We start from the raw sequence: 115,343 nt of genomic DNA, 5'->3' as shown, positions 1-115,343 counted from the left end.
TTGCCAGGGACGGTCTCCCCGGCTGTGTGGCCGGTGAGGAAGAGGAAGACGTCGTCGAGGGTGGGCCTGCGCAGGCCGATGTCGTCGATGAGGATGCCCCGCCCGTCCAGCTCGCGGATGACGTCGGCGAGTACCCGGGCACCCCCGTCCACCGGCACGGCGATCCGCCGGGTGTGCTGCTCCACACTGGGCCGGCCCTTGCCGTACGGGGTGAGCGCCGCGACGGCCGCACCGATCAGCTCGCGCTGGTGGACCACCACTTCCACCCGTTCGCCGCCGATCCTGGCCTTGAGGTCGTCGGCGGAGCCGCGTGCGATCACCCGGCCGCGGTCGACCACGGCGATGTCGTGAGCGAGTCGGTCGGCCTCCTCCAGGTGCTGGGTGGTGAGCAGCAGGGTGGTGCCCTCCGCCACCAGCATCTCGATGACCTCCCACAGCGCCAGCCGGTTGCGCGGGTCCAGACCGGTGGTGGGTTCGTCGAGGAACATCACCGGGGGTCGCACCACCAGCGCCGCCGCCAGGTCGAGCCGGCGGCGCATGCCGCCGGAGTAGGTCCTGGCCAGCCGGTCGGCCGCCTCGGCGAGGTTGAACCACTCCAGCAGCTCCCGGGCGCGCGCCTTGGCGGCCCTGGTCCGCATCTGGTAGAGCCGGCCGACCATCTGGAGGTTCTCCCGGCCGGTGAGGTACTCGTCGACCGCCGCGTACTGGCCGCACAGACCCATCAGACTGCGAACCCGGGCCGGGTGCCTGAGCACGTCCACGCCCGCCACGTAAGCGCTGCCGGCGTCGGGCCGCAGCAAAGTGGTGAGCACCCGTACCGTGGTGCTCTTGCCCGAGCCGTTGGGGCCGAGCAGGCCCAGTACCGTCCCCTCCGGCACGTCCAGATCGACCCCGTCCAGGGCCCGTACGTCGCCGAAGGTCTTCACCAGGCCCTCGGCTCGGATGGCCGCCCTCATTCGCCTCCTCCTTCTCCCGGTGAACCACCTGACGGCCGGCGCTGACAGGACCTCTCATTCTGCTTTCCGGCGGGGAGCGCCCCGGTAGCCCACGCGCTGGCGGGCCCCGTGTTCGCAGTGGCCCGTCCGGCAGCCCGCCCGGATGCGAGCCACCCGGGTGTGGTGGAAGTCTGGGAGAGGGGCCGGGGCGGCCGAGCCGCCGGGTTCCCGAAGGCCGCGTGCACCGGCCGAGGGCGGCTGCGGTGCCGCACGGACCTGCGGCGGTCGCGCGCCGGCCGGTCGGAGGTGACTCCGTCGGCTCGTCCTCCGCACCACGATCAACACCGTCGACACCGGACGCGTTTTCTGTCGGCCCCTGCCGAATCGAGGCGGTACCAGTGGATCTCAGGATGTCGGTCGAAGACCGGGAGGAATTCCTCGCCGGAGTGCACGTGGGGATCCTGGGGGTGGACGATCCACGCGACGGCGGTGGGCCGTTACTGCTCCCGGTCTGGTACTCCTACCGGCCCGGCGGGCTGGTGACGGTCCAGACCGGGCGGGAAACGCTGAAGGCCCGGCTCATCCGCGGGGCGGGCCGGTTCAGCCTGTGCACGCAGAACGAGACGCCACCGTACCGGTACGTCAGCGTGGAGGGGCCCGTGGTGGCCGTCGAGGACCCGGTCCCGCCGGCCGAACACGAGGAACTGGCCCACCGGTACCTGGACCCGGACACGGCGACGGCGTACCTGGCGGCCAACCGCCGGCAACTGGCCGACAACCTCCTCATCCGCATGAGGCCCGAAAGATGGCGGACCGCCGACTTCGCGGCCTTCGCCGAGGAGTTCGAGCATTAGCTGCTCGTGCCACCCGGACATGCAGCAGAGAGCGGGACATTCCGATGAACACCCGCGCGACAGCGCACCAGGCGGTGGACCAGGACGCCGGGAAGGCGGGCTATCCGCGCGACCGCTGTCTCCACGAGCTGTTCGACGCCCGGGCGGCACACGGCCCGCAGGCCACCGCCTGCACACAGCACGGCCGCGACATCAGCTACGGCGAGCTGAGGATCCGATCCGACGCGCTGGCCACCCGGCTGCACGACTCCGGTGTGCGGCACGGCGACATGGTCGGAGTGTGCGGGGTACGGTGCCCGGAAGCGCTGGTCGCCTTCCTGGGAATCCTCAAGACCGGCGCGGCGTACGTCCCGCTCGACGACGCCTTACCGCCGGCACGGCTGCAGGCGATGGCTGAGGACGCGGGGGTGCACACCGTCGTCATGCTGCCCGGCAGCGCCCGCCGCATCCGGCGCGTGCGCACCCGTGTCGAACTGGGCGGCCCGGCACCGGCCGTACCCGGGGCCGCCGTACCGCGGCCCCGGGTACGGCCCACCGACTGCGCCTATGTGATGTTCACCTCCGGCTCGACCGGCCGCCCCAAACCGGTGGCGATCCCGCACCGCGGAGTCGTGCGGCTGGCGGTCTCCGACCTGGTCGGCCAGCGACCTCGGCCCGGTGAGCGGGTGCTGCACGCCTACGGCCTCTCCTCGGACGCCTCCACGATCGAGATCTGGCCCGCGCTGCTCGCCGGCGCCTGCATCGTGATCGCCTCCCAGGAGGAACTGCTGTCACCGGCCGCCCTGGAGTCACTGCTGCGCTCGGAACACGTCGCCGTCGCCTATCTGACCACCGGGGTGTTCCACCTCGTCGCCCGCACCATGCCGTCGGCACTGCGGTCCCTGCGGTTCGCCTCGGCCGGCGGTGAGGCGATGGACCCGGAGCTGGCCCGCGCGGTACTGGCGGCCTGCCCGGGCACCGCCGTGGTCAACTTCTACGGCCCGACCGAGAACACCGTCGTCTCCACCGCACACCTGGTACACGACCTGCCGCCCGAGGTGACGGCCGTGCCGATCGGCCGCCCGCTGGAGAACTCCACCTGCCAGGTACTGCGTGCGGACGGCACCCCCGCCGGCACCGGCGAGGAAGGCGAACTCCTCGTCGGCGGAGACGGGCTCGCACTGGGATACCTCGGCGACCCCGAGCTGACCGCGGAGCGCTTCGTCGACAACCCCGTCGAGCCCGGTACACGCCTCTACCGCACGGGCGACCGGGTACTCCGGCGCGCGGACGGCGCACTGGAGTACCGGGCCCGGATCGACAGGCAGATCAAACTGCGCGGGCACCGCATCGAACCGGAGGAGATAGAGACCCGGCTGCGGGCGGACGACGCGGTGGGCGAGGCCGTCGTCGAACGGGACGGCGACGCACTGATCGGGTACGTGACACCGGCTCGCCCCGGCCAGGCGCTGCCCCTGGACCGCATCCACAACTCCCTCGCCACCTGGCTGCCCGCCGCCGCGGTACCCGCGCGGCTGGTCGAACTCGCACAGTTCCCGGTCACCGCCGGAGGCAAGGTCGACCGTCACCGGCTGCGCAGGCCGGCGGCGACCGAAACCGCCGCCACCCCGGCAGCGGCGGACGGCCCCGGGCCCGGTGGTCCGCAGGACACAGTGGCGCAGGTGTGGCAGGTGGTACTGGGCGTGCACCCGGCACCGGGCGACAGCTTCTTCGCCATCGGCGGCGACTCCCTGCTCGCAGCCGAGGCCGTCACCCGTACGCTGACCGCCTTCGACCTCGACGCCCGGCACGGCCGCACCCTGGTCCACAGCCTGCTGCGATCCCCCGCGCTGGAGGACTTCACCGCCGCCGTCGTTGCCATCAGGGACCGGCCCGGCAAGGCGAGCGCCGACACGGGACCGGTGGACTTCCGCGCCGAAGCACAACTGGGCTTCACCCTGCCGGCGCAACGCGGATCGGCCCCCGACTGGCGGCACCCCGGGGAGGTGCTGCTCACCGGCGCCTCCGGCTTCGTCGGCGCGTTCCTGCTGGCCGCGCTGCTGCGCCGCACCGATGCCCGGGTGCACTGTCCGGTTCGAAGCCGGGACGGTGCCCACGCCCGGCAGAAGGTGGCGCTGACCTCGGCCCGCTTCGACCTCGCCACCGTCGAAGCCGCCGACCGCGTCGTGTGCTTCCCCGCCGACCTCGCCGAGCCCGGCCTCGGTCTGGAACCAGGCCGCGCCGACGAGCTCGCCGACACCCTCGACCTGGTGATCCACGCGGCCGCGCAGGTCAACTTCCTCTACCCGTACGAGGCGCTGCGCCGCACCAACGTGGAAGGCACCAGGGAGATCGTCCGGCTGGCGGCCGGGCGCGGTGTACCGCTGCACTTCCTCTCCACCATCGCGGTGCTGGCCGGCTTCGGAACCGCCGGTGTACGGCACGTCGACGAGGACCTGCCGCTCGACCACGCCGACCGGCTCACCATGGGCTACGCCGAGAGCAAGTGGGTCGCCGAAGAGGTGCTGCGCAACGCCGCGGACCAAGGCCTGCCGGTGGCGGTCTACCGGCCGTACGAGATCACCGGCGACCGGCACACCGGCGCCTGCAACACCGACACCGCGATCTGCTCGCTGTTCAAGACGATCAGCGAGACCGGGCTGGCCCCCGACATCCCGCTGCCGCTGGACTTCGTTCCGGTGGACTACCTCGCCGACGCGGTGGTGCACATCGCCACGGGGCACCGCACCACCCGCCGGACCTACCACCTGACCAATCCCCGCGCGGCGAGCCTGCACGACATGCTCGACCGGATGGACGCGGGTGGTCACCGGATCAGCCGGCTCCCCTACGAGGAGTGGGTGGGCGAACTCGTCCGCCATGTCGCGCAGCACCCCACGAGCCCCACGGCCCCGTTCGTCTCCCTGTGTGTGGACCGCTGCAAGCAGGCGGACATGTCCGTCAAGGAGATGTACTTCGAGGGCACCTTCCCGACCGTCGGACGGGCCAACGTCGAGCGCGACCTGGCCGCCGCGGGCCTGCACTGCCCTCCGGTCGACGCGGAGCTGCTGGACCGCTACCTGGAGTACTTCTACGCCACCGGCTACATCGAGCGCCCGTGACCGCAGCACCCTCGCGAGCCGCACCCTCGGAAGAGGAGCGAGCATGACCTCACAGCCGACCAGTGCGCCGGTACCCGGCCCCGAGCCGGACGTACTGGAGTTCCCGCTCCCGCCGCCGGGCACCATGGGGCCGCCCGAGGAGTGCGCACGGCTACGCGAAAGCCGCCGCATGGCCAGGGTCGGGCTACCGATGGACGCCACCGCCTGGTACGCCACCCGGTACGAGGACGTCCGGGAGCTGCTCGCGGACCCCCGGCTGATCCGGCCGAGCATCAACGACTGGCCGCCCCGCCCCGGGCAGGCCGCGGACGGCGGGCCGCGCCTGATCACCATGGCGGAACTGGACGGCCCCCGGCACGTGGCGCTGCGCAGGGCCATGGCTTCGGCGTTCAGCTTCCGAGCCGTCCGGGACCGGCTGGCGCGCATCCGTGAACTCGCCGAGCACCTGCTGGAGGAGGTCGAGGCGGACGGTCACCCCGGCGACCTGGTCGCCGGATTCACCGAACCGTTCCCGCTGCTCGTGCTGTGCGACCTGGTGGGCATCCCCTACCAGGACCGGGACTGGTTCCTTCCGGTGCTGGACGCGGCCCTCGACGGCATGGTGACCTCCGAGGAGGCGAACAGGGTCACCGGCCTGCTGCGCGAGTACACGGCCGAGCTGATCGCACGGAAGCGGAGCCGACCCGGTGACGACGTCCTGACCCGGTTGGTCGGCCAGTGCGACGGCGGAGCGCTGACCCATGACGAGGTGACGGCCTTCGGGCTGTCCATGCTCACCGTCGGGTTCGGCATCAGCGGCTTCTTCCTGGCCGACTCGGTGCACACCCTGTTGGAGAGGCCAGAGCTGTGGGCCCGCCTGCGCGACCACCGCGACCTCATACCCGTGGCGGTGGAGGAGATGCTGCGTTACATGCCGGTGATGAACGGCACCGTGTTGCTGCTGGCCACCGAGGACATCGAGGCAGGCGGGCAGAGCATCCGCGAGGGCGACGCCGTCATCCCCGTACTGGCCTCCGCCAACCGTGACGGGAGTGTGTTCGCCGACGCCGCCCGGTTCGACCCGTGCCGCGCGGACAACCCGCACCTCACCTTCGGCCGGGGAGCCCACAACTGCGTCGGCGCCCACCTGGCACGCGCCGAACTGACCGTCGGACTGGAGGCGTTGTTCGACCGCTTCCCCCGGCTGCGCCCGGCCGACGGGCGCGAACCCCTCTGGGACGACCAGTCCGTCACCAAGTCACCACTGACGCTCCCGGTCAGCTGGTGAACCGGCCCGCAGGCCCCTCGCACCCGGTCGGGCCCAGTCGACCGGGCGCCCGCGCCCGGTCGCACACGAGAAGGGGAGGTCCAGCCGTGAACACCACGCCGGAACCTGTCGTCGACGTGCCCGTCATCGACCTGCCCCTCCCGCCGCCGGGCACGATGGGGCCACCCGAGGAGTACGGCCGGCTGCGCCAGGAGTGCCCGCTGGCGAAGGTCCGGCTGCCGATCGGTGCCACCGCCTGGTACGCCACCCGGTACGACGACGTCAAGGAACTGATCGCCGACTCCCGGCTGATCCGGCCGACCATCAACGACTGGCCGCCCCGCCCCGGTCGGGCCCCCGGTGACGAGCCGGGCCTGATCACGATGATGGAACTGGAAGGCCCCCGGCACGCCGCCCTGCGCAGGGCGTTGAGCGAGCCGTTCAGCGTCCGGTCCATCCGGAGCAGGCTGCCGAACCTCCGGCAGTCGGCCGACCGGTTGCTCGATGCGTTCGTCGGCGGCGACCAGCCCGGCGACCTGGTCGTCCGGTTCCTGGAGCCCTTTCCCGTCATGGTGATGTGCGACCTGGTGGGCATCCCCTACGACGACAGCCGGTACTTCCTGCCCAAGGCGGACGCCGCGCTCGGGGCCCTGCTCACCCTGGAGGAGGGCCGCGAGGCCACCTCCCGATTGCGCGCGTACATCACCTCGCTGCTCGACGGGAAGCGGCGTGAGCCCGATGACGACGTGCTCACCGAACTGGTCCGCGAGTGCGAGCACGGCACGCTGGACCATGAGAGCGCGGTGAGCTTCGGGCTCTCCATGCTGGTCGCCGGATACCGCACGAGCACCATGTTCCTGGCCGACGCCGTGCTGACCCTGCTGACCGTGCCCGGCGAGTACGCACGTCTGCGCGACAACCGCGACCTCATGCCCGGTGCGGTGGAGGAACTGCTGCGCTATGTACCGGTGATGAACGGCGTCGTCGTCCTCCAGGCCGTCGAGGACATCGAGCTGCACGGCCGGACGATCCGCGCCGGCGACGCCGTGCTGCCCGTACTCGCCTCCGCCAACCGCGACGGAAGTGTGTTCGCCGACGGCGACCGGCTCGACCTGTGCCGCGCGGACAACCCGCACCTCACCTTCGGCCGCGGAGCGCACAACTGCATCGGCTCCCACCTGGCACGGGCCCAGATGACCGTGTGCCTGGAGGCGCTGTTCGACCGGCTCCCCGACCTGCGCCTGGCCGAAGGCTGCCAGCCCATCTGGGAGGACGGGTCACCGAGCAAGTCACCCATCACTCTGCCCGTCAGCTGGAGCGCCCCGAGTCCGCCGCGTAGGCGGCAGCCCTGGTGATGTCCCGTCGCTTCGGCAATGCCGGCGGGGAGACCGCGTCAGTTGTTCACGTCGAACACAGCGGTGACGGGCGCGGCCCCACCGAAGCTCCGCCGCCGGCAATGGTGCAGGGCCACATTTCGCCCATCACTCACCCATCACGTCAGCCTGGTCCGCCCCCGAGGAGGTGCGTGCCGTCAGGCTCGCGGGGCGGGCGTCGGCGCCGGACCGGGCTTCGGGGCCGGGCCGGGAACGAACAGCACCGCGAGCAGGGCCGCCACCGCCAACAGCCCGGCCGTGACGACGAACGCACGGTCGTAGCCGGCCGCGAGCGCCTCCAGCGGCTCGTGTCCCTCACGTGCCACGCTGCGGGTCGCGGCCACCGCGAGCGAGGAGAGCACGGCCAGGCCGATGCTGCCGCCGCACTGGCGCCCGGCGTTGAGCAGCCCGCTGACCAGTCCGGCCTCGTGCGGGGCCACGCCCGAGGTGCCCATCGCCGTGTTGGCGACCATGCAGATCCCGACGCCGGTGCTGGTGACCACGCACGGGCCCACGAACGCGCTCAGGTAGCCGGAGTCGACGCCGAGTCCGCTGAACCAGAGCATTCCGAGGCCCGCCAGCAGCAGTCCGGCGGTGAGCGTGGCCCGCGCCCCGAAGCGGGCACCAATGCGGCCGGCCGCCATGCTGCCGGCCATCACGCCCGCGCAGAACGGCAGGAAGGCCGCACCGGCCGCGAGCGGGCCGTAGTGCAGGACATTCTGGAGGTGCAGCGAGCAGAAGTAGAAGCCCACCAGCATCGCCGCCCCGAGCAGGGTGACGATCACGCTCGCGGTCCATGCCGTCCGGGCCCTCAGCACACCGAGCCGGACGATCGGCGCGGAGGCGAAGCGGGCCTCCCAGCAGAGGAACGCGATGCCGACGAGCGCGGCGGCCCCGAGGGTGGCCAGGGTCCGTGCCGAGGTCCACGGGTGCCGGTCGGTCTCCATCAGCCCGTAGACCAGTGCGCACATCGCCCCGGTCCCGAGCACCGCACCGACCAGGTCGAGCCTGCCCGTGCGCGCCGGCCGGACGGTGGCGACCGAACGGACGGCCAGGACGCCGGCCACCAGCACCAGCGGGACGTTGACGAAGAACACCCACCGCCAGTCGAGCAGGTCCGTGAGCACGCCGCCGAGCAGGACGCCCAGCGCGCTGCCCGCCGCCGTCACCATCGACCAGACGCCCAGGGCCCTGGCCCTGGCCGTCCCCTCGGCGAAGGTGACCATGATGAGGGTGAGGCTGATGGGCGCGAGGAGCGCGGCGGCCACGCCCTGCCCGGCCCTGGCGGCGATCAGCTGCGCGGGGGTCTGCGCGAATCCGCCGAGCACGGAGGCGAGCCCGAACAGTGCCAGACCGGCCAGCAGCGCGCGGCGGTGTCCCACCAGGTCGGCCACCCGGCCGCCCAGGAGCAGCAGTCCGCCGAAGGCGAGCGCGTAGGCGTTGACGACCCAGGGCAGGGCGCTGTCGGCGAATCCCAGGGCGCGGCCCATCGCGGGCAGGGCGATGTTCACGATGCTCGCGTCGAGCGTCACGACCAGTTGGCACAGGCTCGCCGTGGCGAGCACCAGGCCGGCGCGGGGATCGGAGCGGCCGGCGCGGGGACCGGAGCGGCCGGGGCGCGGACCGGGACGGCCGGGGCCGTCCGGGGCGGCTCCGGAGCGCCTCCCGGCCCCGGAGCACCTCCCGGGCGCGGTCGTCGACGATGCGGGAACGGTTGATCCGGGCACGGCCACCTCCAGATGCGAACAGTGTTCGCGTAAGGTAAGCCTTACTTTATTGGTCTCGCAAGCCCCGCAGGTGAAGGCCGGTCCGGCGGCGTGGCAGGATGACGAGATGGCAGAACGAGGAACGACGATCGACCGCGGCCGCTACGGCCCCCGGCGCCCGCGTCCGGGACTGACCACGGACGCCGTCGTCGCCGCCGCGCGCCGACTCATCGAGCGGGACGGCATCGACGCGCTCACCATGCGGGCCGTGGCCACCGAACTCGACACCGCCGCCGCCTCGCTGTACCGGCACGTCGCCGACCGCGACAGCCTTCTGCTCGCCGTCCTCGACGAGATCGCCGACGGGATGCCCGTGGACGTCCCGGGTGACTCCCCCACCGCCAGGCTTCTCCACCGGCTCCTCGACGCCCACGACTTCCTCGCCGGGCACGTCTGGGTCCTGCACGTCCTCATCCGCGGTGAACTCGCTTCCGAGCGGGCCCTGCCCTTCACCGACGCCTGCCTGGCCGACCTGATGGCCGCCGGGCTCCGGCCCCCGCAGGCGGCAGCCGCCCACCGCTCCTGCTGGCAGCTCCTGGTCGGGGAACTCCTCTCCGAACACCCCGTCAGCCGCCCGCGCGAGCCCAGTCAGCGGACCGCCGCGCTCGCCGCCGCCGACTCGCGGACCCTCCCCGCCCTGGTGCTCTCCCGCACCGCAGCCCCCTACCTGGGCCCGGGCGCCCACTGCGCCGAACTGCGCCCGGCCCTGGCAGCGCTGATCGACGGCCTGGTGTCCCGGGCCGACTCCGCGCGGTAGCCGCACCCGAGCAGTAGCCGAGCGGGCAGGCCCCCGGACGGGGACCGGCCAGGAGAGTTCGCCGAGCGGGTTCATCTCCTGTACGTCGACCAGCCGGTGGCGAACCGGTCCATGAGGGGCATCGTCTTCGGAGGTTCCGGCGACGACGGTGCCCTCGTCCACGAAGGCGTCGGCGCCGTCAGGCGCGCCGCCGCGCGTACCGAGGCCGCCGTCTGCGGGGCCCGCGGAGACCGGACGGCGATCCGGGCGAACGGCGAGGGCCGGCGCAGGTCGACCTGGACGACGCCGCCGGCACGCGTGCGCAGCGCGAGGAAGTCCCGCCCGCCGGGATGCCGCCAGACTCCCAGGCACAGCGTGTCGGGAATCAGCAGTCCCCGCTCCCTGAAGCCGCGGAACACCCGCCACGGGTCCCGGAGGACCGCCACGTCCTCGACCGCCGTCAGCGGCACCCGGACCGGCGCGGTCCCGGTCACCAGCCGCTCCCACCAGGAGAGCCGGAGCACCAGGTCACCGCCCTCGACGGTCAGCTCAGCCATCGCCTCGCGCCCCTCCCGTCGGACGGCTCCCCGCTCGGGCGACCGCGGGTGGGCGTCCGCGCTCCGGGCGGGGCGGCGCGCCCTCGGGGGTGTACGGCGGGTCCGCCGGCGTGCCGTCCCGGGAGGAGTACTCCCACTCCCGCCCGTCGTCGTGGTGGTAGTGCCGGATGTCGTAGCCGGTGCTCCACTGGCGCCGGCGGTGGCCGCAAGTGAACTCCGTGCGTTCCAGGGCGAGTTCGGTGATCAAGGCCGAGGCCTCCTTCCTCGGTGGCCGGGCCCGGCCTTCCTCGGTGGCCGGTCCCGGCGGCGGGCGCAATCCGGGCCGACCGGGACAGTGCACGTGGCCGCGTGGACGCCGGCGGGCCCGCGCCGGTGGTCAGGGTTCGCGGGCGTGGCAGGACTCGGTGTCCGTGGCGGTCAGTGTCTCCGCCGGGCCAGCCATTCGGCGAGCACGGCGGCCTGGCTGTGGTCCGCGTCCTTGGTGGCGGTCAGCAGCGTGAGCTTGTCGTGGGCGGCGAGGTCGCGCAGGTGCCCGGCCGCTTCGTGGTGTCGCGCATCCCGCAGTTCGGCCAGGTAGCGGCGGCGGAACTCGGGGAACCGGCTCGGCTCGTGGCCGTACCAGCGGCGCAGCTCGGTCGACGGGGCGACGTCGCGCAGCCACTCGTCCAGGTCGGCGTCCTCCTTCTTCATCCCGCGCGGCCAGACCCGGTCGACGAGCACGCGCTGCCCGTCCTGGGGCGAGGCTTCCTCGTAGATCCGCCGGTAGGCGATCCGTGTGGCCATGGGCGGCTTCCTTCCAGGTCGATCGGCTGCTTCGAGCGCTTTCGACCCTGGCGGTGTGGGTCGGGGCAGCGCTCGGGCCGCCGGACGCCGGTCCGGTGACCGGCTGGGACGGCCCGCGACACCGCGGGCGTCCCACGAGGGCGTCTGCCCGGATCAGGAGGATCCTCACCTGGCCCGTGGCTCCGCCGTACATCCGATCCATGACCAGCCGATTCACGACCAGCCAAGCCATGACCAGCCGATTCACGACGCGATGCGCAGCCGGCGTCCACCGGAGGCCTTCTCGACCACCTTCTGGAGTTCGTCGCGGTTCATCGTCGAACGGTGCGGGATGTCCAACCGCGTGGCCCTCTCGTAGAGCTCGGCCTTGGTGAGCTGCTTCAGGTCCTCGTCGCCGGCGGAGACCCGCTTCTTCGCGGCCGGCTTCCCGCCCCCGCTGCGGGAGCGCGAGGTGCTCTTCTTCCCGCCGGTGGCCCTCGCGGTGCCCTCGGCCTTCGGGGTGCTCTCCGCCCTCGCGGTGCTCTCGGCCTTCGGGGTGCCTCGGCCTTCGGGGCCGATCCGCCCGTACGCGAGGCCCCCGCCCGGGGGCGCTCACCGCCGCGGGCGGTGTCCAGTCTCCTCGGCGCCGACCAGGGCGACGGGGCCGCCGCCCTTCCGGCGAGCCGGTCATCGGCTCGACCGGCCCTGACTCGGCACGCCGGCCGTGGCCGCGGTGGGGTTGGTCTCGGGCGGGCGTCGGCGGGCGAGAGCGGTGGCGGTCAGGGCGGTGACCGCCATCGCGGCGATGCCGACCAGCGCTGCGGTGGTGTAGGCGTGGTCGTTCGGGAAGAGATGACCGGTGTCGGTGCCGGTGGCCAGGACCAGGCCGCCCATCGCGCTGCCCAGGGAGTACCCGACGCTGCGGACGACGTAGTTGAAGCTCATCGCGCTCGACGTCTCGCTCTTGGGCGTGACGGCCAGGATGACGCCGGGCATGGCGGCCGAGAAGCTGCCGACGCCGAAGCCCAGCACGCCCATCGCGACGAGCAGTTCGGCCAGGTTCGACCGGGCCGTGGCGAAGAGGACGAACCCGCCGCCGACGATGACGGCGCTGCCGGCCAGGAGCAGGGGTGCGTCGATCAGCGTCCGAACCCGGGGCGTGAGTTTGCCGGCGACGAACCCCAGCACCGAGAACGGGACGAGGACCAGCCCGGCGACGAAGGTGGTCAGCCCGAAGCCGTAGCCGGCGCTGTGCGGCGTCTGCGCGTACCGCGTGATGAGCGTCAGCAGGAGGTACATGCCGCTACCGCCGACGAACATGGCGATGTTCGCTCCGGCGACCGCCGGGTGCCGTACCGCCCGGATATCGACCAGGGGCGTCTTGCCGCGCAGCTCGGAGGCTGTCCAGACGCACAGCAGGAGCACCGCGACGACGGCGAGGATCACCGCCACGGCGAGGTGACGGCTCCACAGGCTCCGCTGGCCGGCCAGGAACAGGACGAGGAACAGTCCACCCGCGAGGACGAGCGCGCCCGTCACGGTCACGTGAGCGGAGCGGCCTTCGGGAGCCGCGGGTATGGAGCGCCACGCGGTCAGGAAGGCGACGGCGGTGACGAACAGACCGAAGCCGTAGGCGGCCCGTACGCCGCCGATCTCGGCGAGCAGTGCGGTGAGCGGGTAGCCGACGCCGGCGCCGATGATCGAGACCACCGAGATCAGGGCGATCGTCGCCGTGCTGCGCTCCTCGGGAAGGTGGTCCCGGGCCACGCCCATCATCAGCGCCGTCAGACCGAGCCCGACGCCTTGGGCCGCCCTGCCGATGAGCAGCCCCGCGAACGGCAGTGGCAGCACGGTCAGCGCACTGCCGACGACGACGATCGCCAGCGTGGCGAGGATCGTGGCCCGTCGGTGCGGGCCGGCTCCGAGTCGGCCGAGGACGGGCGTGGCGACGGCTCCGCTCAGCAGTGCGACGGTCAGCGTCCACTGCGCGCTGTCGAGCGAGACGTGGAACGTGGTCGCCACGCTGGTGATCAGCGGTGCCCCGAGGCTGGCGACCGCCGCCACGACCAGGGCGATGAACATCAGGGCGGGGACCAGCAGCCGCACCTCGGAGCGCTCCGGGGTGCGCCCCGTCACCGCTTCGGCCCTTCGCGGTCCCGGCTTTCGATTTCTGCCAGGTGTGCCAGCGCCGGAAGCGCCGCCACCAGGGCCTCGACCTCGTCGTCGGCGAGTTCGTCGATCAGCCGCGCGAACGCGTCGGCGCCCGCCTGGCGCCGCGCCTGGACGTACGACGCGCCGGCCTCGGTCAGACACACCAGCGTGACCCGCTTGTCGGACGCGTCGCCCCTCCGCTCGACCAGTCCGGACTCCTCCATCACCCGGACCAGCACGGTCATCGCGGGCTGGGTGACACCCTCGCTCTCGGCCAGATCCGTGATGCGTCGCGGGCCGGTCCTGTGCAGGGTGGCCAGGGTGGCGGCGGACGTGATGCTCATGTCGCGCGGAAGGCGTCTCACAGCCCTGGTGGCCAGCCCGTAGAGGGCCGACCCGATCGCAGTGGAAGCGCCACGAGTGGCGTCTTGACGGCTCATGCGCGAAGCATACGATATTTATATGAATGCTTTATGTATCTCTCCGCGCCGAGGACGACATCACCACCCGCAGGGCGGTGCCGGACGGCTCCGCCGCCGGGATCGAGCGATCCGAGCGTCGATTCGAAGTCGGACATGTCCGGCCGAACACAGGAGGTTTCCATGGCCAAGGGCTACTGGGTCAGTGTCTACCGCACCATTTCCGACCCCGAGAGGCTGACTGCCTACGACAAGCTGGCCCGTCCGGCCGTCCGAGCCGGGGGCGGGCGGGTCCTGTCCCGTGGTGGTCGACTCGTCGCCCACGAAGCCGGAAACACGCAACGCGTCGTTCTGATCGAGTTCGACAGCTTCGAACAGGCCGTCGCGGCATACGAGAGCGAGGCTTACCAGAAGGCGCTGGTGGTCCTCTCCGACGGTGTCGAGCGCGACTTCCGCATCGTCGAGGGCATCGACTGACCGACGGGCACGGCACTCCGGTGATCCGAAACGCTGGAGTGGAGCGCTTCCGCCGGGCGTAGGCGCTGCTCCGGTGGATCCCTCCGCCGCGCGCGGCGGCCCGGTCGCCGCGGCGAAGGGTCACCCCGCCTGGACGCGGCGGCCGGTGACGCCCGCCGGGCGGACGCGCACCCACAGCGGGCGGGGGCCGCCGGCCCAGGGGGTGGCGCCCGGGAGGGCGGAGAGGTGCTGCTCCTCCTCCGGGGTGTCGACGTGGTGGGCCTCGCCGAGGACGAGGACGCTCCAGCCCTGGCGGCGGTGTTCGTCGATGTGGTCGACCTCGAAGGAGACGGGCGCCCCCTCGTCGGGAGCGGCCGCCCCCCGGGGAGCGGTGCGGTAGGCGATCGTCCGGGCGTCCACCACGTAGTTGACCGGGAGCACGACGGGCGCCGACGAGCCGGGCAGGCCGATCCGGCCGATGCCCCGGGCGCCGAGCAGTTCCCAGCACTGCGGCTCGGTGAGGCGGCGGAGCCCGGCGCGCGGGGCGGCGTCGGCCTGGCCCGGCGGGGCGTCCGGACGCCGACCGGACAGCAGCTCGGGCCAGGTCATGCCGAGCACGGCGGTGATCCGGACGAACCCGGGCGGGTCGAACTCGGGCCCCGAGCAGAGCAGTTGTCTCAGATAGGCGGGCGACATCGCGGCCCGGTGGGCCAGCATTCCCTCGCTCAGGCCGAGTTGCTCACGCCGCCGGTCGATCCGGGTGGCGATGTCGGCCGGGTCGGGACGGTCGGTGGTGCCGGCGACTCCTGCGTACATGGCGATCACGTCCGGAACAGCGCGACCTTGAGGGCGCCGGTGTCGGCCGCGTCGGCGAAGACGTCGTACGCCTCCTGCATCTCGTCGAGGCCGAAGCGGTGGGTGACCAGCCCGCCGGTGTCGAGCCGGCCGACGGCCAGCATGTCGAGCAGCATCGGGGTGCTGCTGGTGTCGACCAGGCCGGTGGTGATGGTGACGTCGCGGATCCAGAGCTCCTCCAGGTGCAGCACCGCCGGCTGCCCGTGCACGCCGACGTTGGCGACCCGGCCGCCGGGGCGCACCAGGTGGGTGCACAGTTCGAAGGTCTCGGGCATGCCGACCGCCTCGATGGCGACGTCCACGCCGAGCCCGTCGCGGCTGAGCTTGCGGACGGCGTCGGGGGTGGCCTCGGCGGAGGTGAGGACGGTGTCGGCGCCGAAGCGCTCGGCGGCGGCGAGGCGGCTTCGGGTGAGGTCGACGGCGATGACGCGGGCGGGGCTGTAGAGCCGCGCGGTCAGGACGGCGGCGAGGCCGACCGGTCCGGCGCCGACGATCGCGACGGTGTCGCCGGGGCCGACGCGGCCGTTGCGGACGCCGACCTCGTAGGAGGTGGGCAGGATGTCGGCGAGCAGCAGGGCGTCCTCGTCTCGGACGCCTTCGGGAAGCCTGTGCAGGGAGGTGTCCGCGAAGGGGGTGCGGACGTACTCGGCCTGGCAGCCGTCGACGAGGTGGCCGAGGATCCAGCCGCCACCGCCGGTGCACTGCCCGTAGCTCGCGGCCCGGCAGTAGGCGCACCGGCCGCAGGCGGAGACGCAGGAGATCAGCACGCGGTCGCCGGCCGCGACGGTGCGCACGCCGGGGCCGGTCTCGGTGACGGTGCCGAGGGCCTCGTGGCCGAGGACGCGGCCAGGCCCGACCTCGGGGACGTCGCCCTTGAGGATGTGCAGGTCGGTGCCGCAGATGGTCACCGCGTCCACCCGGACGACGGCGTCCTCCGGGTCGCGGACGGTCGGGTCGGGGACGTCGCCCCAGGTACGGCGGCCTGGTCCGTGGTAGGTGAGCGCTTTCATGGCGGCGGTCGCTCCTCTCGGAGGGCTTGGCCGGGGCGGAGCCGGACCGGTTCCGCTCGTACTTCCAGCGTTCTCCGCGGCCGGGCTCGTCGCCAGGGACCGATGGCCCCCGTTGCACCCTGCCCTTCGGCGGGCACGCCCACGCCGGCCGGTGGGCATCACCCCGCCCGGCACCCCGGGCATCGGGGCGGGCCACCGAGGTCCTCCGGAACGAGAAGATCCGCCGATGGCGTACGACGCAGGTGGCGTCCTGCGCGGCCGTGCCGGCGCTGACCGCGGCCACCGTGATGGTGGGGGCACCCCCGCCTCCGCGACAACCGGGGATCAGCTGACCGTGGTGAGGGGCAGTGCCGGCCCCGTCAACCTGGCATATTCCGTCCTCCGGAGCGGACTTGAAAGCACCCCCGCGGATCGGCAAAGTGATGGGCCAGTGAACCGGCACCATCGATACGAGGAGGATGCATGACGCAGACGCCCGTACCGTGGGGCATCGGCAGGATGAGGCCGTACGCGGCCACCACTGCCACGCTCCCGGCGCTCACGCCCGTGATCGACCCCGAGACGCAGATCGCGGTCGTCGTGGACGAGAACGGCCGAACGGTGGAACTGGGTTCCCACGGCACCAGCACCAGCGGGCTCACTCCGACCACCACCCGCCCCGGCGACGGGGCCGGGCCGGGCGGTTCGACCGACGCCGACAGCACCGAGTCCTACGACCAGGACCAGAGCGGCAGTTGACACATCGCCGCCGCCGGCCGGTGCTGGTGCTGACCAACCCGTGTGACGTCACCGCGGACGTGGTCCTGCGCATCCTCGCGCACCGCCGCGCCACCGTGGTCCGTCTCGACCCCGGCACCGACCTGCACACGGGCGCCTCGCTGACCGCCTCGTTCCGTACGGGCGACCAGCGGGGCACCCTGCGCACCCGGAGCCGCACGCTCGACCTCACCGAGGTGGGGGCCGTGTGGGTGCGCAGGGCCTCCCCGTACGAGGGGCCGGTCGACCTCGACGGCCAGGAACGCCGCTTCGCGGCCTCGCAGACCGTGTGGGGCGCGGGCGGCATCCTCGCCTCCCTTCCCGGAGCGCACTACGTCAACCACCCGTGGGCCAACCGCGCCGCGGAGCACAAGCCCGCGCAGCTCTCCGCCGCGCAGCGCTTCGGATTCGCCGTCCCGGACACCCTGATCACGAACGACCCGCAGGAAGCACGGGACTTCGTGGCGCGCCGGCCGACCGGGGCGGTCTACAAGCCCGTGTGGAACACCCCGTACTCCGTCGACGGTGAGCCGCGGGCCGTGTGGGTGCGGGAGGTCGGGTCGCAGGAGATCACGGACGCGGTCCGGGCCTGCCCGCACATGTTCCAGGCCCGGGTTCCCAAGGCGTTCGACGTCCGGGTGACCGCCGTCGGCGACCGGCTGTTCGGCGTGCGGATCGACAGCCCGGACCTCGACTGGCGCCGCCGGCAGGACCTGATGACCTGCACACCGATCGCCGTACCCGAGCCGGTCGCGAGGTCCGTGGTCCGCTACCTCGGCCACTTCCGACTGGTGTTCGGGGCGTTCGACTTCGCCGTGACGAGTGACGGCGGCTGGTCCTTCCTCGAATGCAACCCCAACGGCCAGTGGGCATGGCAACCGCCCGGGACCACCGACGGCATCGCCCACGCCCTCGCCGACGAGCTACTGAGAGGCCCTGACGCATGAGCACGTCCGAAGAGCTGCGCGCCGCCCTGGCGGCCGGCCTCGCCGAGAACGGCGCGCTGTCCGACCCGGCATGGATCAAGGCGGCCGAAGCGGTTCCCCGCGAGGTCTTCGCCGGGGCGTACTTCCTCCCGGTCGAAGGCAGCAACCCGACCGGCTACCGGGTGGTGCGGCGGGGAGACCCCGGCTGGCTGGAGGGGATCTACACCGACCAGACGCTCGTCACCCAACTCGACGGTCGCACCGGAGCGGACGACGCGGGCGGGCAACCGGTGGTCGGCGCCCCGTCGTCCTCCTCCACCCTGCCCTCCCTCGTCCTCGGAATGTGGCAGCGGCTCGGAACGGACACCGGACACCGCGTCCTCGAGATCGGCACCGGGACCGGCTACTCGACCGCCCTCGGCGCACACCGGCTCGGGGACGCCAACCTCACCAGCATCGAGTACGACCCCGAGGTCGCCGAACGCGCCGCCGCCGCCCTGCGGACGGCCGGCCACGCGCCCCGCCTCCTCGTCGGCGACGGGCTGCGCGGCGACCCGGACGGCGGCGCCTACGACCGACTGATCGCCACCTGCTCGGTCCGCTACCTGCCGATGCCCTGGCTCCACCAGGTGAAGCCGGGCGGGCGCATCCTGGTCACCCTGTCCGGCTGGAGCTACGCCTCGGGCCTGGCGGAGCTCACCGTGACCGGCCCGGGCGAAGCCGCCGGCCGGTTCCTGCCCGGCTACACCAGCTTCATGATCGCCCGCCCGCACGACCGCCCGCCCCGCTCGTCCGTCGCCATGCTGCCCGGCGACGAACGGCCGAGCCTGATCGACCCGGCCGTCATCGACACCTGGACCGGCAGCTGGGTCGCCCAGCTCGCCGCGCCCTCCGCCGAACGCATGGGCAGCGGCGCGACCCAGATCCTCTCCGACGTCGCCACCGGTTCCCAGGCCCGCACCACACCCCGTCCCGGCGGGGGCTGGACCGTCACCCAGCGGGGCCCACTGCGGCTGTGGGACCGCGTCGAGGAGGCCGTACACCTCTGGCAGCAGGCCGGCGAGCCGCACCAGCGGGGCTTCGGGATCACGGTCTCACCTGCCGGGCAACGGGTGTGGATCGGTACGGAGGACGGCCCGGGCTGGGACCTGCCGATCTGAGCCGGGGCCGGGCTTCCAGGGCGTGTCTGACAATTCGCGCCAGGCGTGCGACGGGAATTGTCAGACACGCCCTAGGAGTTCCGGCCCCGTGCGGCGACGCGCCAGCGGCCCACGACCTCGCCGCCGCTGACGACCGCGACGTCGTCGACGAGGTTGACCGCCACGCAGACGTGGTTGGGGATCACCCGCAGCCGCTCGCCGAGGGCGGGCAGGTCGCCGCCGTCGGGCCAGACCACGGTGGCGTGGTGCTCGGACAGGGCCGTGATGCGGGCGTCGGGCTCGTCCATGAGCCGGCCGAAGCCCGTGGCCCACGCGGGCCGGTCGCCGCCGAGGACCTTGCTGCCCGCGTCCAGGACGATCCGCCGGGGTGCGGTGCCGTCTCCTTCGTGACGGCTGACGACGGTCGCCGCGACCGTCAGCGCGATGTCCTCGATCGCGCACCGTCCGAGTTCGAGCTGCTGGGCGTCACCGAACACGTAGACGCCCGGCCGTACTTCGGTGATCGCCGAGGTTCCCGCCAGCTCCGCGGTGGGGGTGGATCCGCCGCTCACCCGGGTGACGTCGAATCCCGCGGCGGTGAGCAGTTCGGCGGCCCGCCCGAGGGCCTGCTCCTCCTCCCGCGCCGCCTGCTCGGGCATGTCCGGCGCGTAGCCGTGGCCCGGGAACGTGAACACTCCCCCGACCCGGAACCCGGCGGCGGCGGCCGCGCGGGCCACCGCCACGGCCGCGGCCGGGAGGACACCGCTGCGGTGGTGGCCGCTGTCGATCTCCACCAGGACCTCGATGTCACCGGCCGCGTCGCCCAGCTGCCGACCGGCTGCCCCGACGGCTTCCGCGGAGTCCGCTCCGATCGCGATCCTGGCCCCGGCGGCGAGCCGCCGCAGCCGTTCCGCCTGACGGGGGCCGATCCAGAGCGGATAGGCGATGAAGAGGTCGGTGGCGCCGTGCTCGGCGAAGACCTCGGCTTCCCCGATGGTCGCCACCGTCAGCCCGACGGCCCCCGCGGCGAGCTGCAACTCGGCGATCTCCGGCATCTTGTGGGTCTTGGCGTGCGGGCGCAGCCGCAGGCCCTTGGCCCGCAGCCCGGCCGCCATGCGGTCGACGTTGCGCCGGAGCACGTCCAGCTCGACCACGATGTCCGGGGTGTCGACGTCCTCGGGGACTCTGGTCATCGGCTTCCTCGTCGTCTCGGACCACGCCCGTGCGGGCGCGCGGGCACGGGCAAATCTGCCACATGCCCGCGCGCCGGCTCGGCTCGGGGCCGGGACCGGTCAGTCGGCGGGCTGCAGGGCCGGGGGCTGCCAGGTCCCGTCGACGGCCGAGGAGTCGGGGGCGTACAGCCGCATGGTGAGGGAGAAGGCGCCGTCGGCGGGGATGGGCAACCAGTTGGTCCGGTTGAGGGGGGGATTGTCGATGAGGTAGCTGTCGGCGTCGTAGGCGGTCAGCGACCAGAAGGCGCCGACGGGCGGGAACTGGCCGCCACCGACCCCGGGCGCCGACCGCTACCGCCGACCGACAACGCGACGGTCAGCGCGGTCTCCGGCCCGATGAGCGGCTGTCGGCGAAGTACCGGAGGAACAGCGCCTCGACGTGGGCCATCCGCCGGATCTCCTCCGGATCGACGCTCTCGTTCGGCGCGTGGATCAGGCAGCGCGGCTCCTCAACGCCCATCAGCACGATCTCCGACTCCGGGAAGGTGGTGGCGAGGACGTTGCACAGCGGGATCGAACCGCCCTGGCCGAGGAAGGACATCGGCTTGCCGTAGACCTCCCGCATGGCCTGGTCGAGCGCGGCGTACGCGGGCCCGCCAGTGTCGGCCCGGAACGGTGCGCCGGCGCTCTCCCGCTCCACCGACACCCGGACGCCCCAGGGCGCGGCCGCCTCCAGGTGCGCGACCAGGGCCTCCTGGGCGGTGCGGGCGTCGGTGCCGGGCGGCACCCGCAAGCTCACCCGGGCCCGGGCGGCGGCCGGGACGGCGGCGACGGAGCCGACCACCGGAGGGCAGTCGATACCGAGGACGGTGACGGCGGGACGGGACCAGAGCCGGTCGGCGACGGTGCCGGAACCGGTGAGCCGGACATCGTCCAGCACCCCGGCGTCGGTCCGGAAGGTGCCCTCGTCGTAGCCGGCGCCGCTCCAGGTGCCGGTGCAGTCCAGGCCGTCGATCCGGGTGCCGCCGTCGGCGTCGCGCAGCGAGTCCAGCATCCGGATCAGCGCGGCCAGAGCGTCCGGGGCGGGGCCGCCGAACATGCCGGAGTGCACGTCGCCCCGGAGCGCCTCGACGCCGACCACGACGTTGACGACCCCGCGCAGCGAGGTGGTGACGGTGGGAACGCCGACGGCGGCGTTGCCGGTGTCGCAGATCAGCAGGGCGTCCGCGTGCAACTCGTCGGCGTGCGGGGGCACGTACTGTTCCAGGCCGCCGGTGCCCTGCTCCTCGGAGCCCTCGACCGCCAGCTTGAGTCCGACCGGGACGTCGTCGCCGAGCGCCCGCAGCGCGGTGAGGTGCATGACGATGTTGCCCTTGCAGTCGGCGGTGCCGCGCCCGTACCAGCGGCCGTCGCGCTCGGTGAGCCGAAACGGCTCGGAGGCCCAGGCGGCTGCGTCGAGCGGGGGCTGGACGTCGTAGTGGCTGTAGAGCAGGACGGTCGGGGCGCCGGGCGGGGGCGGGCGGTGGCCGAGCACGGCGTGGCTGCCGTCCGGGGTCTCCGCCAGGTGGACGTCGCGCAGGCCGACCCCGGCGAAGGCGGCGGCGACCCACTCGGCGGCCTCCCGGCACTTCTCCGGCGGGTACTGCCGGGGGTCGGCGACGGACGGGATGGCCACCAGCTCGGCCAGGTCGGCCTGCGCCCTGGGCATCAACTCGTCGATCCGGCGGGCGAGTTCGCCGGTCGCCTGAGACATCTGGAACGTCTGAGGCGCCTGGGGTGTCCGGGGTGTCTGGGGTGTCTGGGGCATCCGGGGCTCCTACTCGCGGACGGTGTCGCGCAGGTCGAGGTCGTCGATCCGGTCCTGGACGGCGGCGAGGCGGTCCGGGCAGTACACCGACAGCACGATCGCCTCGGCCCGCACCACCTCGCGGTCGGACAGCACCGGGCGCTGGCCGGGCCCGTCGGCGCCGTTGGACATCCCGTACGTCCACTGCGCCTGGTTGAGCGCGCCCGCCGGGTCGGCGCAGACCGCGCCGCCGTCCTCGCCCAGGGTGTGGACGATCTGGTCCCGGGTGGGCACCGGGTAGCCGGCCGCACTCAACTTGGCCGAGAGCTGCTTCGCCTTCTCGGCGGCCCGGTCGGTGCCGTGCAGCTGGGCGAACGACAGCAGGCCGGTGATCAGCATCGCGACCAGCAGGGCGACCGAACCGAGGTAGATCCAGCGGTGCCGGGAGGCCATCGGACTCCTGGCCATCACGCGTCCCCTTCCGTTCCGCGCCGTTCGTGCGCCTCCTGGGCGGCCAGCTCGGCCTCGGCCTCGGGCGAGCGCCAGCTCGGCTTGCGCAGCCGCAGGAAGAGGGCGGGGGTGACCAGGCCGAGCAGCAGGCCGCCGCCGACGATCTCGACGTACGTCCAGACGCTGCCGCTGCCGAACTGCGAGGACGGCACGAAGCCGATCGCCATCGCGGCGGCCGAGGAGAGCAGGCCGATCACGCAGATCGGCACCAGAGCCGGGGCCCGATAGCCGCGCGGGTGGTCCGGCTGGGTGCGGCGCAGCCGGATCGCCGCGGTGAACATCAGCAGGTAGACGATCAGGTACACCTGGGTGGTGATCACCGAGAAGATCCAGTAGGCGCTGGAGACGTTGGGGATCAGCGCATACAGCAGGGCGATGACGGTGGTGACCACGCCCTGGGCGACCAGCAGGTTCTGCTGGACGCCCTCCCGGTTGAGCCGCTGCAGGAACGGCGGCAGGTAACCCTCCTGGCGGGAGATCATCAGCAGGCCCTTGGAGGGCCCGGCCAGCCAGGTCAGCATGCCGCCGAGCGAGGCGGTGATCAGCGCCACCGCGATGACCGGGGTGAGCCAGCCGATGCCGAAGTACTGGAAGAAGGCGTCGAAGGCCTGCATCACCCCTGCGGTGAGGCTCAGTTCGCTGGACGGCACCACCCAGCTGATCGCCAGCGCCGGCAGGATGAAGATCGCCAGCACCATCGCGGAGGCGGTGAACATCGACCGCGGGAACTCCCGGGCCGGGTTGCGCAGCGAGGAGACGTGCACCGCGTTCATCTCCATGCCGGAGTAGCTGAGGAAGTTGTTGACGATCAGCACCAGGCTGGCCAGCCCGGTCCACTCCGGGAACAGGTGCGCGGCGTCCATCGGGGCGGCGGAGGAGTTGCCCTGCCCGAGGAAGACGAGGCCGAGCACGACCAGCAGGGTGCCGGGAATCAGGGTGCCGATCACCAGGCCCGTCGAGGAGAGCCCGGCCACCGCCTTCGTCCCGCGCGAGGAGACCCAGACGCCGGTCCAGTACAGCACCATGATCACGACCGCGGTGTACGGGCCGTTGCCGGCCAGCCGCGGGTTCACCACGTACGCGATGGTGGAGGCCACGTACGCCAGCAGCGACGGGTAGTAGAAGATCGTCATCGCGAACTGGCACCAGACGGCCAGGAAGCCCAGCGGCTTCGACAGCCCCTCCGAGACCCAGCGGTAGACGCCGCCCTCCCAGCCGGAGGCCAGCTCGGCGGAGACCAGCGCGGTCGGCAGCAGGAACACCAGCGCCGGGACGAGGTAGAGGAAGACGCAGGCCAGCCCGTACACCGCCATGGTCGGGGCGGAACGCAGGCTGGCCACCGAGCTGGTGGTCATCAGGGCGAGCGTGATCCAGGACATCAGCGGGGCGGTGGCCAGCCGGCCGGCCACCGCCCCGCCGCGCTCCCGGGTGGCGGGGCCGGCGTCGTCTCCGGGACCAGGTGGGGGCGCGTCCGTGGAACTCATCGGTCCTCCTCCGGTACGGCCTGGTCGGCCGTGCGGGGGCGCATCGTTCGGAAGGCGTCCCGGGGCGGGCCGTACCCGGCCAGTTCACTCGGGCGCCGACACCGCCGCATGCGGCGTGCGGCCGTGTGGGTGACCGGCGCTCAGCCCGGGCGGATCACCGGAAGGGGCGGGCGGGGCAGGGACGGGAGCGTCCGGCCCCGGACGCCGCCGCGCCACCCGGCCGTACATCTCCTACTGCGAGGGGGACCCGACCCCCTCCGGAGGCGGTGATCCCCGTGCGCCGAGGCCAGGCCCACCCCGCTGCCGCCGACGCGCGTCCGGCGCGTCCGGCGGGTGCGGCACTACGGGCTGACCGGCGACGGGGCGGGCGCGGCCCAGACCCTGTTCTGCTTCGAGAACGGCGCGGCAGCGGGTCTGAACCTGTACGTGCAGTACTTCCGGAACCTCCAGGCGCTGCCCGCCACCGACCTCGCCTGAGCCGGGGGGCGTCGCCGGGGTGTGACCGCGGTCTCAGTGATGGCCGGTCGGCGGTGACTCAGCGCGACGGGGGCGGGTCGGGTGGTGATGCCGTCGGGGTTCAAACGGTGAGTGCGCTCACATGCGGTTGCGGGGCACGACGACGGCTAGGAATGTCCGTTTTGCCCGCTTTTCGCTGGGGGGTGGGTAGTGTCTGCGCAGGTCGGAAGGGGGTGGCGCGCCCGGCGTGGCCCCTCCTTCGAATCGGAGCCGCCCTCCTCGCTACGACGGCGGGTCGTAGCGAGGGGGTCTTGGCGGGGCCCGTTGCGGTCTGGCAACTTGGCATTCGTCGCCAGCCACACCGGCTCCTGTCCCGCCGGATGCGGCTAACCGCCGAGTCACACCCCGCGACCGTTCGGCCCCTGTCCGGCCACGGTCGGGGCGGGGCGTGACACCGGCCCAACCCGATTGAGGTCCTGCTCTACATGCCCGCTTTCAAGCTCCGTATGCGCACCTCTGCCGCGATCCTCGCCGGCGCCGCCGGCCTGACCGCCCTGGGTGCCGCCGTGGTCCCCACGGTCGCCTCGGCCGCCGACGCCTCCCCGCAGGCCCTCGCCGCCCAGATCGTGCCGGCGGACCAGCTGGCCTCGTTCAGCCAGATCATCTCCCACGAGTCGGGCTGGAACGTGACCGCGACCAACCCGAGCTCGGGCTCCTACGGACTGGGCCAGGCCCTGCCGGCCTCCAAGATGGCCTCCGCGGGTGCGGACTGGAAGACCAACCCCACCACCCAGATCAAGTGGGCACTGGACTACATGAACACCCGCTACGGCAGCCCCAACGCCGCCTGGAACTTCTGGCAGTCCCACCACTGGTACTAAGCCGACCCATCGGCTTCCCCCACACCCCGGGAGCCGGACAGGGACCACCGGAGTGACCCACGAGGGCCCGGCCGCGCAACCGCGCGACACGGGCCCTCACCCCGTTCCCGGGGCGGTGTTCCACACGCCGCTGTCGAGGGCGGGCTCCACTGGGCGGTGGTGGAGGTGCAGGCCCAGACGGCGAGGTCCTCGTTGTTGTTGACGGCGGCGGCGGCGGCTGATCGTCCGCGATCGATCAACAAGAAGTCAATGGCGCTCGCCGGAAGCCAGGACCCGTGAAGCAGGAGCGAATTACGGCCGACTGGATCGCTGGGATATTCCGGCTGTCCGTCGTGATGGCGGCATATCGTGTGAATGATGCTTTTCCAGCCAAGCAGCAGAAAAAGGACAGATCAGGCCGGTATTCGACGTCGACATGGAGAACTGACCCGCCGCCGGGCTCACTCCGCTTCGGCGGCCGCCGGGCGGCGCAGCCTGCGCAGGTAGGGGTCGAAGGACGGACGGCGTTCCAGGCGCACCCGGGCGTCCACGCAGACGGCGCCGTCGGGGCGCAGGATCACGGGGTTGACGTCGGCCTCGACGAGTTCCGGGAAGTCGTCGGCGAGGCGGGAGAGCCGGGCCAGGACGGAGCGGACCGCCGTGAGGTCGACGGCGGGCGCCCCGGCGTGGCCCGACAGCAGGGGCGCGCTGCGCAGCTCGTCGACCATGGTGGTCAGGTCGCGTTCGCTCAGCGGGGCGAGTCGGGCGGACCGGTCGGCCAGGACGTCCGCGGCGGTGCCGCCCGCCCCGAGCACCACCAGCGGCCCGAAGACCCGGTCCTGGACGATGCCCGCGAGCAGCTCGACACCGGGCGCGGCCATCGGCTGGACCACCGCTCCGGCCAGTTGCGGACCGAACCGCTCGGCGAACTCGCGGTAGGCGTCGCGTACTTCGCCGTCGGTGCCGAGCCCGGTGCGGACGGCGCCGAGCGCGCTCTTGTGCAGCTGCCCGGGCCAGTAGGCCTTCAGGGCCACCTCGTGCTCGTGCCCGAACCGGCGCAGCCCGCGCGCGGCGGTGACCGCCGTGTGCTCGTCGCGGGCCCACACCGTGGTGGTCAGCGGCAGTCCGTACGCCGCCAGCAGGTCGGCGGTGGACAGCGGGTCGAGCCAGCCGCCGTCGGGGTGGGCGGTGAGGTGGCCGTCGATCAGGCTGCGGGCGGCACGGCGGTCGCAGTCCGGGGCGTCGGCGGGCGGGGACGGGGCTTCGGCGAGCCGGCGGGCGCGGTCCCGGGCGTGGCCGAGGGCCCGGGCGGCGGCGACGGAGTCCGAGTACGCGGGCAGCATGCCGCCGTCGGCGCAGGTGCGGTAGCGCACGGGCACCTGCTGGTCGAGGAGCACGGCGGCGATCGGGACGCGGCGCCGGGCCGGGCCCTCCAGCAGGGCGCGCACCGGGTCCTGGGCGGGGGTGCTGCCCAGCGCCGTCGGCACCAGGCACACCAGGATCGCGTCGACGGCCTCCTCGCGTTCCAACGCCCGCAGGAAGAAGGTGAGTTCGTTCGGCCCGATGGCAGCCGTGGTGTCCACCGGGTTGCGGACGGAGGCGCCGGGAGGCAGCAGCTCGCCCAGTTCCGGCGGGAGTTCCGGCAGTTCCAGGCCGGCCTCGGCGCAGGCGTCCGCGGCGAGGATGCCGATGCCGCCGGCGTTCGAGACCACGGCGACCGCGCCGCGCGGGGCCGGCAGCGGCTGGGAGCGCAGCAGCGCGGCCGCCTCGACGAGTTCGTCGATGCTGCGGGTGGCCGTGATGCCCGCCTGCCGGAACAGCGCCTCCCGGGTAACGGTCGGGGTGGCGGCGGCCGCGGTGTGCGAGGCGGCGCCCCGGCGGCCGGCGGTGGAGCGTCCGGCGTCGACGGTCAGGACCGGGACGCTCCTGGTCACCCGGCGGGCGGTGCGGGCGAAGGCCCGCGGGTTGCCGAAGGACTCCAGGTGGAGCAGCGCGAGGTCGGTGCGGCCGTCGGCCTCCCACCACCGGAGCAGGTCGTTGCCGCTGACGTCGTACTTGTCGCCGAGCGACACGAAGCTCGACACACCGATGCCCAGCCAGGCCAGCCGCGACAGCAGGGCGATCCCCACGCCGCCGCTCTGCACGGCGACCCCGGCGCTGCCGGGCCGCGGGAAGGCGCCGCCGAACTCGGCGTTCAGCCGGACGGCGGGGTCGGTCTGCGCCATGCCGAGGCTGTTCGGTCCGACCAGCCGCATGCTGTGCCGGCGGCAGGCCCGCATCAGCCCGCGGGCCTCCTCGGCGCCCAGCCCGGAGGTGAGCACCACCAGGGCCCTCACCCCGGCGGCGCCGCACTCCTCGGCCGCCCCGGGGACGGCGCCGGCGGGCACGGCCAGCACGGCGAGGTCCGGCACGGCGGGCAGCGCGCGGACGGACGGGTACGAGGTCTCGCCGTCGATCTCGCCGGCGTGCGGGTTGACCGCCCACACCGCACCGGCGAAGCCGCCCCGCCGGATCTTCCCGAAGACGGTCCGGCCGACCGAGCCCTCCCGGCGGGACACCCCGACCACCGCGACCGAGGCCGGGCGCAGCAGCGCGGCGAGGCTGGCCAGGTCGGCGGTGCGCCCGCGTTCGTCCACTGCCGAGCGGTAGCGCTCGTCGCCCTCGTCCAGCGGCACCCGGACCCTGACCTCGCCCTGCGCGTACCGGCGCTCGACGGGCAGGCCGAGGTCCGCGAAGACCTGGTGGACGGCGTGGTTGCCGCCCAGGGTGTCGGCCTCGAAGAAGCGGACGCCGGCGGCCCGGGCGGCGTGCACCAGGTGCTCCAGCAGGAGGGTGGCGACGCCCCGGTGGTGCCAGCGGTCGGCCACCGCGAGGGCCAGTTCGGCCGTCTCGGGCGGGTCGTCGAGCAGCTCGCAGTCCGCTTCTCCGAGCAGTTCCTCCCCCACCCAGGCGCCGAGCGCCAGCAGGTCGGTGCGCGGCGGCCCGCACAGCCGGTCGGCGGCCTGCCGCGGCGCGTTGCGGCTGACGCCGAAGAACCGCAGCCGGCGGCTCTCCTCGGACATCCCGGCGGTGTGCAGGTCGAGCACCGCCGGGTGGTCGTCCGGCCGCAGCGGCCGGAGTTCGACGGTCGTACCGTCGGCCAGCAGGGCCTCGGCGCCGCCGAGCGGGTGGACGGTGGACATGGCACGCCTCCTGTCTCCGTCTCCCAGGCTCCACGCCCACCCCGGCCGATGGAAGGGCCGACCGGCACGGGCCGGTCGGGCGGCGGCCCGGCAGCGCCGTGCACAGACTGGAAGGCAGGCCGGTCGGCACGGAGGTCAGGTCGTGGCAGCAGACCCACCCACGGGGTATCCCGATATGCCGGACCCGTGGACCCTCCGCTACCGGGGCTTCGACCCGGCCGAGGAGGGCCTGCGCGAGGCGCTGTGCGCGGTCGGCAACGGCTACCTGGTCAGCCGGGGCGCCGCGCCGGAGTCGGCCGCCGACGGGGTGCACTACCCGGGGACGTACCTGGCGGGCTGCTACGACCGTGCGGAGTCGGCGGTCGCCGGACACGTGGTGGCCAACGAGGACCTGGTCAACTGCCCGAACTGGCTGCCGCTGACCTTCCGCCCGGCCGGCGGCGCGTGGTTCGCCGGCCCGCCCGCCGAGCAGACCCTGGAGCTGGACCTGCGCCGGGGGCTGCTGACCCGCACCGCCCTGGTGGTCGACGGGCAGGGGCGGCGGACCCGCCTCGTGCAGCGCCGCCTGGCCAGCCAGGCCCGGCCGCACCTGCTGGCACTGGAGAGCACCCTCACCCCGGAGAACTGGTCGGGCCCGTTCGAGGTCCGCTCGGGCCTGGACGGCCGCGTCGCCAACGCCGGGGTCGCCCGCTACCGGGGACTGGCCGGGCGCCACCTCGTCCCTGCAGGTCAGGGGGTGGACGAGAGCGGTCTGCTGCGGCTCGAGGCCGACACGGCGAACTCGCCCCTGCGGATCGCCCTGTGCGCCCGGACCGAGGCCGACCGGGAGCACACCTCGACGGCCGAGGTCCGCGACGGGTGGGTGGCCCGCCTCCTCACCATGGAGGCCGCCCCCGACCGCCCCGTCACCGTGACGAAGACCGTGGCCGTGCACACCTCCCGCGACCGGGCCGTCGAGACCCCGCTGCTCGCCTCCCGGCTGCTCGCCGCCGAGGCCGGGGAGTTCGACCAGTTACTCGCCGAACACGCCCTGCGCTGGGCGGAGTTGTGGCGCCGCTGCCGGATCGAGGCGGACTTCGACGGGGCCGGCCCGCTGCACCTGAACCTGTTCCACCTGCTCCAGACCTACTCGGAGCACTCCGTCGACCTGGACGTCGGCATCCCGGCCCGGGGGCTGCACGGGGAGGCGTACCGGGGGCACGTCTTCTGGGACGAGCTGTTCGTCCTGCGGCTGCTCAACCTCCGTTTCCCGGAACTCGCCCGCGCCGTGCTCCGCTACCGCCACCGCCGCCTCGACGCGGCCCGCCGCCAGGCCCGGGCCCTCGGGGTGCGCGGCGCGGTCTACCCGTGGCAGAGCGCCCGCGACGGCCGGGAGGAGTCCCAGCAGCGGCACCTCAACCCGCTGTCCGGCCGCTGGCTGCCCGACCACAGTCATCTCCAGCGGCACGTCGGCTCCGCCGTCGCGTACAACATCTGGCAGTACTACCAGTCCACCGGGGACCGGGACTTCCTCGCCACCGCCGGCGCCGAGACGCTGCTGGAGATCGCCCGGTTCTGGTCCTCCACGGCCGTCCACGACCCGACCCGAGGGCACTGGTCCATCCGCGGGGTGCTCGGCCCCGACGAGTACCACGACGCCTACCCCTGGGAGACCCGGCCGGGCCTGGACGACAACGCGTACACCAACGTCCTGGCCTCCTGGGTGCTGGCCCGCGCCCAGGACGCCCTGGACGTCCTGCCCGGCTACCGCCGCGACGAGCTGCGCGAACGCCTGGCGCTCGACGCCGCCGAGCTGGACCGCTGGCAGGAGGTCGGCCGACACCTGCACGTCCCGTTCCACGACGGCGTCCTGAGCCAGTTCGACGGCTACGAGCGCCTCGCCGAACTCGACTGGCCCGCCTACCGGCGCCGCTACCCGGACCTGCGCCGACTCGACCGGATCATGGAGGCCGAGGGCGACACCGTCAACCGCTACAAGGCCTCCAAGCAGGCCGACGCGCTGATGCTCTGGTACCTGTTCTCCGCCCGCGAGGTCCGCGACCTGCTGCGCCGCCTCGGCCACCCCGCCGGCCACGAACTGCTGCGCCGCACCACCGACTACTACCTGCGGCGCACCGTCCACGGCTCGACCCTCAGCTCGGTGGTACACGCCTGGGTGCTCACCCGCTGCGACCGCCGCGCCTCCTGGCGCCACTTCCGCGACGCCCTGGTCGCCGACCTCAGGGACAGCCAGCACGGCACCACCGCCGAGGGCGTCCACCTGGGCGCCATGGCGGGCGCCGTGGACCTGCTGCAGCGCTGCTACACCGGCCTGGAGGTCCGCGAGGACGCCCTCTGGCTGGACCCCCGGCTGCCCTCCGCCCTCGGCCGGCTGGAGCTGGACCTGCGCTACCGGGGCCACTGGGGCCTCACCGTCGCCGTCGACCGCCGCACCGTCACGGTCAGCCTGCACCAGGACCGTCAGGAGCCGGTCCGCATCCGCCTGCGCGGCAGCACGGCGACGGTCCGGCCCGGCGAGACGAGGCTCTTCCACCTCTGAGCGACGGAGCCACCCCTGAGCGACGGAGCCACCTCTGAGTGACGGAGCCCTCGGAAGCTCTGCGCGACGGAACCCTCGGCAGCGGGCCCGGTCACCGCCGCCCGGACCAGCGCGGCTCCACCTGCTCCCAGGCGGACTCCCAGTCCCGCTCGGCCCGACGGTCCAACCGGCGTCGGCGCAGCGCGAAGCAGCCGTCCGCGACGAGCGCGAGCACCAGGACCGTGCCCAGGCCCACCAGGACGGCCTCCGCGACGATCAGTTCGCCCGACCGGGGCGCGTCGACCGGCTGTCCGGCGCCGTTCAGCCCGACCGCCACGGCCGTCCCGGCCGGCGTGCCCGCCGGCACGGAGACGTGGCCGGCTCCCGGCCCCACCGGGTACGTCCAGCGGGCCGGGGCCTGCTCCCGCACGCGGCCCGCCCGCGGGTCGACCGACTCGGCCGGGCCCGTCGTCACGGCGGTGACGACGTGCCGGTCGCGGGCGGTGTCCCGCGCGTCGGCCGTCTCCACGTGGTGGACGAGCAGGGCCGCCACCGCCGCCAGGACGAAGGAGGCGAGCGCCGTCAGGACCGCCGACGCCACCAGGCGGCTGTACGCACGGTCGACCGGCCGGCAGAGCGGGTTGTGGTCCCGGCCGGCGGCCCGGCGCACGTGCCCGCGCAGGGTCGTGTGCGAGGCGGGACGCCTGCGCGTGGCGGCTGCGGCGGACATGACGCGTCTCCTCGGTGCCGGAACGGCTCTGTCTCGTCGGTACGGGCCGACGATCTCGCCGATCAGTCTCCCGGGCCCGCCGCCCGCCGCCGAGGGCCTGACGGCCCTGCTCGCCCGGGCCCCCGGGCCCCCGGGCTCGGGGCTGTGGTCCCCGAGGCGGGACCCGTCCGACCCCTGCCGAAACCCCCGTTCGGTGGTGCCATGGAAGTACGGACGGCCGGGGCCACGGGCCCGGGCCCCGCACCGAGCCAGGGAGACGGGCATGAAAGCCACCGTGGGAGACCGCATCATCGTCCAGGGCACCCGGCCGGGCGCGGCCCGCAGGGACGGCGAGATCGTCGGCCTGCACCACCCGGACGGCAGCCCGCCGTACGACGTCCGCTGGTCCGACGACGACCGGGTCACCGAGTACTTCCCCGGGCCGGACGCCCGGATCCACCACTTCGCCCACGAGCCCGCCGCCCCGGAACGCATCCCGCCGAACCCGCACCTGTTCGCCGACTGACGGGCCGCCCCCGTGACCGTCACCGTCGATCCGCGCACGCGTGGGCCGACCGGCGCCGAGGCCGCCCGACGGCTCGCCGAGCACGGCCGCGACGAGGTCGCCGCCGACCGACGGGTACCGCTGTGGGCCCGGGTGGCCGCGCCGCCGCCCGTCCGCCGCCCGTCCGCGCGGACGTGCCCGTCCTGCCGACAGGTCCGGCCGAACGGCCCACCTCGGCAGCGGAGTTCAGGCGCGAGACTGAAGAGGACGGAAGGTGGAGACCATGCACACCGTGATCGTGTACGAGAGCATGTACGGCAACACCCGGGAGATCGCCGAGGCGATCGCCGAGGGCGTGCACCAGGCAGATCCCGGGGCGGCCGTCGACTGCCTCCCGGTGGCCGAGGCCCACACCGACATCACCCGGACCGCGGACCTGCTGGTGGTCGGCGGCCCGACCCACCTGCGCGGCATGTCCTCCGGGCTCAGCCGCAGGGTGGCCGCCACGGCCGAGGGACACAAGGAGGGTGCTGAGGAGAAGGCGGCCGAGGCGCGGGAGACGGTCGAGGGTCCGGGCCTGCGGGCCTGGTTCCACGACCTTCCGGAGACCGAGTCCGGCACTTACGCCGCCGCGTTCGACACCCGGGTCGACACGTCCCGGGCCGGAGGCGCGGCCAAGGGCATCGCCCACCGGCTCTCCCACCACCGCTACGACGTGGTCGTCGAACCCGAGGGCTTCATCGTGGAGGACACCGACGGGCCGCTGCGCACCGGCGAACTCGACCGCGCCCGAGCCTGGGGCGCGAGTCTGCTCTGATCCCGCACCGAGGCGCCCTCGCGGCACCGGAGGGAGACTGGTCGAGGAGAGTGGAGGACAGGAGACGACGGGATGTCTGACGTCGGAGGGACCGGGCGCCGCGCCCTGGTCGGCGAGCTGGCCGGCCTGGTACGGCTGGCGAACACCGCGCTGGGCGGCGCGACGGCCGTACTCACGGACCCGGCCGACGGCGGCGCCGGGATCACCGCCGCGGAGAAGGCCCTGGCGGAACTGCTCACCCGGGTCGAGGAGGACGCCGCCGTGACGCCCGACGGCCGGGCCGCGATCGTGGTGGGCGTCCACGTGGGATGCGAGGTGGAGGCCCTCGGGCGGCTGGCTCTGCGGCTGCTGGAGGCGGCCTGGGCCCGCCAGGAGCGGGAGCCGTTCGACGAACGGTTGCGAGCGCCCCTGATCGGGATCGCCGACGCGGCGCTGGACCTGGTCGCCCGCTCCGCCGACGCCCTGGAGTCGGGCTCGGCCGGGGACATCGCGGACCTGCTGACGCGGCTGCACGAGCTCGGGCAGCGGCAACGGCTGCTGTACGAGCTGCTGCTCGGCGAGCAGGGCGGCGATCCGGTCGATGTCACCGACCTCGTGCTGCTGTCCTGCTGCTACCAGCAGTGTGCCGACCGCGCCGGGGCGATCGCCCGGCACGCCGGGCTGTTCTCGCACGCCGTCTGAACCCCTCAGGGAAGACCGGCGACGGCGGTCGCCGCCATCAGCAGCCGGGCGGTGGGTTCGTGCCGTACGGCGCCCCGGTCGGTCACCAGCATCGGGCCGAGAACGGGGTCCGCGCCCGGCGAGCCGGTGTGCGTCAGCCGGTCGAGCAGCGCGAGCACGTTGTGGGCGTACGCCCGCGAGGCCGTCCCGGGCGCCTGCGCCGCGAGGTCCTCCGCGCCGATCACCGTGACCCCGCCCCCAGCCGCCGTCGTCGTGCCCGGCAGGACGCCCTCGACGTTGCCGCCCTCCGGGCCGGCCGCGAGGTCCACCAGCACCGAGCCGCGCCGCAGCCGTGCCACCGTCGCCCCGTGCAGCAGGACGGGCGGCGGCCGGCCCGGCGGGGCGAGGGCCGTCACCACGAGGTCGTACCGCAGGACGGCCTCGGCCAGCCCCGCCGACCAGGCCGAACGGTCCCGGTCGAGCGGCTCCCCCAGCTCCCCCTCGTCCGCCACCGGGCGCAGCCCGGGCGGGTCCGACAGCCGGGCGCCCAGGGCCGCGGCCGCGGCGCGCTCGCGGGGGCGCGGTTCGACGGCGTCGACCGGGGCGCCGAGGCGGCGGGCGGTGTCGATCGCCTGGAGACCCGCCGGGCCCGCGCCGACCACGAGCACCCGGACCGGGTCGAACAGGCCGTCCGTCGTGCCCCAGGGCGGCAGGCAGCGGTCCAGATGCCCGGCGGCGAGCAGCACCGCCCGGTACCCGGCCACCCTGGCCTGGGAGGCCCCGGCGTCCAGCGGGTAGGCGGCGGGCAGGTCGGGCGCCAGGTCCAGGCCGATCGCCGTCACCCCGCGGTCCGCCCACTGCCGGACCAGGTACGGGATCCGCTGCGGCCGCAGCAGCGCGGCCAGCACCTGCCCGGGCCGCAGCTCGCGCGTCGGGTCGAGGTTCGGCGGGTGGATGCCGAGCAGGACGTCGGCACGGCGCAGCAGCCCGGCGCGCCCGGTGACGGTGGCGTCCGCGGCGCGGAACTCCGCGTCCTGGTGGCCGGCCGGTGCACCGGCTCCGGGCTCGACCAGGACGGTCACGCCGAGTCGCCCGACGGCCGGGACGAGGTCGGGCACCAGGGCCACCCGGCGCTCACCGGGCACGGTCTCGCGCAGCACCCCCACCGTCGTGGCCGTCATCGCCGCCTCCAGGAGTCGACCCTCCCGCCCAGTATGTTCCGTTTGCCCGGGTCGTTCGCCCGGTCGGATACTCGTGCGCGGGGCCACTCGTGCGCGCACCACCACGCGCATACGGACGCCACGCGCGGAACGCCACGCGGCAGGGCGGAGGGAGCCGGTCATGGCAGCCAGGGGCTGGCAGTTCTGGGTGGACCGGGGCGGGACCTTCACCGACGTGGTCGCGCTGGCACCGGACGGCCGACTGCTGACCCGCAAGCTGCTCTCGCACGACCCGGCCCGCTACCGCGACCCGGCCGTCGCCGGGATCCGGGCCCTGCTGCCGCCCGACGCCGACCTCGGAGCGCACGTCGACTCCGTCCGGATGGGCACCACGGTGGCCACCAACGCCCTGCTGGAGCGCACCGGCGAGCCGACCGCGCTGTGCGTCACCCGCGGCTTCGCGGACGCGCTGCGGATCGGCTACCAGAACCGGCCGCAGATCTTCGCCCGCGAGATCGTCCTGCCCGAGCCGCTCTACGCCCGGGTCGTCGAGGTGGACGAACGGATCACCGCCGACGGCGAGGTGCTGCGCCCGCCGGACCTCGACCGGCTCGCCGAGGACCTGCGCGGCTGCCTGGACGACGGCATCCGCTCGGTCGCGGTGGTCTGCCTGCACAGCTGTCTGTACCCCGCCCACGAACGGGAGATCGGCCGGCTCGCCGAGCGGCTCGGCTTCGACCAGGTGTCGCTGTCCAGCGAGGCGAGCCCGCTGATGAAGGTGGTGCCGCGCGGGGACACCGCCGTGGTCGACGCCTACCTCGACCCGGGCCTGCGCCGCTACGTCCGCCAGGTCGCGGAGGAACTCGCCGGTGTCCGGCTGATGTTCATGCAGTCCAACGGCGGCCTCGCCGAGGCCGGGCACTTCCGGGGCAAGGACGCGATCCTCTCCGGCCCGGCGGGCGGCATCGTCGGCATGGTGCGGATGTCCGAACTGGCGGGCCGCGACCGGGTGATCGGCTTCGACATGGGCGGCACCTCCACCGACGTGTCGCACTTCGCGGGCGAGTACGAGCGGGTGGTGACCACCCGGGTCGCCGGAGTCCGGCTGCGGGCGCCGATGCTGGCGATCCACACCGTGGCGGCGGGCGGCGGCTCGGTGCTGCGCTTCGACGGCGAACGCCTGCGGGTCGGACCGGACTCGGCCGGCGCCGACCCGGGGCCGGCCTGCTACCGGGGCGGCGGGCCGCTGACCGTCACCGACGCCAACCTGCTGCTCGGCCGCATCCAGGCTGGGCACTTCCCGCGCGTCTTCGGGCCGGACGGCGACCAGCCGCTCGACACCGACCTGACCCGGCGCCGGTTCGCCGAACTGGCCGACGAGATCGGCGGCCTCTCGGCGGAGGAGACGGCCGAGGGCTTCCTGCGGATCGCGGTGGGCGACATCGCCAACGCGATCAAGCGGATCTCCGTCCAGCAGGGCCACGACGTCACCCGCTACGCCCTGACCACCTTCGGCGGCGCGGGAGGCCAGGTCGCCTGCCCGGTGGCCGAGGCGCTGGGCATCCGCACCGTGCTGGTGCCGCCGATGGCCGGGGTGCTGTCGGCCCTCGGCATCGGCCTGGCCGACACCACCGTCCTGCGCGAGCAGGCCGTCGAACGGCCGCTCGCCGAGGAGGAGATGGCCGCGGTACGGGCTCTCGCCGACGAACTCGCGCAGACGGCCACGGGCGAGCTGCTCGACCAGGGCGTCCCGCGGAACCGGATCCGGCTGACCCACCGGGCCCGGCTGCGCTACCAGGGCACCGACACCACGATCGGAGTCCCGCTGGGCGAACCGGCCGGCATGCGGGCCGAGTTCGAGGAGCGGCACCGGGCCACCTACTCCTTCCTGATGGACCGCCCGCTCGTGGTCGAGGCCCTCGCCGTGGAGGGCACCGGCCTGACCGAGCAGCCCGCACTCGACGCCCTCTCCCCCGCCGGCGCCGCGGCCGAGCCCACCGGTACCGCGGCGGAGCCCGCCGGCACTACCGCCGAGCCCGCCGCCGTCCGCCTGCACACCGGCGGCCGGTGGAGCCAGGTCCCGCTGCTGGAGCGGGAGTCGATGCGCGCGGACGACACCGTCGCAGGCCCGGCCGTGATCGCCGAGGCCAACGCCACCACCGTGGTGGACGCCGGCTGGAAGGCCACCGTCACCGCCGCCGGGCACCTGCTGGTCGAGCAGGTCGGCGCCACCGCCGAGGAGGTCGTGCCGACCGCCGCCGACCCGGTGCTGCTGGAGGTCTTCAACAACCTCTTCATGGCGATCGCCCAACAGATGGGCGCCCGACTGGAGTCCACCGCCCAGTCGGTCAACATCAAGGAGCGGCTCGACTTCTCCTGTGCGCTCTTCGACCCGGACGGCAACCTCGTCGCCAACGCCCCGCACATCCCCGTCCACCTCGGCTCGATGGGCACCACCGTCAAGGAGGTGCTCCGCCGGCAGGGCCCGCGGATGCGCCCGGGCGACGCCTACGCCGTCAACGACCCGTACCACGGCGGCACCCACCTGCCCGACATCACCGTGGTCACCCCGGTCTTCGACCCGGACGGGAAGGACGTGCTGTTCTTCGTCGCCTCCCGCGGCCACCACGCCGAGATCGGCGGCACCGCCCCCGGCTCGATGCCGGCCGACAGCCGCGAGATCCACCAGGAGGGCGTGCTCTTCGACAACTGGCCGCTGGTGGTGGACGGGCGGCTGCGCGAGGAGGAGACCGTCCGGCTGCTCACCGAGGCGCCGTACCCGTCCCGCGACCCGGACACCAACCTCGCCGACCTGCGCGCCCAGATCGCCGCCAACCGCAAGGGCGTCGACGAGGTCAACGCGATGATCGACCACTTCGGACTCGACGTCGTGCAGGCCTACATGCGGCACGTCCAGGACAACGCCGAACAGGCGGTGCGCCGCGCCGTCGAGGGCCTCACCGACGGCACGTACCGCTACGAGACCGACTCGGGCGCGGTGATCGCCGTCTCGGTGCGCGTCGACCGCCGGGAACGCAGCGCCGTCATCGACTTCACCGGCACCTCCCCCCAGCTCGACGGCAACCTCAACGCGCCCTCCGCCGTCGTCACCGCCGCGGTCCTGTACGTCTTCCGCACCCTCGTCGCCGACGACATCCCGCTCAACGACGGCTGCCTGCGCCCCCTGCGGATCGTCGTGCCGCCCGGCTCCATGCTCGCCCCCGAGTACCCCGCCCCCGTCGCCGCCGGGAACGTGGAGACCTCCCAGGCCATCGTCGGCGCCCTCTACGCCGCACTCGGCGTGCAGGCGGAGGGCTCCGGCACGATGAACAACCTGAGCTTCGGCAACGCGGAGCACCAGTACTACGAGACCATCGCCTCCGGCTCCGGCGCCGGCCCGGACTTCGACGGGGCGGACGCCGTCCAGACCCACATGACCAACTCCCGCCTCACCGACCCCGAGGTCCTGGAGTGGCGACTGCCGGTCCTGGTCGAGGAGTTCGCCGTCCGCCCCGGTAGCGGCGGCACCGGGCGCCACCACGGCGGCAACGGCGCGCTGCGCCGGCTGCGCTTCCGCGAACCCATGACCGTCAGCCTGCTCACCAGCCACCGCCGCGTCCCCCCGTACGGCCTCGACGGCGGCTCCCCCGGCGCCCTCGGCGACAACCGGGTCCTGCGCGCCGACGGCACGGTCGAGGAGCTGCCCGGCTGCGGAAGCGCCGAACTCGCCACCGGGGACGCCCTGGAGATCCGCACCCCGGGCGGCGGCGGCCACGGCAGCCCGGCCTGACGATCCGCCCGGCGTACGCGTCCGGCTGCCGCGAGCCGTCAGGCGTGGACGCCCAGTTGGGCCAGCAGCGTCGCGTTGTCCTCGATGTGCCAGTCCTCGGTGATCCGGTCGGTACCGACGTGCTGGATGTCGATGGCGTTGAACTCGACGCGCTGGCCCTGGCCCCGCACGCCGTCGAAGGTGCCGGTGAAGTGGCCCCGGAAGACCAGCCGGGCGGTGATCTTGTCGCCGGCGACCAGGAGGTCGGACAGCTCGCAGGTCAGGTCCGGCACCGCGGCACGGAAGTTCCTCGAGGCGAACAGCGGCCCGGCGGGGCCCTGAGGACGGCCCGGCGGCAGGGTGTTGTCGCGGAACTGCGGGCTGACCGCCGCGTCCAGGTAGCGCTGCTGCCCGGTGTTCCAGAAGGTGTACAACTGCTGGGCCAGGTGGACCTCCTGGGCCGCTCGCCGGGCGCCGACCGAGCGGTCCGCGGTGAGCGCCTTCGGCTGGACGAGACCGGGCGAACGGTCGATCAGTCGCTGCGGCCAGTCGTGGGCGGAGTCGTGGCGACCGCTGTCGTGAGCGGGGGCGGCCGCTGCGGTGCCGCCCGCCAGGGCGGCCACGGCCGCCAGGACGGCGGCGGTACGGATGAGGGTGCGCGGGCGGCGCATGGGAACAGCTCCTCGGATCGGGGTGGGCACGCCCGGGGGCCGGGCGCGCCGGGGGGGGAGAAAGGGGAAGAAGACGCCGCGGCCGCGGCTCAGGCAAGCCGGCCGCCGCCGTCGACGTGCAGCACCGTGCCGGTGACGTACGGGTTGTCGATGGCGTAGAAGACCGCCTTGACCAGGTCCTCCGGGGTGCCGACGCGCCGGGCCGGGTTGCGCTCGGCGACCCCGCGCAGGAACGCCTCCTTGTCGGCGCCCAGGCCGTCCCAGGAGCCGGTGTCGACGATGCCGGGGGAGACCGCGTTGACCCGGACCGGCGCGATCTCGACCGCCAGCGCCCGCACCAGGAAGGCCAGCGCGCCGTTGGTGGTGGCCATCACCGTGCGCGCCGGTGCCGGGCGCCACGCGGCCACGCCGGAGAAGAAGGTGAACGAGCCGCTCTCGGCGACCTGCCCGACCAGGTGCTTGGCCAGCAGCAGGGGGCCGATCACCTTCGCCGCGAACGCCCGCTGCACGTCGGCCGCCTCGAGCTCCCGCAGCGGACCGTTGGCGGGCATCGCGGCAGTCGAGACCAGGTGGTCGAAGCGGCCGGCCCGGGCGGCGAAGTCGGCGATCGACCGCTCGTCGGCGAGGTCGAGGGCTATCACCTCGGACGGTCCGGTCAGCTCGCCGGCCGTCCACTCCAGCTTGCGCGGGTCCGGGCCCGCCAGCACCAGGGAGGCGCCGGCCGCCGAGGCGGCCCTGGCCAGGGCCCGCCCGGTACGGGAGCCGGCGCCGACCACGACGAGCCGTCGGTCCTGGAGCGAGGCCGGGAGCGAGGCCGGGAGCGAGGCCGGGAGCGACGTGGTGCCGGGTGCGGAGGCGGAAACGGACATGGGGAACTCCTGGGGATCGTCGGGGAATCAGGCCGCCCGCTGCTTCCCGCGGCGGCCACACCACGACCCTCTCCCGGCCGCCCGTGATGAGTCCAAGGCTTGTTTTCTACCCCAGCGATAAAATCCGCTCATGGCAACGCCGACACTCAGGCAGCTCGAGTACCTGACCACCGTGGTCGACACCGGATCGTTCACCCGGGCGGCCGAACAACTGCACGTCACCCAGCCCGCGCTCTCCCACCAGATCCGCGCCCTGGAGGGCTCCCTCGGCGGCCCGCTGCTGGAACGGCTGCCGCGCTCCGTACGGCTCACCCCGATGGGCCGGGCGGTCCTGCCGCACGCCCGCGCCGCGCTGGCCGAGGCCGAGCGCCTGCACACGGCGGCCCGCCGGACGTCCGGCCTGGAGGAGGGCGAACTGGAGGTCGCCGTCGTCTACTCGGTCAGCCTCGGCATCCTGCCGCCGGTGCTCCGGGACTGGCACCGCCGCCACCCCGGCGTGCGGATCCGGCTGCGCGAGTACGCCCACACCGACCGGCTCCAGGAGGCCATGCTCGCGGGCCGCGCCGACCTCGCCATCGGGCCCGCGCCGACCGGCTGGGAGGGGCCGATCCGGGAGCTCGGCGTCGAGGAGTTCACCATCGTGCTGCCCGCCGAGGACCCACTGGCCGACCGCCCCACCGGCACGGTCGAACTGACCGAACTCGCCGACCGCGACTGGGTCCACTACGCCCCCGACAACGGCCTCGCCGACCTCCTGGACCAGGTCTGCGCCCGGGCCGGCTTCCGCCCCCGGGCGGCGATCCGCGCGGAGCAGACCTCCGCCGCGCCGCTGCTCGCCGCGGCCGGGCTCGGCCCCGCCCTGGTGCCCGCCAACATCGTCCCGGCCCACTTCGAGGGCGCCCTGCTGCGCCCGGCTCCCCCGATCCTGCGCACCCTGACCGCCTACACCCGCACCCGCCCGGACCCGCTCACCGTGGCCTTCGCCGACCTCCTGGCCAGCCGGGCCCGGGTCGACCCCGCCGACCCCGCCGGCCCCGGCCGGTCGGCCGGGTTCGCGCCGAACGGGCCGGGCCCGTCGGGCGCAGCGCCGAACGCGTGATCACGCAGCAGACTTGAACGCGGACGTCCGACGTCACGGGCCGAGCGGCAGGAGACGGCGATGAGCACGACGGAACCCCTCCCCACGGAGACCGACGCCTGGGCGGTGGACCGCCCGGGGCCGGTCGGCGGGCCTGGGCCGGGACCACTGGTGTGGGAGCGGCGGCCGCTGGAGCCGCCCGGGCCGCAGGAGATCCTGGTGGAGGTGGAGGCCTGCGGGGTGTGCCGCACCGACCTGCACCTCGCGGAGGGGGACCTCTCCCCCAGGACGGCGCGGTGCACCCCCGGACACGAGGTGGTCGGCCGCGTGCTGGCGGTCGGTGCCGGAGCCGAGGGGTTCGCCGTCGGGGACCGGGCCGGGGTGGCCTGGCTGGCCGGGACCTGCGGCCGGTGCGGCTACTGCCGCAGCGGGCGGGAGAACCTCTGCCCCGACTCCCGCTACACCGGCTGGGACCGGCCCGGCGGCTACGCCCGGCACCTCACCGCCGACGCCCGCTACGCCTACCGGCTGCCCGAGGGCCCGCCCGCTGACGAACTGGCCCCGCTGCTGTGCGCCGGGATCATCGGCTACCGCGCCCTGGAACGCGCCGAACTGCCCACCGGCGGACTGCTCGGCATCTACGGCTTCGGCGCGTCCGCGCACCTGACCGCCCAGATCGCCCTCGCCCGGGGCGCCCGGGTCGCCGTGTTCACCCGCGCCGCACCCGCCCGGCGACTCGCCCTGGACCTCGGCGCCGGTTTCGCCGGCGACTCCTACGACCCGCCCCCGGAACCACTGGACGCGGCCATCCTCTTCGCCCCGGCCGGCGAACTCGTGCCCGCCGCCCTCGCCGCCCTGGACCGCGGCGGCACGCTCGCCGTCGCGGGCATCCACCTCACCGACATCCCGCGACTCGACTACCAGCGGCACCTCTTCCAGGAACGCACCCTGCGCAGCGTCACCGCCAACACCCGCGCCGACGGGCGGGCCTTCCTCGCGGAAGCGGCCCGCACCCGCCCGGCCGTCCACGTGACCCGCTACCCCCTGCGACAGGCGGACACCGCCCTCGCGGACCTCGCCGCCGACCGGGTCACCGGCGTCGCGGTGCTCGTCCCCGAGTAGTCGAAGGAGCCGAGCGGTCGAAGCGGCAGGCCAGGGCGAGGTTCGTTGCCGGCCGGGCTCGCCACCGACCACCGGGGGCGCAGCTTCCTGTACTACCTGGACGTCGAGTTCGACGAGACCGTGCGCCGGCACGCCACCCGCCCGCTGGCCGCCGAGGTCTCCCCCGACCAGATGGCCGGCTGGTACCGGGCGCACGACCTCCTGCCCGGGGGCCTCGAACGGGTCATCGGGCAGGACAGCAGCCTCGACACCACGGTCACGCGGATCGTGACCGACACCGCGCTCACCCCACCCGGCTGGACGCCACGTCTCTGAAACGACGGCCGAACGGCCTGTCCGGCTTCGGCGGATGACCGCCGCCGTACTGATCCGGCCGACCACTGATCGGGCGGCCGCGGCTGCGGCCGCCCGATCGGCGGTGTCACGGGGTGTGGGGCGGGCCGGGAGTCAGATCCGCGACCAGGAGCGCCAGCAGTTCCGCCGGCGCCTCGATGAAGCGGTAGTGGCCTCCCTCCAGGAGTTCGAAGGACGCTTCGCCGCAGGCCGACCAGCCGGTCATCAGCGACGGCGGGATGCCCGTGTCCTCGGTCCAGCCGATGGCGGTGATCGGGCAGGGCAGCCGGAGCGGCTCGGCCACGTGGTAGCGCTTGTTCATGTCGACGTCGTTCCGCAGGACGCCGAGGTAGAGGGCGAGCAGGCTCGGTTCCAGGGTGCCGCCCAGTTCCGCGACGAGCCCGCGCAGTTCGGCGGCCAGCTCGTCGTCGTCCATGCCGAGGAAGCGGCCGTAGGGGCCGTCCTGCGGTGCGACCTCGGCGGAGACGAACACCTGGGTCGGGGCGGGGCAGCCCCTTTCGACCAGCCGTACGGCGGTCTCGTACGCCGCCAACGCGGAGCCGCAGTGCCCGAACAGGGCGTAGGGACGGTCCAGGTAGGGGCGCAGCGCTTCGCAGAGGTCGTCGGCCATCGCCTCGTAGGTGGTGTGGGCGGGCTCGCGCATCCGGTTCTCCCGGCCCGGCAGCTGCACGGGGCAGAGCTCGACGCCGTCGACCGATGACGGCCACCGGCGGTACATGCTCGCCCCGCACCCCGAGTACGGCAGGCAGAACACCCGTGCCGGTGCCACCGGCGACGGCTCGCGGATGAACCACTTGTTGCGGATGGGGGCCGTCGGAGCGTCCACTGATGACCTTCCGGGTGGGGGTTTCTTCTCGGGTTCGGCTGCGGTGATGCCGGCAAGGGTGAGGGCGGCGGCGAGGAGCGGCGCCTATCGGGTCCGCGCGGTGATCGGCAGGTGTGTGAAGCCCGCGATGACGTTCGAGCGCATGCGCCGCGGCGTCCCGGCGAGTTCGAAGTCGGTGAACCGGCCGAGCAGTTCGGCGAACAGGATCCGCAGGGCCACCCGTGCGACGGTGTGTCCGATGCAGTAGTGCGCGCCGACGCCGAACGCGATGTGCTTGTTGGGCCGCCGTCGGATGTCGAAGGTGTCCGGGTCGGCGAACACGGTCTCGTCGCGGTTGGCCGACCCCAGCCACACGACGACCGCGTCCCCGGCGGGGATCGGCATGCCCCGGATCTCGACGTCGCGGGTGGCGTGGCGCATGAAGTGCTGGGTGGGCGAAGCCCATCGCAGGGCCTCCTCCACGCCGCTGTGGAGCAGCTCCGGGTGTGCTGCCCAGTCGTCCAGGACCGCGGTCCCGGCCAGTTCGACCATCGCCGCGATCGGTGGCTGGGCGGTGGTGACGGTCGCACCGAGGAGCAGGCTGTAGCAGTTGGACACGATCTCGCCCGGCGACAGTCGGCGTCCGTCCAGTTCCATGGTGAGCAGCACGCTGATCAGGTCGTCACCCGGTGCGCGCCTCCGCGCGGTGACGGTGTCCTGGAAGTAGGCGAACAGTTCACGGTGGGCGGTCACGAGGGTGGCCCGTGGTCCGTCGGCGAGCTGGAACTCGGGGTCGTCGGCGGCGATGCAGGCGTGGGCGAGCCGGACGAGCCGCGGCCAGTCCTGCTCCGGTAGCGCCATCATGGTGCCGATCACGGCCATCGGCAGGCCGGCCATGGCGGCGGCGAAGTCGTACGGGCCGCCGTCGGCCAGCGGCCGGAGCAGTTCGACGACGACCCGGCGGATGGCCTCCCGGTCGTTCTCCACCGTCTTGATCGACAGCGCCTGCTGCAGCGGGCCGCGCAGGTGCGAGTGCCGGGGCGGGTCGGTCGCGGCCATCTGCCGGCCGCCGGCGGGGTCGCCCTGGCCGAGGAGGTTGAGCAGGGTGCCCTGTTCGGAGGTGAACGTGTCGTGGTCGCGCAGGACCCGGCCGGCCTCGGCGTGGCCGACGATCGACCAGTAGCCGATGTCGCCGACCGGCTGCCAGCTCACCGGGGCGTGGCGGCGCAGCCGTCGCCACACCTCGTGGGCCCCGCCCGAGTGGTGGAGGTCGGGGTCGATCAGGTCGACCGGCTGCGGGGCGAGGACCGGGCACCGCGTGGTCGGGGGAAGCGTCGTCATCGGTGCCGCTCCTCCCCCGCCGCGCCGTCCGGGCCCACCGTCCCGTCGTCCGGGCCCACCGCCGCGTCGGCCGGGCTTTCTGTCGGGCCGTCCGAGCCGTCCGGGTCGTCCGCCGGCCGGATCCGGGCGGTGAGGGCCGTCGCCAGTTCGGCGACGGTCGGCGACAGGTACAGGGTCTGCGCGGGGAGGTCCACGCCGAACTCGCGCTGGGTGGCGACCAGGAGGTCGGTGGCCAGCAGGGAGTGTCCGCCGAGGTCGAAGAAGTCGTCGCCGACGCCGACCGGTTCGACGCCGAGGACGTCGCCCCACAGCTCGGCCAGTCGCGTCTGCACCTCGGTGAGGGGCGGGACGAACTCGTTGGCCACGTTGCGCGGTACCCGGGTGGCGGTGGGCAGGGCCGCGCGGTCGATCTTGCCGTTGCGGTTCAGCGGCAGTTCGGGACGGACGAGGATCGCCCAGGGGATCAGGTAGTCCGGCAGCCTGTCCCGCAGTTCACGGCGCAGCCGCCGACCGAGGTCGGCGGTACTCGCCGGAGCGGGTTCCGCGGGCACGACGTAGGCCAGCAGCCGGGTGCCGCCCGCAGGATCGGGCTGCGGCAGCACGACGGCGTGCCGCACCTCGGCGAGCCGTTCCAGCTCGACCTCGACGGCGCGCGGCTCGGCACGGTAGCCCTGGACCTTGACCTGGTCGTCCGCGCGTCCGACGAACTCCAGCGTGCCGTCCGGCAGCCATCGCACGAGGTCTCCGGTCCGGTACATCCGGGCGCCCGGTTCGGTCCCGAAGGGATCCGGCAGGAACCGTTCGGCGGTCGCGGCCGGGCGGCCCAGGTAGCCGCGGGCCAGGCCCGCCCCGGCCACGTACAGTTCGCCGCACTCGCCGGCGGGCACCGGCGTGAGGTCGTCGTCGAGCACGGCGACCCTGGTGCCGCTGATCGGGCGGCCGATCGGCACGCTCCGCAGTTCCGGGAGGGTGCTGCTGGTCCAGCAGGTCGTGTACGTGGTGTTCTCGGTCGGTCCGTAGCCGTTGGTGAAGAGCAGCTCCGGGTGGCGGGCCAGCAGGTGCCGGACGTGGCTCGGCGAGGCCACGTCGCCCCCGGTGAGGACGTGCCGCACGTCGGCGAACGCCTCCGGGTGGGAGCTCGCCATCTGGTGGAAGAGCCCGGTGGTCAGCAGCAGGACCGTGACGCGCTCGGCACGGACGACGCGTGCCACGTGCTCCAGTGTGATGGCGACCGGGGGGAAGAGCACCAGTCGGCAGCCGTTGACGAGGGGGGCCCAGATCTCGAACGTGGAGGCGTCGAACGCGACCGGCGCGAGGTGGAAGAAGACGTCCTCGGGACGGACGTCCATCCAGTCCGCGCCCCGGACGAGCCGGTCGATCGCCCGGTGGGGCACGCCGACGCCCTTGGGCTCGCCGGTGGAGCCCGAGGTGTAGCTGACGTAGGCGAGCCGGTCCGGGTCGCCGGGGCGGGCGGGAGCCGCCGGCCCGGTGGCCGGCTGCTCCTGGATCGGGCGCTCCTCCGTCACCGTGACGACGGTGCCCAGCAGGTGCTCCCCCAGGGCCTCTTCCGTGATCACCATGCGCGCGCCGGCGTCCTCGAGCAGCAGCGCGTGGCGGCCGGCCGGGTCGTCCGGTTCGAGTCCGAGGTAGGCGCCGCCCGCGATGAGGACGGCGAGCAGGGCCACGACCAGCTCCGGCGAGCGCGGCACCAGCACGCCCACGACGTCCTCCTGCGCCAGTCCGGCCGCTCGCAGTCGCGTGGCGAGCCGGTGGGCGCGGTCGTGGAGCTGCCGGTAGGTCAGGGTCTGTCCGTCGCAGGTGACGGCGGGCGCGTGCGGGGCCCGCTCCGCCTGTTCGGCGACCAGCTCGTGGATGGCCCGTGCGTCGAAGGGTGGCCGTCCGCTGCCGACGAACGCCGGGTTGTCGGAGGTGAGGAGCGTCTTGGTCAACTGCTTCCCGCTTTCCTGTGCTGGGGTGTCCCCGTCGGGGTTGGACGAGCTGCCGCGCGGGCCGGCGCCGTGGTGGCCGCTGCCGGCGCTGTCCGGTGGGTGGTCGTCCCGGTGGCCGGTGCGCGGCACGGGGTGTGTGGTGTCACCGGGTGTGGCCACCGGCTCAGACCGCCGGCACGTGGAAGAAGGTGTGCCGCGAGGCGATGCGGCCCTGCGGGGTCATCCGGAAGAAGTCCGCGAACCGCAGTTCGACCTCACCGCCGTCGTGCAGCACGCCGCGGAACAGGCCGTGCACCGCCACCTCGTCGTCGGTCGTGACGACGGTGGCCAGGGTGTGCACGCCGGTGCGGATCACCCGCTGGTCTCGGTAGAAGCGTTCCAGTTCGGCGTGCCCGACCATGGGTTCGTACCCGGGGCGGTGGTAGCGGGCGTCCGGGGCGAACAGGGCGACCAGCGCGGGCACGTCCCCGGCGTCGACGAGCTGGTAGTACCGGTGGACCTGGGACACCCCAAGCGCCGGGGTCACCGGGTCGGCCGGGGCGGTCGGGGTTGCCGCGACCACCGGTGTTTCCGGTGGTGCCGGCGTTTCGTCGGGATGGGAGAGGGTGTGGACCATGCCGAGGTGCTTCCTGTGATCGCTGTCAGATGATCGGGGTCAGAGAGGTGTCAGAGGTGTCTGAGGTGTCATCAGAGGTGTCGGAGTCGTGTCACGTGGTGAGAGCGCCGGTACGGCCGCGGCGTCCGGGGCTTCGTCGAGCGCTTCGACCAGGCGCGCCGGCGTGGGTGCCTGGAACAGGGCGCCGAGGGTGAGTTCACGGCCGAACCTCACCCGCACCCGGTTGACCAGCCGGGTCGCGAGCAGGGAGTTGCCGCCCCGGTCGAAGAAGCCGTCGTCGGCTCCCACCGCGGGCAGGCCGAGCACCTCGGCGAACAGCTCGCACATCGTCCGCTCCGCCGGCGTCCGCGGTCCGGGCCCGGACGGTGCCGGGGCGGGGTCCGGGACGGGCAGCGCGGCCCGGTCGATCTTCCCCCTCGGCGTCAGGGGAAAGGCGTCGAGCGTGACGATCGCCGAGGGCACCATGTAGTCCGGCAGCACCTCGGAGGCGTGCTCCCGCACCGACGCCGCGTCGAGCCGCGCGCCCCCGGCCGGGACGACGTAGCCGATCAGCCGCCTGCCGGACGAGCCGCCCGGGCCCGCGACCACGGTCGCCTGGGCGACGGCGGGGTGCCCGGCCAGGACCGCCTCGATCTCGCCCAACTCGATGCGGAAGCCGTGGAGCTTGACCTGCTCGTCCGCGCGGCCGAGGAACTCCAGCTCCCCCTCGGCGTTCCAGCGGACCACGTCGCCCGTGCGGTACATCCGCTCGCCCGGGTCGCCGAACGGGCACGGCACGAACTGCTCGGCCGTCCGGCGGGGGTCGCCCAGGTACCCGCGCGCCACGCCGGCGCCGGCAACGTACAGCATGCCCGCCACTCCCGGCGGCACCGGGGACAGTGCCCGGTCCAGGACGTACACCCGCCTGTTGTCCATCGGCCGGCCGAGGGGGACGACGTCGGGCACGGCCTGACCGGGGCGCAGCACCCTGCGCGTGGTGAACGTCGTGGCCTCGGTCGGGCCGTACCCGGCGACCACCACGGAGTCCGGGCACCGTGCCAGGACGCGCCGTACCGCGTCGGCCGGCACGATGTCACCGCCGGTCCACACCTGGCCGACCCCGGCCAGCGTGCCGGGGGACTCCTCGGCGAACACCCGGAACAGCCCGGCCGTCAGCCACAGCGCGCCGACCCGGTGATCGACGATGAGCCGGTGGAGGTCCGAGAGCGCCAGCTCGCCGGGCGGGGCCACGATCACCCGGCCCCCGTTGAGCAGCGGCACCCACCACTCGTAGGTCGAGGCGTCGAAGGCGTGCGGGGAGTGTGCGAGCACGCGCGGGCCGTCCTCGTCCCGCCAGCAGTGTTGCGCGGTCAGGCTGACGACGTTGCGGTGGCTCAGGGCCACGCCCTTCGGCGTGCCCGTGGACCCGGAGGTGTACAGGACGCACGCCAGGTGGTCCGGGCGCAGCGATACGACGGGGTCGGTGGCGGGCTCGTCGGCGAGGCCGGGGTCGGCGTCGACGACGACCCCCGGGGTGCCGTGGGCCAGTTCGTGGCCCTGGGTGGCCCGGTGGGTGAGCAGCACCGCCGCCCCGGTGTCCGCCAGGACGCGGCGCAGGCGGGCCGCCGGGGCCCGGGTGTCCAGCGGCACGTAGGCGCCGCCGGCCTTGCCGACCGCCAGGACCGACACCACCACGTCGACGGAGCGTTCCATGAGCACGGCCACCGGGCTGTCGCAGCGGACGCCCAGGGCGATGAGCCGGTGGGCCAGCCGGTTGGCCCGGGCGTTCAACTCCGCGTAGGTCAGGGTGGTTTCCCCGCACACCACGGCGGTGGCGTCGGGTGTGCGCCCGGCCTCGGCCGCGAAGGCGAGCGGCACCGTCGGGTGCGGGAGCGGACGCGTGGTGCGGTTGGCGGCCACGACGGTGCGGTGCCGTTCCTCGGGGGTGAGGAGGTCGGGCCGGCCGATCGGCCGGTCCGGGTCGGTGGCCACCGCGTCGAGGAACCGCGGGAACCGCCGCTGGTGGGCGGTGAGTTCGGCCTCGGAGTAGAGCGCGGGGTTGGCGTCGACGTCGAGTCGGGGCGCGGTGCCGTCGGAGCGGTCGTAGACGGAGAACGAGAGGTCCTCGACCGGTCCGTTGGACAGGTTGTGCACGGTGGCCCGGACGCCCGCGAAGTCCAGGTGGTAGTAGAAGGACATGATGTTGACGACGGGCCCGAACAGGACCCGTTCCGACCGGGCCGGGTCCAGCTCCCTGCGCAGGTCCTCGCTGCGGTGGCGCTGGTGCGGGCGCTGGGCGGCGATCTCCTCGGCCACCTGTCGCGCGAGTGCGGACAGGCCCTGTTCCGGGTGCACGCGCAGCCGCAGCGGCACCACGTTCGCCACCATGCCGGGGACGGCCGGCGCGGCGGAGCCGGTGCGCCCGGTCACCGGCATGCTGAGCACGATGTCCCGTTCGCCGGTGAGGCGGTGGAGGTACGCGGCGGCCGTCGCGGTGAAGGCGGCGGGCCAGCTCGCGCCCGCGGGTCGGGCGGCCCGCCGCAGCGCGGCCACGGTGGGCGCGTCGAGGGTGCCGGTACGGCGCAGGAAGCCGTCCGAGGCGGCCGCCGAGCGGCTGGCGAGGCTGACCGGATCCGGCCGGCCGGCCAGCCGGGCCGACCAGAACGCCCGGTCCTGTCCGGGCTGTTCCGACGCGTGGTAGCCGGCGTCGTGCGCCAGCAGGAGGCTCAGCGGCCCGAAGGCCGGTCCTGCCCCGCCGCTGCCCCGGACCAGTACGGTGTAGGTCCTGGCGACGCGGCGCGCGATGAGCGACATGCTGAAGCCGTCGACCGCGATGTGGTGGACGCGCTGGTACCAGAGGAAGCGGTCCGGCGCGATGGCGAACAGGGCCTGGCGGAACAGCGGGCCCCGGGTGAGCGCGACCGGGGTGGACAGGTCGGCGCGCATCCACTGCTCGGCCGCCCGCAGCGGATCCGGTGCCGCCGTGAGGTCGACGTGGTCCATCGTCCAGTCGGGCGACGGGGTGACGACCTGCCGGGGGCCCTCGGCACCGTCGATGAGGCGGACGCGCAGTGACTCGGTCTCGTCCACCACGCGCCGCACGGCCTTCTCGAACAGCTCCGCGTCGATCGGTCCGGGGATGTCCACGTACTCGCCGGTGTTGTACGCGGGGCTCCCGGGGCGCAGGTGGTGGGCGAACCAGATGCCGGACTGCGCCGACGACAGCGGCAGCTCGTGTGCGTCGCTCATCCGAGCTCCTCCAGGATGGCCGACAGCGCGTCGGCGAGGGGCACGACGTGGGGCGGCGACAGCATGTCGTGGTGGTTGCCCGGGGCCTCGACCACGGTCAGCGCCCCGTGGGTGCGTTCCCGCCAATGGGCGGGGACCACGACCGGGCCGGCGAGCGCGGGGTTGGTCCCGGTACTGGTGAACAGGTGGATCGGTGTCCGCAGCCGTGCCGTCGACCGGTAGCGTCGGGCGGCGGCGCCGTTGGTGGTGAGGACCCGTGCCATGCGGCGCAGTTGTTCGGTGCGCGCCCGCTGGGGAAGGCGCTCGCGGGCGTGCGCGTCGTGGAGCAGCAGGGCGAGGGCGTCCTGCTCGTCGAGTTCGTGGTCGGGCCCGTCGGTGGATCCACCGGTGGACGCGGGCGCTGCGGCGTCGATGATCCCGAGGAATCCCGGGGGGTTCCCCTGTTCCTCCAGCAGGCGGGCCATCTCGAAGGCGACCAGCCCGCCGAAGGACCAGCCGGCCAGCAGGTACGGGCCGTCGGGCAGTTCGGACCGCAGCTCCCGCAGGTAGCGCCGCGCCTGTTCCTCGACGGTGGCCAGGGGCGGCTCGTCGGTGTTGTAGCCGACGGCTTCCAGAGCGTGGACGGGCCGGCCGCCGGCGAGCCGTCCGCTCAGGTGGAGGAGGGAGCACACGTCGCCGCTCTGCGGGTGCACCAGGATCAGCGGCGCCCGGCGGCGGTCTCCTTCGGCCAGCGGAACGACGAGCCGGCGCAGGGCCCGCGAGGCGTCGGGCACCTCCGCGCACAGGCCCTCGACGGTGGGGTGGCGGAACACCGTGTTCAGCGGCACGGTGACCCCCCACTCCCGCCGGATCGTCTCCACGAGCTCGACCGCCCTGAGGGAATGCCCGCCCAGCGCGAAGAAGTCGTCCCGGACGCCCACCCGCGAGGTGCCCAGCACGCGCTCCCAGATGCCGGTCATCAGGAGTTCCAGCAGGTCCCGCGGCGGTAGCGCGCCCGTCTCGCGGCCGTGGCGGTCGGGTGCGGGCAGGGCCCCGCGGTCCACCTTGCCGTTGGTGGTCAACGGGATCCGGTCGAGTGCGGTCAGCGTGGTGGGCACCATGAACTCGGGCAGGGTCTCGCGCAGGGAACGCCGCAGGAGCGCCGGGTCACCGGGCTGGTCCTGCCACACCAGGTAGCCGGCCAGTTCGGCGTCCGTCCCGCCGCCGCGCACCGTCACCACGGCCCTGGCGACGCCGGGCTGGGCGCACAGCGCGGCCTCGACCTCGCCCAACTCGATCCGGTATCCGCGGATCTTCACCTGCTCGTCGGTGCGGCCGAGGAAGACGAGGCTGCCGTCCGGCAGGTACCGCGCCAGGTCGCCGGTCCGGTACAGCCGGCCGCCGTCGGCGCCGAACGGATCGGGCACGAAACGCTCGGCGGTCAGCCCGGGCCGGTTGGCGTACCCGCGGGTGACGCCGACCCCGCCGATGTGGATCTCCCCCGGGACGCCGACGGGCACCGGGGCGCCGGCGGAGTCCAGCAGGTGGATCCGCAGGTTGCCGAGCGGCCGGCCGATCGGCACGGACCCTCCGGGCCGGGCCAGGTCGCGTTCGGCGTCGACGCGCCGGGTGACACAGCCGACGGACGCCTCGGTGGGGCCGTAGCCGTTCCACAGCGTGGAGACCCGGTCGAGGAGCCGCCGGGCCAGGGCGGGCTGGAGCGGTTCGCCCACGCAGATCGCCTGGAACCGGCCGCCCCGCCATCCGCCGTCCAGCAGCAGGAGCCAGGTCGCCGGTGTGGCCATGAGCGTGGTGACGCCGAACTCGCGCAGCATCTCCGTCAGGCGCGGGCCGTCGACCGCGACCTCCGACGGGGCGATCACCACGCTCGCGCCCCAGGCCAGGGGCATGAGCACCTGGGGGACGATGACGTCGAAGGAGATCGAGGCCACCGAGGCGACGACGTCGTCCCCGCCGAGGTCCAGCTGCCGGCCGCGGACCACCAGGTAGTTGACCACGCCCTCGTGCGGGACCAGCACGGCCTTGGGGCGGCCGGTCGAACCGGAGGTGTAGATCGAGTACGCCAGGTTGGCGGGCACCGCGAGCGGTGGCAGCCGGTCCTCGGGCAGGGCCGCGACGTGCCCGGCCTCGGCGTCCATCCACACCGTCGTGGCGTCGTGCCGCGGCAGCCGGTCGGCCAGGGAGCGCCGGGTGAGCAGCAGCGGCACTTCGGCGTCGGCGAGCATGAACGCCATGCGCTGCGCCGGGAGGTACGGGTCCAGTGGCAGGTAGGCGGCGCCCGACTTGAGGACGGCCAGCAGGGCCACGACCAGGTCCGCCGAACGCGGCAGGCACACGCCGACCAGGCGTTCCGGCCGGGCTCCGCGGGCTCGCAGGTGCCGGGCCAACCGGTTGGCCCGGCGGTCGAGTTCCCGGTAGGTCAGGCGCTCGGCGCCGCAGCGGACGGCCACCGCGTCGGGGGCCAGCCTGGCCTGCTCCTCGACCAGCTCGTGCACGCAGAGGTCCCTGGGGAAGGGTTCTTCGGTGGCGTTGGCGGCCACCAGCAGCGCTTCGCGCTCGGCCTCGGTGAGCAGGTCCAGCCGCGAGACGGGACGGTCGGGGTCGCCGGACGCGGCGTCCAGCAACCGGAGGTAGTGGCCGACCAGACGCTCCACGCTCGCGCGGTCGAACAGATCGGTGTCGAAGGCCACCGTCCCGGTCGTGCCGGCCGGCCCGTCGGTCACCACCAGGCTGAGGTCGACCTTGGCCGTGCCGTTGTCGACGTCGATCCGTTCGCTCTCCGTCCCCGCCAGCCGGAGGGAGTCGGTCGGGTCGGACAGGCCGGCGAACATCACCTGGAACAGCGGATTGCGGTCGAGACCGCGCGCCGGGCGCAGCTCCTGCACCAGCCGTTCGAACGGCAGGTCCTGGTGCGCGTAGGCGTCCACGGCGGTCCGGCGGACCCGGTCGAGCAGTTCGGCGAAGCTCGGGTCGTCCGCGAGGTCGGTGCGGATGACCAGGGTGTTGATGAACGAGCCCACGAGCGGGTCGAGTTCGGGACGGGTCCGGCCCGCGACCGGCGTGCCGACCGCCACGTCGGACTGCCCGCTGTAGCGGGCGAGCAGGGCCTGGAACGCGGCGAGCAGCGTCATGAACATCGTCGCGCCGTGCCGCCGGCCCAACAGCCGCAACCGCCCGGCCAGTTCCTCGGGCACCGTGAAGCCGATGCGCTCGCCCCGGCCCGCGCGGACCGGTCCGCGCCTGCGGTCGGTGGGCAGGTCCAGCGGCGGGAGCCCGGACAGCTGTGCGCTCCAGTAGTCCAGTTGGCGCTGGAGGTGGTCCCCGGAGAGCCGGGCCCGCTGCCAGTGGGCGAAGTCCGCGTACTGGATCCGCAAGGGGGGCAGCTCGGGCTCGCGGCCTTCCAGCCGGCTCCGGTACGCCTCCGCCAGGTCGTCCCACAGCAGCGGCATCGACCAGCCGTCGACCGCGATGTGGTGGACCACCACCACCAGGACGTGTTCGTCCTCGTCGACCCGCAGCAGTGACGCCCGCAGCAGCGGGGCGGTGGCCAGGTCGAACGGGCGCAGGATCTCGGATCGGACGAGATCGAGGGCCAGCCGCGTCCGGAGTTCCGGGGGCTCGGTCCGCAGGTCCGTGACGGGGAGGTCGACCGGCCGGGCCGGCTGGAGCGAGGGGCTGGGGCGCCCGTCCTGCTCGGGGAAGGCGGTGCGCAGGACTTCGTGGCGCCGCACCAGCTCGGTGAAGCCGTGGCCGAGGGCGGCCACGTCCAGCGGGCCGCGCAGCCGGAAGACCTCGTGGACGTTGTACATTGCGGGTCCGTCGGACAGCCGCTCGACCAGCCACATGCGTTCCTGGGTGAACGACGTCACCCGCGCACCCTCCGGGCGGGGTGGGATCGTGGCCTCGGGTTCGCCCCCGGCGGCCCTGTTCCGGGCCGCGCGGACGCGCTGGTCGAGCAGGGCCCGTGCGGCGGCCGGCGTGGAACCGGTCGGCCGGCCGGGCTCGGGTCGGCTGTGCTGTGCCTTCACGGGTGACGGGCCTTTCCGGCGGGAAGCGGTTCCGCTTCGACGGCGGCGCCGAGGTCCGCCAGCAGGGCGGCGTCGATGCCGTCGGCGAGTTCGGCGACGGTCGGGTGGTGGAACAGCAGGACGACCGGCAGTTCGAGGTCGAGTGCCCGGCCGAGTCGGGACATGACCTTCGACGCGAGGAGCGAATGGCCGCCCAGCTCGAAGAAGTCGCTGTGCACGCCGTCCGGGGTCACACCGAGCACCTCGGCCCAGGTCTCCAGCACGAGCAGCTCGGTCTCGGTTTCGGTCCCGGTGGCGGGAGCGCCGGCCCGGTCGGCCTCGGGCCGCGGGGCCGCGGGCCGCCCGGTGGGGGTGGCGGGGGCGGGACGGCTCACCCGGAGGGCGGGCGGGGTCTCCCACGCCGACACCGGTCGTTCGGGACTGTCGGCGAGATGGTCGAGCAGCGCCCTGAAGCCCTCGCAGAGCTGTCGCACCGTGTCGTGGTCGAAGAGGTCGGCGGCGTAACGGATGACGCCGGCGAAGCGGTCGCCGAGGTCCGTCAGGGAGACCTCGACGTCGAACTTCGCCACGACGTTCGGTATCGGATGGTCGCTCACGTCGAGTCCCGGCAGGCCGGACGGGAGCGCGGGCGGATCCTCCAGCTGGAACATGACGGTGACCAGCGGGTGCCGGCCGAGATCGCGTTCGGGCCGCAGCTCCTGCACCAGCCGTTCGAAGGGGACGTCCTGGTGGGCGTAGGCCTCCACCGCGCACCGCCGTACCCGGGCGAGCACGTCGGTGAAGTCCGGGTCGCCCGACAGGTCGGTGCGCAGGACGAGCGTGTTGACGAAGAAGCCGACCAGCGGCTCCACCTCGATCCGGGTCCGTCCGGAGATCGGCGTCCCCACCGTCACGTCGTCCTGTCCCGTGCAGCGCGCGAGCAGGACCTGGAAGGCGGCCAGCAGCGTCATGAACGGCGTCACCTCGTGGGCGCGCCCCAGTGCGCGGATCCGGTCGGTGAGCCCTGCGGAGATCTCGATCTCGACCTGGTCGCCCCGGCCCGACCACACGGCGGGTCGGGTTCGGTCCGTCGGGAGCGCCGACGGGCTCAGCTCGGCCAGGTGTTCGCGCCAGTAGGAGAGTTGGTCCCGCAGCGCCGTTCCGTCCTGGTGGCTCCGCTGCCATGCGGCGAAGTCGGCGTACTGGACGGGCAGCTCCGCCAGGGCGGCCGGCCGGCCGTGCACGGCGGCGCCGTACCCGGCGGAGAACTCCTGCCACAGCACCGACAACGACCAGCCGTCACAGGCGATGTGATGGATCACCAGGACCAGCAGATGGTCGTCGGGGGCGACGCGGATCAGCCGGGCCCGCAGCATCGGAGCGGTCCCGAGGTCGAACGGGGTCGCCGTGTCGGCGGCCACCAGCCCCCGGGCCCGCCGCCAGGCCCGCTCCGCCGGGAGGTGCGTCAGATCGGTGATCGCCGGCACGAAGGTCTCGACCGGCTCCGTGACATGGCACGGGCCGTCCCCGGAGTCGACGATCCTGCCGCGCAACACCTCGTGGCGCCGCACGATTTCGGTCAACGCCCGGGTCAGCGCCCCCTCGTCCAGCCGGCCGCGCAGGCGGACCGCGGTCGGGACGTTGTGGTCCGGCCGCCCCGGCCGCAGCCGGTCGAGGAACCACAGCCGCTGCTGGGCGAAGGACAGCGGAGTCGGAGCGTGCGCACGCTGATCGGGGCCAGGCATGACGGATCCACCTTTCACGGCGATCGGGAACGCTTCGGCGCCCCGGAAATCCCTTTGCCGATTCGCTACTTCGCGAACAGTACGGCGGATACTAGGCAGCTCCCGTCTCACTCCGCAAGATCGGAACGAGGGATTCGGGCATCAGGACAATATTTACGCCAGCCCACCGGAATCCTTATCCAGATCGAACACGCTCGACGTCTAGCATTCGCGCGCCAGGCCCGGGTATGCGGACTGACGTGCCGTCATGCGACCGCCGGCGCCCCCACTTCCATGGACGGGCGCCCCCGTGATAATTCTTCTGTCGCCAAGGCGGCGGCCCGACGGGCCCCTTTTCTGCCGGGCCTCGAATGTTCCGAACGAGATCGGTGAACCCATTGCGTGAACTCATCCGTTGTCCATGAACCCGCCCCCGTCGCATGAACTCGGAGAATTCGTGAAACGGAAACAGAGCCTGGTGGGTTCATTCGTCTCGCACGCCGCCACCCACCCCGGTGATCCGGCCTTGGTGTGGCGCGGAGAAGAGACGACCTACCGTGAACTCCACCGGCTGGCGGAGCGGGAGCGTCTGCGGATCGCCCGGCTCGCCACGGGCCGGGACGAGCCGATCGGCATCGTGGCCGCCAAGTCGCCCGCGACGATCGCCCTGGTGCTCGCCTGCCTGCTGGAAGGGCGGCGCTTCCTGCTGCTGCCGGCGCCCACGCCGGACGGGAGAACGTCCCGCGCGCTGGTCGAACAGGCCGGGATCCGGCACGTCCTGTCGCCGGAGGGCCCCGGGGCGCCCGGACCCGGGCCGGGTGCCCCGGACCGGCCGGTGGAACCGAGGGCGCCGCACCGCACCGAGCCCGGCGACGTCTCCTTCATGTTCACCACCTCCGGTTCCACCGGGCGGCCGAAGATCGTGCCGCTGAGCACGGGGGCGGTGGACCGCTTCACCGACTGGGCCGGCGAGCGCTTCGGCATCCGCCGGGGAACGACGGTCCTCAACCACGCCCCGCTCACCTTCGACCTGTGCCTGCTGGACATCTGGGCCACGCTCAGGCACGGCGGCCGCGTCGTCCTGGTCGATCCGGCCCGGGCCACCCAACCGGGCCACCTGCTGGACCTCGTGTCCCGCCACGCGGTCCGAATCGTCCAGGCGGTACCGATGTTCTACCGGCTGCTGGTCGACGCGACCGCGCAGAGCGGCCGCCGGCTCGACACGGTCGAGCACGTCCTCTTCACCGGCGACAGCATGCCCGCCCGCTGCCTGGCCGAGCTTCCGCGCCTGTTCACCGGCGCGCGGTTCTACAACGTCTACGGCTGCACCGAGACCAACGACAGCTTCCTGCACGAGGTCGACGGCGCCGAGCCGACGGACGGCCCGGTGCCGATCGGGCGCCCGCTGCCCGGGGTCCACGCGGTCATCGTCGATGCCGACGGCGCGATCGTGACCGGGCCGGGACGCGGAGAGCTCCACGTCGCGACGCCGTTCCAGACCGACGGCTACCTGGACCGGGAACAGGACGCGGACAGGTTCGCGACCCACCACCACGAAGGGCGGACCCGGCGCTACTTCCGCAGCGGCGACCTCGTACGGAGTGACCGGGACGGCCGCATCACCCTGGAAGGCCGCAACGACCACCAGGTCAAGGTCCGCGGCGTGCGGGTCAACACCCACGAGGTCGAACAGGTACTGCTCGACCACCCCGACGTCGTCGAGGCGGCCGTGGTGGCCGTGCCCGACCCGGTGGCCGGCCGCCTGCTGCGCGGCGTGGTCCGCCGCGCCCCGGACAGCCCGCTGAACTCGCTGGCGCTGCGCCGGCACTGCGCACGACGACTTCCGCTCACCGCGGTCCCCTCGACCCTGCTGATCGTGGACGACCCGCTGCCCAGGACGTCCACCGGAAAGATCGACCGCGCGCCCATCGAGCGCGCCTGCCCCCCGTCCCAGCCGAACGAAGGAACGGCCACGTGAAACACGCCGCGGTAGTCACGCAGTTCATCATCGAGGAGTTCCTGCCGGACGTCGACGCGAACGAGCTGGACGCCGACTACGACCTCGTGGACGGCGGGGTCATCGACAGCCTCGGCCTGCTCAAGACGATCGCCTGGCTCGAGGACCGCTTCGACCTGCACGTCGAGGAGTTCGACCTCGACCCGGACAGCTTCCGCTCCGTCGGCTCGATCAGCGGGTTCATCGAACAGGCCCAGCGGCACCGGACGGAATCCCACTAGTCATGCACGAGGTGCTGCGAGCGCTGATCGACCGGGACCGCACCGTCGACCAGGAGATGTGGGGGTCCTTCTGGGACCGGCTGCGCGACGGCGCCCTCCGGTCCGGCGAGACGGTGGCGCTGCTGTCCTCGCTGTCCACCCTGATGCCCGACGGGGACACGCTGGTCGCGATGCTCCGCTCGCTGGACGAGCGACGGCCGGCCGTAACCGGGCGGTCGGCCGTCGCCGCGCGGCCGGACGGCACGGCGCGGCCGGACGGCACCGCCAACATCGTCGGCACCGGAGGCGGGCCGGCCACGTTCAACATCTCCACCGCGGCGGCGTTCGTCGCCGCCACCATGGGTGTCCGCGTCGTCAAGACCGGATCCCGCGCCTACACGAGCACCTGCGGCTCCCACGACCTGCTCGACCGTCTCGGCATCGCGACGACCACCTCGTACGAACAGACCGACGACCTGCTGGAACGCTTCGGCATCGCCTTCCCCGGGAACTTCGTCTACCCGCGGGAGGTCGCGCTGCTGGCCCGCAGCATCGTGCCGATGGACCTGCGGATGATCGGCGGGTTCGTCAACTCCGTCGGCCCCTTCCTCGCCGCGGTGCCGGTCTGCGCCCAGATCGTCGGCGTCTCGGACCGTTCGCTGCTGCCGGCCCTGGGCGAGGTCGCCGCAACCGTCGCCGGCCGGAGGATCTGGCTCTGCTCCAACGAGCTGGGCATCGACGAGCTCGTCGACTCCGTCGACAACGTCGTCCTCGCCAATGACGGCACCGACGGGTTCAGCCTGCGGGCCGGGGCTCCCGGGACCGGGACCGGCGCGATCGCCGGACTGCGGCCGGCCGCGGCGGGAGAGGACGTGGTCGACCACTTCCTCGGCGTGCTCTCCGGAGAGCGGACGGGCCCCGCGACGCGGACCGTCCGCCTGAACGCCGCCGCACTCGCCGTCGCGAGCGGGCTGGTCGCCGAGTGGCCGGAGGCGATCAGGGCGGCCGACGACGCCCTGCGCAGCGGCGCCGCACGCGACCTCGTCGACCGCCTGCGCGCGCACCCGGCGCGCCGCGCGGTGGCCACGGCGCGTGCGCGGTGAGCGCGTTCTTCGCCCGCCGGCCACCGGACCAGCCCGGCCTGGCGGTGTTCCTCAACGCCGGAGACCCCCCGCTGCCCGTGCTGGCCGACGTCATGCGGATGCTCGACGACTGCCGCGTGGACTGCCTGGAGCTGGCGGTGCCCTTTCCCGACTCGGTCACCGACGGGCCCGTCATCCGCCGATCGGCCCAGCGGGCCCTGGCGGAAGGCGTCGGACTCGACGAGGTGCTCGACTTCCTCGGCGGGATCCTGCCCCGGCTGCGCCACCTGAAGGTGGCGCTGCTGGCCGACTGGAGCCATACGGTCAGAGGCCTGACCGTGCCCAGCTTCGTCCGGCGGGTCGCCGACTCGGGCGTCGACGGGCTGATGGTCCACGGCCTGCCACCACGGCTGCGGGCCGACTGCCTCGAAGCCGTGCGGCAGGCGGGGATGCCCATGGTCGCCACCTGCTACCCCACCTCGGCGGCCGCGGTGAAGGCCGCGGCCGCCGAGTGCGCCACCGCGTACCTGTACCTGGTGGCGCACTACGGCCGCAGCGGCGGCGGCCTCACGGCCGACCACCGGGAGCTCGCCGCCACCCTGGCCGCACTGCGGAGGACGACCGCCGCGAGGACGACCGCCGTGCCGATCGCCGTCGGCTTCGGCGTCCGCTCCAGGGCGGACATCGCCCTGCTGCACGGTCTCGGTGCCGACGCCGCGGTCGTGGGCAGCGCCGGGGTCGCCCGGATCGAGCGGGCCCTCTCCGAAGGGGCCGACGTGGTCGAGGAGTTCCACACCTTCGCACACACCCTTTCACCGTATTCAGCACCCTACTAGGAGGTACATCAGATGATCGTCCGACGCCTTGACGAGGTGACGTCCGTGGACTGGGGCAACGGGCTCAGCCGCAGGTTCCTCCTCGATTCCGACGGTCTGGGCTACACGGTCACGGACACCGTCGTCCGCGCCGGCACCAGGTCCAGGCTGGAGTACCGCCGCCACCTGGAGGCCTGCTACTGCATCGAGGGAAAGGGTGAGGTCGTGGACGCCGACGGCACGTCCCACCCGATCGAGCCGGGCACGCTGTACGCGCTCGACCGGCACGACGCCCACTTCCTGATCGCGAGCCAGGACGAGGACCTCCGCCTGGTGTGCGTGTTCTCGCCCGCGCTGCGCGGCGACGAACGCCACAACCTGGACTCGGCCGAGTTCTCCGAGTACTGACGGGGCTGACGAATGATCAGGTGGAACGCCGACCAGATCGCCCTGGGCGAGGGAATCGGCCGCTGGTGCGAGGACCTCAGCTCGGGCCATCTCGAAGCGGACGCGCAGGGCACCTTCCCATGGGACAAGTGGAGACTGATCCAGCGGTCGGGCATCCTCGGCCTGCCGTTCGACGAGCAGTGGGGCGGGCTGGGCCAGGACCTGCTCACCACCATGTACGTGCTCGAACAGCTCGGCACCGGGTGCCGTGACGGCGGGCTGAACTTCTCGGTCGCCACCCACCTGGTCAGCGTCGGAGTCCCGCTGCAGCGGTTCGGCTCGCCGGAGCTCAGGGCGCGCCACCTGCCGGGGATCTGCTCGGGAGAGACGATCGGGGCCCACGCGATCAGCGAGCCCGGGAGCGGATCCGACGCGCTGGCGATGACGACCACGGCCACCCGCGAGGACGACGGCTTCGTGCTGCGCGGCGGCAAGTCCTTCGTCACCAACGGCCCGGTGGCCGACGTGTTCGTGGTCTACGCGCGCACCCACCCGGACGGCGGCCCACTCGGCATCACCGCCTTCCTCGTGGAGCGGGACACCCCGGGGCTCGTCGTCGGGCCCCCCGTCGCCACCATGGGGCTGCGGACCGCGCCGCTGGGCGAACTGCACTTCGACGACTGCAGGATCCCCGCGTCCGCGGTGATCGGCCGGGTCGGATCCGGGTTCCTGGTCCTGGACCACGTGATGAAGTGGGAGATCCTCTGCTCCTTCGTCATCACCGCCGGGCAGATGCGGTACCGGCTCGACCGCTGCGTCGAGTACGCCAGGGAACGCGTCCAGTTCGGCCGGCCGATCGGCTCGTACCAGTCGGTCTCCCACCGGATCGTGGACATGGGGATCGGCCTGGACACCGCGCGGAAATGGCTCTACGACACGGCGGTCCGGCTGACGGCGGGCGAGAACGTCACGAGGGACATCGCCGCCTGCAAGCTCCTCGCCAGCGAGAGCAACCTCTCCTCCGCGCTGGCCGCCGTGCAGGTCTTCGGCGGCAGCGGATACCTGACCGAGTACGGACTGGAGAAGGACGTGCGCGACGCGGTCGCCGGCCCGATCTACTCGGGCACCTCGGAGATCCAGCGCAACCGCATCGCCGCCATGCTGGGGCTCGGCACCTGATGCTGGTCAAGATCTGCGGAGCCACCTCGGCGGAGGACGTGGCCTCCCTCGACCGCGCCGGAGTCGACCTCGTCGGCCTGTGGCACGGCGTCCCCGAGGGTCGAGCTGACCTGACGTCCCGTCAACTGATGGTGCTGGCAGACCTGGTGCACCGGACGGCGCGACTGCGTCCGGTCCTCGTGACCTTCCTCGCCGACGCCGAGGCACTGCGCACGGCGACGGCCGCGGCCCGGGTGCGGTGGGTCCAACTGCACGGCTACCAGCCGCCGGGCCTGGTCCGCGCGCTGAAGCGCAGCACGGACCTCGACGTGGTCAAGGTGCTGCACCTCGGTGCGGACACCCGCGCGGAGCGGTCCCTGATCCCGGCGTACGAGCGGGCGGGAACGGACCTCTTCCTGCTGGACGCCGTAGCCGGGGACGGCCGGATCGGCAGTACCGGGCAACCGGCCGGCTGCGAGGCCGTCGTCGAGGTCGCGGACCGCCTCTCGCGGCCCTTCCTGCTGGCCGGCGGCATCTCGGCCGACAACCGGGAGGACTACCGGGCGGTGCTGGACCACCCCCTGTTCCTCGGCATCGACGTGGACACGGCGGCCAGGGGCCCCGACGGACGGCTGAGCACCGACCGGGTCACGGCCGTACGGCGCGCCTGGCGGATGGCGGACGACACCGGGGCGGCGGGATGACGGCCGAGTTCATCGAGGCGCTGCTGGACGCCCGCCGACCGGTGATCATGGAGCTCAAACGCCAGGACGCCACCGGGCACGACCTGTTCGGTGACAGGTCGGCCGCCCGTCTGGTCGCCGACTACCAGGACGTCGGCGCACCCTGCCTGTCCGTGGTGACCGGGCGGTGGTTCGGCGGCACCCCGGACCTGCTGCGCGAGGTCGTGGCAGCGACGGACCTGCCCGTGCTGCAGAAGGACTTCATCACCCGCCGGGACCAACTGCACCAGGCCCGCGAGATCGGCGCGTCCGCGGTCCTGCTCACCGCCGCGCTGCTGCCGCGCGCCACCCTGGGCCGTCTGGTCGACCTCGGCCTGCGCCTGGGCCTGACACCGTTCGTCGAGGTCACCACCGAGGAGGAGATCAGTCGCGTGCCACGCGCCGAGGAGTGCGTGGTCGCGGTGAACAACAAGGACATCGCCACCCGCGAACGCGGCGCGGGCGACCTCGGGCGAAGCTCCTCGCTGCTGCCCGCGGTGCTGCGCAGCGGCACCCGGTGCCCGGTGAGCGCCGGGGCCATCCAGGGCCCCGACGACGCCGCCCGTCTGCTCGGGGAGGGCTTCGCCGGTGTGCTCGTCGGGACGGGCCTGCTGCGCGCGGCCAGCCTGCCGCGATGGCTGGACGGCCTCGACGCCCGCCTCGACACCGACCGCGAACCGGCTCCACCCGGCCGCCGCCCGGCGGCACCCCCGACCACCGACACCTGGAGGTAACGGCATGACCAGCGAAGCATCCGAGCAGTGGAAGGTCGTCGTCAACGACGAGGAGCAGTACTCGATCTGGTCCGCCGACCGGGAGTCGCCGGCGGGCTGGCACGAGGTCGGCGTCCGGGGTGCGAAGGACGAGTGCCTCGCGCACATCGAACGCGTGTGGACCGACATGCGCCCGCGCAGCCTGCGCCTGCGGTCCGTCCCGGAGGGCGGTGCGCGGTGAACCGGACGACCGCACCGCACGCTGCGCGCCCGGCGACCGGGCCCATGCTCTCCACCGCCCTGGATCTCGCGGAGTGCCGGGCCCGGGGCTGGGTCGTCGTCGACTCCGTGGTCGACGGCCTGGCCATGGGCGGCACCAGGATGACCGAGGGGGTGACCGAGCGGGAACTGGCCCGGCTCGCCAGGGCGATGACCCACAAGCTGGCACTGGTCGACCTGCCCATCGGTGGCGCCAAGGCCGGCATCGCCCCCGATCCGGGCGCCACCGTCGAGCGGCGGGCGGTGATGCGGGGGTTCGGCCGCGCCGCGGCCCCGCTGCTGCACGGCGGGGTGTACCTGGGGTGCGACCAGGGCACCACCTACGCCGACCGGCAGCTGGCCTTCGAGGCCGCCGGGTACGACGTCACCCGCCGCCCCGGCACCACCCGCCTCACCGTGGACTGGGCCGAACTGTGGGACCACATGGCCGACATCACCGGGTTCGGCGTGGCCGTCGCGGTGCTCGGCGCCCTCCGGGCCTCCGGTGCGCGGACCCCGCAGCGCGTCGCGATCCAGGGCTTCGGCACCGTCGGGCGCTCGGTGGCCGCTCACCTGGCCGCCCACGGCCACCGGGTAGTGGCCGTGGCCGACGTCCGGGGCACCGTCGAGGACCAGCGCGGACTGCCCGTCGCCGAACTCACCGCGCTCACCAGCAGCGACGGCACGATCGACCGGAGCCGACTGCCCGGGCAGGTCACGGTCCACGGGCCCGGGCAGGCGTGGCTGCACGTCGACGCCGACGTGCTGGTGCTGGCGGCGTCCGCCGCCGCGGTCGACGAGGAGGCGGTGCCGGCGGTGCGGGCCCGTCTGGTGGTCGAGGGCGGGAACATGAGCTGCACCGCTCCGGCCCGCCGGCTGCTGCGCGAGGCCGGCCACACCGTCCTGCCGGACGTGGTCGTCAACGTCGGCGGGGCGGCGGCCACCGGGTGCGTGCTCGCCGGGCTGGCCCCGTCCGACCTGCCGCTCCCCCGGCTGTCCGCGTGGCTGCGCAAGTGGGTCTCCGACAGGGTCGCCCGGAACTGCGAGCTGGTGCAGGAGCTGAGCGCCTCGGGCAGTGCCGATCCGGTCGCGGAGCTCCTCTCCTCGCGCGGAACCCCGGCCGGTGCCGCCGCCCCGGGGGCGCCGGCCGGGTGGTGAACCGGCCGCAGGACGCGGGACCGGGTGCCGGGTCGTCCCCGGCGGGAGACGACCCGGCACCCGGCTGTCCCGGACCTACCAGCGGCCGCGCGAGGGTGCGGGGTTGAGCTTGGCGGCGAGCGCCGACAGGAAGGTCGGGAGCTTGTCGACCATGGACTTGGGGACCGGGACGGTCTGGACGGTGTCCCGCCGCACGTCCTGGACGACGAGGGTGTAGGTGCCGTTCTCCTCGACGAGTTCGGCGGCGTAGAGCAGGGTTTCGGTGGAGGTCCGCATCGGGGGTCCTAGGCTTGGGTGTCGTTGAGCCAGGCGGTCCACGCCTCGGTGGCCCGCTGCTCGTCGGTGTTCTCGGCGAACACGTGGTGGGCCAGCCAGATCGGCGTGTTCCAGGTGCTGCCGTTGAAGAAGCGGTAGAGCGTGTCCGGGCCGCGCAGCCCGACGAAGTCGGGGCTGAGCCAGTCCACGACCACCTCCTCCGGGCCGCCGTCCCGGCCGGGGACGTGGAGGGCGAGCCGGTCGCCGACGGCCGCGTCCTCGGCGAGGCCGAGGCGTCGGCGCAGGGCGGCGAAGTCGGCCGGGTCGGCGGTGGGTTCGGGGCGCATGGCCTTGACGTAGACGGCGGGGCGGCCGGCGAAGTGCCGCAGGTACTCGGCGAGGCTGTGCTGGTAGAAGTGGACGTGCTTCTCGGCCGCGTCCGCCTTCCGGTCCCAGATCTCGTCCCAGACGCCCTGGTGCACCCAGTGGATCCCCATCCGCAGGTGGCTCGTTCCGCCGTCGGCCGGCTCGATCCGGTAGCTGAGGGTGTTGGAGAACTCGTCGCCCAGGGTCGCCCGGACGGCGAAGTGGCTCGTCGGCTCCCACGCCACGACGGTGCTCTCGGCCCGGGTGACCTTTCCGCCGACGCGCGGCTCGATCTCCATCGGGTACAGCCAGCCGAGGTTGCCGGCTCCGGTGGCGACCGCGGCCCAGACCTGTTCGGGGGTCGCGGGCAGGTCCTGTTCCTTGCGGACCTCGAACTCTCGGGCCATGGTCGGGTTCTCCTTCGTCGTCGTCATGGGCCAGTGGTCGTCATGGGTCAGTAGCTGACCGGGAGGGCGCTCAGCCGCCGCTGCAGCGGGTTGGGCCGCCACTCCAGCGCCGCCCCGTCGGCCAGCCGCAGCCCGGGCAGCCGGCGCACCAGGGTGCCGACGGCCACCTCCGCCTGGAGCTTGGCCAGCGGGCCGCCGAGGCAGAAGTGCGGGCCGTGGCCGAAGCTGAGGTGGCGGTTGTCGGGTCGGGTCAGGTCGAGCCGGTCGGGGTCCTCGAAGCGCTCGGGGTCCCGGTTGGTCGCGCCGAGGAACAGGTAGACCAGCTCGCCCTCGCGCAGCGTCCGCCCGCCGATCTCCAGGTCCTGCGCGACGACCCGGACGATCGCCTGGGTCACCGTGTCGTAGCGGGCCAGTTCCTCGACGGCGCCGCGGATCAGCCCCGGGTCCGCGCGCAGCCGGGCCAGCTGGTCGGGGTGGCGCAGCAGGGCCAGCATGCCGTTGCCGATCAGCTGGGTGGTGGTCTCGTCGCCGGCGGTGATCAGCACGAAGCAGGTGGACAGCAGTTCGGAGTCGGTGAGCCGGTCGTCCTGCTCCTGGGTGGCGACCAGGGCGCTGATCAGGTCGTCGCCCGGGTCGGCCCGGCGGCTCCGGATGAGGCGGGCGAGGTACTCCTCGTACTGGTCGATCGCCTCCTCGGACTTGTCGAGGTCCTCGCTCAGCCGGCCGAAGCGGCTGAACCAGGTCTTGACCTGCGGGAGGTCCTCGTCCGGGATGCCGAAGAGCCGGCAGACGACGGCCATCGGCAGCGGGGCGGCGACGGCCTCGATCAGGTCCATGGCCGGCCCGGCCTGGACGGCCCGGTCGATCAGCTGGTCGACGATCCGCTGGACGCCGTCGCGCAGGGCCTCGACGCGCCGGGCGGTGAAGGCCCGGTTGGCGAGCTTGCGCAGCCGGGCGTGGTCCGGCGGGTCGGTGTTGGACATCACCCGGCCGAGCCGGTCGGTGAGCCGGCTGAAGGCCTTCAGGTCGCCGCCGAGGGCGACGTAGGCGCGGGTCATCCGGTCCCGGTCGTTGGACAGCCGCGGGTCGGTCAGCGCCGCCTCGACGTCGGCGTACCGGGTGAGGTACCAGATGCCCTGGGCGCTGCGGTGGACCGGGCTCTCGCTGCGCATCCGGGCGTAGAACGGGTACGGGTCGCGGCGGGCCTCGGGGGTGAGCAGGTCCGCGGCGAGGTCGCGGGGCTCGGCCAGGTCACGGGGCTCAGCCAGGTCTGCGGGCTCGGCGGGGTGGCGGGGCCGGGCGGGGCCCGCGGTGTCGCGGCCCCCGTCCATGGTGTCGGTGGTGGTCACGTCGGCTACCGCCGGGCGTCCATGGCCTCGGCCAGGCTCCTGGGCCGCATGTCGGTCCAGGACTTCTCGACGTACTCCAGGCAGGCCGCGTGGGTGTCGGGGCCGTGGGCGACGGTCCAGCCGGCCGGGACGTCCGCGAACTGCGGCCACAGCGAGTGCTGGTTCTCGTCGTTGACGAGCACGAGGAAGGTGCCGTCCTGGTCGTCGAAGGGGTTGGTCATGGGTCAGTCCTCCTGGTGGTGGGAAACGGTGGTGTCGCCGGTGACGTCGGCGATCCTGGCGGCCAGGACCGGTCCGATCTGGGCCAGCGAGCCGGGTTGGGTCATCCGGTTGTGCCGGGTGGTGACCTCGTGCGATTCGATCCGGCCGGTGACGTAGGGCTGCCAGATCCCCGGCCCGGCGTTGTCCTCGGCGCTCCGGTCGATCGTGGAGTTGAAGAGCAGCAGGTCCCCGTCGAACGTCCCGGGGACGAAGTCGACCGCCAGCTTCGCGTTGTTGATCATGATCTGGACGACCACCTCGACCTGCCGCTCGGTCAGGCCGGCCAGCGCGCTGCCCCGCCGGTTCAGCACCTCGGCGACCTCCGCGTAGGTGATCTCCCGGTCGCCCAGCTCGTCCGGGTCGACGTCGAGCACCCCGACGAGCACGTCCCGCTCGGTGGGCACCGGCACCTCCTCGAACTTCACGTCCTTCACCGGGTAGGCGTCGAGGATCGCCAGCAGCGCGGTCCGCTCGCCGCGCGACTGCAGCTCGCAGGCGAGCGCGTGGGCGATCAGCCCGCCGGCGGACCAGCCGAGCAGCAGGTACGGGCCCTCCGGCTGGATCTTCCGGATGTGGTCGGCGTAGTCGGCCGCCATCTCCTCGTAGGAGGTCGGCAGCGGTTCGGGCCGGCCGAGGCCGCGCGCCTGGATCGCGTAGACCGGGTGCTGCGGGCCGACGTGGTTCAGCAGCCCGCTGTACGACCAGCTGATGCCGCCGCCGGGGTGGACGCAGAACAGCGGCGTGCCCGTCCCGGTCGAACGCAGCGGCAGCACCACGTCCAGCGCGTCGTCGGGATCGTTCATGACCAGGCGCTCGGTGAGCCCGGCCACGGTCGGCGCCTCGAACAGCATGCGCAGCCCCAGCTCCAGGCCGAGGGTCTCGCGGACCCGGGAGGCCAGCCGGGCGGCCAGCAGCGAGTGCCCGCCCAGGTCGAAGAAGTTGTCGTCGATGGACACCAGCTCCCGGCCGAGGACCTCGGCGAACAGGCCGCACAGCAGCTGCTCCTGCGGCGTCCGGGGGCCGCGGCCGGCGTCCGACGTCCCGTACTCGGGGGCGGGCAGTGCGGCCCGGTCGAGCTTGCCGTTGGCGGTCAGCGGCAGCGCGTCCACGGTGACGAACGCCGCCGGCACCATGTAGTCGGGCAGTTCGCGGCGCAGCCGGCCGGACAGCTCGACCGCCTCGGGCGCGCCCTCGGCGGCGGGCACCAGGTAGGCGACCAGCCGCTTGTCACCCGGCCGGTCCTCGCGGGCGACCACGGCCGCCTGGGCGACGCCCGGGCAGCCCGCCAGGACGGCCTCGATCTCGCCGGGCTCGATCCGCAGACCGCGCAGCTTGACCTGGTGGTCGGCGCGTCCCGCGAACTCCAGGGTGCCTCCCCCAGCGCCCCCAGCCATGGGGGTCCCCCCGGCCGAAGGCTGGGGGAGGCTGGGAGGTGCCCCCACCGGCCGGGGGGACCCCCATGGCCGCCACCAGGCCAGGTCGCCGGTGCGGTACATCCGGCTCCCGGACGGCCCGTACGGGTCGGCGGTGAAGCGCTCCGCGGTGAGGCCGGGCCGGCCGTGGTAGCCGCGGGCGACGCCGACCCCCGCGAGGTACAGCTCGCCGACCATCCCCGCGGGCAGCGGCCGCAGGTGGTCGTCGAGCACGTAGGCGCGCATGTTGGCCATCGGGCCGCCGATCGGCACGGAGGCGGCCTGCTCGGGCAGGTCGCGGACCGGGTGGCAGGTGGCCAGGGTGGTGGCCTCGGTGGGGCCGTAACCGTTGACCACCTCGATGCCGGGGCAGGCCTCCAGCACCCGGGCGGCGGCAGCCGGGGAGACCACGTCGCCCCCGGTCCACACCTCGCGCACCCCGGCGAGCAGGCCGGGGCGCTCCTCGGCGACCAGCCGGAAGAGTCCGGCGGTGAGCCACAGTCCGGTCACCCCGTGGGTGCCGATGGTGTGCTGGAGCAGGTCGAGGTCGAGCTGCTCGGGCGGTGCGACCACGATCCGGCCGCCGTTGAGGAGTGGCACCCACAGCTCGTAGGTCGAGAGGTCGAAGGCCGTCGGGGAGTGCATCAGCACCCGCTCGTGTCCGCCGCCGCGCCATTCGGGGGTCAGCGCGTGGCCGACCACGTCGCGGTGGGTGACGGCCACGCCCTTCGGCCGCCCGGTCGATCCTGAGGTGTACATGATGTACGCCAACTGCTGTGGCTCACACGTGACTTCGACGTCGGACGGGTCGGGTTCGGCGTCCACGAGGGCAGCCAGCACCTCCTCGGTGAGCACCAGGGCCGCGCCGCTCTCCCGCAGGATCAGCTCGATCCGGGACGCCGGGAAGCGCGAGTCCAGCGGCACGTAGGCGCCGCCCGCCCTGACGATCGCCAGGATGGCCGTGACCAGGTCCGCCGAGCGTTCCATCAGCACCGCGACGGGTGCTTCCGGCCGGACGCCCCGGCGGACCAGTGCCCGGGCGAGCCGGCTGGAGCGCCGGTCGAGCTCCCGGTAGGTCAGCTCGGTGCCGGCCGCGACGACGGCCACCGCGTCCGGGGTGGCCCGCACCTGGCGGGCGAACAACTCCGGCACCGCGGCCCGGGGCAGCTCGGCGGCCGTGTCGTTGAACCCGTGCAGCAGCCGGTGGCGTTCCGCCCCGGAGAGGAGGTCGATCCGGCCGATCGGCCGGTCCGGGTCGGCGACCGCGGTACGCAGCAGCCGGGCCAGGCGGTCGAACAGCAGCTCCACGGTGGGCGCGTCGAACAGGTCGGTGGCGTACTCCACCGCGCCGACCAGGCCGTCGGGGGCACCGTCCGGGCCGAACTGCTCGGCCAGACTGAAGGTCAGGTCGACCCTGGAGGTCCCGGTCGGCGCCTCCAGGTGGCCGGTCTCCAGCCCCGGCAGCGCGAACTCGCCCAGCGGCGCGTTCTGCAGGGCCAGCATGACCTGGAACAGCGGGTGGCGGGCCAGCGACCGCGCCGGGTTGACCACCTCGACCAGGTACTCGAACGGCACGTCCTGGTGGTCGTACGCGGTGAGCGCCTTCTGCCGCACCCGGCCGAGCAGTTCGGCGAATCCGGGGTCGCCGCCGGTGTCGGTGCGCAGCACCAGGGTGTTGACGAAGAAGCCGACGAGCTCGTCCAGTGCCTGGTCGGTGCGGCCGGCGATCGGGCTGCCGATCGGGATGTCGGTGCCGGCGCCGAGCCGGGTGAGCAGCGCGGCGAGGCCGGCCTGGAGCACCATGAACATGCTGGCGCCGCGCTCGGTGGCGAGGTCCCGCAGGGCCTGGTGCAGTTCGGCGTCCAGCCGGACCGCGACCCGGTCGCCCAGCTGGGAGGCCACCGGCGGGCGGGGCCGGTCGGCGGGCAGCTGGAGCTGCTCCGGCATTCCCGTCAACTCGTCCTTCCAGTAGGCTAGTTGCCGGGCAAACAGGCTGTCCGGGTCGGCGGCGTCGCCGAGCAGGTCGCGCTGCCAGCCGGTGTAGTCGGCGTACTGCACCGCCAGCGGGGCCCACCGCGGCTCCTCGCCCCGGCAGCGGGCCGCGTAGGCGGCGGCCAGGTCGGCGGAGAGCGGGCCCATCGACCAGCCGTCGGCGGCGATGTGGTGCACCACGACCAGCAGCGCGTGCCGGTCGGGCGCGAGCGCGTACAACTCCGCCCGCAGGGGCGGCTCCGCGGCCAGGTCGAAGCCGCGCCGGGCCGTCAGCGCCAGCCGTTCGGCCAGCCGGCCCTCGTCGAGCTCGACCAACGGCAGCTCCGGGTATGCGTCCGCGGCGCTCAGCACGACCTGGTACGGCACGCCGTCCGTCTCGCGGAAGACCGTCCGCAGGCTCTCGTGCCGGGCGACCACGTCCGCGAGCGCGGCGTGCAGGGCCGGCCGGTCCAGTTCGCCGGTCAGGCGCAGCGCGAGCGGCATGTTGTAGGTGGCGCTCGGCCCGTCCATCCGGTGCAGGAACCACAGCCGGCGCTGGGCGAAGGACAGCGGCACGTGCTCGGGGCGGGACTGGGCGGTCAGCGCGGGCCGCGCCGTTCCGGAGCCGTCCAGGCGGGCCGCCAGGGCGGCCACGGTCGGGGTCTCGAAGAGCGTGCGGACCTCCAGTTCCGCGCCGAGGGTCGCCCGGACCCGGGAGGCCAGCCGGGTCGCCAGCAGGGAGTGGCCGCCCAGGTCGAAGAAGCTGTCCTCGACCCCGACCTGCGCCAGGCCGAGCACCTCGGCGAACAGCTCGGCGAGGAGCTGTTCCTGCGGGGTGCGCGGCGCCCGCCCGGCCACGGCCGGGCCGAGGTCGGGGGCGGGCAGGGCACGGCGGTCGAGCTTGCCGCTGGCGGTCAGCGGCAGCGCGTCCAGCGCCACGAACGCCGAGGGGACCAGGTAGTCGGGCAGCCGGCCCCGCAGCCAGTCGCGGAGTTCGCCGATGAGGGCGCCGGTGCCCCGGCTGCCGGTCGGGCGGTTGGTCAGCGAGGACAGCGCGGTGCCGCCGCTGCGCACCGGCCGGTAGGCCTCGACGGGTGCGTCCGCCGGCCCGTCGGTGGAGGCGGTGGAGCCGGTGAAGAGCGCGTCGAGGGCTTCGGGCGCGTCGGCCGACCAGGTGAGGTCCACCCGGCGGCCGAGCTCCCCACCGAGGGCGTGGAAGTCCTCCGGGTCGGGCAGGTCGGCGCCGTCCGGGCCGTGCAGCCGCTCCAGCAGCCCGGCGAGTGTGCCGTCGCCGTCGCGCACCGCCCGGGCCAGCTCGGCCTCGCGCGCGACGCGGCGGTTCGGGATCCCGGTGAGGCGCACCGGGCCGGTGCCCGGTCGCCCGAGCAGTTCGCGCAGCTCCGCCAGGCCGGCGACGTCCCGGCCCCAGGCCAGGTCCAGCGGCCGGACGGGTGCGGCGGGCCGCTTGTGCAGCGTCACGTCGTAGCGGTAGCGGCTCAGTTCGTTGTGGTGGCGGCCGCGCTTGACCTCCACGGCCACCGCGCCGATACCGGTGCCCTGCTCCCGCAGAGAGGTGAAGAAGTCCGGGTCGACCAGGAGTTCCTTCTCGACCCGCAGGGCCTGCTCCACCGCGCGGCGCACGGCCGCGAGGTCGGCGCCGTCCCCGGCCCGGTGCAGCTGGACGGCCGTGGCCAGCGGGCGCAGCAGCCGCAGGTTGCGGACGTCGCCGATGAACAGCGCGCCACCAGGGGCGAGCAGCGCCGTCAGCTTCCCGATCACGTCGGCGAGGTACTCGGCGGACGGGAAGTACTGCACCACCGAGTTGATCACGATGGTGTCGAACGTCCCGGCCGGCAGCCCGTCGGTGTCGTGCGCCGGGCGGGTCCGGAGCACGACGCGCTCGGCCAGGTCCGGTTGGCGCGCCACCTGGGCGGCCAGCGCGTCGATCGCGGTGGCGGAGAAGTCGGTCGCCCAGTAGGTCTCACAGTGCGGGGCGATCCGGGAGAGCAGCAGCCCGGTGCCGACGCCGACCTCCAGGACCCGGCGGGGGCGCAGGGCCAGGATGCGGGAGACGGTTGCGTCGCGCCACTCCCGCATCTGCTCGACGGGGATCGGGGCGGCGTCGTAACTGCTGTTCCAGCCGACGAAGTTCTGGCCGAACGCGGCTTCCTCGGGGGTGATGGGCAGGGCGTCGTAGATGCCCCGCCACTCGTCCACGTGGTCGGCCTCGATGCCGCTGTCGCGGGCGGGTTCCTGGCGCGGGACGACGTAGCCGATGAGCCGGTCGTCCTGGGCGAGGACGGCGGCCCGGGCGACGGCGGGGTGTTCGGCCAGGGCCGACTCGACCTCGCCGGGCTCGACCCTGAAGCCGCGCACCTTCACCTGGTCGTCGGCCCGGCCGAGGTACTCCAGCTGGCTGTCGGCACGGAAGCGGACCACGTCCCCGGTGCGGTACATCCTGGCGCCCGAGGGATCGAACGGGCAGGCGACGAACCGTCCGGCCGTCAGACCGGGCCGGTTCAGGTACCCACGCGCCAGCCCGGCGCCCGCGACGTACAGCTCCCCCGGCACTCCCGGCGGCACCGGCCGCAGCCGCTCGTCCAGCACGTAGACGCGGGCGTTGGTGATCGGACGACCGATCGGCGGCACGCCGGACGCCGGCGACAGCGGGTCGCTCATCGTCGCGCACACGGTCGTCTCGGTCGGACCGTACGCGTTGATCATCCGCCGGCCCGGCGCCCAGCGGTCCACCAGCTCCGGCGGGCAGGCCTCACCGGCCACCACCAGCGTGGACACCGCCACCGAGCACACCGGCAGGGCGGCCAGGACGGACGGCGGCACGGTCACGTGGGTGACCGCCAGGCCCGGGTCGGTCAGCGCGGACACCGGCTCGGCCGCCGGGGGCAGCACCAGGGCCGCGCCGCGCAGCAGGGCGGTGAAGATCTCCGACACCGAGGCGTCGAAGCTGGGCGAGGCGAACTGGAGCACCCGGCTGCCGGGCTCGATCGCGAACCGCTCGATCTGGGCGGCCACCAGGCTGGCCACACCGCCGTGGCCGACCACGACGCCCTTGGGGCGGCCGGTCGAGCCCGAGGTGTAGATCACGTACGCCGGGTGCCGGACGTCGAGCGCGACCTCCGGATCGGTGTCCGGCCAGTCCCCGTCCGAGACCATCGTGGGGTCGTCGACGAGCACCGCCGGACGGGCGTCGTGCAGCATGAACGCGATCCGGGCGGCAGGGTACGCCGGGTCCACCGGCAGGTACGCCGCCCCGGCCTTCAGCACGCCCAGGACGGCCACCACGGCCTCCACCGAGCGCGGCAGCGCCACCGCCACCAGCCGCTCCGGGCTGACGCCGCGCGCGATCAGCGCATGCGCGAACCGGTTCGCCCGTGCGTTCAACTGGCGATACGTCAGCTCGATCTCGCCATGGACGAGGGCGACCGCGTCCGGGGTCGCCGCGACCTGCGCGGCGAAGGCCCGCGGCACCGGGACGGCGTCCACCTCGCGGGCGGTCGCGTTGCCGCGCTCCAGCAGCCGGTGCCGCTCGTCGGCGTCGAGAAGGTCGATCCCCCCGATCGGCTGTTCCGGGTCGGCGGTGACCGCCTCCAGCAGCCTGGCCCACCGTGCGGCCAGGGTGGCGACCGTCGAGCGGTCGAACAGGTCGGTGGCGTACTCGACCGCGCCGACGATCCCGGCGGGGCTCCCGTCCGGGCCGAACTGCTCGACCAGGCTCACCCCGAGGTCGAACTTGGCGGTTCCGGTGGCCACCGCGTAGGTGGCGACGTCCAGTCCGGGCAGCGAGAACCGGCCCATCGGCGCGTTCTGCACGGCCAGGATCGTCTGGAACAGCGGGTGGTGGGACAACGAGCGGGCGGGGTTCAGCACCTCCACCAGGTGCTCGAACGGCACGTCCTGGTGCGCGTACGCCGACAGCGCCGTCTCCCGCACCCGGCCCAGCAGCTCGGCGAAGCTCGGATCACCGCTGGTGTCGGTGCGCAGCACCAACGTGTTCACGAAGAACCCGACCAGCTCGTCCAGCGCCTCGTCGGTACGACCCGCGATCGGGCTGCCGATCGGGATGTCCGTCCCCGCACCCAGCCGGGTGTACAGCGCCGCCAGCGCCGCCTGCAGCACCATGAACAGACTCGTCCCGGTGCGCCGCGCCAACTCCGTGAGGGCGGCGTGCAGTTCGGCGTCGAGCCGCAGGCCGACGTGGTCCCCGTGCCAGCCGGCGACGGCCGGCCGGGGCCGGTCGGTGGGCAGCGCGAGCAGCTCCGGGAGGCCGGACAACTGCCGCTTCCAGTAGCCGAGTTGCTCGGCGAACCGGCTCCGCGGGTCGGCGGCGTCGCCGAGCAGCTCGCGCTGCCACAGCGTGTAGTCGGCGTACTGCACCGGCAGCGGGGCCCACTGCGGCTCCTCACCCCGGCTGCGGGCCGCGTACGCCTCGGCCAGGTCCCGGGCCAGCGGGCCGGTGGACCAGCCGTCGCCGGCGATGTGGTGCATCACCAGCAGCAGCACGTGCTCGTCGGCCTTGTCCGCGAGCGCGAACAGCCCGGCCCGCAGCGGGGGTTCCGCCGCCAGCTCGAACGGCCTCCGGGCGAACTCGGCCAGCCGCTCGAAGAGTTCGGCCTCCGGCACCTCGGTCAGCCGTGCCCGGGGGCGGGCCGCGGCCGGGTCCAGGACGCGCTGGCAGGGGACGCCGTCGATCTCCGGGAAGACCGTCCGCAGGCTCTCGTGCCGGGCCACCACGTCGGCCAGCGCCTGGTCCAGCGCCGCCCGGTCCAGCGTCCCGGTCAGCTGGAGCGCCAGCGGGATGTGGTACGTCGCGGCGGCGGCGTCCATCCGGTGCAGGAACCAGAGCCGGCGCTGCGCGAAGGACAGCGGCACCGCCTCCGGTCGCTCGTGCGGCGTCAGCGCCGGACGGGCGTGACCCGCCCCGGCCAGCACCCCGGCCAGGCCCGCCACGGTGGGCGCCTGGAAGAGCGCGCGCAGCCCCAGTTCCACGCCGAGCACCGAGCGCACCCGCGCGGCCAGCCGGGTGGCGAGCAGGGAGTGCCCGCCCAGGTCGAAGAAGTCCTCGTCGACCCCGACCTCGGCCACGCCGAGCACCTCGGCGAACAGGCCGCACAGGATCTGCTCCTGCGGGGTGCGCGGCGCCCGGCCCGCCTCCGTGGTCGCGGCCTTCGGCGCGGGGAGCGCGGCGCGGTCCAGCTTCCCGTTCGGCGTCACCGGCAGCGCGTCCAGCACCACGAACGCCGACGGGACCAGGTAGTCGGGCAGCCGCTCGCGCAGGTGCGCCGCCAGCTCCGCCGGCCGGACCGCCGCGCCGGGACGGGCCGCCACATAGCCGACGAGCCGGTCGTCCCCGGCCAGGACAGCGGCCCGGGCGACGGCGGGGTGCTCGGCCAGGGCGGCCTCGACCTCACCGAGTTCGACGCGGAAGCCGCGCACCTTCACCTGGTCGTCGGCCCGGCCGACGTACTCCAGCTCCCCGCCGGCACGGCGCCGCACCAGGTCGCCGGTCCGGTACATGCGGTCGCCGTCCCCACCGAACGGGCAGGCGACGAACCGCCCGGCCGTCAGACCGGGCCGGTTGAGGTAGCCGCGCGCCAGCCCGGGGCTGGCGACGTACAGCTCCCCCGCCACTCCCGGCGGCACGAGACGCAGCCGCTCGTCCAGCACGTACGCCCGGAAGCCCGCGACCGGCCCGCCGATCGGCGGCACGCCCGCCCCCGGGGACAGCGGCTCGCTCATCGTGGCGCACACCGTCGTCTCCGTCGGACCGTACGCGTTGATCATCCGTCGGCCCGGCGCCCAGCGGGCGACCAGCTCCGGCGGGCAGGCCTCGCCCGCCACCACCAGGGTCGACGCGGTCACCGCGTCCTCCGGCAGCGCGGCCAGGGCCGAGGGCGGCAGGGTGACGTGGGTGACGTCCAGCCGGTGGTCCGTCAGGGCCTCCAGCGGGGCCTCGGCCGGGGCCAGGACGAGGGCGGCACCGGTCAGCAGGGCGCCGCACAGGTCCCAGAAGGAGGCGTCGAAGCTGGGCGAGGCGAACTGGAGCACCCGGCTGCCCGGCGCCACGCCGAGCCGCTCGGTCTGCGCCGCCACCAGGCCCGACACCCCGCTGTGGCTCACGACCACGCCCTTGGGACGGCCGGTCGAGCCCGAGGTGTAGATCACGTACGCCGGATGCCGGACGTCCACCACGACATCCGGGTCAGTGTCCGGCCAGTCCCCGCCCGAGACCATCGCCGGGTCGTCGGCCAGCAGCGCCGGACGGGCGTCGTCCAGCATGAACGCGATCCGGGCGGCAGGGTACGCCGGATCCACCGGCAGGTACGCCGCCCCGGCCTTCAGCACACCGAGGACGGCCACCACCGACTCCACCGAGCGCGGCAGCGCCACCGCCACCAGCCGCTCCGGGCCGACGCCGCGGGCGATCAGCGCATGCGCGAACCGGTTCGCCCGCACGCCCAACTGACGGTACGTCAACTCTGTGTCCCCGCAGACGAGCGCGACCGCGTCCGGCGTCGCCGCGACCTGCGCCGCGAACAGCTCCGGCAGGCTCGCCGCGGCCGCCGCGCCGTCGACGGCGGGCAGCAGTTCGCGCCGCTCCTCGGCGGACAGCAGGTCGATCGCGCCGATCGGCTGGTCCGGGGCGGCGGCGACGGCCGCCAGCAGCCTGGTCCACCGGGCGGCCAGCGCCTCGACCGTCGAGCGGTCGAACAGGTCGGTGCTGTACTCGACCGCCCCGCTGAGCCCGGCCGGCGCGCCGTCCGGCCCGTGCTCCTCCGCGAATCCGAAGGTCAGGTCGAGCCGCGCGGTCCCGGTGAGCACCGTCACCCCGGAGACCCGCAGGCCGGGGAGGTCGAAGTCGCCGCCCGGCGCGTTCTGCACGACCAGCCCGGTCTGGTACAGCGGGTGGTGGGACAGCGAGCGGGACGGGTTCAGCGCCTCGACCAGGTGCTCGAACGGCACGTCCTGGTGCGCGTAGGCCGACAGCGCCGTCTCCCGCACCCGACCCAGCAGTTCGCTGAACGACGGATCGCCGCTGGTGTCCGTCCGCAGCACCAGCGTGTTGATGAAGAACCCGACCAGCTCGTCCAGCGCCTCGTCGGTACGCCCTGCGATCGGGCTGCCGATCGGGATGTCCGTCCCCGCACCCAGCCGGGTGTACAGCGCCGCCAGCGCCGCCTGCAGCACCATGAACAGGGTCGTGCCCGAGCGGCGCGCCAACCCCACCAGCGCGGTGTGCAGTTCGGCGTCGATCCGGAGTTCCAGCAGGTCGCCGCCGTACGACATGGTGGCCGGGCGCGGCCGGTCGGCGGGCAGCCGCAGCTGCTCGGGCAGTCCCGCCAGCGCCTCGCGCCAGTAGCCGACCTGGCGGGCGAACACGCTGTCGGCGTCCTGCTCGTCGCCCAGGATCTCGTGCTGCCACAGGGTGTAGTCGCCGTACGTCACCGGCAGCGGCGGCCAGGTCGGCGCCCCGCCACCGTGCCGGGCGGTGTAGGCGGCGGCCAGGTCGCGGGCCAGCGGGCCCATGGACCAGCCGTCCCCGACGATGTGGTGCATCACCAGCAGCAGCACGTGCTCGTCGGTCCGGTCCGCCACCGCGAACAGCTCCGCCCGCAGCGGCACCTCCGAGGCGAGGTCGAAACCGCGCACCGCAGCCTCGCGCAGCAGGGCGGGCAGTTCCACCTCCCCGGCCACGCGCACGGTCAGCGGGACGGCGGCCTCGGCGGCGTCCAGCACCCGCTGGTACGGGACTCCGGCGAGGTGCGGGAAGACCGTGCGCAGGGTCTCGTGCCGGGCCGCCACGTCCGCGAGCGCGGCGCTCAGGGCGGCCCGGTCGAGGTCGCCGGACAGCCGCAGGGCGAGCGGCATGTGGTAGGTGGCGCTCGGCGCGCCGAACTGCTGGAGGAACCAGAGCCGGCGCTGGGCGAAGGACAGCGGCATCGGGTCACGGCGGGGCCGGGGCACCAGGGCCTGCCGTGCGGTGCCGGCGTCGTGCAGCCCGGCCGCCAGTCCGGCGGGTGTCGGGGTCCGGAACAGGCTGCGCAGCTCCAGCTCGACCCCGAGGGTGGCGCGAACCCGTGAGGCCAGCCGGGTGGCGAGCAGGGAGTGCCCGCCCAGGTCGAAGAAGTCCTCGTCGACCCCGACCCGGGCCACTCCCAGTACCTCGGCGAACAGCCCGCAGAGGATCTGCTCCTGCGGGGTGCGCGGCGCGCGGCCACCGGTCGTGCCGGTCGGCTCGGGCGCGGGCAGCGCGGCGCGGTCCAGCTTGCCGTTGGGCGTCAGCGGCAGCGCGTCCAGCAGCACGATCGCGGACGGCACCAGGTAGTCGGGCAGCCGCTCGCGCAGGTACGCCGCCAGCTCCGCCGCCGTCTCACCGGCCCCGGCCGGGGGGACGACGTACGCGACGATCCGGGTCTCGCCCGGCCGGTCCTCGCGGGCGAGCACGGCCGCCTGGGCGACGCCCGGGTGGGCCGTCAGCTCGGCCTCGATCTCGCCCGGTTCGATCCGGAAGCCGCGCACCTTCACCTGGTGGTCCACCCGGCCGGCGAACTCCAGCTCCCTGTCGGCGCGCCAGCGGGCCAGGTCGCCGGTGCGGTACATCAGCGCGCCCGCCGGGCCGTACGGGTCGGCGACGAACCTGCTCGCCGTCAGCCCCGACCGGTTCAGGTAGCCGCGGGCCAGCCCCGCCCCCGCCAGGTAAAGCTCTCCCAGCACCCCTGGGGCGACCGGTCGCAGAGCCGAATCCAGCACGTACACCCGGCAGTTGGCGATCGGCCGGCCGATCGGCACCGGCAGCGGGCAGTCCGCCGGGTCGGCCGGCAGCGGGTAGGCGGTGATCACATGGGTCTCGGCGGGGCCGTAGTGGTTGTGCAGCACCCGGCCCGGGCGGCGGGCCCGGAAGCGGCGCACCGCACCGCCGAGCCGCATCGCCTCGCCGGCCTGGGCGACCAGCCGCAGGTCCGGCAGCTCCAGCCCGGCCTCCTCGGCGGCCTCGGCCAGCGCCTCGACCACCAGGTTGGGCGCGAACAGCTCGCCCACCCGGTGCCGGTCCAGCCAGTGCGCGAACAGCTCGGCGCTGCGGCGCTGCTCCTCGGTCGGCACCACCAGGGTCTTGCCGTACAGCAGCGCGGAGAGCAGCTCCTGCACCGAGACGTCGAAGCTGATCGCGGTGAACTGCGCGGTGCGGGTGCCGGGTTCGCCGCCGACGGCCTCGTGGTGCCAGGCCAGCAGGTTCAGCAGCCCGCCGGCGGGCATCACCACGGCCTTGGGCCGGCCGGTGGAGCCGGAGGTGTAGATGACGTAGGCCGGGTGCCGGGCGTCCACGGCGACGGCCGGGTCGTGCTCCGGCCACTCCCCGGCCGGGGTGACGGCGGCGAGGTCGTCGAGCACCACGGCCGGGCGCGCGTCCTCCAGCATGTACGCGATGCGGGCGGCCGGGTAGTCCGGGTCGACCGGCAGGTACGCCGCACCGGTCTTCAGCACCGCGAGGACGGCGACCACCAGCTCGGCGGAGCGCGGCAGCCGCAGGGCGACGACCTGCTCCGGCCCGACCCCGCGGGCGATCAGCGCGTGCGCCAGGCGGTTGGCCCGGCGGTTCAGCTCGCGGTAGGTCAGCACGGTGGATTCGAACACCACCGCCTCGGCCTCCGGGGTGGCCAGGACCCGCGCCTCGAACAGGGCCGGCAGCGTGGTGGCGGGGACCGGCCGGGCGGTGTCGTTGCGCGCGACCAGCAGCTCGTGCCGCTCCTCGGCGGTGAGCACGTCGATCCGGCTCAGCGGCCGGTCCGGCTCGGCGACCACCGCCGCCAGCAGCCGCAGCCACCGGGCGACCAGCGCCTCCACCGTGGCGTGGTCGAACAGGTCGGTGCGGTACTCGACCCGCCCGACGACGCCCTCGGCCGGCCCGCCGGTACCGCCGCGCTCCAGCAGGTGGAAGCCGAGGTCGAACATCGTCGTCGGTGTCCGCACCGGAACGATCCCGGCGGTCAGGCCGCTCAGCGCGAACTCGGTGCGGGGCGTGTTCTGCAGCGCGAGCAGCACCTGGAACAGCGGCTGGCGGGCGAGCGACCGGGACGGGTTGAGGGCCTCGACGACCTGCTCGAACGGCAGGTCCTGGTGGGCGTACGCGCCGAGCGCGCCCTCCCGGACCCGGCCCAGCAGCTCGGCGAAGGTCGGGTCGCCGGAGGTGTCGGTCCGCAGCACCAGGGTGTTGACGAAGAACCCGACGAGATCGTCCAGCGCCTGGTCGGTCCGGCCGGCGATCAGGCTGCCGAGCGGGATGTCCGTGCCCGCGCCGAGCTTCTCCAGCAGCGAGGCCAGGGCGGCCTGCAGCACCATGTACACGCTTGCGCCGTGCTCCCGGCCCACCCGGACCAGCCCGGCGTGCAGCTCCGCGTCCAGTTCGACCGCCAGGTGGCCGCCGGAGTGGGAGGGGGTCGCGGGGCGGTGGCGGTCGGCGGGGAGCCGGATCTGCTCCGGCAGGTCCGCCAGCGTCCGCGTCCAGTAGTCCAGCTGACCGGCGAACAGGCTGTCCCGGTCGGCCGCCTCGCCGAGCAGCTCGCGCTGCCACAGGGTGTAGTCGGCGTACTGGACGGGCAGCGGCGCCCACCGCGGCTCCTCGCCCCGGCGGCGCGCCGCGTACGCGGTGGCCAGGTCGGCGGCCAGCGGGCCCAGCGACCAGCCGTCACCGGCGATGTGGTGGATCACCAGGAGCAGCACGTGCTCGTCGGCCTTGTCCGCCACCGCGAACAGCTCGGCGCGCAGCGGCGGTTCGGCCGCGAGGTCGAATCCCCGCGCCGCGACGGCCGCCAGCCGCCCCGGCAGCTCCGCCTCGCCGACCCGGGTGACGGGCAGCCGCGGCGGGACGGCCGCGGCGTCCAGCACGTGCTGGTGGGGCACCCCGTCGGCCTGGGGGTAGACCGTGCGCAGGCTCTCGTGCCGGGCGACGACGTCGCCGAGCGCCGCGTGCAGGGCGGCCCGGTCGAGCTCGCCGGACAGCCGCCACGCCAGCGGCATGTTGTAGACCGAGCCGGCGTCCTCCAGCTGGTGCAGGAACCAGAGCCGCTGCTGCGCGAACGACAGCGGGACGGTGCCGGGCCGCTCGGCGCGGCGCAGCGCGGCCCGTGCCCGGCCGGCCCCGGCGACCCCGGCGGCGAGCCCGGCCACCGTCGGGGTCTCGAACAGGGTGCGCAGCTCCAGCTCCACCCCGAGGGCCGCGCGCGCCCGGGCGACCAGCCTGGTCGCGAGCAGCGAGTGCCCGCCGAGGTCGAAGAAGTCCTCGTCGACCCCGACCCTTGCCACGCCCAGCACCTCGGCGAACAGCTCGGCGAGGACGTGCTCCTGCGGTGTGCGCGGGGCCCGGCCGGCCCGTGCCGCGGTGTACACGGGCTCGGGCAGGGCCCGCCGGTCCAGCTTGCCGCTGACCGTCAGCGGCAGGCTCTCCAGGGACACGAACGCGGCCGGGACCATGTAGTCCGGCAGCCGCTCGCGCAGGTGCGCCCGCAGCGCCTCCGGCTGGAGTTCCGCCCCGGCGACGGGCACCGGGTAGGCGACCAGGCGCCGGTCCTCCGCCCAGGCCTGTCGGACGATCACGGCGGCCCGGGCGACCTGCGGGTGTTCCGCCAGGGCCGCCTCGATCTCGCCGAGTTCGATCCGGAAGCCGCGGACCTTGACCTGGTCGTCGGTGCGGCCGAGGAACTCCAGGTTCCCGTCCGCGTCCCAGCGCACCAGGTCCCCGGTGCGGTACATCCTGGACCCTGCCGGTCCGGACGGGTCCGCCACGAACCGTCCCGCGGTCAGCCCCGGCCGGTTCAGGTAGCCGCGCGCCAGCCCCGCTCCGGCGATGTACAGCTCGCCCGGCACACCCGGGGGCACCGGCCGCAGCGCGGCGTCGAGCACGTGCAGCCGGACCCCGCCGAGCGGCCGGCCGATCACCGGGCGCGGGCTCGACTCCAGCGGCGCGGCCACCGAGTCCACCGTGCACTCGGCCGGCCCGTAGTAGTTCAGGGCGAACACCCCGTCGGCCGCCCGCAGCCGCTCCCACAGCCGCTCCGGAACGGCCTCGCCGCCCAGGCCGACCATCGAGGGGCGCCACTGCGGGTGGTCCAACAGCCCGCGCTCGACGAGGACCTGGAGGTAGGACGGGGTTCCGCCGACGGTGGCAAGACCGGTCCGCGCGGCGTACTCGAGGTAGGCGTCCGGGTCGGTCCAGGTCGCCTCGTCCAGGACGTGCAGCTCGTGGCCGGCGAACAGGGCGAACAGCTGGTCGCAGGAGGCGTCGAAGGACACGGAGGTGGTCAGCCCCACCCGCATCCGCTCCCCCGTCCGGAAGACCAGCGGGCGCTGGTCGGCGAACAGGTTGGCCAGGCCGCCGTGCGTCGCCACCACGCCCTTGGGCCTGCCGGTGGAACCGGAGGTGTAGATGACGTACACGGGGTGGTTCGGGTCGACGGCCACCGCCGGGTCCGTCGCCGGGCCGCCCGCCACCAGGCGGGCCGTCTCCGGATCATCGACCACCAGCCACCCGGCCGGACCGTCCGGGCCGTCCGGCAGCCGGCCCCGGAGGGCGGCGTCGGTCAGCCCCAGAACCGGCCGGGCGTCGTCGAGCATGTGCCCGATCCGCGCGGCCGGGTACTCCGGATCGACGGGGAGGTACGCGGCGCCGGTCTTCAGCACCGCGAGGATCGCCACCACCAGCTCGGCCGACCTCGGCAGCGCCACGGCCACCAGCCGCTCCGGCCCCGCTCCGCGCGCGATCAGCGCGTGCGCCAGCCGGTTCGCCCGGGCGTCCAGCTCCGCGTACGTCAGCGAGGCCTCCGGTGCCACCACCGCGACGGCGTCCGGGGTCGCCCGCACCTGGGCCCGGAACAGCTCCGGCAGGCTCGCGGTGTACGGCCGGGCCGCCGGGCCGGTGCCCAGCGCCGTGAGCTCGTCGTGCTCCTCGGCGGTGAGCAGGCCGATCCGGCTGAGCCGCCGCCCCGGGTCGGCGACCGCGTCGCGGAGCAGCCGCTCCCACCGCCCGATCATCGTCTCGACGGCGGCCGGGTCGTACAGGTCGGCGGCGTACTCGACGGACCCGTCGATCCCCTCGGGGGTGCCGTCCTCGGCGTGCCGCTCGGACATGGTGAGGATCAGGTCGAGCTTGGCGGTGGTCGACGCCGACGGCACGTCCTCGACCCGCAGCCCGGGCGGCGAGAAGTCGGCCCGGGGGGCGTTCTGCAGCACCAGCATGACCTGGAACAGCGGGTGGTGCGCCAGCGACCGGGCCGGGTTGAGGAGCTCGACCAGGTACTCGAACGGAAGGTCCTGGTGGGCGTACCCGGCCAGCGCGGTGTCCCGGACCCGGCCCAGCAGTTCGGCGAAGGTCGGGTCGCCCGAGGTGTCGGTGCGGAAAACCAGGGTGTTGACGAAGTAGCCGACCAGCTCGTCCTGCGCCTGGTCGGTCCGGCCGGCGACCGGGCTGCCGACCGGGATGTCCTCGCCCGCGCCGAGCTTGCCCAGCAGCGCCGCCAGCCCGGCCTGGAGCACCATGAACAGACTGGTCCCGTGCGCGCGGGCGAGCTCGCGCAGGCCGCGGTGCAGCCCGGCGTCCAGCCCGGCGGGCACGGAACCGCCCCGGTGCGAGGAGACCGCCGGGCGGGGCCGGTCGGTGGGCAGCTGGATCCGCTCCGGCAGTTCCGCCAACTGCCTGGTCCAGTAGGCCGACTGGCGGGCGAACGGACTGTCCTGGTCGGTGGCGTCGCCCAACAGCTCGTGCTGCCACAGGGTGTAGTCGACGTACTGGACCGGCAGCTCCTCCCAGCGGGGCTCCTCGCCCCGGCGGCGTACCGCGTAGGCGGCGGTCAGGCCCTGCGCGAGCGGGCCCAGCGACCAGCCGTCACCGGCGATGTGGTGGAGCACCAGCTGGAACACGTGGTCGTCCGGTGCCAGCTCGAACAGCCCGGCCCGCAGCGGCACGTCGACCGCCAGGTCGAACGGGCGGTCCTTCGCCGCCGCCAGCGCGGCCGGCAGCCCGGCCTCGGTGGTCGGGCTCACCAGCAGCCGCGGGCGGGCCGCCGCGACGTCCAGCACCCGCTGGTGCGGCACGCCGTCCACCGCCGGGAAGACGGTGCGCAGGCTCTCGTGCCGGGCCACCACGTCGGCCACGGCGGCCTCCAGGGCCCGCCGGTCCAGCGCCCCGGACAGCCGCCAGGCGAGGGAGATGTGGTAGTTCGCGCCGGCGCCCTCCAGCTGGTGCAGGAACCACAGCCGCCGCTGGGCGAACGACAGCGGGATCGCCTCGGGGCGCTCGCGCCGCACCAGGGCGGCCTGCGCCGGTCCGGCCGCCACCAGGGCGGCGGCCAGGCCGGCCGGGGTCGGCGCCTCGAACAGGGTGCGCAGCGGCATCTCCACGCCGAGCGTCGCGCGGATCCGGGCGGCCAGGCGGGTGGCCAGCAGCGAGTGCCCGCCGAGGTCGAAGAAGCCGTCCTCGACACCGGCCGACGCCACGCCGAGGACCTCGGCGAACAGCTCGCAGAGGATCTGCTCCTGCGGGGTGCGCGGCGCGCGGGAGGCGGCCGCCGGGGCGAGGTCGGGGGCGGGCAGGGCGCGGCGGTCGAGCTTGCCGTTGGCGGTCAGCGGCAGCGCGTCCAGCGGGACGAACGCGGACGGCACCAGGTACTCCGGCAGCCGCTCGGCCAGGTACCCGCGCAGCTCGGCCGGGCGCGGCGCGGCCGCGGCGGCCGGCACCAGGTAGGCGACCAGCCGGGTGTCGTCGGCGCGGTCCTGCCGGGCCAGCACGGCGACCTGGGCGACGCCGGGGTGCGCGGCGAGGGCCGCCTCGATCTCGCCGAGCTCGATGCGGAAGCCGCGGACCTTGACCTGCTGGTCGGCCCGGCCGACGTAGCGCAGGCTGTGGTGCGCCGCGCGGCGCACCACGTCGCCGCTGCGGTACATCCGGGAGCCGGCCGGCCCGAAGGGGTCGGCGAGGAACCGCCCGGCGGTCAGGCCGGGCCGGTTCAGGTAGCCGCGGGCCAGGCCGGGGCCCGCGACGTACAGCTCGCCCGCGACGCCCGGGGCGACCGGGCGCAGGCCGGCGTCGAGCACGTACGTCCGCAGGTCCGGCAGGGCCGTGCCGATCTGCCCGGCGGCGGCGCCGGAGCCGTCGAGGGCGGCGTGGGTGACGTGCACGGTGGTCTCGGTGATGCCGTACATGTTGACCAGCCGCGGCGCGTCCTGCGGGTGCCGCTCGTACCAGCTCGCCAGCCGGGCGTGCTCCAGCGCCTCGCCGCCGAACACCACGGTGCGCAGGGCGAGTTCGGGCCCCACCTCCTGGTCCGCCCGCATCAGCTGGTAGAAGGCGGAGGGCGTCTGGTTGAGCACCGTCACCCGCTCGCGGGCGAGGAGTTCCAGGAACGCGTGGGGCGAGCGGCTGGTCTCGTGGTCGACGACCACCAGCCGGCCGCCGTGCAGCAGCGGGCCCCACAGCTCCCACACCGAGAAGTCGAAGGCGTAGGAGTGGAAGAGCGTCCAGACGTCCTCGGCGGAGAAGCCGAACAGCTCCCGGGTGGTGTCGAACAGCCGCACCACGTTCCGGTGCGGGACCACGACGCCCTTGGGGTTGCCGGTGGAGCCGGAGGTGTGGATGACGTAGGCCGCCTGGCCGGGGTCGACCGCGACCTTCGGGTCGGTGTCCGGCTGTCCGGCCAGGTCGGCGGTGTCCAGCGGCAGCCGGTCCACGCCGTCCACGCCGTCCGCCCCCGGCAGCTCACCGGCCGCGCCGGTCGTCACCAGCAGCGCGGGCCGGCCGTCCTGGAGCAGGTAGGCGATCCGGGCGGCCGGGTAGTCCGGGTCCACCGGGAGGTACGCGCCGCCCGCCTTGAGCACGGCGAGCACCGCCACGACCTGCTCCGCCGAGCGCGGCAGGGCCAGTGCGACGAGCTGCTCCGGGCCCACCCCCCGGTCGATCAGGGCGTGCGCGAGCCGGTTCGCCCGGGCGTTCAACTCGCCGTAGGTCAGGGTGACTTCGCCGTCCGTGAGGGCGGCGGCGGCCGGGTTCGCCCGCACCTGCCGCTCGAACAGCGCGGTCAGGCCGAGTTCCGGCGGCTGCGTGCCCCGGTCGGTGCGGGCCGGGAGCAGCGCGCCGAGCTCCTCGGCGGACAGCACGTCGACCCGGCCGATCCGCCGGCCGGGGTCGGCCGCCACGGCGCGCAGCAGTCGCAGCCACCGCTCGACGATCCCGGCGGCGGTGGCCTCGTCGAAGAGGTCGGTGCTGTACTCCAGGACGCCCGCGAGCCCGTCGGGCTGTTCGGCCAGGACGAAGGTCAGGTCGCACTTGGCCGTCCCGGTGTGGACCAGGTCGGTGGCCACCCGCAGCCCCGGCAGGTCGAAGGTGCCGAGCGGCGCGTTCTGCAGGGCCAGCATGGTCTGGAACAGCGGGTGGTGCGCCAGTGTCCGGGTCGGGTTCAGCGCCTCCACCAGGTGCTCGAACGGCACGTCCTGGTGCATGTACGCGGCGAGGGCGTCGGCGCGCACCCGCCCGAGCAGTTCGGTGAAGGACGGGTCTCCGGAGAGGTCGGTGCGCAGCACCAGGGTGTTGACGAAGAAGCCGACCAGGTCGTCCACGGCCTCGTCGGTGCGTCCGGCGATCGGGGTGCCGATCGGGACGTCGGTGCCCGCGCCGAGCTTGCCCAGCAGGGCGGCCAGCCCGGCCTGGAGCACCATGAAGAGGCTGGCCCCGCCGTCCCGGGCGAGCGCGCGCAGGCCCTGGTGCAGCTCGGCGTCGATCCGCACCGGCAGGTGGGCGCCCCGGTAGGACATCGCGGCCGGCCGGGGCCGGTCGAAGGGCAGCTCGACCTGCTCCGGTAGGTTCGCCAACTGTTCACGCCAGTGGGCGAGTTGGCTGTTCAGCAGGCTGTCCGGGTCGGCGCCGTCGCCGAGCAGCTCGCGCTGCCACAGGGCGTAGTCGGCGTACTGGACGGGCAGCGGCGACCACTGCGGCTTGGCGCCCTCCGCGCGGGCCGCGTAGGCGGTCGTCAGGTCCCGCGAGAGCGGCCCCATCGACCAGCCGTCACCGGCGATGTGGTGCACCACCAGCAGCAGCACGTGCTCCTCGGCCGCCGTCCGGAAGAGTTCGGCGTGCAGCGGCGGTTCCCCGGCGAGGTCGAAGCCGTACCGGGCCGCCGCCGCCAGCCGCTCCGGCAGCTCGCGCTCGGCGGTCTCGGTCACCCGCAGCCGCGGCCGGGCCTCGTCCGGGTCCAGCACCCGCTGGCACGGCACGCCGTCCGCCGCCGGGAAGACGGTGCGCAGGCTCTCGTGCCGCTCGACCAGGTCCGCCAGGGCGGCCGCCAGGGCCCGCTGGTCGAGGCTTCCGGACAGCCGCAGGGCCAGCGGGATGTTGTACGTGGCGCTCTGGGTGGGTTCCATGCGGTGCAGGAACCACAGCCGCCGCTGCGCGTAGGACAGCGGTACGGTGTCCGGCCTCTCGCGCCGCCGCAGCGCCGGGCGCGCCCGGCCCGCGACGTCCACGGCCGCCGCCAGTTCCGCCACCGTCGGCGCGTCGAACAGGTCGCCGAGCCGCAGTTCCACGCCGAGGATCGAACGGGCCCGGGCGACCAGCCGGGTGGCGAGCAGGGAGTGCCCGCCGAGGTCGAAGAAGCTGTCGTCCAAGCCGGGTTCGGACACCCCGAGCACCTCGGCGAACAGCCCGGCGAGCAGGTGCTCGGTCGCGGTGCGCGGAGCGCGGCCCCGGACGGCGGTGGTCTGCTCGGGCGCGGGGAGGGCCCGGCGGTCGAGCTTGCCGTTCGGGGTCAGCGGCAGCGCGTCCAGCAGCACGTACGCGGCCGGCACCATGTGCCGGGGCAGCCGGTCCCGCAGGTGGTCGCGCAGGACGGTGTCGGTCGGCGCGGCTCCGTGCTCCGGAACGGCGTAGGCGACCAGCCGGGGTTCCTCCTCGGCGCGCACCAGCACGGCGGCCCGGGCGACCAGCGGGTGCTCGGCAAGGACGGCCTCGATCTCGCCGAGTTCGACCCGGAAGCCGCGGACCTTCACCTGGTCGTCCGTGCGGCCGAGGAACTCCAGGTTCCCGTCCGCGTCCCAGCGCACCAAGTCCCCGGTGCGGTACATGCGCGATCCGCTCGGCCCGAACGGGTCTGCGACGAAGCGCCCGGCGGTCAGCCCCGGCCGGTTCAGGTAACCGCGCGCCAGTCCCGCGCCCGCGATGTACAGCTCACCCGCCGCGCCGGCGGGCAGCGGCCGCAACGCGCTGTCCAGCACGTGCAGCCGGGCGTTGGTGACCGGCCGCCCGATCACCGGGCTCGGGCTCGAACCCACCGGTGCCACCACCGAGTTGACGGTGCACTCGGACGGTCCGTAGAGGTTGAGGCAGCGCGCCCCCTCCGCCGCCCGCAGCTGCTCCCAGAGCCGCTCCGGTACGGCCTCGCCGCCCGCCGCGACCACGGCCGGCCGCCGCCGCGGGTCGCTCAGCAGCCCGTGCTCGACGAGCACCTGGAGGTAGGACGGGGTCGCCTCGACGAAGTCCAGCCCGCACCGCGCGGAGTAGGCGACGAAGGCGTCCGGGTCGGTCCAGGTCGCGTGCTCCAGGACGTGCAGCTCGTGGCCCCCGAACAGGGCGAGCAGCTGGTTCCAGGAGGCGTCGAAGGACACCGAGGTGGTCAGCGCCACCCGCAGCCGCGGCCGCTCCTCGAGCACCGGCGCGAGGTGCGTCTGGCGGAGGTCGGTGAGCAGGTCGAGCAGGCCGCCGTGGGTCGGCAGCACGCCCTTGGGCCGCCCGGTGGAGCCGGAGGTGTAGATGACGTACGCCGGGTGGTCCGGGTCGACGGCCACCATCGGGTCGGTGTCCGACAGCCCGTCCAGGTCGGCGGTGTCCAGCACCAGCCGGTCGACGGACCCGGCCTCCGGAAGCCGCCCCTCGCTGCGGGAGTCCGTGACCAGCAGGGCCGGCCGGGCGTCGTCGAGCAGGTAGGCGATCCGGGCGGTCGGGTACTCCGGGTCGACCGGGACGTACGCCGCGCCGGTCTTCAGCACCGCGAGGATCGCCACCACCAGCTCCGCCGAGCGCGGCAGGGCCACCGCCACCCGCCGCTCCGGCCCGGCTCCCCGCTCGATCAGGGCGTGCGCCAGCCGGTTGGCCCGCCGGTCCAGCTCCGCGTACGTCAGCGAGACGTCGCCGCAGACCAGCGCGACCAGGTCCGGGGTCGCCCGCACGTGCTCGCGGAACAGCTCCGGCAGGCTCGTGGCCGGAGCCGGCGCGACCGGCCCGGCGCTGAGCACCGCCAGTTCGCGCCGCTCCTCGGCGGTGAGCAGTTCGATCCGGCCCACCGGCTCGTCCGGGTCGCAGTCCGCGAGGGTGTCCAGCAGCGTGAGCAGCCGCTCCTGGTGGCCGGCGAGGTCATCGTCGCCGTACGCCTCCGGCGAGCCGTGCAGCCGCAGCAGCGGCGGGTTGCCGTCCCGGTAGTCGAACACCCAGACGGCGAGGTCGGTGGTGGACCCGGACACGAAGTGGTGCACGTCGGCGGGGTGCCCGGCGAAGCTCGGCCGGGAGTTGAAGGCCATGATGTTGACGATCAGCGGGAACGCCGTGCCGATGCTGCCGGGGGCGCCGAGGTCGCGCAGCAGGTCCTCGCTGCGGTAGCGCTCGTGCGCGACGGCCGTCTCGACCTCCCGCGCCGCCTGGGCGACGAGCTCGCGCCACGGCAGGTCCGGTCGCACCGTCAGCCGCAGCGGCACCACGTTGGACATGGTGCCCGGCACCGCCGTCAGGTCGCGGTCGGCGCCCCGACGCGCGGTGACGGGCATGGCGAGCACCACGTCCTGGTCGCCGGTCAGCCGGTGGGCGTAGAGCGCCGTCGCCGCGATCACCAGCCGGGACCACCGGACGCCGGAACGGCCGGCCGCCGCCCGCAGGGCGTCCGGGCGGCGCAGTTCCCGCTCCTCGGCCAGCCGGAGGGCGCGGTGCGGGTCGGTGGCGGAGGTGTCGGTGAGCCGGGTCGGGGTGGGGAGGTCGGCGAAGCGCCCGGTCCAGTGGGCGCGGTCGGCGGCGAAGTCGGCGGACGCGCGGTAGGCGGCGTCGCTGTCGACCAGGTCCCGCAGCGAGCCGAACGGGCTCGGCGGCACGGCGCCGCCCTCGGCGAGCGCCGAGTACACCTCGCCGACCCGCTGCCTGAGCATGGAGCTGCTGATCGCGTCCAGCACGACGTGGTGGTAGTTCAGGTACCAGAGGAACTCCGTCGGCGACGCCTCGATCAGCGCGTGGCCGAACAGTGGGTCACGGGCGAGGTCCAGCGGGCGCAGCAGGTCCCGCTCCATCCATGCCACGGCCGCCGCGCGGGGGTCCGGCTCCCCGCTGAGGTCGAGGTGCGCGGGCGCCCAGTCCCAGCTCTCCCGGAGGACCTGGCGCGGGCCCTCGCCGTCCTCGACGAAGGTCACGTGCAGGGCGTCGACCTCGTCGACGACCCGGCGCAGCGCGGTCTCGAAGAGCTCCCGGTCCACCGGCCCGTGGATCTCCAGGCACTCGCCGACGCGGTAGCCCGGGATCGGTGTCCGGGAGCGTTGCTCGGCGAGCCAGATCTCGCGCTGGGCCGCTGTCAGCGGAAGGACGTCGCCGTCGCGACGGGACATGGGGGTACCTCCAGGAGTGTGGGCAGGCATGGGGGCAGGGCGCGCCGGGCCCCGCCGACCGCGGTGGCGTCACGCGGTCGGCGGGCGGGCGCTGCTGCTGTGGTCAGGCGGCGAGTTCGCCGGCCTGGAGCTGCCAGAGGGATGCGTAGAGCCCGTGCAGGGCGAGGAGTTCGTCGTGGGTGCCCTGTTCGGCCACCACGCCGCCCTTGTCCATGACGTAGATCCGGTCCGCGTGGCGGACGGTGGAGAGCCGGTGGGCGATGACGACCATGGTCCGGTCGGCCGCGAAGCTGCGCAGGGTGCGCTGGATGGCGGCCTCGGTCTCGTTGTCCACGGCGGAGGTGGCCTCGTCGAGGACCACCACCGGCGAGTCCTTGAGGATCGCCCGGGCCAGGGCGATCCGCTGCCGCTGGCCGCCGGAGAGCGCGGCGCCGCGTTCGCCGATCAGGGTGTCGTAGCCGTCCGGGAGCGTCACGACGAAGGTGTGGGCCTCGGCCATGGTGGCCGCCCGGGCCACGGCCTCGTCCGAGGCCCCGAAGCTGCCGTAGCGGATGTTGTCGGCGATGCTGCCGTCGAAGAGGAACGGGTCCTGGGCGACGAAGCCGATGGCGTGGCGCAGGTCGTGCCGCCGCAGCTCCCGGACGTCCTGTCCGTCGAGCAGCACCCTGCCGGACCCCGCGTCCTGGAAGCGCATCAGCAGCTTGGCGACCGTGGTCTTGCCGGAGCCGGTGGCGCCGACGAGGGCGGTGACCTGCCCGGCGGGGATGGTCAGGGAGAGGTCCTCCAGCACCGGCGGCCGGCCGGGGTAGGCGAAGGTCACGTCGTCGAGGACGATCTCGCCGCGCACCTTGTCGCTGTCGAGCGGGTCGCCGGTGCCCTCGGCCTCGACGGGCAGGGCGCGCAGCCGGTGCACCCGGTCGTAGGCGGCGAGGGTGCGCTGGTACTGGTCGACGATGCCGCCGAGCCGGTTCATCCGCAGCAGCACCATCTGGGGCAGCCCGATCAGCGGGCTGAACACCTCGAACGGCAGGCTGCCGTTGAGCACCGACCGGCCGCCGATCAGCAGGGTGCCGGCCATCGAGCTGGTCGTGCAGACCCGGACGGTCTCGGCGTGCCGGATCGTGCTCCGGTCGGTCTGCTGGGTGCTGTCCTGGGCCCGCGCGCTCAGCCGGTCGACGCGCTCGGCCTCGTAGTCCTCGGTGCAGAAGCTCTTGACGGTGGCGCCGGCCTCCAGGGTGTTCACCAGCTGGCTGTGCAGCCTGGCCCGGTCCTCGCCGGCGGCGGCGTAGTCGGCGGTGACCTTCTCCTGGTAGCGGAGCGACAGCCAGGCGATGACCGGGATCGGCAGGAAGGCGATCCAGGCGATCTGCGGTGCCAGCAGCAGGAACACCGGCACCAGGACGGCCAGGCTGGTGCCCATCTGGAGCACGTCGCTGGCCGAGGTGGCGAAGAAGGCGCCCAGCTGGCGGGCGTCGTCGGTGAGCACTCCGGCGATCCGGGTGGTCCGTTCGCCCTCCAGGTGCCGCAGTTCGAGGTGCTGCACGTGCTCGTAGGTGCGGCTGCGCCAGTCGTGCTCGATGTCCTGGCCGAGTTGGCGCCACTGGAGGTTCGAGGAGTAGGACAGGCCCGCGACGGCGGCGCAGGCGACGGCCACCAGCCCGGCCAGGCCCCAGAGTTGGGCGGAGGTGGTGGTCAGGCCGAGGTGGACCAGCGGTGCGGCCTCGCCCTTGATGAGGACCAGGGCGGTCCAGCCGAGGAAGGTCGCGAGCGCCATCTCGGAGAACTGGCAGGCGACGGAGAGCGCGGAGGCGCGCAGGAGCCGCCGCCGGTGCGGTCCGACGATCTCCAGCAGGGGATGGCGTTCGTCCGCGAGCCCGGCCGGTTCGCCGGCCGTGTCGACGGTTCTGCGCCAGGCCTTCCGCAGGACGGCCACGGTCGCGGCGGCGACCCCGCCGAGTGCCACCAGCTGCTTGCTGAGCGCCGATCCGCGGATCAGCGCGACGCCGGCCGCCACTCCGCCGCCCACGGCGAGGACCGGGCGCGTGACGAGGCCACGGTCCGGGCGCGGGGCCGGCGCGGCGGCGGGCCGGGCCGGCGGCGGGGTGGCGGCCGGCCCCTGGGTGACCAGGGCGACCGCCCTGCGGATGATCCGGCCGACGTCCGCGGCGCGTACCCGCGCGTCGTACCGGACGAGGACCCCACCGGTGATCGGGCTTGCCTGCGCCTCGGTGATCCCGGGGACGCGCCGCAGCGCGGCGGCGAGGATTTCGGCGGTCCGGGGCCGGCCGAGGACCGGCTTGACGTCCCAGCGCTGGCGCCCCGGGACGACCGAGCGCGGGCGCACGTCCGAATCCACGGAGAGGTTCCCGGCTGCGGCACCCAGCAGAGATGGCATGTGTACGATCACCTGTTTGCGGAGGTCGCGGATGGGCCGTCATTGGGCGTGGCGGAGCACTGCGACGGAGTGGGAAGTCTGAAGGGGAATGCGGTTCGGCCTTCGGGCCGACGGCCGACCCGCCGCTTGGACGCATCCTCCGGGTTCGGCCGGAACATGCGCCCAGGCGGCGGCTCGGGCCCGCGGCGGGGCGTCAGTTCGTCTTGGCGCCGGCGCCGGCGGTCGCGCGGATCTTGGGGGCCCGAGCCTCCTGCTCGGCCCGGTGGACGGACTCGTCCTCCTTCTCGCCGTTCGGCATGGAGCTCTCGGCGGCCCGGTGGTGGTGCTCGTCGGACGCGACCTGCGCGGCCACCATGTCAGCGGCCACCTCGGCCGCGAGGTCGTGGATGTTCTCCCCGGCCTCGTGGGCCGCCTTCTTCACCTCCATCACGATTCCGACGGACGTCTTGACGACGCCGCGCACCAGCGGCTTGAGGAGGCGCTTGGCCAGTGGCGCGACGATGAGGCCGACCAGGAAGGGCGGTACTACGGGCGGCATGTTGCTCCAACCTCTCTACGCAGACGGATGAGCAGGGGGACCCCGGGCGCACGGCGGACTCCGGAGCACACACAACAGAGCGGACCGAAGCACCCATGTCCGGAATTCTCGATTCCCGTGCCGGATTTCCCTGCTGGGCCGAATTCCTCGTCGATGGGGTCCACCGCCCGCTCCTTCGTCACCGTAGTCGAGCTGGCCCCGTCGGGACCAAATATCCTCGGCAGATTCACCCGTGCGAGTGCTTTACAAGACACCCCTTCCACAAATTGTGAGATGTAGAGCCATTGAATTAACAAATGATCCGCTTTTCAGATCAATGCCCATTTCCGACCTCCCGCTTCACCCGCCGCCCCAGAGCCGGAAACGGCAGCCCACCGCCCCCCAGCACCGCCTCGTGGAAGGCCCGCACCTCGAACCCGGCGCCCAGCTCGGCCTCCGTCCGGGCCCGCAGCCGGACGAACTCCAGGTAGCCCGCCCGGTAGGAGAGCGCCTGCCCGGGCAGGTCCGTCGCGTAGCGCAGCAGGTCCGAGGCGATCTGGCCCTCCGCCTCGGTGGAGTTGGCGCGCATGAAGTCCCGGGCCTGCTCCAGGCCCATCGTCCCGAGGTTGAGCCCGGTGTCGACGACGAGGCGCTGCGCGGTGAACCGCTCCTGCGCGAGGCGCCCGTAGGCGTCCCACGGGTCGTCGTAGAGGCCCATCTCCCAGCCGAGGCCCGCCGCGTACTCGGCCCAGCCCTCGTTGAAGGCGCCGAACTCGGCCACCTCCCGGCGCAGGTGCGGCAGGGCGCGGTTCTCCGCCTGCCGGGCGAGGTGGAAGTGGTGCCCGGGAGCCAGCTCGTGGTGGATCAGGGAGGCCGCACCGATCAGCGAGCGCCCCTCCAGGCCGGACCCGTTGTAGCGGTAGCGCCCGACCGGCACGGCCGGAGTCGGCTGCTCGTAGTACCCGAAGGTCATCCCCACCTCCAGCGCCGGATCCAGCCGCGCCAGCCCGTACGGCGCGTCCGGCAGCACCGTGAACCAGCGCGGCAGCAGCGGGGCGAGCCGGTCGAGGTAGCCCTGGTAGCGGGCCTCGACCTCCTCGGGGGTCCGGGCGTACAGCCGGGGCTCGGTGCGCAGCCGCTCGTGGAACTCGGCCTCCGAGCCGTGGAAGCCCAGCGCCGCGCGCACCTCCCGCATCCGCTCGGCGAGTTCCAGGCACTGCTCGCGGCCCAGCTCGTGCAAGCGCTCGGGCGGTGTGCCGCCCCCGCTGTGGGTCCGGACGAAGTCCCGGTAGGCCTCGTCGCCGCCCTCGTACCGCGCCCAGCCGACCCCCCGCGGCGCCTCGCGCAGGTAGTCCGGGTCGTCGAGGAGAGCGAGCAGCCGGTCGAAGCCCGGCACCAACTCGGCCTCCACCAGCCGCCGTACGCCGTCCCGGAGGTGCCCACGCTCGGCCGCTCCCAGCCCGCCGAGCCGGCCGTCGTCCACCTCCACCCGCTGCGCCACGGAGGTCCGCAGGCCGACGAGGGTGGCGCGCGCTCCGGCCAGGGCCGGGGCGGGCACCCGGAAGCCGCGGGCGGCCTGTTCCGCCGTCCGGTCGGCGATCGAGCCGACCACCCGGGCCAGCTCGCGCACCAGCGACACGTACCGTTCGGAGTCGGCCCGTTCGGCGAACGCGAACGGGCGGAACACCGCGTCGACGTACAGCGACAGCGGGAACAGCCGGTACGGCGTGGCCGCGGGCGTCAGCCAGTAGCAGCGCTGGGCGCGCACCTCCTGCTCGGCCAGCCCCGCGAGGAATCCGACGGTGTCGGCATCCGTGCCGGACAGCTCCGCGCCGTCGAGCGCCCGTGCCCCGGCCAACACCTCCTCGGCGAACCGCGCCCGCTCCTCGGCCTCCACGGGCGAGGCCAGGGGCAGCGTCTCGACCGGGAGCCCCTGGCGGACTCTCAGCAGCGGCTCGCGTTCCAGCAGGAACTCCCAGTAGCGGTCCGCCAGATGGCCCGGCTCGTTCGTCCTCACGCTCATGCCGCCAGTGTGGCGGTGCCGGGCCGCCCTGCCACCCGGTCCACGGGACAGCGGCCCCCGTGTCCCTCGAACGGGTGAGGCGAGGGGTGCCGTCCCGGTGCGGGCTTCCAGTGGGGCACCCTCCGCCTCCGCCACGCCTGACCCCGATCACCACACGACATTCGAACACGCTTACTGCGCAGGCGAGTTGACTCGCCAGCGGCAGAACTCGGTGGCACCATGACGCCCATGCCCCGTCGCACCCCGTCGGCCGCCCGCTCCCTCACCGCCGCCGCACTGGCCCTCGCGACGGCCGGTTGCGGGGGTGCCGCCCCGTCCTCGACGAGCACTCCGCTCGTAGAGCACGGCACCGCCCGGATCGCCGCGTCCAGCGAGACGCCGAGCTTCGACCCGTACTCCACCTTCGGGGCCGGTCAGGCCCGTTTCTCCTACGACTCGCTGGTCAACCTCGCCCCCGACGGCACCGTGGTCTCCGGCCTCGCCTCCTCCTGGCAGGCCTCCACCACCACGGCCACCTTCACCCTCCGCCCGGACGTCACCTGCTCCGACGGCACCCCCCTCACCGCCTCCGCCGTGGCCCGGGCGCTGACGTACGCGAGCGACCCGGCCAAGCAGCTCGTCGGCGCCCAGACCGTCCTGCCGAACGTCCCGTTCACCGCGAGCGCGGACGACCGGGCCGGCACGGTGTCGGCCACCACCACCGCGCCCTTCCCCTTCCTCACCCGCTCCCTCGGCCTGCTGCCGATCGTCTGCCCCGCCGGGCTCGACGATCCGCGGTCGCTCGGCCGTGCCACCCGGGGCACCGGCCCGTACGTGCTCACCCGCTACTCCCCCGGCGGGCCGTACGAGTTCACCGTCCGCGAGGGCTACACCTGGGGCCCGGCCGGGGCGACCACCGCGGCGCCCGGCCTGCCGGCCCGGATCGTCCTCTCGGTGGTGCCCCAGGCGGCGACCGCCGCGAACCTGCTGCTCACCGGCGGCATCGACATCGCGAGCGTGAACGGTCCTGACCGCGCCCGGCTCACCGGCCACGGCCTGACCGCCGAGGACGTGGCGACGGTGGTCGGGCTGACCTTCTTCAACCAGCGCCCCGGCCGCCCCCTCGCCGACCCGGCCCTGCGCCGCGCCCTGGTGTCCGCCCTCGACCGCCAGGGCCTCGCCAACGTCGCCGTCGGCGGCACCGGCCACCCGGCCGGCGACTTCGGCGCCGAGGGCGCCGTCTGCCACGCCGACCTCGCCGCCGCCAACCTGCCCACCCGGGACGCCGCCGAGGCCCTGCGCGCCGCCGGCTGGGCCCGCGGGCCGGACGGCCGGCTGGCCAGGGACGGCCGGCCGCTGCGGCTGCGCCTGATCACCAGCCCCGACCTCGGCCCCACCCTGCCGCCCGCCGCCGAGCTGATGGCCCGGACCTGGACGGCGCTCGGCGCGGACGTCAAGCTGGTCACCGAGAGCCTGCCCGCGCTCGTCAACGCCATGTACCAGACCGGCGACTTCGACGTCGTGGTCGGCACCACCCCGGGCTTCGCCCTGCCGGTCGGCTTCATCCCGTTCTTCTCGGGCCCCACCCCCGCCCAGGGGCTGAACTTCGCGGGCGTCACCAACCCCGAGTACGACGCCCTGGTCGCCCAGGCCCTCCGGGAGCCGGACACCGAAGGCTGCGGCACCTGGAACCGGGCCGCCGCCGCGCTCTTCCGCTCGGCCGACGCCCTGCCGATCGCCGACGGCCGGAGCACCGTGTACGGCCGGAGCACCACCTTCACCACCACCTTCGGCGGCCAGCTCGTCCCCACCAGCATCCGCCTCCACCGGTGACCGGGAGGCCGACCGTGTCCCTGCCCCGCCTGCTGCGAAACCCCTGGACGGCGTTCCTCGGCCGCCGCACCGCCCGGCTGGTCCTCTCCCTCGGAATCGTGCTCACCGCCTCCTTCGCGATGATCCGCCTCGTCCCCGGCGACCCGGTCCGCGCCGCCCTCGGGGTCGACGCCGCCCCCGCCCTGGTCGCCGCGCGCCGACACCAACTCGGCCTCGACGCGCCGTTCCCGACCCAGTTCCGGCACTACCTGGGCGGCCTCGCCCACGGCGACCTCGGAACGTCGCTGGTCACCGGCACGCCGGTCGCCGAGCTGGTCCGCACCCGGCTGCCGGCCACCCTGGAGATCGCCGGCCTGGCCTTCCTGGTCACCCTCGCCGTGGCCCTGCCCGGCGGGCTGCTCGCCGCGGTCCGCACCCGCGACGGCCGGCGCCCGCGCAGCGAGCTGGCGTTCACCGTGGTCACCGCCGGCCTGGCCGGGGTGCCGGACTTCGTGCTGGCCGCCGGGCTCACCGCGCTGCTGGCCGTCGGCCTCCAGCTGCTGCCGGTGGCCGGCGCGGCGGGTGCCGAGTCCTTCGTGCTTCCGGTCCTGGCGCTCGCCCTCGCGCCGACGGCCGTCCTGGTGCGCATCGTCCGGGTGGAGGCGCTGAAGGTGCTGGGCGAGGACTACCTGCGCACCGCCCGCGGCAAACGGCTGTCCCCCGCCCGCCGCTACCTGCGGCACGCCGCGCCGAACATGGCCACCGCCGCGCTCACCGTCGCCGGGAGCCTGCTGCCCGCCATGATCGCCGGCACCGTCCTGGTCGAGAAGGTGTTCGCCTGGCCCGGCATCGGCTCGGCGATGGCCCAGTCCGTGGTCAGCCAGGACTATCCGGTGATCCAGGCGATGGTGCTGATCCTGGGCTCCACCGTGCTGCTCTCCGGCCTCCTGGTCGACGTGCTGCTGGCGGTGCTGGACCCGCGTTCGACGATCCGGGAGAGCTGAGATGTCCCTTCCCACCCGGTACCTCCGCTCACCGATGGCCTGGACCTCGGCGGTCATGCTGGCCTCGCTGCTCCTCCTCGCACTGGTCGCACCGCTCCTGTGGGGCACCGCGGCCGACCGTCCCGACCCCTTCGCGGTGCTCCAGGGCCCTTCCACGGCCCACCCGTTCGGCACCGACAACCTCGGCCGGGACGTGCTCGCCCGGGTCCTGACCGCCACCCGGCCCTCCCTGCTGCTGGCCCTGGCCGCCACCCTGCTCGGCGCCACCGGCGGCATCCTGCTCGGCGCGGCCACCGCCGTGGTCGGCCACCGCGCCCGCCGGCTGCTCACCGCGCTGATCAACCTGCTGCTCGCCTTCCCCGCACTGCTGGTCGCGATGTTCCTCGCGGTCGTGTTCGGCGCGGGCGCCGCCGGAGCGGTGCTCGCCCTCGCCGTCGCCGGCGTCCCCGGCTTCGCCCGGCTCGCCCAGACGCTCTCCGCCGCCGTCGCCGGCACCGACCACCTGGCCGCGGCCCGGGTGCTCGGCCTGCGCCGGCACCGGCTGCTGTGGCGGCACGTCCTGCCGAACATCGCCGAACCGCTGCTGCTGGCCACCACCACGGCGGCGGGCACCGCCCTCGTCGCGCTCGCCGGGCTGAGCTTCCTCGGCCTGGGCGTCCAACCGCCCGACTACGACTGGGGGCAGCTGCTCAACCAGGGGCTCGACCGGATCTACGCCGACCCGCTGCCCGCCCTCGCCCCCGGTCTGGCCGTCCTCTACGCGGCGGTGACGTTCCAGCTGCTCGGCGAGGTCCTGGCCGGCGGCGTCGCCCGGCGCACCCCGGCACCCCGTGCCCCCGCGCCACCGCCCGCCCCATGGGGGTCCCCCCGGCCGAAGGCCGGGGGAGGGCCCGCCGAGGACGGCTTGGTGCTCCAGGTCGAGGACCTCAGCGTCGAACTCCCCACCCCGGGCGGGGTGATCCGACCGGTGCGCGACGTGAGCCTCTCCCTGCGCCCCGGCGAGATCGTCGGGCTCGTCGGCGAGTCCGGCTCCGGCAAGTCGCTCACCGCGCTCGCCATCGCCGACCTGCTCCCCGAACGGGCCCGCGTCACCCGGCGGACCCTCCGGCTGCTCGGCGCCGACCTCGCCACCATGACGCCCAAGCAGCGCGACCGCCACCTCGCGACCGGCCTGGCGACGGTCTTCCAGAACCCGGCCTCCGCGCTCAACCCGTCCCTGCGGATCTCCACCCAGCTCACCGAGGCCGTCCGGGCACACTGTGGCGCGAGCCGCGCCCAGGCGCTGTCGGAGGCCGCCGACGCGCTGCGCAAGGTCGGCCTTCCCCCCGAACTGCTGCGCTCGCGCCCCCACCAGCTCTCCGGCGGCCAGCGCCAGCGGGTGATGATCGCCGCCGGGCTGATGCTGCGGCCGGGCCTGATCATCGCCGACGAGCCGACCACCGCCCTGGACGTCACCGTGCAGCGGCAGATCACCCGGCTGCTCTCCGACATCCGCCGGGAGACCTCCGCCGCCGTCCTGTTCATCAGCCACGACGTCGCACTGGTCGGCGAGTTCTGCGACCGCGTCCTGGTGATGTACGCGGGGGCCGTCGTCGAGTCGCTGCCCGCCGACCGGCTCGCCGGCGGCGCCCGGCACCCCTACACCCGGGCCCTGGTCGCGTCGGTACCGGACCTCACGGCGGACCGCGACCGGCCGCTGCCCACGGTGCAGGGCACACCGCCCGACCCGCTGGCGCCCGCCCCGGGCTGCCCGTTCGAGCCCCGCTGCCCACGCCGCCGGGACCACTGCGCCGAACAGGCCCCGCCACTGGAAGACCTCGACGCGGACCACCGGGTCGCGTGCTGGAACCCGGTGCCGGTGGAGGTCCTCGCCCCATGACCACCCTTCAGGTCCTCGACCTCACCGTCCGCCACCACGGCCCGTACGGCCCCGTCACCGCCGTCGACGGGGTCTCGCTGGAGATCCCGGCCGGCACGACGCTCGGGCTCGTGGGCGAGTCCGGCTCCGGGAAGTCGAGCCTGGCCCGCGCGATCGTCGGCCTCACACCCGTGCACGGCGGCCGGGTCCTGCTCGACGGCCGGGAGATCCGGGTCCGGACGGTCGGCGACCGGCGCCGGCTCGGCCGACTGGTCCAGATCGTCCTCCAGGACCCGGACACCGCTCTGGACCCCAGGATGACCGTCCGCCGGACGCTCCTCGAAGCGGCCACCGCGTTCCACCGGCTCGACCGGTCGGCCCGGGCCGAGCGCGTCCCCGCCCTGCTCGAACTCGTCGGCCTGGGCCGCGAGTTCGCGGACCGCCTGCCGCAGCAGCTGTCCGGCGGCCAGCGCCAGCGGGTCGCCGTCGCCCGCGCCCTGGCCGTCGAGCCCGGCCTGCTGATCGCCGACGAGATCACCTCGGCCCTGGACGTGTCGGTGCAGGCCGCCGTCCTCAACACCATCCGCGACCTCCAGCGGCGGCTCGGCCTGTCCATGCTGTTCATCGGCCACAACCTGCCCGCGGTCTGCCACGTCTCCGACGTGCTGGCGGTCATGCGGGACGGCCGGATCGTCGAAACCGCCCCCACCGAGGCCCTGTTGCGCACGCCGCGGCACCCCTACACTCGGGCGCTGCTCGACGCCGTGCCCCGCCTGCCCTCCGGGAGGTCCTGATGCCCAGTCGCCCAGCGGACGCCGTGGTGGTCGGAGCCGGAGTGATCGGCGCCGCCATCGCCCTCGAACTCGCCCGCACCGGACGGCAGGTGACCGTCGTCGACAAGGCGGGCGCCGCCGGCCACGGCTCCACCAGCGCCTCCAGTGCGATCATCCGGTTCAACTATTCCACCTTCGACGGGGTCGCCACCGCCTGGGAGGCCCAGCACCTCTGGACGTCCTGGCCGGAGCACCTGCGGCTCACCGGCCACCGCCCGCTCGCCGCCTTCCACCGCACCGGCGTCGTCCTGCTCGACTCCCCCGCCGCCGACCCGTCCGCCGTCACCGCCCTGTTCGACCGCGCCGGCGTCCCGTACGAACGGTGGGACGCCGACGCGCTGCGCCGCCACCTGCCCGGGATCGACGCCGGCCGGTACTGGCCGCCGAAACCCGTGGACGACGACGCCTTCTTCGACGCGCCTTCCGGTGAACTCGGCGCGCTCTTCACCCCGGACGCCGGGTTCGTCGACGACCCGCAGCTCGCCGCCCAGAACCTCGCGGACGCGGCCGGCACACTGGGCGCGCGCTTCCTGTTCCACCACACCGTGGTGGCCGTCGACCGCGCTGCGGGCCGGGTGGTGGGCATCCGGCTGGCCGACGGCACCCGGATCGCCGCACCGGTCGTGGTCAACGCCGCCGGCCCGTGGTCGGGCGGCCTCAACCGGCTGGCCGGCGTCGGCGACGACTTCACCGTCGGCGTACGGCCGCTGCGCGAGGAGGTGCACCAGGTCGCCGCGCCCGGCTTCGGCCCGGTGGTCGCCGACCTCGACCTCGGCACCTACCTGCGAGCGGCCCCCGGCGGCCGGCTCCTGGTCGGCGGCACCGAGCCGGCCTGCGACCCGCCGCAGTGGATCGACGACCCCGACGACGCCGACCCCCGCCCGACCGCCCGCCGCTTCCGGACCCAGGTCACCCGGGCGGCCCGCCGCTTCCCGGAGATCGGCGTCCCCAACCGGCCCCTCGGGATCGCGGGCGTGTACGACGTCGCCGACGACTGGACCCCGATCTACGACCGCACCGCGCTGGCCGGCTACTACGTCGCGATGGGCACCAGCGGCAACCAGTTCAAGAACGCCCCGCTGGTGGGCCGCTACCTGACCGCCCTGATCGACGCGGTCGAGTCCGGCCACGACCACGACCGCGCCCCGGTCCGCCACCGCTGCGACCACACCGGCAACGTCGTCGACCTGGGCACCTTCTCCCGCCTGCGCCCGGTCCGGCCCGGCTCCGCCCGGACGGTCATGGGCTGACCGCGCCCAGCTCCCGCACCAGGTCCTCGACCACGCCGACCACGAACTCGGGTGCCTCGTGCGGGAAGTCGTGGCCCGTCCCCGCCGGCGTGTGCACCAGCCGGGACGACGTCGACGCCGCCAGGTACCGCGTCCTGCTCCGGAGGTAGAAGCGGCTGATCCGCTCGGCCTCGGCGGCGTCCCGGGCCCCGGCCAGGACCGCCTCACCGCCGATGAGGTCCCGCGGTATCACCAGCACCAACGGCAGGTCCCCGAGGTCACCGTCGTACACCACGGTCTCCCAGCCCACTCTCGCCAGCCCGGACGGGGTCAGCTCGGCGAAGACCGACGCGGCGGCGCAGCCCGGCCCGGTCCGGGGCCCGGGGCCACGGCGGGCGCCGAACAGCTGCCGCACCGCCGTCCGCAGGAGGCCACGGCGCACCGCCGCGAGCTGCCGGTTGGGCGGCGCGAAGGCGATGACCTCCAGGGGCGTCGGATCCAGCAGCACGAGGCCGGCCACCAGGTCCGGCCGGCGCCTGGCCACGTTCGCGACCAGCAGCCCGCCGAAGGAGTGGCCGACGAACACGAAGGGAGCCCGCTCCCCCGCCTCCTCCAGCGCCGCCGGAAGCTCCTGCGCCTCGACCGCCGTCGTCCGCGGGAACGGCCCGACGTCGCTCCAGCCCGTCCCGAGGCGGTCCACCAGCACCGACCGGGCCCTCGCCGCCATCATCGTGTGCAGCTCCCGGAGGTCCTCACCCGGGGCGTGCCCGCCGGGCACCCAGACCACCGTCGGCCCGCCCCCAGCCTCCCCCTCGGCGAGGAGGTGCATCCGGTGCCCGCCCACGTCCACCAGCCGCCCTGGCGGCGGATTCCCCCGCGCCTCGCGGGCCACCAGCACCAGGTGCCGCACGGCTCCCGCCGCCAGCAGCACACCGACGGCCATCACCAGGCCACCGAGCGCCACCGCCCAGGCCGCCCCCGTCCCGACCAGCAGGCCGCCGGCTGCCACCACCAGCACCGCGACCGGCACTCCCAGCCAGTCCCGGCTCAGCAGCGCGAGCAGGGAGTCCGCGACCCGTCCGTCCTGGCGCATCGGTCCTCCGCGAGGGCAGTCGAAAACCGATCCTTGCCAGTATCCTCCCCCGGGCCGTTCACCCCAATGCCCGCCGTCCGACATGGCGGGGCCGGCGATCACCCCACGTCGACTCCAGGTGAGACCCCGGCCCTCGGATCGGTGACGGCGGGTTCCAGCGGCTTCACCATGTAGACCGCCTCGGTGCCGTAGCTCGCGGGCAGCCCGATCTCCGGCCGGGCGCGGTAGCCCAACGGGGTCCACAGCACCTGCGAGCCACGCACGGCGACCAGGGAGAGGGTCCGGCAGTGGGCCGCCCGCCCGATCTCCTCCAGATGCCGCAGCAGCCGGTGGGCCAGTCCCCGGCCGCGCGCCCGCTCGGCGATCACCAGGTCGTGGGCGTGCAGGTTGCCCTCCCGGTCGCTCCCCTGGACGGCGCCTTCCTCGGACAGGCTCAGGTCCGGGCAGCGGAACCGCGGGTACGGCAGGGCCAGCAGGTAGCCGCCGAAGCGGCCCGCGTGCTCCAGCACGAAGCAGGTACCCGGCGAGGCGCGGTGCCGGGAGCGGAGCGCCTCCCGCCCCTCGGACAGGCCGCTGGCTGCGTAGGCGCGCTCCTCCAGCGCGACCACCTCGTCCCAGTCCTCCTCCGCGAGCAGCCGGATCCGGGTGTCGGTCATGCGTCCTCTCCGTTCTGAGCCGGGCCGCCGACGCAGGTGTACGGCAGCGGAACGAAGCCGTTGAACCCCTGGGTGGCGTACGCGGCGGCGTACGCGCCGCAGGAGTGCACCCACACCGGGTCGCCGGAGGCGGCTGCCTGCGGGACGCGCACCAGGCCGTCCTCCCGGGCGTACGCGTCGTCGCTGTCGCAGGTCGGGCCGGCCAGTACGGCGTCGACGAACGGCCCGCCGGGGTGGGTGGGGAACTCCAGCCGGTACTGCAACTGGTCCATCTCGTACAGGCCGTTGAACTTGCCGCAGCTCAGATAGAGCCAGTCCTCCCGGGTGCCGTCGAGGCGGCGGCGGGAGGTGAGCCGCGCCACCTGGGCGCGGATCGCGCCGTGGTCGGCGACCAGGTGCCGCCCGGGCTCCAGGACGAACTCCAGCGGCCCGGCGTTGACGGCGCGCAGCCGCTCCATGCCCTCGCGGATCACCGAGAACATCTTGTCCAGCGGCGGGTCCAGCGGGCGCCCGCTCCGGTCGAGGACGCCGAGGGCGGGCAGACCGCCGCCGAGGTTGATCCGGGTCGGGGTGATACCGCGCCGGTCGAGCGCCTCCAGGACTTCCGCCAGCGAGTCGATCGCCGCGGCCCAGGCCTCGGTCGTCATCTGCTGGGAGCCGACGTGCACCGACAGGCCGGAGGGCACCAGCCCGGCCGTGCGGGCGGCGTCGAGCACCAGCGGGGCGTCCTCGGGTGAGCAGCCGAACTTGTGGCTCAGGCCCCACAGCGCGCCCTCGCCGCTGGTCGCGATCCGGCAGAACACCCGTGCGCCGGGGGCGTGTTCGGCGATCGCCGCGACGTCCTCCACACAGTCGGTGGCGAAGTCGCGCACGCCCAGCCGGTGGGCCTCGGCGATGTTGCGGTCGGACTTGACGGTGTTGCCGTAGTGGATCAGCCCGGCCGGCGCTCCGGTGCGCAGCGCCTGGGCGATCTCCTGCGGGCTGGCCGCGTCGAAGCCGGAGCCGAGCGCGGCGAGGTACCCGAGCACCTCGTCCACCGGGCAGGCCTTCATCGCGAACCGGACGGCCACACCCGGCAGCTCGGCACAGAGCGCGGCGTACTGGCGGCCGACGCCGTCGAGGTCGTAGATGATGACGTCCTCGGTGGCTGCGGCCAGTGCGGCGCGCAGCGCGGTGCAGTCGTACTGGTCATCGGAGAGAGGGCCGGTGACTGCGGGCGCGGCGGCCGGGGCGGCCGGGGCGCGGTGACCGGCTCTTGCACGGCCCGCTGTTGTGCCTGGTTCGGCGATCTGGCGCACGTCGATGCTATGAGGCCTCACGGGTGAACTCCCGGTCCGACTGGATGATTGACGTCAAGGGCTTGCTGGCACCCATGAGATGAAACGAGGGAGTCCAAAGGTCGGCTGTGATGCCCGACTTGGACCCCCTATCCCCCGCACTCTACGGACCTCCGGGGCCTGCGCCCGCACCTGCCGCGCACCAGCTCCCGCCCGCTACCGTCGGGCAGGTGCAGCGTCGTTGAGCCACCGCCCGGCGCGCGGAATCACCCGAACGGCATCAAGCTGCTCCCTCGCGACATTGACGACCGGGCCCCGCCGGACGCTGCCGAAGAACGTCCGCCTCCCAGGTCCTGCGTCACCCCACAACCCCGGCCTTGCACGAACGGGTGAATTCCAGGCCGACCCCTCACCCACCCACTGCCACGAACGCCAGCATGAACCGCATGACCACCACACACCCCCGAGCCGAGCGGGCCGCCCAGGCCCGGGCCGCCCGAACCCAGCTCGCCGCCGACGGAATCGACGGGGTGGTGTTCGGCTGGGTCGACAACGCCGGGATCACCCGGGTGAAGTCCGTCCCGCTCACCCAGCTCGAACACGCCGCCGAACACGGTGTCGGCGCCGTACCCTGCTTCGACGTCTCCCTGGTGGACGACTCCTTCACCACCACGCCGTCGAGCACCGGCCCGGTGGGCGACCTACGGCTCGTCCCCGACCTCGACCGGCTCACCCCGCTCGCCGCCCAGCCCGGCTGGGCCTGGGCCCCGGCCGACCGCTACACCCAGGACGGCACCCGGCACCCCGGCTGCCAGCGCGGCTTCGCCCGCCGGCTCACCGAGGCCGTCGAGCGGCGCGGGTTCTCGGTGCGGGCCGGGATCGAGGTCGAGTGGGTGGTCGCCGACGCCGCCGGAGCCCCCGCGACGACCGCGCCGGGGTACGGGATGACCCGCTTCATCGAGCACTCCGACTACCTGCGGGACGTACTGCGCGCCCTCACCGACCAGGGGCTGGCCGTCGCCCAGCTCCACCCCGAGTACGCCGCCGGGCAGTTCGAGGTCTCGGTCGCCGCCGAAGGGCCCGTCGAGGCGGCCGACACCGCCATGCTGGTGCGCCACACCATCCGGGCCGTCTCCGCCCGGCGCGGCCTGCGGGTCTCGTACGCGCCCCTGTTCACCGAGGGCTCGGTCGGCAACGGCGGCCACCTGCACCTCAGCCTCTGGCGACAGGGCCGGAACCTCGGACACGGCGGCCCCGGCCGCCACGGGCTGCACCCCGAAGCCGAACAGTTCCTCGCGGGCATCCTGGCCGAACTGCCCGCCCTGCTCGCCCTCGGCGCCCCCAGCCCCGCCTCCTACCTGCGGCTGGTCCCCTCCCACTTCGCCGGGGCCTACCGCTGCTGGGGCCTGGAGAACCGGGAGGCGGCGCTGCGCCTGATCACCGGCTCCGCCGCCGGGCAGGCCAACGCCGAGCTCAAGTGCTTCGACGCCGCCGCCAACCCCTACCTGGCGATCGGCGGCGCACTGGCCGCCGGCCTCGCCGGCCTCGACGCCGCCCTCCCCCTCCCGCCCGAGACCCCGACCGACCCCGCCGCCCTCGACGACGCCGAACGCCTCCCGGCGACCCTGCCCGAGGCGATCGACGCCTACGAGAAGTCCGCCGTCCTGCGCCAGTCACTCGGCCCCGAACTGTACGAAACCGTCCTGGCCGTCCGACGCGCGGAAGCCGACCTCTTCGCGATGCGCACGGACGCCGAACTCATCGCCGCCACCCGCTGGCGCTACTGAGGCGGACGGTGCGCTGTTCGATTCCGTACGGGGTACCGATGGTCGGTCGGCCGTCGTCCCCGGCAATGGCCGAGGACCTCTTCCCACGGAGCCTCTGCGCACGGGTGGCAAAAGCTTGGGCGCTCAGATGCTGTTGGCGATGCGCTCGTGGTCCCGTTCGCCCTCGCGGGTCTGGATGCCAGCGGCGAGCAGCTTGTGGGCGAGCTCGGTGACCTCATCGCCGAACGCCGCGAACAGGCCCTCGTTCTCAACGGCGTACGCCGCACGCGGAATCGGCGGCGCGACCGCGTCGACCGCGGCCTTCGTGATGGAGATCACCTCCGGCCGGAGGCCGGCGATCCGTCGGGCGAGGGTGTCGACGAAGGAATCGAGTTCTGCGGCGGGCAGGGCACGGTTGATCAGGCCGTACCGTTCCGCGAGCTCCGCACCCACGAGTTCGGCGCCGAGGATGAGCTCCAGCGCACGGGCCCTTCCTGCCAGGCGCGTCATGTTCACCGTGCCGCCGCCTCCGGGGAGGATCCCCATCAAGGACTCCGGCTGCCCCTGCCCCGACTTGCCGATGGCCGCGAATCGCATGTCCAGGTACATGAAGAACTCGTTGCCCGCGCCGCGCGCGAAGCCCGCCAGCTTGCCGATGGTGACCTGCGGCAGCGAGCGGACCTCCTCGCTCATCGCCTGGAGGATGTTCAGGCCTTCCGGGACGGTCGAGCCCGGCGCGGCCGCGATCGCAGCGCGAGTGGCCGCAGGCAGCGCGTCGGGGTCGGTGAGGTAGGCCATGTCACCGTGCGCAACGAAGAACTCCGGGTCAGCGCTCTCGAAGACGATGACGCGGACGTCGGCGTCGTCCCGCACACGCGCGACGAATGCCCGGAGTGACGGCAGGAGGACCGCGTCCATCAGATTGAGCGGCGGGTGATCGATTGTCACCGTCGCGACCCCGTCCGAGACGTCGATCGTCAGGGCGGGAAGGTCTTCGTAGCTCATGAGGTGGCTCCATATCGCGGTAAGGGACGGTCCGTGACCGGGCCGCCGGCTGGGGACAGTGTCGCGAATCTCAGCATCGCGACTGACACTGAGTATCAGATTAGAAACCTGCATCCGAAGAAGCAAACGAGTGTGTCGGAGTACACTCGCCCCCATGAGCGCAGCGCCAGTCGGTACCCGTGAGATCAGCCGCCACGCGGTGCGAGCAGAGCTGGCCCGCGTCGCGTTCAACCGGTTCTGCCTCACCGGCTTCAACCAGGTCACCTTCGCCGACCTCTCCGAAGCCGCCGGAGTGTCGCGGAGCACCTTCCTGCGCTACTTCGGCACCAAGGAAGACGTGGTCCTGTTCGTCTTCGACCCTGTCGGTGGCGTCATCACTGACGCACTCGATGCCGAGCGGGCCGACCAGGACGACTGGAGCAGGCTGCGCAACGCCCTGGAGTCAGCCGTGGGGTTCCTCGTGGGCGACGTTCAGGAACTCGTGACGATCCTCGGCCTCATTGAGCAGACCCCGGCCCTGTGCGCACGCCTCCGCGAGAAGCAGGCTGAATGGCGACCAGAGATCGTCGCCCGACTGCAGAAGACAACCTCCTCGACCGACGGGTCATCGGTCATCGCCACCGTTCGCGTAGCGGCGGCGCTCGAAATCCTGTGGATCGTCCTCGGGCAATGGGGTGCGAGCGACGGCCAAGAGGACCTCGGCAAACTGCTGGACGCTGCGTTCGCCGCCTTCTCGACCCCTGCACGCCAGTAGACGGACGCTCCGTTGTAAAGGGCCGGGGCGGCGGCTTCGGACCGAGCGCAGGTCGGTGGCCGCGCGTCCCGAGAGCCATGACGATCTGGTACTGCGTCTCCCAGGTACGGGTGTCGCGAACCTCCCGCCGAAGGGCCTCCACCAGCGACGGACCCGCGCTGGAGTCATCCGGGCGCCGGCCCGTCCGCCCAGGCCCGGGCCCGGGCTCCGGCAGAGGGCATGCGGCACGTTCGGAATGACGCTCCCACCGGTCAAGTCGCGCGAGTGGGCGGTGCGCGTGCCGCCGCACGGATAGATTGCGTGGTGGGGCCGGTCGGCTCCGGGGCGGTGGGGCGACCACCGATCGTCACCTGGGTGCCGTGGGCGGGTCCGGGAGCGTCGACTTGGGGAGATGGGGAATCAGATGCGCTTTCTGGAACGGGAACGCGCCGCGGTGGCGAAGCTGCTGCCGGACTTGGACGAGACCCTGCGGACAGTGCCGCTCATGGAGTTGGAGGGCACGAACAGCCCCGGCATTCGGCTCTTCCGCGAGAGCGGCGGCGCCGCGCTGATGGCGCCGACCTCGCAACAGGGCCGGGGCGCCACCGCGTTGGACGCCCTACGAGTGCAGCGCGCCCTCGGCGCCCGGATGCCGTCCGTGGCCTCGGCCACCGCCGCGCACCACTTCTCGCTGGCCGTCCTGCTCGCCTTGGCCTCCGTCGGCGACAGCATGCTGCCTCAGCTCGTCGAGGGTGTGGTCACCAGCGATCGCCTCATGGCGTTCGCGTTCGCCGAGGAACGCTCCGGCGCCGGGATCCTCTCCCCGGCGGTGACGGCCGCGGCGGAGTCCGACCTGGTGCGAGTCAGCGGCGCGGCGCGCCCGGGCGGCCTGGCCTCCTCGATGGACCTGCTCATGGCCACCGTCACCGTCCCGCGCTCGGACGGCAAGGGCGAGGAAACGGCGGTGGCGCTGCTGCCCGCCGAAAGCGAGGGCCTGAGCGTGGGCGGGGCGGACAACGAGCGGGTCACCCTCGACGGTGTCGGCGTACCGCCCGAACTGCTGGTGCGGTCCTCCGCCCTGGACGGACACCTCGAAGCCGCGCTGACCACGGGCCTCGCCCAGTACCAGCTGCTGACGACGGCCGGTTGCCTGGGGGCCGCGAGCGCGCTGGTCGAGCAGGTGCTGCTCGACACCCGGGTGCCGGAGTCCGAGCGGGTGCGACTGCTGGTGGAGACCGAGGCCGCGATGGCGGCCGCGGAGGGCGTCGCCCGCCGGATCGACGACGGCGCCGCGGAAACCTCGATCCTCGCCGACGCCCTCTTCACCCGGTACAGCGTGCAGGACACCCTCTACCGGGTGATCCCGCGCGCGACGGAACTCCTCGCCGACCTCGGCTCCGTCGGCGCCGACGAGATCGGCCACCTCGCCGGACGCGCCACCGACCTGGCCCTACGGCCGCCGGCACGGCCCCGGACGACCGGCCCGCTGGCGGCGTACCTGGCGGGCGGACCGCTCACCGTCGTCTGACTCGGGCCCGGCATCGACGCCTCCGGATCGCGGCGTGGGGCGGGGTCGGGAAGGCACGCGCCGTCCCGGCCCTGGGCCACCTCGCGATCCGGCAGGGCGCGAACGTCCGCGACCGCCGACAACTACCAGGAACGAGCCGGTCGCCCACTGAAGTAGGGGTGGCATAGGGTCACAGCCGTGACCTATCCGCTTCCTTCCCCGGCGCTCAAGGAGTTCCTGGCGACACTCCGTCGTGGCGAAGAACGCTCCGGGGTGGTTACCTCGATCGAGACCTTCGGCGTGTTCGTCGACGTTGACGGAGCCCCCGAACCGTCGGTGGGGACTGACACCGGCGGCCCGGCGCCCGCCCACCACCGAAGCGGCGCCGTCAGCCTCGCCGACCGGAATCGGCGGCGAGGCGGCCGAGCATCGCCATCACGATGATCCGCGTCTTCTTGTCGTTCGTCACCGCGCAGTGGGCATCGACGCCCCGCTCGTCCGGTGCCGCGTCCGGCTCGACCAGGCCCAACCGGACCAGGTCGACGGCGTACTCATGGCACCGGGAGTAGTCCGCCGCGGCGCTCACCGCCTCGACGTGGTCGATGCGGACAGGATCCTCGGCACGGAACAGGGCCGGGGTGGGTGCAGGACCCAGCGTCTCCTTGATCCACGCCGACACGGCCTCCCGGGAGCAGCCCTGCTCCAGCTTCGAAGCGTTCGCGGCGGTGAGGGCCAGATGGACAAGGAGCATCCCGAACCACTGGGCGGCCTCGCGCGGAGGGGTGTCCACGCCCGTCGGCGGCATCACGGCCTGGTACAACGCAGCCACATCATCGTCGCGCGCGGCAGCGACGACGGCCTTCACGGCGCTGCCGAGGGCTGCCTGATCAACGGTCACGTCGGTGGTTCTCCTTATGGTCGGCAGCGCCAACGTACCGCTTCCTTGGGGGGATTGGTGCGGTTTGCGCATGGTTCGGCCCCGGGCTGAAGGCACTCGTGGGCGAGCGCCACGGCCGACCATACGCCGCGCCGCGTCGGTGAGTCCGATCCACTGAACCAACCTGTCGGGCCGCGTCCATATCTCGGGCGGCGCCCGACACTTGGGCAGAGATCCTCGAAGTCGGCATCCGAGAACACCGGTCCGAGCGCATCCCGCCCCGCATCATCGGGCCGCCCCTCGGAAATGACTCCTTACCGTCTCGCCAGCACCCAGGCCTGAGCCGAACAGCAGGCAGCCGTCGGCTGACATCAGAAGGTCCTTCCCCGACTACCACCCCTCTGGCACCGAGGAAGTCCTGCATCACGCAGCCCGCTCACCGAACACACGGATCACCCATTCATCGAGCCGGGCACCGAACACCGCCGCCGAATCGATCCCCGAAGCCGGAAGCGCCCCAGCATCATCCACCCTGGCGAGATAGTCCACGTCGGCCCAGCCGCCTCGGAAGAGCACCACCGACAGCAGCGTCTCCTCCGGGCCTGAGGTGCGGCCACATGGGACCGGATCCACCAGGCCCTGGAAGCACCTACGTGATCCCTTGTCTCGGCACGACTAGAACGGGGGGTTCTGGGCGAACTCGCCCGCCTCGGCCGAGAGTTCGTCCTGCTTCCGCTGTTCCGCCGCCTCCCGCTCCCGCCGATCGGCTGCTGCACGCTGCTCGGTGGTCGTGGGGATGGCGGCGAGGGCTTCGGTCGGACGGCCGTGCCTGGCCAGCAGGTCGGCCAGGTCGAAGGCGGCGTGGCGGTGGGTGGACGAGCGCAGGAGCGCGATGGCCTCCTCCGGTCGGCCGGCCCGTTCGAGCAGTCGTGCCAGCGCGGTGTCCCACTCGCCGGGCTCCCGCTCGTTGCGGGCGGTGGCCTCCGCGATGCCTTCCGTGCAGCGGCCCGCCTCACCCAGCAGCCACAGCCGCAGCTGGATGACGCTCTCCGGGTGTCCCTCGGCCCACGCACCGGTGAGATCTTCCAGGAGTTCGAGTGCCCGGCCGGGGCGGCCGTCGTTGACGAGCAGGTCCAGCGCCCAGTGGAGGAGGTTCCCGCAGTCGTAGTAGTCGTACGTGGGCCGGCCGGTCTCGACGGCTTCGTCGATCCTTCGCTGGCGGACGAGAAGGTGCATCAGCGCCGCGCGGTCCTTCGGGTGGTCGTGCGCCTCGATCCTTTCACGCAGCATGGCCTCCGCTTCGGGCGCCCGCTCCGCGTCCTCCAGTGCCTTCGCGAACACGTCGACGGCGGAGTAGGGCTCGGCGGCGGCGAGAGCTCCCAGCTCCTCGATCAGGCCCCGCCGGGCGAGGAGTTCCGCGTAGTACTCGGGGAAGTTGACGGGGTGGCGCCGGCCCGAGGCCATCTCGGTGCGCAGGATCTCGACGGCCTCGTCCGTGCGCCCCGTGCGTTCCAGGACCTGGGAGATCAGGAGCAGTACGTGCCACCGGTCCGTCCGGCCCGCGGTGCACGATTCGCCGCACTCCGCGTACCTCGCGCCCGGCGTGCTCTCCATGCCCTCCGCCAGCCGCGCGAGGACGTCCAGGACCCGGTCGTCCCGCCCCTGCCCCTCGGTCACCTTGACCAGGTGCGACTGGATCCAGAGTCCCCCGAGATGGGGCACGAGCACGTCGACGGCCTCGTCGGTCCGCCCGGCCTTCGCCAGCAGTTCCGCGTAACGGGCGCACACGTGGTCGTCGCCCAGCTCGGCCGGATCGGGGCGCACCATCGCGAGCGCTTCATCGCTCTGGCCCTGCTGGATCATGATCTCGGCGGTGGCCCATTCCGCAGCCCTCCAACCGACGTCCGTGAACGGGTCCAGCAGGTTCAGCGCCCGCTCGAACTCCCCGCTCGCGCACAGCTCCCGCGCCGCGGCTTTCGCGCAGTGCCAGTCCCCGCGCTCTCGGGCTGCCTGGACCAGCAGCTCCAACTGCCCCAAGTCAAGGAAGGTTTGTACCAGCCGCGGGGAGACGCCGCCGAGGGTGCGCGCCTGCCAGGAAAGGTCATCGACGTTGATGTTCACGTGGGGAGCCTACGAATCGCCGCTGACAGAGGGCGCTGGCTGGAGCCGGACTGTCCTGGAACGACCTGTTCACCGGTGCCGGCTACGTCCCGCACCGCGTGCCGTAGCCGGGGAGAAGCACGGACGAGCTACCCGCCACACAGAAGCCGTGGCCCCGGGCAGGTGAGACACAGTGAAGGGCCCGGCCTCCCGAGCAGTGGGAGGCCGGGCCGTCGGCTTCAAGTGCGGCTTGCGGCGTCAGTTCCGGACGGCGGGTGTCACTTCCGGACGGTGGGGTGCAGGGTGGTGACGGCGCCGTAGTGGCCGTCCGAGGCGCCGCCGACCTCGATTCCGACGGGCGCGGTGGGGGTCCGCTTGAGGCCGACCCGGAAGGTGTAGGTGACCGGGTTGCCGTTCATCACGCCGTCCAGTTGGGCCGGTGCGACGCCGAGTCGTCCGTTGCAGTCCTCGGTCACTTCGAAGGACTTCCACTCGTTGCCGACCTTGGCCTCGACCGTGACGTCCTGCCCGGTCAGGCCCTCGCTGGCGGGCAGGGACAGGTACACGGCCGGGCGCAGGCGGCCGGGGCCGTCGGGCGAGGTGACCTTGAAGGTGAACTCGGTGGGGGTTGTGCCGATGACGAGCGGGGAGGGCTTGGAGGCCGAGGCCACGGCCGGGCGGTGGCTGTCGATGACCGAGGTGGTCACGACGCCCTTGGTGAGCACCTGGTAGGTGGACGGTGTGACGGCGTCGGCTTCGACGAGCAGTCGGCCCGGCTGGTTTCCGGGGTCGAGGACCATCCGGTACTCGACGGTGCGGCTCTCGCCCGCGGCCAGGGTGAAGGCCGCGTCGTTGCCGGTTCCGGCGTAGTCCATGCCGCCGCCCTGGCTCAGCGAGGGCATGGCCTTCCAGTCGGAGGCGTCCTTGCGCTCCAGGGTGCCCTGCGCCATCGAGAGCATCCGCTGGCACTGCGCGCCCTCGTACTGCTGGGTCGCGACCACCGGGGCGACCGCTCGGCTGCCCGAGGCGTCGTTGTTCTTCCAGGTGACCGAGAACGAGACCTGGTTGCCGACCTGGATCTTCTGGCCCTGGTGGAGGCCGTTGAAGGTGATCCCGATGC

General features: G+C 73.9%; 78 protein-coding genes and 1 pseudogene (1 of these 79 running past the window's edge). 37 read left to right on the top strand and 42 right to left on the bottom strand.

Annotated features, from left to right (window positions below; genetic code table 11):
* Nucleotides 1-956, bottom strand: the 5' portion of a protein-coding gene (locus ACGF13_RS25715) for an ATP-binding cassette domain-containing protein (RefSeq protein WP_392879058.1). 10 nt of this gene lie to the left of the window's left edge; 956 of the gene's 966 nt are visible here — the first part of the coding sequence; the start codon lies at nucleotides 954-956; its stop codon lies beyond the left edge, outside the window.
* Nucleotides 957-1,345: 389 nt separating this feature from the next.
* Here ACGF13_RS25715 and ACGF13_RS25710 point away from each other — a divergent pair, with 389 nt between their 5' ends.
* From ACGF13_RS25710 to ACGF13_RS25695, 4 genes are all read left to right on the top strand, one after another.
* The gene (locus ACGF13_RS25710; RefSeq protein ID WP_392879055.1) at nucleotides 1,346-1,789 is read left to right on the top strand and encodes a pyridoxamine 5'-phosphate oxidase family protein; all 444 of its coding nucleotides are present in this window, start codon (nucleotides 1,346-1,348) and stop codon (nucleotides 1,787-1,789) included.
* Nucleotides 1,790-1,833: 44 nt separating this feature from the next.
* Nucleotides 1,834-4,890, top strand: coding sequence for an amino acid adenylation domain-containing protein (locus ACGF13_RS25705; protein WP_392879052.1), 3,057 nt, complete (start codon nucleotides 1,834-1,836; stop codon nucleotides 4,888-4,890).
* A gap of 43 nt (nucleotides 4,891-4,933) precedes the next feature.
* On the top strand, nucleotides 4,934-6,157 hold the full coding sequence (locus ACGF13_RS25700; RefSeq protein ID WP_392879050.1) for a cytochrome P450: 1,224 nt from the start codon (nucleotides 4,934-4,936) through the stop codon (nucleotides 6,155-6,157).
* 86 nt (nucleotides 6,158-6,243) lie between these two features.
* Nucleotides 6,244-7,491 carry a cytochrome P450 gene (locus ACGF13_RS25695; protein ID WP_392879048.1) on the top strand — a complete coding sequence of 416 codons (1,248 nt, stop codon included), beginning with the start codon at nucleotides 6,244-6,246 and terminating at the stop codon, nucleotides 7,489-7,491.
* A gap of 176 nt (nucleotides 7,492-7,667) precedes the next feature.
* Here ACGF13_RS25695 and ACGF13_RS25690 read toward each other — a convergent pair whose 3' ends face one another.
* Nucleotides 7,668-9,074, bottom strand: coding sequence for an MFS transporter (locus ACGF13_RS25690; protein ID WP_392879046.1), 1,407 nt, complete (start codon nucleotides 9,072-9,074; stop codon nucleotides 7,668-7,670).
* Between the two features lie 268 nt (nucleotides 9,075-9,342).
* Here ACGF13_RS25690 and ACGF13_RS25685 point away from each other — a divergent pair, with 268 nt between their 5' ends.
* Nucleotides 9,343-10,032 (top strand): TetR/AcrR family transcriptional regulator, encoded by a 690-nt coding sequence (locus tag ACGF13_RS25685; protein WP_392879044.1) that lies wholly within the window; start codon nucleotides 9,343-9,345, stop codon nucleotides 10,030-10,032.
* Between the two features lie 71 nt (nucleotides 10,033-10,103).
* Here the strand turns inward: ACGF13_RS25685 and ACGF13_RS25680 are convergent, their stop codons facing one another.
* From ACGF13_RS25680 to ACGF13_RS25660, 5 genes are all read right to left on the bottom strand, one after another.
* Nucleotides 10,104-10,568 carry a hypothetical protein gene (locus tag ACGF13_RS25680; RefSeq protein ID WP_392879041.1) on the bottom strand — a complete coding sequence of 155 codons (465 nt, stop codon included), beginning with the start codon at nucleotides 10,566-10,568 and terminating at the stop codon, nucleotides 10,104-10,106.
* On the bottom strand, nucleotides 10,561-10,815 hold the full coding sequence (locus ACGF13_RS25675; RefSeq protein WP_392879039.1) for a hypothetical protein: 255 nt from the start codon (nucleotides 10,813-10,815) through the stop codon (nucleotides 10,561-10,563). Before ACGF13_RS25675 ends, ACGF13_RS25680 begins: the two co-directional genes overlap by 8 nt.
* 170 nt (nucleotides 10,816-10,985) lie before the next feature.
* Entirely contained in the window at nucleotides 10,986-11,351 is a 366-nt protein-coding gene (locus tag ACGF13_RS25670; RefSeq protein WP_392879036.1) for a DUF488 domain-containing protein, read from the bottom strand.
* Between the two features lie 666 nt (nucleotides 11,352-12,017).
* Complete coding sequence (locus ACGF13_RS25665; protein ID WP_392879668.1) at nucleotides 12,018-13,412, bottom strand: MFS transporter; 1,395 nt, start codon at nucleotides 13,410-13,412, stop codon at nucleotides 12,018-12,020.
* 50 nt (nucleotides 13,413-13,462) lie between these two features.
* Nucleotides 13,463-13,825 (bottom strand): MarR family winged helix-turn-helix transcriptional regulator, encoded by a 363-nt coding sequence (locus tag ACGF13_RS25660; RefSeq protein WP_392879033.1) that lies wholly within the window; start codon nucleotides 13,823-13,825, stop codon nucleotides 13,463-13,465.
* Between the two features lie 258 nt (nucleotides 13,826-14,083).
* Here ACGF13_RS25660 and ACGF13_RS25655 point away from each other — a divergent pair, with 258 nt between their 5' ends.
* Nucleotides 14,084-14,377, top strand: a complete 294-nt coding sequence (locus ACGF13_RS25655) for a DUF1330 domain-containing protein (protein ID WP_392879030.1) — start codon at nucleotides 14,084-14,086, stop codon at nucleotides 14,375-14,377.
* 120 nt (nucleotides 14,378-14,497) lie between these two features.
* Here the strand turns inward: ACGF13_RS25655 and ACGF13_RS25650 are convergent, their stop codons facing one another.
* Nucleotides 14,498-15,172, bottom strand: a complete 675-nt coding sequence (locus ACGF13_RS25650; protein ID WP_392879027.1) for a pyridoxamine 5'-phosphate oxidase family protein — start codon at nucleotides 15,170-15,172, stop codon at nucleotides 14,498-14,500.
* 5 nt (nucleotides 15,173-15,177) lie between these two features.
* Nucleotides 15,178-16,221 (bottom strand): zinc-dependent alcohol dehydrogenase family protein, encoded by a 1,044-nt coding sequence (locus ACGF13_RS25645; protein ID WP_392879025.1) that lies wholly within the window; start codon nucleotides 16,219-16,221, stop codon nucleotides 15,178-15,180.
* 462 nt (nucleotides 16,222-16,683) lie between these two features.
* On the opposite strand from ACGF13_RS25645, the gene tgmA reads away from it, so the two are divergent.
* Genes tgmA through tgmC form a run of 3 tightly spaced genes read left to right on the top strand, consistent with a single transcriptional unit; the run spans nucleotide 16,684 to nucleotide 19,063 of the window.
* Complete coding sequence (gene tgmA, locus ACGF13_RS25640; RefSeq protein WP_392879022.1) at nucleotides 16,684-16,959, top strand: putative ATP-grasp-modified RiPP; 276 nt, start codon at nucleotides 16,684-16,686, stop codon at nucleotides 16,957-16,959.
* Nucleotides 16,956-17,924, top strand: a complete 969-nt coding sequence (gene tgmB / locus ACGF13_RS25635) for an ATP-grasp ribosomal peptide maturase (protein WP_392879021.1) — start codon at nucleotides 16,956-16,958, stop codon at nucleotides 17,922-17,924. Before tgmA ends, tgmB begins: the two co-directional genes overlap by 4 nt.
* The gene (gene tgmC, locus ACGF13_RS25630) at nucleotides 17,921-19,063 is read left to right on the top strand and encodes an ATP-grasp peptide maturase system methyltransferase (RefSeq protein WP_392879018.1); all 1,143 of its coding nucleotides are present in this window, start codon (nucleotides 17,921-17,923) and stop codon (nucleotides 19,061-19,063) included. Before tgmB ends, tgmC begins: the two co-directional genes overlap by 4 nt.
* A 71-nt stretch (nucleotides 19,064-19,134) precedes the next feature.
* On the opposite strand, the gene ACGF13_RS25625 is transcribed toward tgmC, so the two are convergent.
* The 5 genes and pseudogenes from ACGF13_RS25625 to ACGF13_RS25605 all read right to left on the bottom strand — a co-directional run bounded on the left by ACGF13_RS25625 (nucleotide 19,135) and on the right by ACGF13_RS25605 (nucleotide 23,994).
* Nucleotides 19,135-20,235 carry a D-TA family PLP-dependent enzyme gene (locus tag ACGF13_RS25625; RefSeq protein ID WP_392879015.1) on the bottom strand — a complete coding sequence of 367 codons (1,101 nt, stop codon included), beginning with the start codon at nucleotides 20,233-20,235 and terminating at the stop codon, nucleotides 19,135-19,137.
* A 99-nt stretch (nucleotides 20,236-20,334) separates the two neighbouring features.
* A pseudogene (locus ACGF13_RS25620) lies at nucleotides 20,335-20,526 on the bottom strand (DUF1214 domain-containing protein); the annotation flags it as partial.
* 64 nt (nucleotides 20,527-20,590) lie between these two features.
* Entirely contained in the window at nucleotides 20,591-21,967 is a 1,377-nt protein-coding gene (locus ACGF13_RS25615) for a dipeptidase (protein ID WP_392879012.1), read from the bottom strand.
* Nucleotides 21,968-22,030: 63 nt separating this feature from the next.
* Entirely contained in the window at nucleotides 22,031-22,468 is a 438-nt protein-coding gene (locus tag ACGF13_RS25610; protein ID WP_392879009.1) for a hypothetical protein, read from the bottom strand.
* Nucleotides 22,468-23,994: an APC family permease gene (locus ACGF13_RS25605; protein WP_392879007.1), complete on the bottom strand. Its 1,527-nt coding sequence runs from the start codon at nucleotides 23,992-23,994 to the stop codon at nucleotides 22,468-22,470. The genes ACGF13_RS25610 and ACGF13_RS25605 overlap by 1 nt, the downstream gene beginning before the upstream one ends.
* A 333-nt stretch (nucleotides 23,995-24,327) precedes the next feature.
* Here ACGF13_RS25605 and ACGF13_RS25600 point away from each other — a divergent pair, with 333 nt between their 5' ends.
* Together ACGF13_RS25600 and ACGF13_RS25595 are read left to right on the top strand one after the other, a co-directional pair.
* Nucleotides 24,328-24,471 carry a hypothetical protein gene (locus ACGF13_RS25600; RefSeq protein ID WP_392879005.1) on the top strand — a complete coding sequence of 48 codons (144 nt, stop codon included), beginning with the start codon at nucleotides 24,328-24,330 and terminating at the stop codon, nucleotides 24,469-24,471.
* A 485-nt stretch (nucleotides 24,472-24,956) separates the two neighbouring features.
* The gene (locus ACGF13_RS25595; protein WP_392879002.1) at nucleotides 24,957-25,331 is read left to right on the top strand and encodes a transglycosylase SLT domain-containing protein; all 375 of its coding nucleotides are present in this window, start codon (nucleotides 24,957-24,959) and stop codon (nucleotides 25,329-25,331) included.
* A 440-nt stretch (nucleotides 25,332-25,771) separates the two neighbouring features.
* Here ACGF13_RS25595 and ACGF13_RS25590 read toward each other — a convergent pair whose 3' ends face one another.
* Entirely contained in the window at nucleotides 25,772-28,492 is a 2,721-nt protein-coding gene (locus ACGF13_RS25590) for a GNAT family N-acetyltransferase (RefSeq protein WP_392879000.1), read from the bottom strand.
* 175 nt (nucleotides 28,493-28,667) lie between these two features.
* On the opposite strand from ACGF13_RS25590, the gene ACGF13_RS25585 reads away from it, so the two are divergent.
* Complete coding sequence (locus ACGF13_RS25585) at nucleotides 28,668-31,031, top strand: glycoside hydrolase family 65 protein (protein WP_392878998.1); 2,364 nt, start codon at nucleotides 28,668-28,670, stop codon at nucleotides 31,029-31,031.
* 91 nt (nucleotides 31,032-31,122) lie between these two features.
* Here the strand turns inward: ACGF13_RS25585 and ACGF13_RS25580 are convergent, their stop codons facing one another.
* Nucleotides 31,123-31,740 carry a hypothetical protein gene (locus ACGF13_RS25580; RefSeq protein WP_392878995.1) on the bottom strand — a complete coding sequence of 206 codons (618 nt, stop codon included), beginning with the start codon at nucleotides 31,738-31,740 and terminating at the stop codon, nucleotides 31,123-31,125.
* A 262-nt stretch (nucleotides 31,741-32,002) separates the two neighbouring features.
* Between ACGF13_RS25580 and ACGF13_RS25575 the strand changes: the two genes are divergently transcribed.
* The 3 genes from ACGF13_RS25575 (at nucleotide 32,003) to ACGF13_RS25565 (ending at nucleotide 33,722) form a co-directional block, all read left to right on the top strand.
* A complete protein-coding gene (locus tag ACGF13_RS25575) occupies nucleotides 32,003-32,245 on the top strand; it encodes a DUF1918 domain-containing protein (RefSeq protein ID WP_392878993.1) in 243 nt (80 codons plus the stop codon).
* A gap of 262 nt (nucleotides 32,246-32,507) precedes the next feature.
* Nucleotides 32,508-33,041 carry a flavodoxin family protein gene (locus ACGF13_RS25570; protein ID WP_392878990.1) on the top strand — a complete coding sequence of 178 codons (534 nt, stop codon included), beginning with the start codon at nucleotides 32,508-32,510 and terminating at the stop codon, nucleotides 33,039-33,041.
* A gap of 72 nt (nucleotides 33,042-33,113) precedes the next feature.
* Entirely contained in the window at nucleotides 33,114-33,722 is a 609-nt protein-coding gene (locus tag ACGF13_RS25565; RefSeq protein ID WP_392878988.1) for a hypothetical protein, read from the top strand.
* A gap of 5 nt (nucleotides 33,723-33,727) precedes the next feature.
* Here the strand turns inward: ACGF13_RS25565 and ACGF13_RS25560 are convergent, their stop codons facing one another.
* A complete protein-coding gene (locus tag ACGF13_RS25560; protein ID WP_392878985.1) occupies nucleotides 33,728-34,882 on the bottom strand; it encodes an NAD(P) transhydrogenase subunit alpha in 1,155 nt (384 codons plus the stop codon).
* A gap of 160 nt (nucleotides 34,883-35,042) precedes the next feature.
* On the opposite strand from ACGF13_RS25560, the gene ACGF13_RS25555 reads away from it, so the two are divergent.
* Nucleotides 35,043-38,651: a hydantoinase B/oxoprolinase family protein gene (locus ACGF13_RS25555; protein WP_392878983.1), complete on the top strand. Its 3,609-nt coding sequence runs from the start codon at nucleotides 35,043-35,045 to the stop codon at nucleotides 38,649-38,651.
* Between the two features lie 38 nt (nucleotides 38,652-38,689).
* On the opposite strand, the gene ACGF13_RS25550 is transcribed toward ACGF13_RS25555, so the two are convergent.
* Together ACGF13_RS25550 and ACGF13_RS25545 are read right to left on the bottom strand one after the other, a co-directional pair.
* The gene (locus ACGF13_RS25550; RefSeq protein ID WP_392878980.1) at nucleotides 38,690-39,301 is read right to left on the bottom strand and encodes an ester cyclase; all 612 of its coding nucleotides are present in this window, start codon (nucleotides 39,299-39,301) and stop codon (nucleotides 38,690-38,692) included.
* 89 nt (nucleotides 39,302-39,390) lie between these two features.
* A complete protein-coding gene (locus ACGF13_RS25545) occupies nucleotides 39,391-40,170 on the bottom strand; it encodes an SDR family oxidoreductase (RefSeq protein WP_392878978.1) in 780 nt (259 codons plus the stop codon).
* A 130-nt stretch (nucleotides 40,171-40,300) separates the two neighbouring features.
* On the opposite strand from ACGF13_RS25545, the gene ACGF13_RS25540 reads away from it, so the two are divergent.
* From ACGF13_RS25540 to ACGF13_RS25530, 3 genes are read left to right on the top strand one after another with little or no spacing between them, the layout of a single operon-like run.
* On the top strand, nucleotides 40,301-41,269 hold the full coding sequence (locus tag ACGF13_RS25540) for a LysR substrate-binding domain-containing protein (protein WP_392878975.1): 969 nt from the start codon (nucleotides 40,301-40,303) through the stop codon (nucleotides 41,267-41,269).
* Nucleotides 41,270-41,329: 60 nt separating this feature from the next.
* Nucleotides 41,330-42,370, top strand: coding sequence for a zinc-binding alcohol dehydrogenase family protein (locus tag ACGF13_RS25535; RefSeq protein WP_392878972.1), 1,041 nt, complete (start codon nucleotides 41,330-41,332; stop codon nucleotides 42,368-42,370).
* 45 nt (nucleotides 42,371-42,415) lie between these two features.
* On the top strand, nucleotides 42,416-42,685 hold the full coding sequence (locus ACGF13_RS25530; protein WP_392878970.1) for a hypothetical protein: 270 nt from the start codon (nucleotides 42,416-42,418) through the stop codon (nucleotides 42,683-42,685).
* Between the two features lie 106 nt (nucleotides 42,686-42,791).
* Here the strand turns inward: ACGF13_RS25530 and ACGF13_RS25525 are convergent, their stop codons facing one another.
* The 7 genes from ACGF13_RS25525 to ACGF13_RS25495 form a co-directional block, all read right to left on the bottom strand.
* Nucleotides 42,792-43,550 (bottom strand): thioesterase II family protein, encoded by a 759-nt coding sequence (locus tag ACGF13_RS25525; RefSeq protein WP_392878967.1) that lies wholly within the window; start codon nucleotides 43,548-43,550, stop codon nucleotides 42,792-42,794.
* An 84-nt stretch (nucleotides 43,551-43,634) separates the two neighbouring features.
* Nucleotides 43,635-44,870: a cytochrome P450 gene (locus ACGF13_RS25520; RefSeq protein ID WP_392878964.1), complete on the bottom strand. Its 1,236-nt coding sequence runs from the start codon at nucleotides 44,868-44,870 to the stop codon at nucleotides 43,635-43,637.
* The gene (locus tag ACGF13_RS25515; protein WP_392878961.1) at nucleotides 44,867-46,948 is read right to left on the bottom strand and encodes an amino acid adenylation domain-containing protein; all 2,082 of its coding nucleotides are present in this window, start codon (nucleotides 46,946-46,948) and stop codon (nucleotides 44,867-44,869) included. The genes ACGF13_RS25520 and ACGF13_RS25515 overlap by 4 nt, the downstream gene beginning before the upstream one ends.
* Before the next feature lie 34 nt (nucleotides 46,949-46,982).
* On the bottom strand, nucleotides 46,983-47,381 hold the full coding sequence (locus ACGF13_RS25510) for a nuclear transport factor 2 family protein (protein WP_392878959.1): 399 nt from the start codon (nucleotides 47,379-47,381) through the stop codon (nucleotides 46,983-46,985).
* Nucleotides 47,382-47,474: 93 nt separating this feature from the next.
* A complete protein-coding gene (locus ACGF13_RS25505; protein ID WP_392878957.1) occupies nucleotides 47,475-50,663 on the bottom strand; it encodes an amino acid adenylation domain-containing protein in 3,189 nt (1,062 codons plus the stop codon).
* Nucleotides 50,660-54,532: an amino acid adenylation domain-containing protein gene (locus ACGF13_RS25500; RefSeq protein ID WP_392878954.1), complete on the bottom strand. Its 3,873-nt coding sequence runs from the start codon at nucleotides 54,530-54,532 to the stop codon at nucleotides 50,660-50,662. The genes ACGF13_RS25505 and ACGF13_RS25500 overlap by 4 nt, the downstream gene beginning before the upstream one ends.
* A gap of 155 nt (nucleotides 54,533-54,687) precedes the next feature.
* Nucleotides 54,688-56,415 (bottom strand): condensation domain-containing protein, encoded by a 1,728-nt coding sequence (locus ACGF13_RS25495; RefSeq protein ID WP_392878952.1) that lies wholly within the window; start codon nucleotides 56,413-56,415, stop codon nucleotides 54,688-54,690.
* Between the two features lie 436 nt (nucleotides 56,416-56,851).
* On the opposite strand from ACGF13_RS25495, the gene ACGF13_RS25490 reads away from it, so the two are divergent.
* From ACGF13_RS25490 to ACGF13_RS25445, 10 genes are read left to right on the top strand one after another with little or no spacing between them, the layout of a single operon-like run.
* Complete coding sequence (locus ACGF13_RS25490; RefSeq protein WP_392878950.1) at nucleotides 56,852-58,372, top strand: AMP-binding protein; 1,521 nt, start codon at nucleotides 56,852-56,854, stop codon at nucleotides 58,370-58,372.
* Entirely contained in the window at nucleotides 58,369-58,632 is a 264-nt protein-coding gene (locus ACGF13_RS25485) for an acyl carrier protein (RefSeq protein WP_392878948.1), read from the top strand. The genes ACGF13_RS25490 and ACGF13_RS25485 overlap by 4 nt, the downstream gene beginning before the upstream one ends.
* A gap of 2 nt (nucleotides 58,633-58,634) precedes the next feature.
* Complete coding sequence (locus ACGF13_RS25480; RefSeq protein WP_392878946.1) at nucleotides 58,635-59,714, top strand: anthranilate phosphoribosyltransferase; 1,080 nt, start codon at nucleotides 58,635-58,637, stop codon at nucleotides 59,712-59,714.
* Nucleotides 59,711-60,529 (top strand): tryptophan synthase subunit alpha, encoded by an 819-nt coding sequence (gene trpA / locus ACGF13_RS25475; protein ID WP_392878943.1) that lies wholly within the window; start codon nucleotides 59,711-59,713, stop codon nucleotides 60,527-60,529. Before ACGF13_RS25480 ends, trpA begins: the two co-directional genes overlap by 4 nt.
* Before the next feature lie 12 nt (nucleotides 60,530-60,541).
* Nucleotides 60,542-60,916, top strand: a complete 375-nt coding sequence (locus ACGF13_RS25470) for an ectoine synthase (protein WP_392878940.1) — start codon at nucleotides 60,542-60,544, stop codon at nucleotides 60,914-60,916.
* 12 nt (nucleotides 60,917-60,928) lie between these two features.
* A complete protein-coding gene (locus tag ACGF13_RS25465) occupies nucleotides 60,929-62,074 on the top strand; it encodes an acyl-CoA dehydrogenase family protein (RefSeq protein WP_392878938.1) in 1,146 nt (381 codons plus the stop codon).
* On the top strand, nucleotides 62,074-62,757 hold the full coding sequence (locus ACGF13_RS25460; protein WP_392878936.1) for an N-(5'-phosphoribosyl)anthranilate isomerase: 684 nt from the start codon (nucleotides 62,074-62,076) through the stop codon (nucleotides 62,755-62,757). The genes ACGF13_RS25465 and ACGF13_RS25460 overlap by 1 nt, the downstream gene beginning before the upstream one ends.
* The gene (locus ACGF13_RS25455; RefSeq protein WP_392878935.1) at nucleotides 62,754-63,509 is read left to right on the top strand and encodes an indole-3-glycerol-phosphate synthase; all 756 of its coding nucleotides are present in this window, start codon (nucleotides 62,754-62,756) and stop codon (nucleotides 63,507-63,509) included. The genes ACGF13_RS25460 and ACGF13_RS25455 overlap by 4 nt, the downstream gene beginning before the upstream one ends.
* Nucleotides 63,510-63,513: 4 nt before the next feature.
* On the top strand, nucleotides 63,514-63,729 hold the full coding sequence (locus ACGF13_RS25450) for an MbtH family protein (RefSeq protein WP_392878933.1): 216 nt from the start codon (nucleotides 63,514-63,516) through the stop codon (nucleotides 63,727-63,729).
* Nucleotides 63,730-63,773: 44 nt separating this feature from the next.
* On the top strand, nucleotides 63,774-64,904 hold the full coding sequence (locus ACGF13_RS25445; protein WP_392878931.1) for a Glu/Leu/Phe/Val dehydrogenase dimerization domain-containing protein: 1,131 nt from the start codon (nucleotides 63,774-63,776) through the stop codon (nucleotides 64,902-64,904).
* 75 nt (nucleotides 64,905-64,979) lie between these two features.
* Here ACGF13_RS25445 and ACGF13_RS25440 read toward each other — a convergent pair whose 3' ends face one another.
* The 8 genes from ACGF13_RS25440 to ACGF13_RS25405 all read right to left on the bottom strand — a co-directional run bounded on the left by ACGF13_RS25440 (nucleotide 64,980) and on the right by ACGF13_RS25405 (nucleotide 96,494).
* Complete coding sequence (locus ACGF13_RS25440) at nucleotides 64,980-65,180, bottom strand: hypothetical protein (protein WP_392878928.1); 201 nt, start codon at nucleotides 65,178-65,180, stop codon at nucleotides 64,980-64,982.
* 8 nt (nucleotides 65,181-65,188) lie between these two features.
* Nucleotides 65,189-65,959 (bottom strand): SRPBCC domain-containing protein, encoded by a 771-nt coding sequence (locus ACGF13_RS25435; RefSeq protein WP_392878926.1) that lies wholly within the window; start codon nucleotides 65,957-65,959, stop codon nucleotides 65,189-65,191.
* 20 nt (nucleotides 65,960-65,979) lie between these two features.
* Complete coding sequence (locus ACGF13_RS25430; RefSeq protein ID WP_392878924.1) at nucleotides 65,980-67,281, bottom strand: cytochrome P450; 1,302 nt, start codon at nucleotides 67,279-67,281, stop codon at nucleotides 65,980-65,982.
* A gap of 5 nt (nucleotides 67,282-67,286) precedes the next feature.
* Nucleotides 67,287-67,502: an MbtH family protein gene (locus ACGF13_RS25425; RefSeq protein WP_392878922.1), complete on the bottom strand. Its 216-nt coding sequence runs from the start codon at nucleotides 67,500-67,502 to the stop codon at nucleotides 67,287-67,289.
* Between the two features lie 3 nt (nucleotides 67,503-67,505).
* A complete protein-coding gene (locus ACGF13_RS25420) occupies nucleotides 67,506-91,559 on the bottom strand; it encodes a non-ribosomal peptide synthase/polyketide synthase (protein ID WP_392878919.1) in 24,054 nt (8,017 codons plus the stop codon).
* Nucleotides 91,560-91,662: 103 nt separating this feature from the next.
* Nucleotides 91,663-93,954: an ATP-binding cassette domain-containing protein gene (locus tag ACGF13_RS25415; RefSeq protein ID WP_392878917.1), complete on the bottom strand. Its 2,292-nt coding sequence runs from the start codon at nucleotides 93,952-93,954 to the stop codon at nucleotides 91,663-91,665.
* A gap of 193 nt (nucleotides 93,955-94,147) precedes the next feature.
* On the bottom strand, nucleotides 94,148-94,492 hold the full coding sequence (locus tag ACGF13_RS25410) for a DUF5132 domain-containing protein (protein ID WP_392878914.1): 345 nt from the start codon (nucleotides 94,490-94,492) through the stop codon (nucleotides 94,148-94,150).
* Between the two features lie 313 nt (nucleotides 94,493-94,805).
* Complete coding sequence (locus ACGF13_RS25405) at nucleotides 94,806-96,494, bottom strand: DUF885 domain-containing protein (protein WP_392878911.1); 1,689 nt, start codon at nucleotides 96,492-96,494, stop codon at nucleotides 94,806-94,808.
* 228 nt (nucleotides 96,495-96,722) lie between these two features.
* Here ACGF13_RS25405 and ACGF13_RS25400 point away from each other — a divergent pair, with 228 nt between their 5' ends.
* From ACGF13_RS25400 to ACGF13_RS25380, 5 genes are read left to right on the top strand one after another with little or no spacing between them, the layout of a single operon-like run.
* A complete protein-coding gene (locus ACGF13_RS25400; protein ID WP_392878908.1) occupies nucleotides 96,723-98,306 on the top strand; it encodes an ABC transporter substrate-binding protein in 1,584 nt (527 codons plus the stop codon).
* A gap of 14 nt (nucleotides 98,307-98,320) precedes the next feature.
* Nucleotides 98,321-99,289, top strand: a complete 969-nt coding sequence (locus ACGF13_RS25395; RefSeq protein ID WP_392878905.1) for an ABC transporter permease — start codon at nucleotides 98,321-98,323, stop codon at nucleotides 99,287-99,289.
* 1 nt (nucleotide 99,290) lies between these two features.
* Nucleotides 99,291-101,168: a dipeptide/oligopeptide/nickel ABC transporter permease/ATP-binding protein gene (locus ACGF13_RS25390; protein WP_392878903.1), complete on the top strand. Its 1,878-nt coding sequence runs from the start codon at nucleotides 99,291-99,293 to the stop codon at nucleotides 101,166-101,168.
* Entirely contained in the window at nucleotides 101,165-101,941 is a 777-nt protein-coding gene (locus ACGF13_RS25385; RefSeq protein ID WP_392878900.1) for an ABC transporter ATP-binding protein, read from the top strand. The genes ACGF13_RS25390 and ACGF13_RS25385 overlap by 4 nt, the downstream gene beginning before the upstream one ends.
* Nucleotides 101,941-103,230, top strand: a complete 1,290-nt coding sequence (locus tag ACGF13_RS25380; RefSeq protein ID WP_392878898.1) for an NAD(P)/FAD-dependent oxidoreductase — start codon at nucleotides 101,941-101,943, stop codon at nucleotides 103,228-103,230. Before ACGF13_RS25385 ends, ACGF13_RS25380 begins: the two co-directional genes overlap by 1 nt.
* Here the strand turns inward: ACGF13_RS25380 and ACGF13_RS25375 are convergent.
* The 3 genes from ACGF13_RS25375 to ACGF13_RS25365 form a co-directional block, all read right to left on the bottom strand.
* Complete coding sequence (locus ACGF13_RS25375) at nucleotides 103,220-104,302, bottom strand: alpha/beta fold hydrolase (RefSeq protein ID WP_392878896.1); 1,083 nt, start codon at nucleotides 104,300-104,302, stop codon at nucleotides 103,220-103,222. The two genes, ACGF13_RS25380 and ACGF13_RS25375, sit on opposite strands and share 11 nt — an antisense overlap.
* A 98-nt stretch (nucleotides 104,303-104,400) precedes the next feature.
* The gene (locus ACGF13_RS25370; RefSeq protein ID WP_392878893.1) at nucleotides 104,401-104,958 is read right to left on the bottom strand and encodes a GNAT family N-acetyltransferase; all 558 of its coding nucleotides are present in this window, start codon (nucleotides 104,956-104,958) and stop codon (nucleotides 104,401-104,403) included.
* Complete coding sequence (locus tag ACGF13_RS25365) at nucleotides 104,955-106,127, bottom strand: type III PLP-dependent enzyme (protein WP_392879666.1); 1,173 nt, start codon at nucleotides 106,125-106,127, stop codon at nucleotides 104,955-104,957. The genes ACGF13_RS25370 and ACGF13_RS25365 overlap by 4 nt, the downstream gene beginning before the upstream one ends.
* 554 nt (nucleotides 106,128-106,681) lie before the next feature.
* Here ACGF13_RS25365 and ACGF13_RS25360 point away from each other — a divergent pair.
* Nucleotides 106,682-108,022 carry a glutamine synthetase gene (locus tag ACGF13_RS25360; protein ID WP_392878890.1) on the top strand — a complete coding sequence of 447 codons (1,341 nt, stop codon included), beginning with the start codon at nucleotides 106,682-106,684 and terminating at the stop codon, nucleotides 108,020-108,022.
* Between the two features lie 123 nt (nucleotides 108,023-108,145).
* Here ACGF13_RS25360 and ACGF13_RS25355 read toward each other — a convergent pair whose 3' ends face one another.
* Nucleotides 108,146-109,006 carry an enoyl-CoA hydratase/isomerase family protein gene (locus tag ACGF13_RS25355; protein ID WP_382521525.1) on the bottom strand — a complete coding sequence of 287 codons (861 nt, stop codon included), beginning with the start codon at nucleotides 109,004-109,006 and terminating at the stop codon, nucleotides 108,146-108,148.
* 154 nt (nucleotides 109,007-109,160) lie between these two features.
* Here ACGF13_RS25355 and ACGF13_RS25350 point away from each other — a divergent pair, with 154 nt between their 5' ends.
* Together ACGF13_RS25350 and ACGF13_RS25345 are read left to right on the top strand one after the other, a co-directional pair.
* Nucleotides 109,161-109,760, top strand: coding sequence for a TetR/AcrR family transcriptional regulator (locus ACGF13_RS25350; RefSeq protein WP_392878888.1), 600 nt, complete (start codon nucleotides 109,161-109,163; stop codon nucleotides 109,758-109,760).
* Between the two features lie 403 nt (nucleotides 109,761-110,163).
* Nucleotides 110,164-111,267, top strand: a complete 1,104-nt coding sequence (locus tag ACGF13_RS25345; protein WP_392878886.1) for an acyl-CoA dehydrogenase — start codon at nucleotides 110,164-110,166, stop codon at nucleotides 111,265-111,267.
* A gap of 367 nt (nucleotides 111,268-111,634) precedes the next feature.
* Here ACGF13_RS25345 and ACGF13_RS25340 read toward each other — a convergent pair whose 3' ends face one another.
* From ACGF13_RS25340 to ACGF13_RS25325, 4 genes are all read right to left on the bottom strand, one after another.
* Nucleotides 111,635-112,144: a hypothetical protein gene (locus ACGF13_RS25340; RefSeq protein ID WP_392878884.1), complete on the bottom strand. Its 510-nt coding sequence runs from the start codon at nucleotides 112,142-112,144 to the stop codon at nucleotides 111,635-111,637.
* A 402-nt stretch (nucleotides 112,145-112,546) separates the two neighbouring features.
* A complete protein-coding gene (locus ACGF13_RS25335; protein ID WP_392878881.1) occupies nucleotides 112,547-112,702 on the bottom strand; it encodes a hypothetical protein in 156 nt (51 codons plus the stop codon).
* Between the two features lie 96 nt (nucleotides 112,703-112,798).
* Complete coding sequence (locus ACGF13_RS25330) at nucleotides 112,799-114,244, bottom strand: tetratricopeptide repeat protein (protein WP_392878879.1); 1,446 nt, start codon at nucleotides 114,242-114,244, stop codon at nucleotides 112,799-112,801.
* Between the two features lie 257 nt (nucleotides 114,245-114,501).
* A partial coding sequence (locus ACGF13_RS25325; RefSeq protein ID WP_392878877.1) for a hypothetical protein occupies nucleotides 114,502-115,343 on the bottom strand: 842 nt, incomplete at its 5' end.

The sequence above is a fragment of the Kitasatospora sp. NPDC048286 genome, from assembly GCF_043201735.1.
Taxonomy (GTDB): domain Bacteria; phylum Actinomycetota; class Actinomycetes; order Streptomycetales; family Streptomycetaceae; genus Kitasatospora.
This window is presented reverse-complemented; position numbering and strand designations above follow the sequence as displayed.

Coding starts and splice junctions, on each gene's coding strand:
- ACGF13_RS25710 (WP_392879055.1), top strand. CDS start 1,346: ATGTCGGTCGAAGACCGGGAGGAATTCCTCGCCGGAGTGCACGTGGGG.
- ACGF13_RS25705 (WP_392879052.1), top strand. CDS start 1,834: ATGAACACCCGCGCGACAGCGCACCAGGCGGTGGACCAGGACGCCGGG.
- ACGF13_RS25700 (WP_392879050.1), top strand. CDS start 4,934: ATGACCTCACAGCCGACCAGTGCGCCGGTACCCGGCCCCGAGCCGGAC.
- ACGF13_RS25685 (WP_392879044.1), top strand. CDS start 9,343: ATGGCAGAACGAGGAACGACGATCGACCGCGGCCGCTACGGCCCCCGG.
- ACGF13_RS25680 (WP_392879041.1), bottom strand. CDS start 10,568: ATGGCTGAGCTGACCGTCGAGGGCGGTGACCTGGTGCTCCGGCTCTCC.
- ACGF13_RS25670 (WP_392879036.1), bottom strand. CDS start 11,351: ATGGCCACACGGATCGCCTACCGGCGGATCTACGAGGAAGCCTCGCCC.
- ACGF13_RS25665 (WP_392879668.1), bottom strand. CDS start 13,412: ATGTTCATCGCCCTGGTCGTGGCGGCGGTCGCCAGCCTCGGGGCACCG.
- ACGF13_RS25660 (WP_392879033.1), bottom strand. CDS start 13,825: ATGAGCATCACGTCCGCCGCCACCCTGGCCACCCTGCACAGGACCGGC.
- ACGF13_RS25655 (WP_392879030.1), top strand. CDS start 14,084: ATGGCCAAGGGCTACTGGGTCAGTGTCTACCGCACCATTTCCGACCCC.
- ACGF13_RS25650 (WP_392879027.1), bottom strand. CDS start 15,172: ATGTACGCAGGAGTCGCCGGCACCACCGACCGTCCCGACCCGGCCGAC.
- ACGF13_RS25645 (WP_392879025.1), bottom strand. CDS start 16,221: ATGAAAGCGCTCACCTACCACGGACCAGGCCGCCGTACCTGGGGCGAC.
- tgmA (WP_392879022.1), top strand. CDS start 16,684: ATGACGCAGACGCCCGTACCGTGGGGCATCGGCAGGATGAGGCCGTAC.
- tgmC (WP_392879018.1), top strand. CDS start 17,921: ATGAGCACGTCCGAAGAGCTGCGCGCCGCCCTGGCGGCCGGCCTCGCC.
- ACGF13_RS25625 (WP_392879015.1), bottom strand. CDS start 20,235: ATGACCAGAGTCCCCGAGGACGTCGACACCCCGGACATCGTGGTCGAG.
- ACGF13_RS25615 (WP_392879012.1), bottom strand. CDS start 21,967: ATGTCTCAGGCGACCGGCGAACTCGCCCGCCGGATCGACGAGTTGATG.
- ACGF13_RS25610 (WP_392879009.1), bottom strand. CDS start 22,468: ATGGCCAGGAGTCCGATGGCCTCCCGGCACCGCTGGATCTACCTCGGT.
- ACGF13_RS25605 (WP_392879007.1), bottom strand. CDS start 23,994: ATGAGTTCCACGGACGCGCCCCCACCTGGTCCCGGAGACGACGCCGGC.
- ACGF13_RS25595 (WP_392879002.1), top strand. CDS start 24,957: ATGCGCACCTCTGCCGCGATCCTCGCCGGCGCCGCCGGCCTGACCGCC.
- ACGF13_RS25590 (WP_392879000.1), bottom strand. CDS start 28,492: ATGTCCACCGTCCACCCGCTCGGCGGCGCCGAGGCCCTGCTGGCCGAC.
- ACGF13_RS25585 (WP_392878998.1), top strand. CDS start 28,668: ATGCCGGACCCGTGGACCCTCCGCTACCGGGGCTTCGACCCGGCCGAG.
- ACGF13_RS25580 (WP_392878995.1), bottom strand. CDS start 31,740: ATGTCCGCCGCAGCCGCCACGCGCAGGCGTCCCGCCTCGCACACGACC.
- ACGF13_RS25575 (WP_392878993.1), top strand. CDS start 32,003: ATGAAAGCCACCGTGGGAGACCGCATCATCGTCCAGGGCACCCGGCCG.
- ACGF13_RS25570 (WP_392878990.1), top strand. CDS start 32,508: ATGCACACCGTGATCGTGTACGAGAGCATGTACGGCAACACCCGGGAG.
- ACGF13_RS25565 (WP_392878988.1), top strand. CDS start 33,114: ATGTCTGACGTCGGAGGGACCGGGCGCCGCGCCCTGGTCGGCGAGCTG.
- ACGF13_RS25560 (WP_392878985.1), bottom strand. CDS start 34,882: ATGACGGCCACGACGGTGGGGGTGCTGCGCGAGACCGTGCCCGGTGAG.
- ACGF13_RS25555 (WP_392878983.1), top strand. CDS start 35,043: ATGGCAGCCAGGGGCTGGCAGTTCTGGGTGGACCGGGGCGGGACCTTC.
- ACGF13_RS25550 (WP_392878980.1), bottom strand. CDS start 39,301: ATGCGCCGCCCGCGCACCCTCATCCGTACCGCCGCCGTCCTGGCGGCC.
- ACGF13_RS25545 (WP_392878978.1), bottom strand. CDS start 40,170: ATGTCCGTTTCCGCCTCCGCACCCGGCACCACGTCGCTCCCGGCCTCG.
- ACGF13_RS25540 (WP_392878975.1), top strand. CDS start 40,301: ATGGCAACGCCGACACTCAGGCAGCTCGAGTACCTGACCACCGTGGTC.
- ACGF13_RS25535 (WP_392878972.1), top strand. CDS start 41,330: ATGAGCACGACGGAACCCCTCCCCACGGAGACCGACGCCTGGGCGGTG.
- ACGF13_RS25520 (WP_392878964.1), bottom strand. CDS start 44,870: ATGACGACGCTTCCCCCGACCACGCGGTGCCCGGTCCTCGCCCCGCAG.
- ACGF13_RS25505 (WP_392878957.1), bottom strand. CDS start 50,663: ATGAGCGACGCACACGAGCTGCCGCTGTCGTCGGCGCAGTCCGGCATC.
- ACGF13_RS25495 (WP_392878952.1), bottom strand. CDS start 56,415: ATGCCTGGCCCCGATCAGCGTGCGCACGCTCCGACTCCGCTGTCCTTC.
- ACGF13_RS25480 (WP_392878946.1), top strand. CDS start 58,635: ATGCACGAGGTGCTGCGAGCGCTGATCGACCGGGACCGCACCGTCGAC.
- ACGF13_RS25470 (WP_392878940.1), top strand. CDS start 60,542: ATGATCGTCCGACGCCTTGACGAGGTGACGTCCGTGGACTGGGGCAAC.
- ACGF13_RS25465 (WP_392878938.1), top strand. CDS start 60,929: ATGATCAGGTGGAACGCCGACCAGATCGCCCTGGGCGAGGGAATCGGC.
- ACGF13_RS25460 (WP_392878936.1), top strand. CDS start 62,074: ATGCTGGTCAAGATCTGCGGAGCCACCTCGGCGGAGGACGTGGCCTCC.
- ACGF13_RS25455 (WP_392878935.1), top strand. CDS start 62,754: ATGACGGCCGAGTTCATCGAGGCGCTGCTGGACGCCCGCCGACCGGTG.
- ACGF13_RS25450 (WP_392878933.1), top strand. CDS start 63,514: ATGACCAGCGAAGCATCCGAGCAGTGGAAGGTCGTCGTCAACGACGAG.
- ACGF13_RS25445 (WP_392878931.1), top strand. CDS start 63,774: ATGCTCTCCACCGCCCTGGATCTCGCGGAGTGCCGGGCCCGGGGCTGG.
- ACGF13_RS25440 (WP_392878928.1), bottom strand. CDS start 65,180: ATGCGGACCTCCACCGAAACCCTGCTCTACGCCGCCGAACTCGTCGAG.
- ACGF13_RS25435 (WP_392878926.1), bottom strand. CDS start 65,959: ATGACGACGACGAAGGAGAACCCGACCATGGCCCGAGAGTTCGAGGTC.
- ACGF13_RS25425 (WP_392878922.1), bottom strand. CDS start 67,502: ATGACCAACCCCTTCGACGACCAGGACGGCACCTTCCTCGTGCTCGTC.
- ACGF13_RS25420 (WP_392878919.1), bottom strand. CDS start 91,559: ATGTCCCGTCGCGACGGCGACGTCCTTCCGCTGACAGCGGCCCAGCGC.
- ACGF13_RS25415 (WP_392878917.1), bottom strand. CDS start 93,954: ATGCCATCTCTGCTGGGTGCCGCAGCCGGGAACCTCTCCGTGGATTCG.
- ACGF13_RS25410 (WP_392878914.1), bottom strand. CDS start 94,492: ATGCCGCCCGTAGTACCGCCCTTCCTGGTCGGCCTCATCGTCGCGCCA.
- ACGF13_RS25405 (WP_392878911.1), bottom strand. CDS start 96,494: ATGAGCGTGAGGACGAACGAGCCGGGCCATCTGGCGGACCGCTACTGG.
- ACGF13_RS25400 (WP_392878908.1), top strand. CDS start 96,723: ATGCCCCGTCGCACCCCGTCGGCCGCCCGCTCCCTCACCGCCGCCGCA.
- ACGF13_RS25390 (WP_392878903.1), top strand. CDS start 99,291: ATGTCCCTTCCCACCCGGTACCTCCGCTCACCGATGGCCTGGACCTCG.
- ACGF13_RS25385 (WP_392878900.1), top strand. CDS start 101,165: ATGACCACCCTTCAGGTCCTCGACCTCACCGTCCGCCACCACGGCCCG.
- ACGF13_RS25380 (WP_392878898.1), top strand. CDS start 101,941: ATGCCCAGTCGCCCAGCGGACGCCGTGGTGGTCGGAGCCGGAGTGATC.
- ACGF13_RS25375 (WP_392878896.1), bottom strand. CDS start 104,302: ATGCGCCAGGACGGACGGGTCGCGGACTCCCTGCTCGCGCTGCTGAGC.
- ACGF13_RS25370 (WP_392878893.1), bottom strand. CDS start 104,958: ATGACCGACACCCGGATCCGGCTGCTCGCGGAGGAGGACTGGGACGAG.
- ACGF13_RS25360 (WP_392878890.1), top strand. CDS start 106,682: ATGACCACCACACACCCCCGAGCCGAGCGGGCCGCCCAGGCCCGGGCC.
- ACGF13_RS25355 (WP_382521525.1), bottom strand. CDS start 109,006: ATGAGCTACGAAGACCTTCCCGCCCTGACGATCGACGTCTCGGACGGG.
- ACGF13_RS25350 (WP_392878888.1), top strand. CDS start 109,161: ATGAGCGCAGCGCCAGTCGGTACCCGTGAGATCAGCCGCCACGCGGTG.
- ACGF13_RS25345 (WP_392878886.1), top strand. CDS start 110,164: ATGCGCTTTCTGGAACGGGAACGCGCCGCGGTGGCGAAGCTGCTGCCG.